A 110,911-nucleotide genomic window follows, 5' to 3' on the forward strand; every position below is an offset into this window, starting at 1 on the left:
AGACGTGAAACGAAGGTGCCGGGCGCTATGGAGGCGAGCAGTCCAGCATTAGCGGCATCGGCCGTTCACATACTTCGCGGCAGCTTCTCGAACTGCGTGTCGAGCCGCGTTGAAAGACGATCGAGTGAACGGGATTCGGTGACCAGCTCTTGAATATCTGGGCGCCGTCGTTGATCACGATGGAGCTCATCGGATTCTTGCCTAGGGCGGCTTGCGCCGGATTTTCCGCTTCCTCACCTGTCGGCGAGGTGAAGCGTACCGTCAACGAAAGGCCGTACATCAGGGCACTCGCGACCACCCTTCGTCGTGACGTGACCGCATTTGGGCCGACGAAGTTCTTCCAGGCCATTGTTTGTCTCCCTAGTTCTCGGCGTGACCATCGCATGGTCTTTATCTAGCGGACCAAACCTCTGACTGCCCCAGAGCGATTGACGTACCTGTAGAGAGATTGCTGTTAACGCATGCGCCTCCGCCAATCGCTCGGCGTCTCGCCGGTCAGCTTCCTGAATGCCGCGGCGAAGGCGTTTTGGGAGGCGTAGCCGAGCGTCGCTGCGATCGAGACGACCGACGTGTCGGTGTCGCGCAGCATGTTCATGGCCTGCTCGAGCCGGTGCTGACGCAGCCATGCGTGAGGGGAAAGCCCGGTGCTTTCCTTGAAGGCACGGCAGAAGTGGAAGCGCGACAGGCCGGCATCGGACGCCAGCGCCGCAAGAGATACGTCCGCATCGCTGTCCGAGCGCAGGCGTTCGGTGGCGCGCCGCAGTGCCGTGGGCGCGAGGCCGCCTATGGTCGGCTGGAACGCGATTGGCGAGCCGATGTGCGCAGCCAGGAGGTGAGTGGCCAGGAGGTCTGTCAGCTGATGCCTGAACAGGGTATCCAGTGCGGCACTGCCTCCAATCATATCCGCCGCGCTCAAGAGCAATCGGGACGCGGTGAGATCGGGATGTCCCGTCCTTTCCAGGAGGTCGCCGGGAGCGGCCATATCGGCTTCGCCGGCGACGCGTTGCAGCGTTGTGGGCGGAAGATAAAGCTGAACGACATTGACCGGGCCGGGAATATCCCATCGGGCGCTTGAGCCGGCGGGAATGATCGTCACAACCCCGGAACGCGCCGTTCCGATCGCCACTGATCTTCCCGACCGTCGCTCCAGCTGTTGCAGGCCGGTCGGGTAAGTCATGATGACGTGATCAGCCATGGGTTCGACGACGTCATGCAGAGCATTGTGCTTCCAATGCGCGATCGCTCCACTGGACGGATCGGAAGCCACGCGCAGCGGAGCGGTCTTGAGCACGCGCGCCATCTCCACATCGGCGGGGCGCCGTTCGGCATTCGGCAAATCGCGCTGCTGCGCCTTGGAAGCGTCTGGCAGATTCTTCTGCGAAAAATCGCGCAAAATTGGCTTGCAGCTCATGACTTGTCCTCGCCATTGAGGGCGGTCTTTTACTCGCAGAGCGCTCGCTGTTATCGCGTACGCCGTCTCCACTCGCCCGGTGTTTCGTTGGTCAGCTTCCGGAATGCGGCGGCGAACGCGGTCTGGGAGGAATAACCAAGCTCGGCTGCGATCGAGACGACGGATTCGTCAGTGTCGCGCAGCATGTTCATGGCCTGCTCGAGCCGGTGCTGGCGCAGCCAGGCATGGGGTGAAAGCCCGGTGCTTTCCTTGAAGGAGCGGCAGAAGTGGAAGCGCGACAGCCCGGCATCCGAAGCCAGCGCCGCGAGCGAGACGTCCGCGTCGCTGTCCGAGCGCAGGCGCTCGATGGCGCGGCGCAGAACATTGGGAGACAGCCCGCCCAGGGTCGGCTGGAACGTGGTTGGTGAGCCGGTATGCGCGGCCAACAGGCGCGTGGCCAGCAGGTCCGTCAGTTGATGCCTGAACAGGGTGTCGAGGGCGCCATTGCCCTGCATGGCATCGGCCGCGGTCAGGAGCAATCGGGATGTAATGGGGTCGGGATGCGCCGTGCGCTCCAGGAGATCGGTTGGTGCGGCCGTGTCGGCTTCGCGGGCAACGCGCTCGAGCATTTTATGCGGAAGATAGAGCTGAACGACATCAACGGGTTTCGGAATATCCCATCGGGAGCTCGATCCTTCCGGAATGATGATCACGACCCCGGGACGAAACGTTCCAATCGCGACCGATTTTCCTGTCCGCCGCTCCATGCGCTGCATCATGCCGTTGTAGGCCATGATGACGTGATGGGTCATGGGCTCGACGACGTCGTGCAACGGCTCATGTTTCCAGTGGGCGATCCCGGCACCGGAGGAATCCAGAGCCATGTGAAAGGGCGTGGTCCCGAGCATACGCGCCATCTCCGCATCGGCAGGACGCCCATCGGCATTCGGCAGGTCACTCCGGCGCGCTTCAGACGCGACCGTCAGATCCTCCGAAGGTTCGCGCAAGTTCGGCTTGCTCATGGTCTCGTGCTCACTTTAACTATTGTCTCTTGGAGGCCTACAGGATGATGGCAAACGCCGCGTGACGGTATCATGCGGCGCGCCTGATCCCGCTGGCCCGGCAGATAGATCAACCTGTACCTTGGGATAGGGTTGGCGGGGACGTGTGTTAAGCCACAGACAATCGCGTCATGCGGCCGCCGTGCTCGGCAATGCTGAAGTTGGGAGGCGCAGTTCGTGGTCAGTGCCGGCATCCGAATTGATCGGAATTGTGAATTGAAACGCCGCACCTCTTGGGACGTTTGCTGCCGCCCACAATCGTCCTCCGTGATCCTCCACAATCGAACGGCAGATGGAAAGTCCCATCCCCAGACCGCTCGACTTCGTCGTATAAAATGCCTCGAAGGCTCGATCGATCGCGCCCTCTGACAGCCCCGGGCCAGAGTCTCGCACCGCAACGAGAATAGCGTAAGCTTCGGCCTGGGTGCTGATCAGCAGCTCCCGAGGCTCGTCGCTCATTTGGCTCATCGCCTCGACTGCATTGACGATCAGGTTCAGCATCACCTGCTGAATCTGGACCCGACTGCCTTGAATGACAGGTAACCCCTCCGCAAATTCAGTCCGCAATTGAACGCTGTTTTTCGACACTTCACCGCGCGTCAATCCGATGACTTCCGAAATCGCTTCATTGATCTCCAGGCTGTCCTTTCGCGTCGGCTCCTTCCTGACCAGCGCGTGCGTACGGTCGACAACTTCAGTGACACGCATGCCGTTCAGCACGGCCCGGTCTATTGCCTTCTTCGCCCTCTCGACATCCGGCTGCTGGCGAGCGAGGAAGCGCTGGGCGGTTTGGGTATTCAGGAGCGCTGCCGTGATCGGTTGCTTGACCTCATGGGTAATGGACGCCGTAAGCTGCCCCAGAGTTGCCAGTCGGTTGGCGTGGGCCAATTCCGTCTGCATGTTGCGGAATCGCCGCTCGCTCTCACGCGCTTCCGTTTCCGCCCGTCTGCGCTCGGTCAGATCGAGCACAAACGCGACACCCTGGCTGTCTGTCGCTTCAAGGGTCGCGATGCCGATCAACACTGGAATACGGCTGCCATCCTTCCGGATATACTCCTTTTCAAAGGGCTGCACGGCGCCCTTGTTCTTTACCTCGGACATCATCAACGCATCGCGATCACGCCATTCGGCGGGCGTCATGTCGGCCCAGCTCACGCGGCCGGACAAGAGATCGTGCTGATCATATCCAACGATGCGTAAATACTCGCTATTGGCATCAAGAATTTTCCCCTCGTCATTCCAGAAAGCGATGCCGATGATGTTGGCATCGACGAGCCGGCGAATTTTTGCTTCGCGTTGTTCAATCTCCCGCCGCGTGGATGCAATGGATCTCAGGTCCGCCTGCAACACGTCACGCCACTGCAACAGCAGACGGAGATAGAGCTCGCTGTATCCGTTGCTTTTCCTGTCGAGAACACAAATCGTTCCAAATATCTCGCCATCGGGCCAACTGATCGGCACGCCGAGGTATGAGATCATGCCCAGTTTGATGTCAGGGTTTGATTTCCACGCCTCGTCCTGCAGAGCGTCCGGGACAAGCAATGGGCGGCGGGTGTTCATTACAGTCTCACAATAGAGCCCTGTATTGAGACAGGCGAGTTCGTCCGGTTCGTAAGGATTCTCTTTCGACTCGCTGGAAACGAGGACTTTGATATGCGGCGGCTCGACCCTCATGATCAAGGCGGAGGGGACATTTACAACATCGGCCAGAAGATCTGCCATCTCCTGCCATTTTCGCATGATGTCCGCGGGGACTTGCATATTGTGGAGCCTGTCCACCTCGACACGCACCTCCGTTGCGCGCAAATCCTCCGAACGCGATCCCACGCTTTCAGATGCGAGACAGGACAACGCCATTCCCGGCGGGGATGTGAAGGATTGTTCGCGGCCGCCCGGGGCGGCTTTGTGGACAGGACTAGCCATCGGAAGGCCCCTGCCCATCGCGGTCAGGGCCAGAGCCGGCGTGCCTCAGGGCGGACTGCAGGTAACGAAAGAGGACGTCGCTACTTACCGGCTTGGTCAGGTATACATAGGCCCCACCTCTCATGGCGCGAGATCGGGTCGCCGGATTGGTGTCAGCCGTGACGATGATGACCGGCATCGCAGAACGGAGACTCCGCAAATGCCGCAGCAGGTCAAGCCCGCTATGGCCCGGCATGCTCACGTCGGTAATCAGGCAATCGAACCGGTCAGGGACATATTCCACCATGAAGGCCTCCGCTCCATCGAAAGTGCGACACGATAGATCCAGCGCCATAAGGAGGTCGGAAAGGGCCTCCCGAACAGCTTCGTCGTCATCTACGATTGCGACCAGGGGCGCTTTGGACAAGCCGATAACCTTCGCTAGCGTGGCCGGCTGACCACACCCACGTCTCGCCCATTGCTGGCCGGGTCGTAACCATCCTTTGGTCTAGGGTGATTTCTGCTCCCGGATCTCCGCAGGCAGCAGTTCCCAAATGCGAATGAGCTGCCCGACGGACGCAGCCTGCATCTTCTTCGTCACGTTGCCGCGGTGGAGCTTGACGGTGATCTCGCTGATGCCGAGATCGAACGCGATCTGTTTGTTGAGGCGGCCCCTTGCCACCTCGCGCATCACCTCGCGTTCGCGCGGCGTCAACTTCGCGTAGCGGTCGACGTGCAGCTTGATGTGCCGGGCGGCGGTCCGTCGCGAAATGTCCTTCTCGATTCCGGCTGTGACGGCGTCGAGCAGCGTCTGGTCCCGGACGGGCTTTGTAAGGAAGTCAATGGCTCCCGCCTTCATCGCCTGCACGGTCATCGCGATGTCGCCATGCCCGGTGAGGAAAATGATCGGTCTGGTATGACCGTTCAAGGCAAGATGATGTTGAAGATCGAGGCCGCTGGCGCCGGGCATGCGAACATCGAGGATCAGGCAGCCCGGCCGCTCCGGAAGATCGGCCTGCAACAGTTCCTGTGTCGATCCGAAGCAACATGCGTCGATTCCCACCGACAGCAGAAGTTCTCGAATTGCGAACCGGACGTCCTCGTCATCGTCCACGATCAGGACGAGTGGGCGATCCGTATTGTCGGCAGCCATGCTCATGGGTAATCGGGGTAAGGTTGGTAGGGCGGATGAGCGGGCAAGTGCAGTGGTGGCAAGCATTGCTTAGTCTCCTAATCGCTACTGCCCCGTTGCCTGACGCGGTCGTTCAACTTGTGAGTCGGTCGTTCGGGGCGTGTTCTAAACTCCGTACAAGTACGGCGTCTTTCCTAAAGCTGCCGTCCTTTGTCGGAACCTGCTCCAAGCGCGCAATCGTGATACTAATGGCTGAGACGCCGCGGACGCGTGACCGGCTGAGCCGTGGGAAAATCATTGAATTTGCTCCGGAAATCGTCTTCCCGCGATTGATCCGGTTGATGTCACAACAGCTTCGCGTTTTGCGAGCAAGCCTAGACGGTCGCTCGCTGATATCAGATAATCCGGCGCGACCTCGCGATACGATGATGACCTGCCTGGTCCAATTCCGCGCATGAGACCGAACCAGATGATACAGACGGGCGCCTTCGGGCAAAAGCTCGGGCAAATCCTGCATTTGAAGGATGCGCCGCCGTCGCTGATGACGCGGTCACTGCGCGGTGTGCAGCTCGCATTCACTGAAACCCGAAATGACAACCCGGTGCCGGGTCTTTCCGGTTCGTTCGCACTTGAGGATGCTTTTCTCGTCAGCCTGAAACTTCACGATTTCCCGGACTGCGAACTCTGGGAGAATGGCAAGTGCGTGATGAAGGCGGATGTCCCGGCGGGGACGACATATCTGTACGATCTCAAGCGCGATCCCCGCTATGTGATCGACAAGCCGTTCCACTCCCTGTTTTTCTACCTGCCGCGCTCCGCGCTCGACAGCCTCACCGAACACCGCGTCGGTGAGCTCGCCTGTGATCTTGGTGTCGCCCATGATGACGCGATCGTCCGTCACATCGGCGCCTCGCTGCAGGAAGGCTTGCGCCGGCCGGGCGAGGCCAATCAGCTTTTCGTCGACCACATGATGCTCGCCCTCACCGCACACGTCGCGCAGGCGTATGGCGGACTGCGTCCCGACGCCAAACCGACCCGCGGCGGTCTGGCGCCGTGGCAAATGAGGCGCGCCTGCGAAAGGATCGAGTCCGATCTTGGCGGGAAGATTTCGTTGCAACAAATCGCGGCCGAGTTTGATCTGTCGGTCAGCCATTTCTCACGGGCTTTTCGCAGCTCCACCGGCCTGCCGCCGCACCAATGGCTGCTTCGCCAACGGGTGAAGGCGGCCAAGCAGTTGATGACCGTCCCCGACCTGTCGCTGTCCGAGATTGCGATATCGGCCGGGTTTGCCAATCAGAGTCACTTTACGCGGGTGTTTTCGGCCGCGGTCGGCGTCAGCCCGGGAGCGTGGCGCCGCGAAGCGCAAAATGCCCCGGAAAGCGAGAATTGATCCAGGCCAATGCCGGGCGTAGCGGATCAGCGACGCCTCCCCAGTGAGATGACGTAGGCGGCGCGGCGCGCCGCAAAGATCTCGTCGGGCGGATGAGCGATGCCTTCGGCGAGAGTTGCCGGATTGAAGATGGAGGCGTCGCACGCCTCGTCCGCTTCAACACCGGTGATGACGATCGTGCCCAGCCACACCGTTTCGCGGGCATCCTCATCCGGCCATCGGATGGTTACGTCCATGACGGGATCGTCGGGGCGGTCGAGCAGCGCCATCACGTTGAGCCGGACATCACCTTTGGCGATCCGGTTCTTGAGGTCGTCGTAAAGGAAATCGGCAGACTTCGCCCTCGCCTGATCCCCGGTCAGCGTGACGTCTCCGCCGACTGGCGCGACCTTGAACTTGATAAACCGCGTCTCGCCTTTCGAACTCGTCGCGGGAAAGGCGTGCACGCCCCAATAGGTCGTGCCGGCAAAGCTCCCGGGCAGCGGAAGCGCGGCGATGTAGTTGGCCTGATGCAGCGTTTCGGGATTGGCGGCGGAGAATGCCTTGACTTTCTTCATGTTCGGCTTGCCGCTTGGTCCCGGCATGCGCGCCTTGAGGTAAGCCAGCATCTGGTCGAGCGTCCTTGCAAAGTGCACCGGAGCGCTTTGCAGGAGCATGTCCGAGCGATGATCTTCGCCGCCGAGCCTGAAGCTGAAGCCGCGCAGCACGCCGCCGTCGGTATCCGCTACTTTGGAATCGCCGCCGCTCACCGAGAAGCGCGCCAGCACGCGTGATGGCTTTGTGAAGCTTTGCGATCTCGTTATTTCCGCCGCCCGGTCCGACGGAATATAGGTGCCGCGAACGCATCGGCCCTCGGCAAAGCTCGCGCGTCCCCTTGAGCGTACCCGTGGTGGCTGACCGGCTAGCGCGTTCAGGGCGTCGACGATGGACGCGGGTGTGGCCGCGCCGGCTGGGAACTGGACCACGGCGGGACCTTGGGTTTGAGCACTCGGAGCGTATTTTAGGCGCTGTGCAAATCGGGCGTCTTTCCTAAAGCGACCATGTATTGTCCGATCCTGCGCCCCATCCCCACTGCACAGGCTCATTCACCCTCGACCAGGGGACTAGAAGCACGCACCCCTCGTAGGGTAGCGCAAACGACTCCATGCGACGCATCCTCAGCGCCATCGCGTCAAGAAAATGGAGCGGATGATGCAGGTAAGCGAGTGGCGGCAAGCAGCGGAGAAGCCTGTTTCATTGCCGGATCGGCGTCGAGATAAAATCCTTTCGCGCGGCTCCCTGCCGACTTCACCGGCCGCGATCCTGCCTGACTTCATCGGCAAGAACCGTAAGTGCTTGGCCGGGCAGTCCGATGCGATCAACGATGGCAAGCTGGCCTATGCCACCTGCCCTGCGACGGAGGCGGAGGAAAGCATCTCCGACGAGATGCTTCTCAAGAGCGTTGCGGAGGGCGACAAGACCGCGATGCACATCATGTTCGCCCGTCACCGCGCCAGAGTGCTTCACTTCATCCAGCGGACGGTCCGCAATCCGGGCATTGCAGAGGATCTCGTCAGCCAGGTATTCCTCGATGTCTGGCGCTCCGCTAACAGGTTCGAATATCGCGCGCGGGTTTCCACATGGTTGCTCTCGATCGCCCGTTTCAAGGCCATCAACTCGCTGCGAGAGCGCATTCACGAGAGCATCGATCAGGATGATGTGCACGGAATCGCAGATGCCGGTGACACGCCGGATATCGCGCTCGATCGAAAGGAAACCAACGGCATTTTGCGCGCATGCATTGCCAAGCTGTCTCCAGCCCATCGCGAAATCATCGACATGGTCTACGAGCGCGAGAACTCGCCCTCTGAAGTGAGCGAAATGCTCGATATTCCTCTTGCCACCGTGAAGAGCCGGATGTTTTACGCGCGCAAGCAACTTGCGAGCATGCTCGTGAATGCCGGTTTCGAGGTCCCAACATCAACAAGGCGGGGAAAGCAAAGTCATCTCGCGGCTTGCATCTGAAGTGCGGGCACAGCTATCGGCAATTGATGGGCCTTCCCCGGCCGCCCCCTTGCGACACGTCAAGGGAGGCAGGTTCAAGCGGTGAACATGACGCGGCGATGCAGCAATTGCGGCCGGGAACGCTGCTATCGCGATCAGCTGCCCGGCAAAGCCGTTGACATTCCAGCGCATTGTCAAAATACTCGGCCATAATAAAGAAAAATCGATGGGAGGACACGATGCCCACTTCACGCAGAACACTGCTGAGGACTTCTGCGGCTGCGGCCGCGGCATTCAGCTTCGATTGGACACGTGCCCAGGCGCAAGCCGAAACGGTGCGCATCGGCCTGATCTACGACTTGACCGGCCCGTTTGCGGCGGGCGGCTCGGTCGCCTCCTCTATCGGCGCGCAGATCGCGATCGATCTCGTCAACGAGAAGGGTGGCATCGGCGGCAAGTACAAGGTCGCCGCTGTCGCCGCCGATTCCCAGAGCAAGCCCGAGATCGCGATCAACGAGGCCGTACGCCTGATCGACCAGGAGAAGATCGACATCATCAACGGCGTCTATGCGAGTTCGCACGCGGTGCCGCTCGCAGCCAAGGTCGAGCAGCAGAAAAAGATCCTCTGGATCACGACCGCGGTTTCGACCGCCGTGTTCAAGGACAAGAACCTGCAATACGTCTTCCGCGCCCAGATTCATTCCGATCAGTACGGCCAGGCCTTCGCCGGCTTCATCGCCGAACACGCGAAAGCAAAACTCGGGATGGAGCCGAAGGACGTCAAGGTCGCGCTGATCCACGAGGATGGCCCCTATGGCGTCGGGGTCGCCGCCGCCGACGAGGCCTATTCCAAGGAGGCCGGCCTTCAGATCGTGCTCCGCGAGGGTTATTCGGCATCCGCGCCCGACCTCTCGGTGCTAGTGACCAAGCTCAAGCGTGCCAGGCCCGACGTGATCTCGCACGCGGGATACAACCCCGATATCACGCTGTTCCTGCGCCAGGCGCGCGAGAGCGGCCTCAAGTTCAAGATGCTGTTCGGCAACGGCGCGGGCTACAGCCAGCTCGACAAGCTGCGCGCCGCCTTCGGCGCCGACATCGACAATTTCTGCAACATCGATCCGGTGCCGGCGCAATTGCTCGATGCGACCAAGCTGGCGCCCGGCATCGGCGATCTCACCAAGACAATGGTCACACGTTACAAGGAGAAGACCAACGCGACCGACGTACCGCCGCACTGCTCGATGGGCTTCAACCAGACCTGGATCCTGCTCAACAGCGTGCTGCCCGTCGCCAAGGACAAATACGGCGGCTTCAATCCCGATGCCATTCGCAAGGCAGCGCTCGACGTCGACATCCCGCCGGGCGGCACGATCCAGGGCTATGGCGTCAAATTCTTTCCGCCGGGTACACCGATGGCCGGCCAGAACGAGCGCTCGACCCCGGTCGTGATGCAGAATGCCGGCGAGCATATCTCGGTGGCTTGGCCGACCAATATCAGGACGCAGGACCCGGTGTTCCCGCTGCCGAAATCGTCGGTCTACGCGGCGTAGCGTATTTCATAGGGGGCTTCGTCTGCGCAATCAGGGACGCTCGGCGCGGGGTTGCTCGCCCGGGCCGTGCTCGCGAGCGATGAAATCCTCGAGCCATAGCGATTGATTGCCCTCGACGGGAACGCGCGTCGACTGCAGGGGTCTCGTCCAGTTGCAGGCTTGCGGGTGATAAAACACCTCTCGACCACCCTTCGCCAGGATCGCGAAAAAAACATAGCGCTGCCCAGGTTGAAAGAAGAACTCGCAGTCCAGCGTTGCGTAGACGTCCATTAATTTGATGGTGCGAGCGAGCCGTTCACCGCCTTTCCACGCCCGCTCGACCTCGATGAGCCAGGCGTGCTGGTCCGCGCGGACGACCTTGCCGGCAAACACATATTGGGCGCGGTCAAAGCCGGCTTCGGGAGAGACGGGATCGCAGGAACATGCATATGCAGCGCCCGCGCCCCACATCCAAGAGCTAGCCAGGACAAGCAGCCTCGTCAGCTTCGTCATCGGAACCTCCAGGCAGCCCGCAGGAAGCGGGGGCGTGGGAGATCATCAACTCACAGCGTCACTCTCCGGCCCTCTTCGGCGGCCCAATAGCCGGCGTAGTTGACCTTGATCGTCTCAAAGGCCAGCGCGAGATCCGAGAGTGGCTGCCTCCCCGTCGCGACGCATTCCATGAAATCCTGGATTTCCTGCAAGTAGCCGCGCGTCCATTCTTCCTCGAGGCAGACATATTGCCAGCCGGTCTTGCGATCGACCTTTTCGGTGATGTAGACGCTCGCGAGTTTTTCCTCTGATGTCTGGTAGCTCATCATGTGCGTGTTCGGCGTGATGTTGGCGAACAGCGCGCCGCCGCTGGTATAGGTTTCGATCAAATTGCGCACGCCGCCCGCGATCATGTCGCCGGAAAATATCGTCGCCTTGGTGCCGTCGGAGAAGGTCGTGGTGAGCGTACCCCAGTCTTCGACGTCGACCGGATTGGACTTGATGACGCCGCGCTCGTCCGGCCGCAGGCACGCCGCGACATTGCCGACGTCGCAAGTGACGCTGGCGACGCTGATCGTCTCACCCCGTGCCTTGGCCTCGATCTGCTTGAGATAGAGCACCGCCGAAAGCGGGTGGCACCCCATCCGGATCAACGAACCGCCTCCGGTCATCGCCCATTGCGCGGCATGCGCCGCATGCGAGCCGCTGTGGCTCTCCTCGCCCTTCATGAATAGGATCTTATCCCCTGTGGCGCGGAGAATCTCCACGGTCTTGGTGACCGCCGGCGCGTAGATCCAGTCTTCCGCATACATGAACAGCTTGCCGGTCTTCTCGATCGCCGCGCGCGTGCTTTCCATCTCTTCCAGTATGCGCCGGTACATCAGCGCCTTGGACACGTGCTTGCCGATCGGCGCCTTGTCGCCGTCCCGCCCGAAATAGCCCGCGAACGGCTTCTCGCAGATTACATGCTTGCCGGCCTGCATCGCCTCGACGATCATCGAGGCGTGCAGATTGGGCGGCGTGCAGATGTCGATGACGTCAAGCTCGCCATCGGCGATCAAATCACCAAAGCTGCGATACGCGTTCGGGATCTGGTGCCGGCGCGCAAATTCGAGAACATGATCGCCCCTCGCCGCAACGGCCCTGACCTCAACGTTGAGGCCGTAGACGCGCCGGTAGGCATACATGTGCAGTTCCGACACAAAGCCGCAGCCGGCCAGACCGACCCTGATCTTTACCATGGTGGATACCTCCAGTGGTCGATCAAGACCGGGCCCTGCTCCCGTGACGGGCAACGTGGCTGCTGCGGAATGAGCCGTGACGCCGTGACTTTGGCTCGCGATGGTTGTCGTGTAGCAGCTTTCTTTTTTGCGCCCAATAGCGGCGGAAGATCGCGATGTGCGCGCCGCGCCGGGCGTCGCTCTTGCCCTTGGACAGCTTCCTCAACTTCAGGTTGGATTTCGCCCCGATGGCCGGCCGCCGGTGCGGAAAGCCGCTCGGCCGAGCGAGGCAAAGGCGCTTGGCGAAATAACATTGCTGGCAAGTCGCCCAGACCGCCGCCCCGGGGCCGGGAATGGGTGATCTCCCCTATCTGCGCCGGCGGCGGGCCAGCACATCCGACGGTCCGCGGGGCGGCGTCACTTCGGATGATCCCCCGAACGTAGGGTGCCAAAGAATACATCGACGTTCCATTGTGGCTTGTGGCCGGGCGGGCTTTAGTTCTAACCTTGCAGCAAATGCGCCATAGAGCGCGGACAAGGCAACAAGAACCAGACAAAACGAGATCTTGGGAGGATCAATGAAACGCAGGACGCTTCTCGGCGCTACGATCAGCGCCGCCGTGCTTGGCCTAACTTTTGGGCTCACCTCAGCCGCGACAGCCCAGCAGCCCCCGATCAAGATCGGCATGTCGATGGCGCAGACCGGCGGTCTGGCGGGCGGCGGCAAGGCCTCGCAGCTCGGCATCGAGATCTGGCGCGACGACGTCAACGCCAGGGGTGGCCTGCTCGGCCGCAAGGTCGAGCTCGTCGTTTATGACGACAAGTCGAGCGCTTCGGAAACGCCGGCGATCTATTCCAAGCTCCTGGACGTCGACAAGGTCGATATCCTGTTCGCGCCCTACGCGACCGTGCCCACCGCGCCGCTGATGCCGCTGGTCAAGCAGCGCGGCATGTTGCTGATGGGCAACTTCTCGTTCCAGGTGAACAGCAAGGTCGGCCACGACATGTGGTTCAACAATGCGCCATGGGGACCGGCTGACAGCTGGGCGGCGTCCTTCCTCGAGCTCGGCCAAAAGGCCGGAGGCAAGACCATCGCGCTGCTCGCGGCCGACCAGGAATTCGCGCAGAACCTGGCGCTGACCGCACGCGACGTCGCCAAGAAGATGAACATGCAGATCGTGTTCGACCAGGCCTATCCGCCGAACACAGTGGAATTCTCCTCGATCCTGCGTGCGCTCAAGGCTGCCAAGCCCGACATCGTCTATGTCGCGTCCTATCCGCCGGACTCGGCCGGAATTTTGCGCGCCGTGAACGAAATCGGAATCGGCAACAACGTCAAGATCTTCGGCGGCGGCATGGTCGGACTGCAGTTCGGCGCCGTGATGGAAAACCTTGGTTCGCTGCTCAATGGCGTCGTCAACTACAACACCTGGCTGCCCGAACCGAGCATGCAGAACGAGGGGACCAAGGCGTTCTTCGAGACCTATACCAAGCGCGCCATCGAAGCCAAGGTTGATCCGCTCGGCTACTATCTGGCGCCGTTCGGCTACGCCAGCGGCCAGATGATCGAGCAGGCGATCAAGGCAGTGGGATCGCTCGACCAGAAGGCGCTCGCAAAATATCTGCGCGAGAACGAGCACAAGACCATCGTCGGTCCGATCGCGTTCGCCGCAGACGGCGAGCGCAAGGAATCCGCAACGCTGCAGGCGCAGTTCCGTGGCGTCGTGGACAAGAATATGGATCAGTTCCGCAAGCCCGGCACCCAGGTGATCCTGTTCCCGGCAAAAATGAAATCCGGCGATCTCATCAGCCCGTTCGAGGCTGCCCGGAAATAGCCGTCGCGGCTAGAGTCCCGTTTCGATTGAATCGAAACGGGACTCTAGATTCCTTATTTTGACGCGTTTTCTGACGCGAACCGGCATCCACTTCGCTGGAAAACGCTATGATCTCCGGACCATGGTGCGCTGACCCGGTCGGCGCACCAGCGCCCCGAGCAATTTTGGTGGGAAAGGCAGCGCGTGCGCGAACCGGGAAGGCGGCGGCTCAGGAGCGGGTCAAGGGGGACCTTACGTGTTTTCATTTGAACTGCTGCTCGATGCAGTAGTGCTCGGGGTGCTGCTCGGCTGTTTCTACGCGGCGGTTAGCCTAGGGCTTTCAGTCGCGTTCGGCCTGCTCGACGTTCCCCACGTCGCGCATCCGGCCTTTCTGGTGCTCGCATCCTACGCCGTCTATGTGCTCAACGAGTTTTATGGAATCGATCCGCTGCTGGCGGGACTGCTGATCACCCCGTTCCTGTTCGTATTCGGTCTCGCCGCCTACCGCCTGTACTACGAGACCTTCGAAAAACGCGGCAGCGACGCCGGCGTGCGCGGCATCGCGTTCTTCTTCGGCATCGCCTTCATCATCGAAGTCCTGATCATCCTGCAATTCGGCGTCGACCAGCGCTCGGTCACCGCGACCTATATCGGCAAAGCCTGGCGGATCGGCGATATGCGGATTCCCTACCGGCTGGTGGTCGCGTTCGCCGTCGCCACTTTGCTGACCACCCTGCTGGCGCTCTATCTGTCGAAGACCTTCATGGGACGCGCGATCCGCGCGGTCGCTCAGGACCAGGAGGCGCTGCGGCTGATGGGCGCCAACCCGATCCGGATCAAGCAATGGGCGTTCGGCATCGCTACCGCCGTGCTCGGAATTGCCGGCGCCTTGCTGATCATCGTAGCCCCCGTCGATCCGACGCTCGACCGCGCCTATATCGGGCGGACATTCTGCGTCGTCGTCATGGCCGGGCTCGGCAGCATGACCGGCACGCTGGTCGCCGCCATCATCCTCGGCGTCGCCGAATCGATCGTGCTGACCCTGTTCGGCGCCTCCTGGGCGCCGGCCATTTCCTTTGCGATGCTGCTCGGCGTTCTCGCCGTGCGGCCGCAGGGCCTGTTCGGCAGGCGATCATGAAGCGCAACGGCATCTTTTTCTGGATCGGCGCGGCGGTCTTTCTGATCGCCATTGCGCTGATGACAAAGCTCATCACCAACGAGTACCCCTTCTTCGCCGGCTATGTGATCCTGCAGTTCATCGTGCTCGCGGTGGCCTGGAGCATCCTCGGCGGCCATGCCGGCTATGTGAATTTCGGCACCAGCGCGTTTTTCGGCATGGGTGTCTACACGGCGGTATTTCTGTTCAAGGTGGCCGGCGCGCCGCTCCTCGTGCAGATCGCCGCCGCCGCGGCCGTCGGCGCGCTGATGGGCTTTGCGCTGGGCCTGTTGACCCTGCGCATGCAGGGCATCTTCTTCTCGATAGCGACGATCGCGCTGACGATCGTGATCGAGACCTCGATCACCAACTGGCGCTATGTCGGCGGCGCGGCCGGCATTCAATTGCAGCGCCCGCCGGTGACGTGGCCGTTCTCGGGCTATGTCCAGATGCTGTTCTTTGTCCAGGCGGTGCTCGTGGTGCTGGCGGTTGTGGTCTCGCGCTACATCCAGAATTCGTGGATCGGCCGCGGCCTGCAGGCGCTGCGGGACGACGAACTCGCCGCGGAATGCACGGGTGTGCCGACCCTGCGGCTGAAAGTGCTGGCCTGCGTCGTCTCCGGCGCGCTGATGTGCGCGGCCGGCGCGCCCGCCGCGATGTACCTGCAATATGCAGATCCCTCCTCCGCGTTCAACCTCAACTATTCGGTCTCGACGCTGGCGATGTCGCTGATCGGCGGCACCGCGCATTGGGCCGGCCCGATCGTCGGCGCCATCCTGCTGGGCACCACGCAGCAATTGCTGACCGTGACCATCTCCTCGGAAGTGAACGTGCTGGTGCTCGGCGTCATGCTGGTGCTGTTCGTGGTGGCCGCACCGGAGGGCTTGATCGGCCTGCTGCGCCGGGTTCGCGACAAGCGCAAGGAGGGCAAGCAATGACGCCCCCAGGCACCAGCGCACCCCTGCTGCAGATATCAGGGCTTACAAAGCGCTTCGGCGGCTTCACCGCGCTCGACAATGTCAGCGTCGACATCCGCCCCGGCGAGCGGTTCGGCCTGATCGGCCCGAACGGCTCGGGCAAGACGACGCTGATCAACTGCATCTCCGGCGCGTTCCGCACCGAGGCCCGCACTGTGGTGTTCCGCGGCGAGGACATCACGCAACTGCCGGCGCATGTCCGTACCCGCCGCGGCATCGCCCGCAGCTTCCAGATCCCGCGGCCGTTCAAAAGCATGACGGTGGTCGAGAACCTGATGGTGGCGCTTGATTTCGCGGTGGCCACGGATCCGCTCGTCTCGGCTGCGCACCGGCACGAGACCGCGATGTCGATCCTTGCCGGCATGGGTCTCGCGTCAAAGGCCAATGCATCCGCCACCACGCTGAGCCAGGTCGAACTGCGCAAGATGGAACTCGCCCGCGCGATGGCGACGCGGCCGAAGCTGCTGATATCAGACGAGGCGATGGCCGGGCTTTCCTCTTCGGAAGTCGACGAGGTGCTCGATCTCCTGATGAGCCTTGCGGACCAGGACATCACCGTCATCATGATTGAGCACATCATGCAGGCGGTGATGCGTTTTTCGCAGCGCGTGATGTGCCTCGACGCCGGCAAGATCATCGCGATCGGCGCGCCGACCGAAGTCATGGCCAACCAGCGGGTGCAGGAGGCCTATCTTGGCACTTAGCCTCGCGATCTCTGGCCTCGATGCCGGTTACGGCGCCGTCAAGGCGCTGCGCGGCGTCTCGCTCGATGTCCAGGCCGGCGAAACCGTCGCCCTGCTCGGCACCAACGGCAACGGCAAGAGCACGCTGATGAAGTGCGTCGCCGGACTGGTGCGGCCGCAGCGCGGAACCATGCAACTGACGATCGACGGCACCGCGCATGACCTGACCAAATTGTCGCCCGAAGCCATCGTCGATCTCGGCGTCGCGATGGTGCCGGAGGGACGGCGGCTGTTTCCCAAACTGACGGTGCTCGAAAACCTGATGCTCGGCGCCTTCCGCAAGGCGGCCCGGCGCGACATCGACAGGAATCTGGCGCAGGCCTTCGAAACCTTTCCGGTGCTGAAGGACCTGCAGAAGCAGCTCGCCGGCACCATGTCCGGCGGCCAGCAGCAGATGCTCGCGATCGCGCGGGCGCTGATGTCCTCGCCGCGCCTGCTATTGGTCGACGAGCCGTCGGTCGGACTGTCGCCGCTATTGGTTTCGCAAACCATCACCAAGATCGGCGATCTCAATCAGCGCCTCGGCCTCACTGTGCTGATGGCCGAGCAGAACTTCAACCAGGCGATCCGCATCGCCAACCGCGGCTACATCATCGTCCACGGCGAGATCGTCGTCGCGGCCCGTTCCGTCGACGAATTGAAGGGTAACGACATCGTCAAGCGGCTCTATCTCGGCGGCATAGCCTGATGGCGCAAGACGGCGCGCACGCGTCCTTGTAGAGTCGGCGACCTGACCGGAGAATTAAGCCGATGCGTCTCCTGAGCGAAGACTTCCCCTTGGGCCTGCCCGCCGGACCCGTATTTCCCAGAGCCTGGCCCGAAGTCGAGCCGGACGCGCTGTCCAACGTCGAATTGTTCCTGCAGGGTCAGCCATTCGACATCTATGCGCAGCTTCGCGCCGATGCGCCGGTGGCGTGGCAGCGTGAGGGCAGTAACGGCCCCGGCTTCTGGGCACTGACCCAATATAACGACGTGATGCGCGTCGATGGCGATCCCAAAACCTTCTCGTCGCAGAAGGGCGGCATCCTGATGGCCTATGGCCCGCCCGAAACGCGGCATCCGTTGCTGTTCCGCGCTTCCGTCGACGCCATGATCAACATGGATGCGCCCTGGCACCTGCAGCTCCGCAAGGAGCACATGCCCTATTTCACACCTGGCTATCTCACGGGCATCCGGGAGAAAGTGGCTATCGAGACCACGCGGCTGATCGACGACATGGCCGGCCTTGGCGAATGCGACCTGGTCGAGACGCTGTCGTCGCGGCTGCCGCTGTTCACGCTGTGCGAAATCCTCGGCGTGCCCGAATCCGACCGGCCGAAATTCCTCGACTGGATGCACTATCTCGAAGTGGCCGGCCATGTTTCGGCGCAGCAACGCAAGAACCCGCAGCCGACGCCTGAGTTCATGGCGTTCGTCAACTCGTTCAACGAAAACGTTTCGGAAATGTTCGCCTATGGCCAGCACATGCTGCAGAAGCGCCGCGCCGATCCAAAGCCCGATCTGATGAGCGCGATCGCGCGCGCCACCATCGACGGCGAATTGCTGCGCGACGAATATCTCGACGGCTCGTGGCTGCTGATCGTGTTCGCCGGCAACGACACCACGCGCAATTCGATTTCCGGCTCGATGAAGTTGCTCACCGAATTCCCGGACCAGAAGCGCGCGCTGATGAATGATCTTTCGCTGCTGCCCAACGCCGTCGATGAGCTGATCCGCATGATCAGCCCGGTGATCTATATGCGCCGCACGGCAACCGAAGATACCGAGATCGGGGCACAGAAGATCGCGGCCGGCGAGAAGGTCATCATGTATTACGGCGCCGCCAACCGCGACCCCGCGATATTCCCGGACCCCGACAGGCTCGACATCCGCCGCGCCAATGCCTCGAAGAACATCGCCTTCGGCTTCGGCCCGCATGTCTGCATTGGCAAGCGCGTGGCGCAGCTGCAGCTCGAGGAAGTCTATCGCCAGCTGCTGAGCCGCCTGCCGGATATCGAATACGCCGGCGGCATCGAAATGGCACCGAACAACTTTGTTCATGCCATCCGCAAACTGCCGGTGCGGTTTACTCCGCAGCGCTCGATCTGATCGCTGGCCGCACCGAGGGCTGCGCGCCCGACGCAAACACGATGTCTTCATAGCCCTTGGCGACGGCATCGTTGATGGCGGCGACGTATTTCGGCGTGCCGCCGTTGTAGACGAAATAGCGGTACTTGCCGTGCTCATGGCCCGGAACATTGGAATTGTAGCCGGTGAACCACGACTTGGCGTTTCGCATCAGCATGATGGCGTACATTTTTTTCACATGCGCGCTCCAGCGCTCCTGCGCCGCCAAAGTTGGATCGGCGCTGGTGTAGCCGCGATCCCGGATGTGCTCGAGCAAGCCCATGCACCAGTTGACGCCGGTCTCGATGCCGCGCGGAAAATTGGTCGAAGCCGAGCCGCTTTGCGGACCGGTCGGCATCAACAGGTTTGGAAAACCGTGAACGAGCATGCCGAGGAAGGTCGACGGACCGTCCTTCCATTTGTCGTATAGTTTCTCGCCATTGATGCCGGTGATGTCGATCTGGTCGTACGCGCCGGTGATGGCGTCGAAGCCGGTGGAATAGATGATGATGTCGAAATCATAATCGCGCGCCGACGTGCGCAGGCCGGTTTCGGTCACGCGTAGAAGCGGCGTCTCGCTGATATCGACGAGATGTACGTTGTCGCGGTTATAAGCCTCGAAATAATTCGTCTCCAGCGGCACGCGCTGCACGCCAAAGCCGTGATCCTTCGGAATCAATTTCTCCGCGATGACAGGATCGTTGACGCGCCGGCGGATGCGGTCGGCGATGTAGGCGGAGAACTCGGCGTTCGCCACTTCGTCGGTAAAGATCTCGCGGAAATTGCTGAGCCAGATCCCGAATCCCGGCTCGTCGTAGAGCTTGTCCCACAGCGCCAGCCGCTCCTCGCGAGTCACCTCGTAGAAGCCGCGCCGGTCGGGCTCATGCTCGAAGCCGCCGGGGCTGCGGGCGCAGGCCGCGAAGATGTCGTCATAGCGCGCGCGGATGGCGGCCATCTCCTCGTTCGAGATCGGTCCGTTGTTGAGCGGCGCCGCCCAGTTCGGCCGCCGCTGGAACACGGTCAATTCGCCGACCTTGTCGGCGATCTCGCCGATGATCTGAATGGCAGTGGCGCCGGTGCCGATGATCGCGACCTTCTTGCCCGCCATCTCGAGCAGCTCGTGCGGCCAATAGAAGGTGTGGAACGAGCGGCCCTTGAAGGATTCCACGCCCTCCAGCCGCGGCAAGGTCGGCGTCGAGAGCAGGCCGATCGCCAGAATGACGAACCGGCAGGTCAGCTCGCGGCCATCGTCGATCCTGAGCCGCCAGATGTGCTGCGCCTCGTCGAACTGCGCAGCCTCCACCTTGGCGTTGAACTGCATGTATTTGCGCAAATCGAATTTGTCGGTGACATGGTTGAGGTAGCGCAGGTTCTCGGGCTGACCCGAGAAACGTTCCTCCCAGTGCCACTCGTCGAGCAATTCCCGCGAGAAGGAATAACCATAGGTGTAGCTCTCCGAGTCGAAGCGTGCGCCCGGATAGCGGTTCCGGTACCAGGTCCCGCCGAGGTCGGGGGAGCCGTCCAGCACCGTGGCATCGACCCCGAGGTCGGCCAGACGCTTGATCTGATAGATGCCGGCCACGCCGGCGCCAATCACGATCACTTCGTAATGCGACTTGTCGCGGGGAGCGTTGTCACTGGGAGCCTTGGTCCCTTCGGTCATTTTCCACCCGGTCTTTGTTGTTCTTGGCAACGACGGCGCTTTTGTCCGTCACTATAGCAATAATCCGCGGCAACGCACTTGCGTCAGGATGCCGGTGTTGCGCCGCGGGATTTCGCCGTGAAACATTGTTTGAAATCGAACCGTTTCGCGCTTGCTGCATTTTCCCGTGCCCTGCAGTTTCGCCCTGCAATCATCTTCCACCCATGCACGAACCCTGATTGCACAACCAAAATGCATCTGGGATGGTTGCGTCAGGCGGGAACAGTCGAGGGGGCCCATGAGCTACCAGCACATCACATGCGACCTCGACGGTCCCTTGATGATCGTCACCCTCAACCGTCCGGAAAAGCTGAACGCCTATACCGGCCAGATGGGCGCCGAAATCGCCGATGCCTTTGAACGCGCCGACACCGACGACGATGTTCGCGCCATCATCGTCACGGGCGCCGGCCGCGCCTTCTGCGCCGGCGCCGACGTGTCGGGCGGTGCGGCGAGTTTTGACACTTCCGGCAGCCACGGCGCCGGTGTGTTTGCCAGCCCGAACCCGGGCGGCGGCCGGTTTGTCGAGGCGATCTTCAATTGCCGAAAGCCCTCGATCGCTGTCATCAACGGACCGGCGGTGGGTGTCGGCATCACGATGACGTTGCCGATGGATATCAGGATCGCGGCCAGGGGCGCGAAAATCGGATTCATCTTTGCGCGCCGCGGCCTCGTCCCGGAAGCCGGCAGCGCCTGGTTCCTGCCAAAGCTGGTCGGCCTGCCGCAGGCGCTGCGCTGGTGCCTGTCGGGCAGGATGTTCGACGCGGATGAAGCGCGGCAAGGCGGCCTCGTCAGTGAAGTGGTCGATCCCGCAGAATTGCTGGCGCGCGCCAAGGAAATCGCCCGCGAGATGACCGAAGGGACTTCAGCCGTCTCGGTCGCATTGACGCGGCAGATGTTATGGCGCTTCTCCGGCGCCCCCGCCCCCTTCGACCTGCTCGACATCGACAAGCCGATGTCGATCGAGCGCGGCGGCCACGCCGACGTCCGCGAAGGCGTCAAGGCGTTTCTCGAAAAGCGAGCGCCGGATTTTCCCGGGAAAGTATCGCAGGATATGCCGAGCCAATATCCCTGGTGGAAATAGAAGCCGCGATCGTGTGACATCAAATCCAGACAACAAGTAACAAAGGCAGCAGCATGCGCGACCAGTTCACCAACACTCAGCAGATCCGCAAACCCGCGGTCACCGCCAAGGGCGGCATCGTCGCCGCGCAATCCGGCAAGGCCGCCAAGGTCGGCGCCGATGTGCTGGCGGCGGGCGGCGATTGCGTCGACGCCGTGATCGCGACCACGTTTGCGCTGGGCGTGCTGGAGCCCTGGATGAGCGGGCTCGGCGGCGGCGGCGCGATGGTGCTCTATCGCGCCCGCGAGGACCGTTATGAAGTGATCGACTACGGCATGCGTGCGCCGCTCAGCCTGCGCCTGGAGGATTATCCGCTGAGCGGGGGCGCGGCATCCGATCTGTTTCCGTGGGCGCGGGTCAAGGACGACCGCAACATCCATGGCCCCGGCGCGATCGCGGTGCCCGGCGTGGTTGCCGGCATGGAGGAAGCGCATCGCCGCCACGCCAAAATGCCATGGCAGGAATTGCTCGCGCCCAGCGTCGCGCTCGCCGGCGAGGGCCTAGCGGTGGACTGGTGGACCACGCTGATGATTGCGAGTGCGGCGCTTGATCTGAGGCGCTATCCCGCCAGCGCCGCGGCCTATCTCGTCGATGGATTACCGCCGAATGCGCCATGGGGGATCAAGACCAAGGTTCGCCTGCCGCAGGACAAGCTCAAGGCCACGATGACGCATCTGGCGGCGCAAGGTCCGCGCGATTTCTACGAAGGCGATCTGGCGCGCAGCCTCGCCGCCGATGTGCGAAGCGCCGGCGGCGCGCTGTCGGTCGAAGATCTCATCCCGTTCAAGGCTTTTCTGCGCGAACCGCTGGCGATCCCCTATCGCGGCGGCAAGGTGTTTGCGACGCCGGAACTGACCGCCGGGCCGACGCTGGCGCGTACGCTGCAATTGCTGCAGCAAAATCTGCAGCCAACAAAGGGCGCACCGGATTCCGCGGCCTATGCAGCGTACGCCGAAGCGCTGCAAACGGCCTACCGCGAACGCCTGAAGGACATGGGTGACGCCGACGGCCGCCGCGCCCTTGGCGCCGAAACGCTGGCGCCGGCCTGCACCACGCATTTCTCGGCCGTCGACCGCGACGGCAACATGGCGGCGGTGACGCAAACCCTGCTGTCATCGTTCGGCTCCAAATTCGTCTGTCCGCAAACCGGCATCACCATGAACAACGGCATCATGTGGTTCGACCCGACGCCGGGCACGCCGAATTCGCTGGCGCCGGGCAAGCGCTGCCTCACCAACTACACGCCGGTGGTGGCACAGGCGTCTGACGGCCGCCGCACCGCCATCGGCGCCTCCGGCGGCCGGCGCATCCTGCCCGCGGTGACGCAGCTTCTGTCGTTCGTGATGGATTACGGCATGGATCTGGACGCGGCGATCCACCAGCCGCGCATCGACGCCAGCGAAGGCGCCATCGTGATCGGCGACGTGCGCTTGCCGAAATCGACGCGGGAGAGCCTGCGTGCGCAGTTCGATTACGAGGAAGCGCGGATCCAGACCATGCCGATGAAGTTCGCCTGCCCGAGCGTCGTGCTGCGCGACGGCGCCACCAACAGCGGCGCCACCGAGGTGTTCCAGCCATGGAGTGAGGCGGTCGCGGAGAGTTAGGCCCGGCGGCCTGAACCCAAACGGCGAGGCCTGCGACTTAAAGCGCAGAGAACGCGCTCCCCGTTTCGAGGGCCGAAAACCCATGTCCGCCTCCCCTTCCCTCGCGGCACTTGCCATTATGGCGTCCGTGCTGATACCGACCTCCTGCTACGCCCTCGACACATATCTGCGCGCGCTGAGCAGCGGGCCCACCGGACTCAGCCTCTGCGGCACCGATGGCCCGCTCGCCGCGTCGGACGCCTGCAAGCAGAGCGATTACGACGCGCTGACCGCCAAAATCGAAAAGGCGCTGCAGGCTTCCCTTGCAAAAGCGCCAGCCAACATTCGTCCGCTGCTGAAGCGCGACCAGGCCTGGTTCAACGAAATCATGCTGAGCGCCGCGGGGCCCATACACGAATTCGACGATGAAGAAATCAAGGAGGCTTTTGTCGAGACCTTGCGCCAGCGCGCCACGACGGTGGAAGCAATAAAAGCGGGCTTCGGACGGGCGGGATTTCTCGGAACATGGGTGAATACCTTCGGCAGCATCACCGTGGCGGCGAGCGATGGCGGCGGCTACCGCCTCGCCTTCGATACGCGCGCCGTCTACGGCCTCGGCAGCGATCGGCGGCGGGCCTGCAAGGCCGGCGCGCTCGTGAAGCCGTCTTCCGGCGGATGGTTGACCGGCACGATGCTGCCGGACGACGACGCACCTGCGAAGGCAGATGACGGCGTAGCTGACACCAGGGCCGAACCGGTCAAACCGATCCTGGTCAAGGTCCGCCGTCAGGGCGAGACGCTGCGCGTCGTGCTCGGCGACACCGAATGGCGCGACGAAGACCGGCCCAATTGCGAACATATGGGGCAGATCACCGGGAGCTATTTCGCCAGCGGCAAGCAGGACGCCGCAGCCGGCAAGGCCGATACGACCTTCGTGGCTCCGACCTTCGACTGCTCCCGGCCCGGCACCGCCAGCGAGGAAGAAGTCTGCGCCGATCCTGACATGGCCGAAAACGACCAGAAGCTGAACCGGGCCTGGAAAGCGCTGCTGCCGCGGCTCGACGAGGCGACGCGGCGGGCGCTGACGGAAGACCAGCGCAGCTGGGTCAAATCGCAGACCAACCAATATCCCCAATTCCTGCATCCGGCCTGGGAGAAGCAGACCTCGCAAATGCATTACACCGCCGACGCACGCGACAAGCTCGAACGGCTGCAGCGCGAGCGGATCGCATTGATCGAGGGCTTTGACGACAAGCGCAGTGGGCTGGCCGGCACATGGCTGGCGTACAACGCCGTGCTCCAGGTGACCGTGAACAGGGATGGCAGCGTCACGGCGAAAGGCTGGAAGTGGGACCAGGGCGACTGGAAAGCCGGTTGCGACTACGAGATCAGCGGCAGGCTGGTTGATGGCGGCGCCTTCCGTTCCAGCGACGGGCGCAAGAACCCGGACACGCTCGAGCGCGATCATGCCACCCTGGTCGTCAACCGCCAGGACGATGCGTTCGCCAAGAAGCGATGGAAGAAGGATGGCACCGAGGATGACAACGCCGACGAGCCAAAATGCAGACGCAATCTGGCGAACTCGTCGACCGCGCGGCTGTTTCCCGCCCACCCCTCACCGGATATCGACAACATGAATAGTTCGATCCGGTAAAATATCGCGGCAAGCTGACGCGCGTTAGCCGCTCACGATTCAAGCGAGAGCAAGGGAATATCGAGAAAATAGACGAACCCGCTCGGCTCGTAGGTCAATCTGACATTGCCTTTGAGTTGCCGGCCGAGCGTCTCGATCAGGCGCGTGCCAAAACTCTGACGCGTCGGGGCCGCAACAGCCGGGCCATCCTGTTCTTTCCAGGTGAAGTGCAGCCGCGATGCCGGCGCATCCATCGCCCAGCTGATGACCACGTGACCCGCGGGCACCGACAATGCGCCAAATTTCGTGGTGTTGGTGCAGAGCTCGTTGAGGGTCATCGCGATCGCAATGACCGCGCCCGATGCGATCTGCACATCGGATCCGGCAATCGAAAACCGGGGCTTGTCCGGATTGTCGAACGGCTCGGTCGCCCCCTGGACGATCTTTCGCAGCTCCGCACCGGTCCAGCGCGCCTGCAACAGCAGATCATGGGCCCGCCCGAGCGCCAGCAGACGGCCTTCGATCGCTTGCTGCGCATGCTGCGTGCTCGGCGCATTGCGAAGACTTTGCGACGCGATGGCGCCAACGGTTGCCAGCGTGTTCTTGATGCGGTGGTGAAGCTCTTCGAGGATCAGTTTTTGCAGCTTGTCGGCGGCTTCGCGCTCCTTGGCGTCGATGCCGGCCTGCTCAAGCAGCGTCTCGGCGCTGAGCTTGGCCTGTGTCAGCAGCAGTCGGAGGCTGACGTTTTCGGCCGCCAGCTCCTCCTGCGGTGACGTCGGATCCGACGCATCGAGGGAGGCATACGGATCAGGAGCTGTTCTGAACATCGACAACGAATACCACCATCTGTCCGGTTCCGGACATTTCTTTATGCCAATGATTCACCCGTTTGACCGGTACGGTGCAGAGCCATCGGATGTCCGTCTCCTGCCGATTTCAGGCCGGGCCAAGCATTTCGCGCATTTCCGCTATGATTTCGTCGGATTGCAGCGGTTTGCCGAAAAATCGGCTGTCCAACGGAATGTCGCCGTCGGACAATTTCAGCTGTCCGGACGCCAGGATGATCTTGATGGGCGGCCAATTCTCGCGGACCGCATGTGCCAGTTGCAGACCGTTCATGCTGCCGGGCATCTGAACGTCGGTAAGCATCAGCGCGATATCGGATCGGGAGCGGAGGATGGTCATGGCTTCGTCCGCGTCCACGGCCTCGACCGGGACGTAGCCGGCGTCTTCCACCATATCGACCACACGCATGCGCAGCATCATCTCGTCTTCAACGACGAGCACGACGAGCGGAAGGAGGGAATGATCCAGGGGCATCATGTACGGCTCAACGGCGCGCCGTGACCAGGCGCACCTCGCGAATGGCCGCCCCCGATTCTGTGTCGCGCAGGCACGATGACGCGATGTTCGGCCAATTCTGGCTGGCGCAATTTCCAGCCACCGCATAGGTGGCCAGCCGGCCTGCCTTGGCAAACGCAACGGCCTCGTCTGCTTTGACGACGGGCGCGAAGCCGGGCAGCGCAATGACCGCCGCTCCTAGCAGCGCGAATATCGCGAACGCCGAGATAGATTTGATCATCTTGAGCTACTGACTGTGGCGGGTCGCCAATCCCGCTGCGCTTGGGGATCGGTTGGCAACGGCGCTGCGGATGCAGAGTTCCGCAACGACGACTTATATTTGCATCGCCGCTTGCCAACTAAGGCAAGTGGCGATCCCGGCTTGCGCAGCGGCGTTGTCAATTATGGTCCGCGTCGCGACCTCGGCCATCAGCCGCGAAAGTCGATGCTGCGCAGGATGATGCCCGGAGGCGTGCCCTCGAACTCCCGCGCCTGGAACTTGCGCGAGGCGCATTGTTCGATCCGGTCGCGCAGCCGGACGAACTGTTCTTCACGCCGTTCCGGCGCCGTCCGCGACACACGCTCAAGGTCGTCCATCGCTGACGCGCTGACAGCGCAGGGGACTTCCCTGCCGTCGTCCATCATGGAAAACTTCAGCACCATGCGATCATATTCGTAACCCCCGATGCTGCCACGCGCGAGCGTCATCGGGCGGTTCTCAAAGGTCGGAACAACCGTACCATCGATTTCTCCCACTCAACCCACCATCATCTTCTTCTTGGCCGGCGGCGGATTGATTTCGGCAATCCTGCGCAGGCAGTCGGCTTCGGAATCATGCGGGCCCGAAACGAAGGTGCCGCTGACCTTGGTCGAGTACCAGCCGGACACGACACCGAGGCGCAGCGATTCTTCTGTCTTGACGTGACGGGGAGAGAGATTTTTCATCAGATACTTTCAGTTTGGCCGTTCGATCTTGCGTCGAACGCGCTGGATAAAGTCTTGGTTGGTCGAAAGCCGCTTATTCGTCTCGATCAGGCGTCATCCCCGGCGAGCCGGGTGAGATCGGCAAGCACCACGGCGACGAGGTCGCGGTGATGCGTGTCTGATGCCGCGAGGCTGGCCGAATAGAGATTGAGCACGTAACGCGCCTTGGCTACCGCCTCGGACCACGAGGCGGCCGGTACGGCAAGGAGCTGGATCTCGACCACGCCCTGCTTGTCGCGCAGCAGCTTGGCGTTGGCCTCGACGTCGGCGAGTACACGGCGGATATCGGTTGCCTTCTGCGCCGCCATGCCGCGATGCTTGTCGAGCTCGATCGGAATCTCAGTCACTTGGGCGCGCTCGCGTCGATCCGCTGCGCATCGGACAGATCGACCGAGCTGATCGAAATCATTTCCATCGAAGATCGGTGCGGCGCCGCTGCAGGGACCATGATCATGGTGGCGACGCGCCGGAAGCACGGGAACGACAGCCCTTCGATCATCTCCTCATCGGTGACGACTTCGTAAGCGCCGGGCGCGAGTTGGCGATCAATTCCCTTGATGCGGAACGGGTGCCTGAAATGAACTGTTTCCCGTCGTGAGCGCATCGTCATGGCATCAGACCTGCTCGTCTGCGCACGGAACCATCGGATTGTTCGGACATCGGCGTAGAGTGCGCGCTTTTGCGGCAATTAGCTATCGTTTTCTGTGTAGCGAGGCGAGTTTAGTCGAATAAAGCGGCAAAAGGCTTGTATTCGGTGGTTTCGTAGCCATTTCGAGCAGGTATTCAGCCAGGAAAGTATTTCGAATGAAGCTGCGCGTCGGATTCGAAATGCTCTACGATTTCCCGCAGCCGACACCCATGATCATGGTGCTGGGCACTCATTTCACGCGCGCCTCCGATGTCATCGTGCCGGACTTCCTGACCACCACGCCTGCGGTCGAGATCACCCCCTATCGCGACATGTTCGGCAATTGGTGCAGCCGCATGGTGGCGCCGGCAGGCCGCCTCCGCCTTGCCGCCGATGGCGTCGTTCGCGACTCCGGCCTGCCCGATCCGGTGTTCCCGTCGGCGGTCCAGCACGCGGTCGAGGATCTGCCTGCGGATGCGCTGGTGTATCTGCTCGGCAGCCGTTATTGCGAGACCGACCGCCTTTCGGACATCGCCTGGCAGTTGTTCGAGAAGACGCCGCCGGGCTGGGCGCGGGTGCAGGCGATCTGCGACTTCGTCCATCGCCACATCGCGTTCGGCTACGAGCATGCCCGCGCCACCAAGACGGCGTGGGAAGCCTATAGCGAAGGCAAGGGCGTCTGCCGCGACTATGCTCATCTGGCCATTACGTTCTGCCGCTGCATGAACATTCCGGCGCGCTATTGCACCGGCTATCTCAGCGACATCGGTACGCCCAAGCCCTGGGCGGTGGGGGATTTCGCCGGCTGGTTCGAAGTCTTTATCGGCGGGCGTTGGCACATGTTCGATCCGCGCAACAACGTGCCGCGGATCGGCCGCGTCCTGATCGCGCAGGGACGCGATGCCTCCGACGTTCCGATCACCCAGACCTTCGGCCCGAACACGCTGGCGAGCTTCAAGGTGTGGACCGATGAGGTCGCCGCGTGAGCGAACCACACCCTGCCCTCAGCGCCGACGAATTCGCCTCCTTGCGCGAAGTCAGCAAGGGCGATGCGCAGTGTGAAATTCCCCAGTTGCACTGGGAACGGCTGGTCGGCCTCGGCTACGCGATGCGGCGGCTCGGCGAACTCGGCTTGACCGCGTCCGGCCTGCGGCGCCTGGCGAGCGGTCAATAGCTACCTCACCTCCTGGAGCCGCTTGCACTGCTGGCAGGATGGATGCAACTTTCGGCCGACTTGGCCGTAACTCACTGCATCAGAGCGTTTTCCAGCGAAGTGGAGACTGGTTCGCGTTAAGAAAACGCGTCAAATCCAGAATCTAGAGCCCCGTTTCGATCCCATCGAAACGGAAGAGGCTCTAGCCAGGGAACATCCGCATGCGCGCTATTGCTCTTCTTGTCGTCTTCCTGATCGGCCTGGGATCACCGGCCTTCGCCGACGACGTCGCCGCCGCGCAAAGCGTGATCCGCGCGCAGGAGCAGGCTTTTGGCCGCGACGATTCCGCCGCCGCCTATTCTCACGCGGCGCCGTCGATCCAGCAGATTTTTCCGGAGGCCGATATCTTTATGCAGATGGTCCGGCAGGCCTATCCGCCGGTCTACCGCCACAAGAGTTTCGAGTTCGGCGAAGCGCGTGCCGCCGGCGGCCAGATCGCCCAGCGCGTCCACATCGTCGATGCTGATGGTCAGGCGTGGGAGGCGCTCTACACGCTGGAACGACAGCCCGACGGTAGCTTGAAGATCACGGGCTGCTCGTTGTTGAAGGCGGGCCAGGCGGTCTGAGACATACGTTGCGGCAGAGGGCCGCACCAAGCCTCGATCTCAGAATTCGCACGCAGTCCTTTGCCATTGCAACCGCCCGGGGTTTGCGCCTTACTCGCCCCCAATGGACGCGACCGCGTCTTGATCCCGGAGGAAACAAAAATGAAAACAGTACAGACGATGCTGGCCGAGGCCGAAGCCGAGGTGCCGCGTATCAGCCCGGATGAAGCGAAGAAACTGGTTGGCCGGGCCGACGTGCTGTTTCTCGACGTCCGTGAACCGGCCGAGGTCGCAACATCGGGCAAGGTCCCGGGCGCGCTCGCCATCCCGCGAGGCCTAGTGGAATTTCGGGCCGATCCAGCTTCCGCGCTGCACGACGCGGCGTTCGATCGATCCAAGACGGTTGTCGCCTACTGCGCATCCGGCGGGCGCTCGGCGCTGGTCGGCAAGACCCTGAAAGACATGGGATACAATAACGTCCGCAACCTTGGCGGCTTCAAGGGCTGGCTGGAGGCCGGCGGCGAAGTCGAGAAGAGCTAATTGGCGCGAGCATGATCCGGACCCGCAGGGCCGCGTTAGCGCAAAGCGGGCAGCGGTTTTCCCTCGCGACAAACGCGAAAGGCGTTTGCGCGGAGATCATACTCACACAAAAAGATGGAGCGGGGTGACGGTTCGAAGAACCCTCATCCCGGTCTAGGCCAGCGCCATCCGCTGCCGCGCGCGCATCAACAGCAGCACCATGATGGCGATGTTGACCAGGTTCCAGGCGACGCCGTTGGTGAAGGCGGCGGCGTAGGAGCCGGTGGCGTCGAAGATCACGCCGGAAATCCACCCCCCGAACGACATGCCGAACACCGAGGCCAGGATTACGAAGCCGACGCGCGTCGCGGCCTCCGAAGCCGGCATCGTCTCGCGCACGATGATGGCGTAGCTCGGCACGATGCCGCCCTGGAACAATCCGAACATCGCGGAGATCAAATAGAGCGAGGTCAGGCCGTCGAAGAACAGATAAAACAGCAGCGCGGTAGCTTGCGCCACCGAGCCGATCAGCAGCGTCGGGATGCCGCCGATCTTGTCGGCCAGGAAACCAGAGCCGATGCGGCTGATGATGCCAAGGCCCAGCATCAGTGACAGCATTTCGGCGCCGCGCGCCACGCCATAGCCGAGATCGTTGCAATAGGCGACGATGTGAACCTGCGGCATCGACATCGCCACGCAGCAGGAGATGCTGGCGAGCCCCAGGATCACGGTGAGCGCATTGGTTGACAGCTTGAGGTCGAGTCGCGGCGGCGGCGCGTTGGCGTGGCTGCGGCGCACCCCTGCGCCCATCAGCACGCGCAAGCCGATCAGCGCCAGCGTCATCGCCACGGCGGTGAAGATACCGACCGCGATATGGGTGGTGCGCCAGCCATAGGTCTGCATGCCCCAATTCACCAGCGACGGCCAGACCGCGCCGCCGATGTAGTTGCCGCTGGCGGCGATCGCGACCGCCAGTCCGCGGTAGCGCTCGAACCAGTGCGAGGCTTCCGCCATCAGCGGGCCGAAGGTCGCTGCCGAAGAAAGCCCGATGACAAAGTGCACGAGAACATACGGCCAGATCGACCATGACGTTCCGGCGACGATATAGCCGAGACCCAGAAGACCGATACCAAGCCCGATCGCGGTGACGATGCCGTAGCGGTCGGATATCTTGCCTGTGATCACCTGGCCCAGACCGAAACCGAGCATCATCATGGTGAAGGCCAATGACGCCGTGCCTCGCGTGGCGCCGAAATCCTGCTGCACCACTGGCAGCGCGACCACCACCGACCACATGCCGACGCTGCCGAGCGAGCCGATCAGCACGGCCACGGCAAGCCGGGCCCAGGCTCGGCGCGAGTCGGGAACGAACAGTTCGGAATCTCGAATGAATTCAGAAGAAATTACCACGGCGGGCGCAACTTCTAGCGCAATTGCCTAGAGGTCAAGCCACAATGGCGCGATATTGGGCATGCAGATGTGGAGGGGGTGCGCGTCATAAGACCAGCACCTCCCTCTCAGAGCATTAGCGCCTATCCCTCAGAGCAATGGCGCCTGCTCACGCCATCTGCTGCCACAACTTTTGCACCAGCACGCCGGCGCGCTTCTCGATCGACGCCGCGGCATCGAGCGCCAGGTCCTCGCGATAGCGTCCGGCGATCAGTTGCACGCCGATCGGCTTGCCCTCGTGCAGCGCGACCGGCACCACCGCGGACGGCAGGCCCAGCACGTTGATTGCGGAAATGAACCGCAGATCGTTGAAGAACATCTCGGCCACGCGCTCCAGGCTGGTCGTATCCGCGCGCGGCCCGGGCGTCGGCATGACCGTCGTCGGCGCCAGCACGACCGGATAATCTTCAAAGAAGGCTTGCCAGGCGCGAATATGACCGCTGCGCGCGGCCGTCGTCCGCATCCAGCCTGCCAGATCGAGTGTGTTCGCCTTCAGCTTGATGCCGCCCCACGCCGTGTGGAAATGCTCCGAGGCCACCGCCAGCATTCCGGCTTCCTGCAGCACGGCGACTTCATTGACGATGATGTCGCACCAGGTCTGCCAGACGCCGTTGATATCGGGCACCTCGACTTCGCTGACGCGATAGCCGCCGCGCTCCAGATGGTCGGCGGCCTGCTTCAGCGCCGCGCGCACCGACGGATCGACATTCATGTCGGCGGGCAGTTTCGCCAGCGCGACCTTGATCGGCCCCTTCGGTTTCGGACCCGCCAGCGGTGCCGGCACCCACCAGGGATCGCGCGGATCGCGCTGGCACATCACTTCAAGGCCGAGCCTGACGTCGCCGACGCTGCGCGCCAGCGGTCCCTGCGCCGACATCAGGTGCGCGAGCATCGGCCGTTCGGCCGTGGCGCTTTGATTGAAGGCGGGGATACGGCCTTGCGTCGGCTTGATGGTGGCGACGCCGTTGCAATGCGCCGGCCAGCGCAGCGAGCCGCCGATGTCGTTGCCATGCGCAATCGTGCCGATGCCGGCCGCGACCGCCGAGCCGGCGCCGCCCGATGACCCGCCGCAGGTGATCTCGGGGTCCCAGGGGTTGAGCGTCAGCCCGTGCAGCGGGTTATCCGTGAAGCCGCGGAACGAGAATTCGGGCGTGTTGGTCAGCCCCAGCACGACAGCGCCGGCCTTCCTGAGGTTGCGCACGACCGGCGCATCCGAGGGCGCGATGATGTTCATTTGCGCAGGCACGCCGTTGGGATTGGGCCTGCCTTCATAGTCGACGTTTTCCTTGATCGTGATCGGCACGCCATGCAGCAGGCCGAGTTCGCCGCCCTTCGCCCGCGTCTGGTCTGCCGCCTTGGCCGCCTTGAGCGCTTCGTCGGAGAGATCGACCACAATTGCGTTGAGCTTTGGATTGACCGCGCGCATCCGCGCGACATGAGCCTCCGTAACCTCCACCGAAGAAATCGCGCCGGACCGGATGGCGGCCGCGGTCTCCAGCGCCGACCATTGCCACACCGGCCCCTTGGGCGCGGCGGGTTTGCGCGATGCGGTCTTTTTCCCGGTCTTGCTGGCCGTCTTCGCGGCCTTGCTGGCGCGGACAGTCGTTTTTTTCGACGATCTCTTCGCCGGCGTCTTTTTCGAAGCGCGCTTCTTCACAACTCTCTTGACCAATTCGGTTCTCCTCCAATTGCGCGGCGGAGGTTATGGGCCGAGAGGCCGCGTGTCGAGGCTTGCGCGGCCGACCAACGAGCTTCGCCGATCGATTGAGTCAAAGCGATCAATGCGAGCAGGCGCAGTGCAATCGCAATATGCGCCAGAAGGCTGAACGGCGATCGAACGGGAAAGGCGCATTTTCCATCGGCATTCCGTGATCCGGATCACTTTTTCGACGGCGCGGATCGTTCAGGCTGCGCGCGGGCTCGGGACCACCGCCCGGCCGCTTCTAACGGTTTCGTGAGCGGCAATAGTGAAGCAGCTCACGATTGCCGCCGCGCGTCTCGACTTACAAAAGCCAATGCAACGTGGGAGCTGAACATGCCAAGAGTCCTGCGCCATGATGTCACTCAGCGTACACATAATGATTGGGCGATCGCGATCCCGGTTGGATTGGTGATCGCGGGTCTGCTGGGCTTCATCGCCTTTTATCCGAAGCCCGCACATGTATCCAAAGCCGGACAGGCTGAAACCGTGGGCGTGGTCAACGCGAAGCCGGAGCCGGTCCCCGCTGCAAGGAAGCCGGTCCGCTACGAAGCGACCATCGAAAACTGGAAGCGCTACCGCGCGGCAACCAAATCTGCCGAGAATCCTCCGGCGAATTGAGCCCTCCTGATCTTGGACCAGCGGAGCGCCAGTATCCCGGGCGCCGCCGCCTTCCGGCGGACAGAGATCAACCGGGTAAAGCCATCTTGCACTGCATCCTTCAGCCCCGGGCTGCACCGAAAGGTGCTCGCAACCGAGGCCGGGCCGGCATAGCCTTGCCCCCGCCTGGCCCGGATCAACCGGCCGGCGCATATCCTGGGAGGAAGTGATGACACGCGACGTGCAGCGCGATCCGCAATCCATGATTTCACGACGAACGCTCGTCCACGGCCTGGCGCTCGCCGCCGGGGCCACCGTGGCGGGGGCCGGCACGGCGCTGGCCCAGCAGGGCGGCGCGGTGGGGCCGCCATCCGTGGTCACCACCCCGCCACGTGATTTCAGCCCCAGAGGCGCGCCGACCACCTATTTCTGGGACCCGGATATCATCGCGGTCGATCCGTCGTTCAACGACCTCGCCCAGCCCAACGCGCCAATCCAGCGTCTCCATACGGGACTATTGTGGGCCGAAGGCCCGGCGTGGAACTCGCAGGGCCGCTATCTCCTGTGGAGCGACATTCCCAATAACCGCCAGATGCGATGGACCGAGGATGACGGCCGCGTCAGCGTATTCCGCACCCCGTCCAACAATTCCAACGGCAACTCGTTCGACTTCCAGGGCCGGCAGCTGTCCTGCGAGCATCTCACCCGGCGGGTGGTGCGCTACGAGCACGACGGCACCGCGACCGTGCTCGCCGATAATTTCGGCGGCAAGAAACTCAACTCGCCGAACGACGTCGTCGCCCATCCCGACGGCAGCTACTGGTTCACCGACCCGCCCTATGGCGGCCAGCTCTATGAGGGCGAACCGGACGTCGCGGGAGGCCCCAGCAATCCCGCCGGCAAACTCAACCCACGGATCGGCCAGCCGGCCGGCTTCGTGGCGGGCAAGCGCGAGCTGCCGACCAATTGCTACCGCATCGACCCCTCGGGCCGCATCGACCTGGTGGTGACCGAGGAGCAGGTGCCCGATCCCAACGGCCTCTGTTTCTCGCCGGATTACAAGAAGCTCTATGTCGCCAGCACCGGCAAGGGGCCCGGTGATACCGGGCCGGGCGGCAAGGGCGACATGTTCGTTTTCGATGTCGGCACCGACAACAAACTGTCGAACCACAAGCGGTTCAGCGACTTCATGGTCGATGGCGTCAAATGCGGACCGGACGGCGTACGCTGCGACGTCAACGGCAATGTCTGGGCTTCCAGCAATGCCGGCCGCGCGGTCGGCTATAGCGGCGTGACGATATGGTCACCGGACGGCAAGCTGATCGGCCGGATCCGCCTGCCCGAAGTGTGCGGCAACGTCTGTTTCGGCGGGCCGAAGCGAAACCGCCTGTTCATGGCCGCCAGCCAGTCGCTCTACGCCGTGTACACCGCAACCCAGGGCGCCGGCCCGGGCTGAGCCGTTCGCCTCCGCGCCAAACAGCGAAAGAAGAAGCCGGCGCAACCCGCCGGCTTCTTCATGCCGCACAGCCCTCGATGCAGTCTGGTCTCGAGGAGTCTTGTCTCGAAAATCGGGCATGCTCACGCCTGCGCGCGACCATGCGCATGCGTGGGGTCTCCGCAGTCATACGGGGGCAAATCACGGCGCCTGTGTGCTATTTTGAACAGACGCTTTACCGCCATTCGCTATGAATGTCTGAGTTTCATCACCAAGCAATATTTAGACAAGGGCCCGGCAGGTTTGCCGGGCTTTTGTTTTTCGGCCCGCGGATCAGCTGAGTCTCAACGCGCGCAGGACCGGTTCAACCCGACACCCCTCAATAGTCGCGGCGAGGCTTTTTACTGCGTCGTTTTCCGCCATCGTAATACGGATTGACGACGCATTGTGCGGCGCGGCCCGAAGCCGACATATTGCACTGTGCGATCGAGGTGTAGCCGCATTCGAAGTAGAAATCCATCCGGCCTGTGTAGACCTGAAGGCAGACGGGATATTTCGGATCATAGGTCTGGGCGTGCGCCGACGGCGCTGCCACAACCGCCGTGAGCGCCGAGATCCCCAACGCCATCAACATCAGAATGCGCATCAGAACTCCTTCGCGACGGCAGAAATTGTACCCTGCCGGAATAACCCCACGCGGGCGCCGGTAGTTCCCTCAAGGAAGCCGCGCATGCCCGATCCCGAAAGTCCGACGCTACACCTCGCCGTCAATGGGGCCCAGCCTGCAGCCGATTGAACCCCAACGGCTGCAAGGCCGAGATTACCTGCCAAGGTTACTGCCGAGGTTACTTGCCGATATTTCCGGCGATTGTCCTGGTCGAGTCATTCATGGCGCGGAGCATGTTGGTGGTCAGCTGTATGGCCATTTGTCGCTGAGATATCAGGCTTTGCAGGCGGATCATATGCAACTCGCCGCCGCACACCCGGTCGAGTTCTGTTTCAACCAATTCGTGCGCACAATTATTCATGTCGTTTTCCCCCAGTTGGATGTCTCGGTAATAAACGTTCGATCAGCGGATCGGGAACACGACCTTCGGCAGCGGCTGCTTCGGGAACAGCAGCTTCAGGATGTCAAGGATGCAGCCGCCCTCGGTGACGCCGCCCGCCACGATCTCCAGTTCCTCGATCGCCAGTTCACGGTTTTCGGTATTGCGCGTGGTCATCACATGTCTCCGTCGGTTGAGAATGAGGTGAGAGCGTTGGTGCTCGTCGTGACGCAACACTACGATTGCCGATCGCGGATCACCGTGACGATCGTCACATGAGCCGGTGCGAATGAGGCCGATGCTTCAAACCGTGACTTACCTCACGGCACGTCGCTCGCGCAAACCTAGCCTGCCCTATCTGACGATGCGGATGGTCCCTTCGTCCTAGGACAGGAGACAGATATGGAATCCGGGCAAATCGAAACCAACCCGCTCAGAGAAACCGAACTCGATACGATCTCGGGCGGCCGGACTTGTAACCACGCTCCGCCCAGGATGGAAGTGAGCATACCGTTCGGCGGCCAGGTGCTGGTGATCTGGGCGACCTCCACTTGCTCCGGCACCTATTGGTACGTGAAATAAAGCGCAGGCCGGCTCCCTTGGCGGCCTCACGTCCCACCTGATTGTCCGTCCGCGACAATGATCGCGCGCCAGAACCGCCGCGCTTTCGCCGACGCATGGCCGCGTTGTTGATCCCGACTGGTTGGCGTCTCCTGGCCGTGATAGTGATCGCGAAACGGCCAAGCTTGAAAAAACGTGACGGGAGGTCGCCATGGCCCACTTCAAAGCGGCGCGCTTCAAGGACTTCGTACCCCAGGGGGTGATCCCGGCGGTGCTGCTGCCGTTCCACGACGATCTCACCATCGACGAGCCGAGCTTCCGCAGCCATCTGCGCGACGTCGCGGCTGTTGATGGCCTATCGGCGGTGACGATCAATGCGCATTCGACCGAAGTGGCCTCGTGCACGTCAGATGAGCAGAGCCGGGTGCTTGACATCGCCGGCGACGAGATCGGCGACCGCCTGCCGTTGATCCACGGTATCTGGGCGGACGGCAGCCTCGAGGCGGCGCGGATCGCAAAGCGCGCGCAGGCCGGCGGCGCTTCGGCGCTGCTGGTGTTTCCACCGGCGCCGTTCACGCTCGGCCAGACCGCGGATATGGCGCTCGCGCACTTCAAGGCCATCGCATCGGCCTCCGACCTGCCGCTGATCGTTTTCCAGTATCCGCTGGCGACCGGACAAGGTTATCCGGCGGCGACGCTGACCCGCCTGCTCGACGAAATCCCCACCATCCGCGCCATCAAGGACTGGTCGCAAAGCGTGCCGCAGCACGAGGCGCATGTAAGGATGCTGCAATCGCGAAAGCAGCCGGTCAACGTGCTCTCCACCAACAGCGCCTGGCTCATGAGTTCGCTGGTGCTCGGCTGCAACGGACTGTTGTCGGGAAGCGGCAGCGTGATTGCCGACCTGCAAGCCCGGCTGTTCCGGGCGGTTACCGCCAACGACCTTGCCGAGGCGCGGCGGCTGAACGATCGCATCCATCCGCTGATGGGCGTGTTCTACGCCGATCCCTTTGTCGACATGCACAACCGTATGAAGGAGGCGCTGGTTCTTCTCGGGCGCCTGCCGCGCGCCGTGGTGCGGCCGCCATTGGTCAAGATCAGCGAGCCGGAGATTGCACGGATTCGCGAGGCGCTGGTGGCTGCAGGTCTGCTCGATGAATCCGGAAAGCGGCGCGAAGCTGCCTGACGTGGCTTACTGTTTGCCGGCGGTTGCGACCGGTTCGACCACCTGCTGATCGACGACGCTCAAGCGGCCCGGCAGCGCTCCCGAACGTACCAGCATCGCGACGTTGTTGGCGTCTTCGAGGGTGAAGTTGCCCGATATGATCGCCGAGCCGCCCGTGATCGGCTCGCTGATAACCGACTCCGACAGCACCTGGTCGTCAACGACGATCGCGAACGGCTTTGTGATATTCTCCTGCGTGATGGTGGCGAAGCGCCGGGCGCCGCGTGCATTCAAGCGGAACGACGCAATCGGCTGCTGGGTCTGCGAGTCGATCAAGGGCGACGCGTCGATGATATCGTCGCCCTCCATTGCGATCTCCTTCAGGACCACAGAAGGCTCCCTGGTCTTGAAGTGGTAAAGAATTTCGGATGTCGGCGGCACCGGACCTTTCAGAGCCAGTGCGGCGATCACGGACACGTCGACCAGGCGAAACGTCACCCGCCCTCGCTTGCCGAGCGTCGCGCTCACGCGTTCGGGATCCCTGACACCCGGTAGCAGCACACGAATCCGGTCGGCCCCGTCGGGCTGCTGGCTGGCGTCCCTGATGCCGGCGTTGCGCAGGCGTTGATCGATCATCTCGCCGGATTGCCTGACCAGTTCGCGCAGGCGCTCGGCGAACGCGGCTTCCGTCGGCATCAGCCTGATCAGTCCGTCACCGCTGTCAGTGACGCTGATCGTCTGTGCGCCGGAAGGCGAGTCTTTCGTGGATGGCACCAGCTTGGCCAGCACGCGTTGCCGGTCCTTGGGTTCGGCAATCCGGACCTCGACGCCGCCGTCGCGCATCGCCAGCGCGGAGAACGGAATGCGGCCTTCCCGCACGGTACGATACACATCATCGCGCAGTTCCGTCACGACGGCTTCGCGCAACGCGGCGGCATCGACCTTGAACAGAATTTTGGAGCCACCTTGTTTCGCCAGTGCCCTCTCGGCATTGGCTGCAATCGCCGCGCGCATCTTGTCGACCGCCTGCGCATCATCGGACGCCGCCCGCTGAGCGGCTACGGCCACCGAACATGCGGCGGACGCCAGCATGAAGGCGACGATAAACCCTGCCGTCTTGCCTCGCGCGTTCATGGTCGCAGTGTCCTCTCATCCGGCGGTACTGATGTGCCAGTCCTTTAGTGCCGGAGGGGCGCGCCGAGGTTCAAGGGTTCGGGGCGCGGGTTGCAGGCGCCCCCTTGCCAAAAACCCGGCACCGATATGAACTCTCCCAGCCATCCTGGGAGACGTCGCGTGAGCCCGATCGATACACTGTTCACCAACGCAAAATTCGCTGACGGTTCGCTCAATGATGTTGCCGTTGCGAACGGACGCATCAGCTCCGTTTCGAGGGCGGGAACCCAAATCTCCGCCGCTACGCCGACACGCGATCTCGGCGGCGCGCTGCTCGTTCCCGGATTTGTCGAAGGGCACATCCACCTCGACACCAGCTTCTATGGCGACGACTGGAAGCCCCACAAGCCCTATACCAGCGGCTTCAATGTCCACGAGCGCGTCGCCTTTCAGGCGCAAAATTTCGCCGAAGCGGCTCCCGTGGAAGTCCGCGCCCGAAATCAGCTCGAGCTTTGTATCGGCCATGGCTCGACGCATATGCGCAGCCATGTCACGGTGGACGGCACCATCGGGCTGCAATCGCTGGGGAAGATTCTGGCGGTGCGCGAGGCCTACCGGGGTATCATCGATATCCAGCTCGTCGCGTTCCCGCAGAGCGGTATCCTGCAAAACCCCGGGACAGCTGAACTGCTCGATGAAGCGGTGGCGATGGGCGCTGATCTCGTCGGCGGCATCGATCCCGCGAGCTTTGATCGCGATGTCGAAAAACATCTCGATGTCGTGTTCGGCATCGCCGAGAAGCGCGGGGTCGGCGTCGACATTCATCTGCACGATAGTGGCACGCTCGGAATCTTCGAGATCGAACAGATTGCGGCGCGTTCGCGCGCGCTCGGCATGGGCGGCCTTGTCGCGATCAGCCACGCCTATGCGCTCGGCGACGTCGTCCTCGACATCGCCAAACGCACGGCCGACGTTCTGGCGGAGAGCGACGTTGCGATCATGACCAACGCGCCCGGACGCCGCCCTTTCCGCCTGTCGCCCTTCTGCGCGAGGCCGGTGTCACGGTATTCGGCGGCAGCGACAATATCCGGGATTCCTGGTGGCCTTACGGCGACGGCGACATGCTGGGCCGCGCCAACATGATCGGCTACCGCTCCGGCTTCAACACCGACGACGAATTGGGGATTGCCTTTGACGTCGTGACCAGGGCCGGCGCGAAAGCGCTGCGGCTTAAGGGCTATGGGCTTGAGGTCGGCGACAAGGCCGATTTCGTGACGTTGAATGCGCGGCACGTGCCGGAGGCGGTGGTGGCGATCCCTCGCGGGCGATCGGTCTATAAAAATGGAAAACCGGTGGCGCACGATGGCCAGCTGGTCCGACCGTAAGCCTGCCGGGCACCCGATCGTGACCGACCAGCTGCCATTCAACGCTTGTTCAGGCGCCAGCCCATTTCCCAGAAGTCGGCTTCGAGCCGGGTTGCTTCCTTGAAGGTCGCGATCAGCTCGGCCTCGCGGGCCGGCGTCGCGTAGCGATCGGCCAGGGATTCCAGATGCGCCCGTGCGTTCGCCGCGACCTCCTGATAGGGCGCGCCGGCATATTCGGCAATCCAGACGCGATACGGGTTGGTTGCGAGTAGCGCGTTCGGGTGCGCGGCGAGCCTTGTTGCGATCTCGGCGTAACCGATCACACAAGGCGCCAGCGCCACCTTGAGCGACAGCAGGTCACCGCGCATTCCGGCATCGAGCACGTAACGGGTATAGGCCAGCATCTCGACCGCCGGAGGGGCTTTTTCGAGATCGCCGGGCGACAGCCCCCAGCCGGCGCAGAGTTTGACGTGCAGGTCCATCTCGACGTCGAGAATCGCCGAAAGGCCGGCCGCCGCCTCGCGCATGTCCGCCAGCTGAGGCGACTTGTAGACCGCGAGCGCGTAGGCGCGCGCAAACTCGATCAGGAACAAATAGTCCTGAACGAGATAGTGACGAAACGCCGCCTCGGCGAGCGAGCCGTCCGCCATGGCGTTCGTAAAGGGATGCCCGGTGTAGCCGCGCCACTCGGCGGATGCTGCGGTCTTCAGTCGCTCGAAGAAACTCATGATGTTTCGCTGGGCTGGCTTTTCAACGGATGGCTTGTCCGGTGATAACAGACCACTGCGACCCGGGACAATGCCCGCTCTGCGCAGAAGCATTTCATGGCCCGATGGAGCACGACGGCAGCTTGAACGCTGCTGCGACGTCTTGCGGATCGGACAGAGCTTCCGGCGCGGAACTCCGCGGCTTGGACAGCGTTGAGGTGTATGGCAACCGTTCTGCGAAAACCGGTGATCATTGCCGCGATAATCGCGGCAGTCTCGATTACCACCATCATCCTGGTAGATCACACCAACCTGATCGTTGACCGACGGGCTCCCCAGACGCCTCCCGGCACGACATTCAACACGGTGAATGATGCCGGCGCGACGGTCAATCCGACCCGGCCAGAATCGGCGATCAAGCCAACGCCGCCCGGCCCGGCCCCGGTTCAGCCGGCCATTCCGGCCAAGTAGCCGACGGCCCGCGCTTGCGAGCAAAAAGCCCCAGCACGAGCGTCTCGATACCGACGGAAGCCGGAAGTGCGTGCAACTTAAAACAGTTTGCTTCGCGCCAATGGGTCAGCTCTTGAATCCCTGACTGCTGCAAAACCACCAGGTGGTACGGGCATCCCAGCCTTTTTGGTCCAGCATCGACAGGCATTGGGTGTAGCTGGTGGCTGCAGGTTTTGAGCACTGCACAGGCGATATAACGGGCCACGAACTACCGGAGCATTTGCTCTCGGCATTCGCTGGTGCGACTGACAGGATTGTAACAGCTAGGCCAGCAACGAAGAGTGACGCGACTTTCATGGCGATCTTCTCCCCACTTCGCGGGACAGCGAATGCCATCCCAGAGCGCAAGCGCCGGATGACTATCCTCTCGGTTGCGTTCCAATTCAAGACAGGCCATTGATCAAATTTCGAACTTGGCCGACACCCGCCGTTCGCCAGCAAGCAGCGCTATAGCGGATTGGCGACAGCGCAATCCACCCGTCCGGACCAAAGACAAAGGCGGATGACGCCGGAGCCTGTCATGGAGGCGCGCCTTGCGCGGGACCCGTTGGCTGATCCGCCCCCGGCCCTACCGGGTCACTTGGCGTAGCCCTGGGATCGGAGCCACGCGATCTTGCGGTTTCCGTTCATCCAGTCGTCGGCATCCGCCTTGCTGGTCAGCCCGGTGATCTCGCGTTGTTCGCTGCCCGGATAGTCTGCCTGGATAGTCCAGTCGTCATCTGCGATCCGGACGGTCTTGAAGGTCACTTTTGCTTTTGCCATGAGACCTTATGCACCATCCGGAGGGGACAGTGTGAGGTTTTTCACGAGCGAAACCAGCGCGCAGGCAATGAAAAAGGCCGCCAACCGAGGCGGCCTTGCAAGCTGAAGTGTCAATTATCGGACGCCGTTATGGTTGGGCGGGCATTTGCCTTCACCCTTCGACTCGGCGACGCGCCGAGCGCCGCGCTGGATCCCGGCTGCTGCCATATCAGTGATCATTGATCCACCGGCCACGGCGCCAAGTTCGATGTCGGTCAAGATTGAGGTCTGTTTGGTCATTGTCCCGCTCCGTGTTTGGCGAAGGCCGCCGTTGATCTGGAGCGAGTATGCCGGGTGACGATCCCGTGGACTGTGACCGCCGTCACGCAGCACGCAAGGGGACGCCAACCAGGACGGGTTAGCGACGGCCTGATCCGCCTGCCCAAATTGAAAGCAATGTCGGCATCAATTCAGTAGAAGTACGGGAATCGCGCGCCGCACCTCCGGGAAATCGCGGGGATCGTTCAATGGAACTTTAGCGATTGCCGTCTAACAAGCACGGCACCGACCATTACCGGCTGACATAGATCCGAAGGCGAGCCCAACCGTGCAACTTCATTTTTTTCGGGCTCTGGCCAACATTGTCAATTCGACGAGGATCGGCGCGATCGAGTGCGTCGCCCGCTTTGGAAAAAACAGCTCGGGCAATATCGCGGTGCTGTTCGGAATTGTCCTGGTGCCCCTGCTGATCGCCGTCGGCTGCGCCATCGACTATTCGGTGGCGAACAATCAACGCACCAAGATGCAGTCGGCGCTCGATGCCGCAATCCTGGCCGGCTCGATCGCCGGCAAACAAGCGCTAGATTCCGGTGCCAACAGCACCGCGGCGATTGCAGCAGCCAATGCCGCTGCCGCCAATTTCTTCTCCGCCAATATACCATCGGGCATCTCGGCCAGCATCAGTACCAACTTCACGATGGACGGCCTCACGCTTGCAGGAAAGGGAACGGCGACGGGCACCGTTTCCAACTCCTTCATGAAGGTGGCCGGCCATCCGACCACGCAATTGTCGACGGCCTCGCAGTCGAGCTCGACGGCCCAACCTTACCTGAACGTCTATCTCCTGATCGATATCTCCGCATCGATGCTGTTGCCATCGACCAGTGCGGGCATCACGCAGATGATGAACGGCCAGGGAGGCTGCGCGCTGGCCTGCCACGACAAGGCCAACGGCACCGATTCATATGCCTGGGCGCAGAAGAAGGGAATCGAACTGCGCTACCAGGTCGTCAATCAGGGCGTCCAGAATCTGCTGACTTACCTCAACAGCAATGCGAACCTGAAATCCCACGTCAAGGTCGGGTTGTGGTCGTTCGACGACAACCTGTCGCAACTGACGGCTCCGACCTACACCTATTCGATGGTATCAAGCAATTTTCCGGCGCCTGCGCTTGCCAACACCGACGCATCGGCGGCAACGCCTTTCAACAGCCTGATATCGAAATTCATCAGCGATGTCGGCCCCGCCGGTGACGGCAGCTCAGCGTCCAGTCCGCAGAAAATGGTGATCATTGCCACCGACGGCGTTAACGATCCGACACGCGCCTGGGTCTCGGAGCCATCGCTTCGATCGTGTTCGACACCGCCTTCTGCAGCACGTTCAAGAGCAAGGGCGTCACCGTTGCGATCATCAATACGCCCTATTATCCGATGACCTGGGACTGGGGTTACAACGCGACGCTCGGCCAGCCCGGCAGCCTCGGCGGCGCGACCCGCGTCGACGATATTCCGATCGCCTTGTCGGCATGCGCAGGCAAATATTTTACGGTGGCGTCAGACGTCGCCTCGATCCAATCGGCGTTCACAAAGCTTTTTGTGGCGGCGTCGCCGATACGGCTGACGAACTAGCGCGCCGGGCGGATGAGCGGGAGCGCCATCGCCGTTCCAACCTGAGACAGGATGGCGGACTGCGCCGCCACCGCTTCATCGGGCCGCGCCTTGCGCGACCCGTCGGGCTCTCGCAGATCAGTACCGGTCGTAGTAGCGGCCGCGCGGATAGTAGGCGTGGGCGTGCATGGGGTTGATGCCACAATAGGCGTCGGTCCCGTACGCGGTCGCCATGCACTGCTGGTAGCTGGAGAACTGGCAATTGCCGGGATAGCCCCACTGGCGGCCTTGCAGGCAATAGCGATCCTGGATGCGCTCGGCCGCGGGTGCCGGCGACATCGATCCGACGACGGTCAAGGCGGAAACGGCTGCCAGAATGGCAAGGGAAACATTGCGGCTCATGGTCGAAATTCCTTGAATTGCTGTGAATCGCTTTCGATAGATAGACGGGCCAGCCCCTCGAAAAGTTCAAACCCCGGGGCGGATTAATCCCTAAAGTTTCATAACGAAGCCTTGACCGCTCGGAACCTTCTGACCGATCACGGATTTTCACTCCGTGTACCTGAAAAAGCCGGCAAGGATGACCGAGGCGCGCTAGTATCAGTGATCGTGCGCAGGTCTGTGACGAAGCTTTGGCGGCAGACGTTGCGCCCCAGCAAGCGGCCTCAGCAATAAACCCGCGAGGCTGTTCTGGTTGGCGATTTTGAGGGATGTTCCGATGCGCATTTTAGCTTTGACGTTCCTGACGATTGGTCTGGTTACCGCTGCCGAACACGCTCCGGCGCAGACCTTTGACCCGGCGTTTCCAGTCTGTGCGCATGTCATTCCGTGGGGCGGCGGTTCTTTTGAAGATTGCACCTACTATACGATGGCCCAATGCGCGGCTTCGGCTTCCGGCCGCGCCGCGCAGTGCAACCCCAACCCGTTTTACACTCGTGCGGCAGCGCCGAGACAGGGCGAGCGGCGTTATCGCCGGGGTTACTGAACTGGCGCAGCAGGCCTGTTGGCGCCCCTGTTCATCGGCTGCCCGATTTTGAAAGGGCCCGGTCGACGGCCAGGACCACCTGCGTGATGGCCTCGCTGCGCGTTTTCGTTTCGCCGGTTTTGGTGGTGTGGTCGTCAAGCGTCACCGCCCATCGCCACGAATCGGGCTGGTCGCCTTCGAAAATCAGATAATTCTTGCCGCGGTATTCCATCGGAAAAAATTCGATACTTGTCTGCAATCAATGCCGGTCGCGCTAATCTCCCAGCCTACCACGGTTCCGCATCCGGCTGCACGGTGAAATTCGTGCGCCGCAGCCGAACCGGTGGCCGCGCTGGCAGGCCGAAGCTTTCGAGGCCATCAGGCCAGCCAGCCCATGCCCTCCCTGGCAATCATGACGGGCCCTGACAAGGCCCAATGAAAAGGCCGCAATGAGACGCTGGTTCTACTTCTCCTTCAGCGCACCCGGCAGCGCGTCGCGCAGATGGACGGTAGCCAGCACGTTTCCTGCCTCGTCCGCGATCAGGATCCTCATCGGCATGCCGTCGATAGCGAAGACGATCCACTCGGCGAGCAATTCGCGCGCCGCGAGCAGCGCTTCCCGTCGCGCGGCGTCGAGGTCGGGCAGTTCGGTGCCGTCGGGATCGGTGTCCAGCTCATCGATGTGAAAGTAATATCGCGGCATGCTGGTTCTCAACCACCAAGGCGAACACGCTATTCAACATACACATTGGCAATAAGTTGCTCTGTCGGTCAGCGAACAATGGCTACAGTTTTCCGTCCCAGCGTCGCTTAGCGAGCGGACCAACGGCGAAGGGGGTTAGCGTGCGGACATCATCGCTCGATTCCCCCAGGTATTTATCGGTGGCAGAGCGACGCTACTGCGCTCCCGCCTTCCCCGGAGCACAACCATGGCGCGGCATTATTTCCATTTGGCCAATGGCACCACCACCCTGGACCCGACCGGCCTTGACCTTGCGGATTTGGGCGCGGTCCGAAACGAAGCCGTTCGCGCCGTCCGGGAGCTGCTGAACCTCGGTAAAACCGACGAGCTTTGGTCGGGCGACCCATGGAAGGTGTGGGTCACGGACGGCCCCGACGGCACCGGGCGAACAATCCTCACCGTAGAACTCAAGACCGGGTAACGCCGCGTCGCCGCGCGGGGCTGGCCGGGCACAGTCGGCCGTTCGTTTGCGCGTGAGCCGATCATATGGCCGTCCTGGCCGACCGCATACGCGCGGTGCCCATTCATTTGCGCGATGCCAGCCCTGATGACGACAGCCCTGGCGACGGCAACCACCGATTCATGCGTGAAGCTGTTTCAGCCAGTTGCGCCCGGCGCAAAAGCAGCTCCCGAGCCATTCTGCCGGCAGGTTGCTCTTCCGCCGCTTCCTTGAACCGCAAGGCCTCTTCCGCCAGCCGCTCCTCAAAGGTGGCCGTGTGCTTGACCCGTCTCCTCCTCGTCTGAGCCATGGCATTCTCCTCACCAAAACTGCCAATGCCCGATTTTAGACCGCCGTCGCCCGGATCGTCTGCCCGGTTTCTGACATTTCAAAGCCTCGCTCCGCCTGGCCCGTTGCCGGCATCGGTTCACCTGCGCGAAGCTTGCGACATGTTGCGCTGGCATGGCATCGGGAAAATGGAACTGCGGTCGCCTCTCAGGGCGCTGGAGGCGGCCGAATGAGGCGTGCTCCTTGATCAGCTGTCGAAGATGCGCGCGTAGTGAGAATTGACGGCTTCATCGCACTCGCAGGCGCACTGCTTAATCTTGGCAATGTCGATGATGTGAACCCGGCCGCGCGAATAGGAAATCAATCCGGCGTCCTGTAATTTTCCCGCCACTGCCGTGACGCTGGTTCGGCGGACGCCGATCATTTGGGCGAGAAACTCCTGCGTCAGCGGCACGTCGTCGCCGACGAGTTGTTGCATCCTCAGGAGCCATTTGCAGGTGCGGGAATAGACGTCATGAACCGCGTTGCACGCGCAGGTCTGTTGCACCTGCGCGAGGAAGAACTGTTCATAGTGCATCAGCATCCGCCGAAGTTTCGGGTTTTCCTGGGTGAGATCGCGCAGCCGGTCGGCATCGACAATCGAAGCGGACCCTGCAACCAGCATCACGACATGGTTCAGGGAGATCTTGTGATCCATCGCGGGGCCTGCGCCGTACTGACCATCCCTGCCGATCATGCCGGTTTCGATCCGGCCTCCGTTGGACAGTTCGACGACGCAGGAAATGATGCCGCCATGCGGAAAGTATACCCTCTGGACATGCGCATGGGTTTCCGCAATCGCAAACCCTTGACGCAATTCTGCGATGGTGAGGTGCGGCTCGAGCTGCGCGAACGTGGCGCGATCGAGCCGGGACAAAAGTTGATTTTCGCGATGACCGCGCATGGCGCTCTCTCCGGAAAAGGCGGGAGCGCGACGAACTCTCAGTCACCGAAAGATGCCCAGGACGGCGCGGCGATAATGTCATCTAACCGACATTTACGGCCTTCGTCTGTCCTTTAGGCAACTTAACGGGCACGGGGGATGAATTCGACCACTCAGGCCGCGCAGGCCAGCGCTTCCGCTCCGGCCTGTTTGTGGATTGTGAGAAGGATACAGTGGAGGCGCGGCGCTAGAGCAAAGCAAGCGCGATACCAAAGCACGCGATCAGCGTCGCGGTGCTCAGTGACATCACGACCAGGGCCTCTTCCTTGTGCTTTTCCAAATCGTCCATCCGGATTTACGTTGACGGAGCGACTTTGTTCCGCGGCTCGCCGATTTTCGGAGTTTCATTGCCGGAACTCTTGCGGCGGATGGACGAAAGCGCAATTCACCGTCCGACCCGAACACCAAAGGGCGGATGACGCCGAGTCCTTCGCAGAAACCTAAATCGCCTAGCCGGACGATCTTGCCATGTGAGAAATGACGGCCTTCGCACTGCGCGAATAATGCGAGCCATGGAATGTCCACAAAATGGAGCACAAGGAGAGCAACGATCGTGGCCGCCAACACCCTCATTCAGATACGGTCGCGCCAAGGACCTCGCGGCAAGTAAAGAGGCCGCCAACTGCGGCGACCTTCACCTACGATTTCGTCGGGCCGGGTTTGGCCGCGCTTGCGCGGGACCCGTTGGCCTGATCCGCCTTCCGGCCTTATTCCAACCTGTCTTGCGGGGGAACGGGGGCACTGTCGCGATCGGCGATTTCCTTCTCTGCCTGCAGCCAAAAATCCATCTCCGAACCCTTCTTGCCGCTTTGCTCCCAAAGTTCGTAAGCGCGCTGCCTGGTCTTGTCGTCGTTGCCGGCCATGAATCTTTCCCTGTCTAGCACATTGATGCAGAACCAATTCAGCGGAACGCCGTGCGTTCCTTGGACCGCGCGCGTGTATTGCCGCACCCGTCGCCGGCTGGCTGCACGGGCCTCGGCGCGAAGGACGGATAGCGACAGCGTAATCCGCCGTCCGAACCGAAACAAAATGGCGAATGACGCCGGAGCTTTGCGCGGACCCGTTGCGCTAAATTCAGCCGGCGGGCCTGCGCCGCCAAACTGCATTAATGAAAAATTAACTCTGCCCGCGCCACCCTTTCATGAGATGGAGGGCACCCGAGAATGCAGGTTTTCAGACTGACGCTGAGTGACGGCGCGAGGAAATTCCACATCGCCATTCAGGCACCGGATGCCGCCGCCGCGGAGACGAAGGCCGCCGATTGTTTCGATACTTCGAAGTGGCCGATTCTCAATATCAGGCGCGCCGGTGTGGTGGCCGCCAGGCCGGAACCGCAATCCGTCGCGGCTTGATCCGCGGGGAATGTGATCCGGCCCTGCCGGCCGCGTTCGCCTAACCTGCCGCTGCCTTGTCTTCCTTGTCCATGCCGCGCGCCACAGCTGCGCAGATCGGTCCGCTCCCGCGGCACATCGCCTATGTCGGCGGCGTGCCGGTATTGAGCAGATTGGAAATGGCGGTCACACGCTGCGCCGGGGCAAAGGGTTTGGTGAGCAGAACACTGTTGGGAACGCCCTTGGATGCCCACTCGCCTTCGTGAGTGCCGGTCATATAGACGACGGGCATCGCCGGATCGGCCTCTCTGGCGGCGCGAGCGACTTGCCATCCGTTCAGCCTTCCGAGCAGATTGATGTCGGTCACGACCGCCCGGTACTGAGCTTCATCACCCTGGAGAAGCGCGATGGCTTCCTCACCTGATGTTGTGATGGCTGATTTGAACCCGCCGTCGGAAAGCGCATCTTCGACCATGGCCTGAATGAGCTGGTCGTCCTCGACGACCAGTATGGTAACCGCTTGATCCACTCAACCGCTCCCTGCTGCAGTATTGCAGTCCTCCGGCAGGCTAAGTGACGCTGGAAAGATTGGTTCCGCGATAATGTTCAAAAGTGAACATTGAGCGCCGCGCTGCGTTAGGTGCGCAGGATCGGCGCCGGCTTCTGCGGGACAGCCCGGGCTTGATCGACGCAGGCTTCGGACGTCACCGCGGGCTCTGCAGGCCCGGTGACGCCAGCCATTCCTGCATGTGCGAAGCTGTCTCCGCCTGTCGGGCCCGGCGAATGAGCTTGTCGCGCGCAACTCCCGGCGGGGTGTCTTGCGCTTCCTTGCGCAGGCGCTCTGCCTCTTCCGTCAAACGTTGATCGAGCGGGGCGGTCTGTTTGAAACTGCGTCGCTGCATGGCGCTGCTCCATTCCTGAGGGAGGCGGGAGCGCAACCGGCGATCTCATCACCGATGGAAGCCACTGGCCGGGCGGTGATGCCACGACAATACGCTGCTGGTACTGTTAGTTCTGTCCACTTGTGCACACAGGGCAAATCAGCACGGCGGCTGGCCCCTTGAATCCCCTTTCTTGATGTGGCCACAAATTTCTTATGGTCTACCTGCTGTCTGTTGCCCCCTCGCGAGGCTTGGGAAAATGAAGGCTGGAGAACCGGCGCATTGCCCTACCTGTCAAAGCGACATGACCCTCGTTCGTACGCAGCCCGATCAACCCGGATTTGAGTTGCAAACCCTGCACTGCCCGAAGTGCGATATCACGCATCGCTGGATGGTCAGGAAGCAAGCATCGCCGCCAAGCGGGTCCCGGCTTGTCAGCAAGCGATCCAGGCCCAAAATCCTCGCGCGTTTCTGGAAGAAAAAATAACAGCGCGTCGGGCGGGTCAGCGACAGCCCGACCCGCCGTCCGGCTCGAAACAACATGGCGCCGGCGCTAGTTCTTCAGGGCATCGTCGCTTGTCGCTGCGTCAAGGGAGTCGACAGCGGCCATTGCTTCTTCTGCTTCTTCACTTTGGACCTGCCGGAACAGAGTCGTAAAGCTCTCGGCGATCCGTCGCCAGGCAGCCCTGTCCGTCTCATTCGTGGCCCGTCGTGCTTGGTCGTGGGCCGCTAGTGCCCGCCGCCAATATTCGGCGCTGTTATCCATGTCAGTATCTGCAATCGGAAAAATACGTTTCGATCAATGCCACCAAACTGTCGCATCGGCGACCGCCGGTCAATCCGGCTCTCGGGCAATTCCGGGGTAGATCAGGACCAGGCGTCCGGTGCCGGCCGAAGACACCATCTGAATCAGGACAGTCTTTTTGCAGCGACTTGTGGGACGCTTGGCTTGCCCGGTCTTGGTTTGAGCGGTGGCAGAGCGGAGCCGAGTTCGAACAGCATCCCGAGAAGGTGGCAGATTGCTTCTACGACGACTTCGGCCATCTAACCCTCGCAGAGGGGAATTCGGACGCCTCTGGATAGGTCGGAGGGCTTGGGAAGCAAGTTCAGTCACTTTTCGAGACGGTCCTGATCACGGAATCAGGAAGCGCGACGTGACCCGCAGGGGTTTGTCAGAAATGGAACTTGATCAACAGAGCGGGCACGACAGGTGTATCAACGACGGGCGGCTTGGGTTCCTTGCGGGGCACCGTTTGACCCTTGGCGTTTTTGTCACCACCGCTCACGAAGTCGAGTTCGGCATCGCTCAAGATCGAGGTCTGGCTGTGCATGGTCCCGCTCCGTGTTTTGGCGATATGTCGCCGTTGATCTGGAGCGAGTATGCCGCGGCGCTATCCCGCAGACTGTGACCACAGTCACGCAGCGTCGCGATCCCGGACAAGCCGCGCTGAGTGAGCGGATCGCCAGTGCGGAGGGCGGATTAGCGACAGCGTAATCCGCCGCCTAGCCGGTGCGATAGGCGTCCAACGCGTGCGCCACGAAAACGCCTATGCTGAGGAAGGCCAACAGGGCTGCTATGAACTCGGTCATCGCCGCCTCCCCTGGGTCATGGCCATGCCAACGATGGCAGCCGTGAGGAAATGGCGGTAAATCGAATTGAGGATGGCAACTAACATGACCGTTCCCCTTGGTTGAGCTTCCCCTTGCTTGACCTGACATAGGCTACCGGCGCTCTGTTTCAGGACGACTTCGCGACCCGGGAAAACGGTTTCGTCGCGCCGATCTATTGGGGCGAATTTGCGACAGCGTGATCCGCCGTTCGAACCGAATACAAAATGGCGGATGACGCCTTCCGCCTTCGCTCCTTGAGCGACATCGGACAGCTCGGCTCGATCCGCCCCGCGGACCGACACCTTGGTATGGCTCGCCCTCACCCTCGGCCCAATCGACCGCAAACACGCCGCAACGTAGCGTCGTCGATGCTGCGTGTCAGGCGGCGGCGGTCAGCAGGAGACAAACATGAGCCGGGCGGCTGTCACAAACGGCCAGGCTGCCTCGTCTTGAGGATCAGCGCGGCAAATTCTGTCGATGCCGCGGCCGCCAACCCAAGGAGTCCTTTCCACCATGTCGTCGCAGCAACAACGCCTGAACTGCGCCCGGCAGGCCCCCGAGCTGTTGCTGCCTGAGTATGCACGCAAGGATGCTTCCGGCTTCACGGACCAAACCACTCCGCACGGCATTTACGCTTCGAAGCCGCGCGACGGGAGGGTGTGATGAACGTCGTTGTCTTCGGTGCAACGGGGTCGACAGGACGGCTCGTCGTCGAGTCCGCTCTGTCCGCGGGTCACGTCGTCACGGCCTTTGTCCGTGATATCAAGCGCATGCCGTTGACGCATCCGAAACTCAGAATCGTCAAGGGCGATGCAATGGATCCAGCCTCGGTGGCATCTGCGGTCAAGGGCACGGATGCGGTCATCTGCGCGTTGGGGGCGATACCTCAGGCGAAAGGCGATCGGGGTCGGCGCCAGCCCGGTGTCCCGGTTTGCTCGGTGGGGACCAGGAATATTCTGGCTGCCATGCCTCCAGGCCGGGGCCGGCTCATCATCGAAAGTTCGGTGAGCGTCGGTGAGAGCTACCGCACCGGGAGTTTCGGCGCAGGCTTCCTGGTCAAGCTCGCACTCAGGGAGGTGATGGCGGACAAGGAAAAGCAGGAGGCTGCCGTTCGGAAGAGTGACTGCGATTGGACGATCGTTCGACCGGCAACGCTGACATTCAAGCCTGCTCGCGGAAACCTGAAGGCCGGCACCGATCTGCGCTGGAACGTCACCTCGACAGCCACCCGCGCTGACGTCGCCGAGTATATGGTCAAGATCCTCGATGACCCCGCGACATACAAGAAGGCCATAACCGTGCGTAACTAGGTTTGGCGGCGAACGTCGTATGCCCGTTTAGTGGAACATCGTTCACGGCGGGAGAACCGGGGAAGTTCGCGAACGTCAGTTTCCGAATTTTCAAAACGGCCCCAACGAGGGGGCCGCCAACCCGAATGATACGGGTTTTCCTCCAGCAGTCGGGGGGGCACCTTTCTGGCTGGAAGCTTCAAACAGACGCTCTGACAAGTCAGAGGTTCCAAAGCAAATTAGCTCGAAGGGCGGATTTAGCGGGCAGCGTCATCCGACGTGCGGTCGTTGCTTCCGTTCGACTACGAGTCGGAAAAGACGACGGCAGGGTCTCTAACCAAAGAGGCCGCAAACCGCGGCGGCGTACGGCTGCTGTCGTTCAAGTTCAAGCGTCCGCGCTGACGAAAATATCGAACAACTCGTAAGCCTGTTGCGGCGTCTTTCCTTCCTTGAATGCATTTGGGAAGCTGAAGATCGCATCCGCCAGGAGGAATTCATCCGGGACAGGAAACAGGGCGCGAAGTTCGGTGAGCCAGTTCGTGTATGAGGGCGGGTTGAACTTGCCCAAGGTGTAGCTATCGCTGAATGCGTGCATTAGTTCGGAACCTTCAGGCCAGAAGATCGCAGCCAGTCGCTCAAGTGCGATCCGGTTTCGGCTTGCCGTGCCTTGCGGATCGCGGCCTCACGAACCGCGCCAGGTGGAAGCAATTTGGCTTGCTCGCGCAGGCAGTGTGCCTCTTCGGCAAGACGTTGCTCGAGGATTTCAGGTGGTATGTCGTGCTGTCTTTGCTGCATAGGGCTGCTCCGTTCCATAGAGGAAGGCGGGAGCGCAACCGCTCGTCTCATCACCGATAGGGGCCAACAGGAGCGGTGCGGTGACCAGTGCAATCTGCCATGTCCGGCAGCCGACATCTGGTCAATACAGCTCACATCGCGAAATGTTAACAGCTCAAATCAGCGCGCAAGGTGGACTAGCGACAGCGTAATCCGCCGCCCGAACCAAAGACAAAATGGCGGATTACTTCTCATGGTCTCGCAGCGTCACTCAGTCGGCGACAATTCCAGCATCTTGTTTTCCGCAGCGTCGTACACCTTGACCTGGAGCATGGGAAACTGGGCTTTGAGATCCCTCGCCCTTTTCTGCGCCGCTTCAAGCGTTGGAAATACCGTCTTCATCCGGCCATCGACTTCCAGGCCAAAGCCCTCGGTCATCACAAGGTCAGCGCGCGTGATGTTGCGGGGTTGCGGCTCGTCCGGCATCGTCAGAGGCTTTTTCATGGCAACTCCTTGGGTTGCCCCCTCCCTATCTAATCACTGCCCTCCTCGATAGAAGAGCAACGCTTTCGCGAGGTTCTCCTGGTCGTTCAATCCTTCGACTTTTTTAGCGTGTCGGCCGGCCATCAGATCTCGTCAAAGGTGTTTTTCCGTGGCCTCGCTGTCATCGACGCAACCATCGGCTCGTATCCGATGAAACGCCCATCCTGGCCTACGAGCTAAGCGCGATACTCTGGCATCAACGGCGCGCGGCCCGGCGAGCCTAGCCACTCCTGGACCTGCAAGGCGGTCTCCAACTGGCGAACCTGACGAATGAGATTGTCGCGCTTGATCCCTGGCGGCGTGCCTTGGGCTACTTTACGGAGGCGTTCTGCTTCGTGAGATAGACGTTGATGGAGTGGTGCGGACTGTTTGAAACGGCGTCGCTGCATGGGCGCTGCTCCAATCCTTGAGGGAGGCAACTGGCGTTCTCATCACCGATAGAAGCCGATGGCCGGGCGGTGATCGGGATAATCTGGCATGTTCGCTGTCCGACATAGTGATCAATATTGCTCACCTCGCGAAATCGTTAGCAGCTCAAATTGGACGCGCCTAACCACAAACCGGGACACCGTTCCCCAAGTACGGAAAGGCAGAAGGTAAGGTGGCGGATTACGCCGGAGCCTGTCATTGGGCCGCGCTTTGCGCGGACCCGTTGGGCTCAATCCGTCCTACGGCCCTATGCGGGCGGCAAATCGAGGCCGTCGGGTAGCCTGATCCAGAGAACGGTTTGCTCGTCCGAGGAGTGACGAGACAGATGGCCCTTTCCGTGTGTGTCCTCCACCAGCACGAACTCGCCCGCAGAGACCTGCCGCACCTCGCCGTCGCTCGTCTCGTATTCAACCGCCCCGGTCAGCCAGACAGTCAATACCCGCGCCGGAACGGTGTGCCAATCAACCTGTCGCATGCCGGCAGGAATTTGAGTGAACTCCATGCTTGACGCGAGATAGCGCCTGGACACTTGAAACGGCTTGGCGCCAGGAGCGACCATCACCTTTGCCGTCATGGGGACTTCCACTTCACCGAAGTGAGATTCACCGTCCGGGGTTGCGTATATCCGAAGACACTTCATCGGCTGTCACCTCTTGGCTCGCCAGCGGCTCAATCTGCCCTACGGCCCTTTTTTCCTTCTCTGCCCCAGCTACCAGATCAGGTTTTTTCTCAACCGGACTCGGCGGATGGGGTTGTTCCTCCGTCGGAGCAGGGAGAACGGCATTTCCGCCGCGCGCGTAGCGGATGATCTTTTCAGCCTGCGTAAAAATAATATCCAAAATGAGCTTGGCGATAGGACGCGCAACAAGGCCCAACGCGGCCGCCAGAACGCCGCCGACGAAAGGAACGTTTTCAATCGGTTTCATCAAACCCTTGATCAGGGCATCCACCGATACATGACGATAGTTCTGCGCAAGATTTTCCTTGTTCATGAGCATCTGGATGGCAGGGCGGCCTTCTTGCCCTTCGGCCAGCACCGTGGCGCCAAATTTGGGTGACCCGACCAGCGCATCAGCCTCCGCAGCGGTTAGCGGCAACATGCGCAAAATCTCGATATCCGTCGATTTCGGGCCGGTGCAGGTAACGACGAGAGAGAGTTCGCCCATCTGAAAGGCAGCCATCATCGTTGCGAGGTAGGTGGCATCCGGCTCCCGTCTTTGGAAATCGACGCCCGGGATTTTGTCGAGAATGTCGAGCAGCTTGCCAAGATCGGCGGCCTCTGCCGCGCGCCTGGCCATGCTGTCAGCCAGCGCCTTCAAGGCGGCAGCAGCTTCGGTCACGCCTTAGCTGCACCGACAGCGCCTCGCGCGCCTTCCTTGAGCCACTCAAACATTGCCACTGCCCTTGTCGGTTCTGCGGAAGCATATGGTGGGCATTTGCGTCATGTCAAAATGCGCCGGTCGCATCCACGTCAGCGCTGGTAGCGCGTAGATGGGGTACGTGGCGTTTGCCTAAGCCACCTGAACCCCCTCGGATCTCGAATGTGCGGACGCTCCACGGATCCAATCTTCAAAGGCGGTGAACTCGCGCACGGCGGATTAGCGGCAGCGTAATCCGCTGCTGGGTCTAAACAAAACGGCGGACTACGCCGGAGCCTGTCATCGGGCCGCGCGTTGCGCGGAGCCGTTGGGTTCAATCCGACCCTACGGCCCTATCGCTTACGGGGATAGCGCGCGCTGAGGCCGTGAAGGCACGATCTCTAAAATCCCATTGGACGGGATTCTAACGGGGGAGCGGTTGCCACTAATTCCCACTCGATCGCGCGCAAAGAAGGCTTCAGCTGAGGGGCAGGCGCCGCCAACCGCGGTACTCCAGAATAGTTCGGAACGACCGAAACGGGTTGCGGTAACCTAGCAGAACCCGCCGGCAACCGCCGTTGCCATGCGGTATGGCGGCCCCAGTTGCATCGCCAGGCGCGCTGGGGCCGCCTGTCCACGGCTAATTCGAGACCGCAGGACCTCGTTTCAAATGAACTAGCTTTGCCGCTTATTCCCGATTTCAGACCGGGTATTTTGATGGAGTAAGTTTCGATGGGCAGGCGTTGGACTGACGAAGATATTCAGCACCTTAAGCTACTGGCGCAGCGTCACCCTGTTCCAAAAATTGCAGAGATTATGGACCGAACGGTGGGCGGTATCGTTTTCAAGGCCCATAAACTGAAGGTCTCGCTCAGGAGCCGCCGTCAGGGCAATGCGAGAATTTCCAGTGTCGATCCAGGAGTCGCGGGCTTCAAGAACTGGCCACCTGAAATTTAGCTGCAGCGGATTGAAACCGCCAACTGAGGTGCTCCGAACTGGTTCGTAAGGATCGATGAGCAATCGAAAAAACCGGGCGGATTAGCGACAGCGTAATCCGCCGTCCGGTCGAAAACAAAACGGCGGATTACGCCTTCCGCCTTCGCTCTTTGAGCTACGGCGGACAGGTCGGCTCAATCCGCCTACGGCCTGATGAAATTGAGCAATCCGGTCCCAAGAAAGAGGCCGCCAAGAGGCGGCCCTACGCTTTGGTCAGAGCCTTCTGGCGGGGTGCCGCAACCCTCTTGTTGGAGGCCGGTTCTGCAAGTCGCTCTTCGCGAGCAAGCCTGTCGCGCTCCACCACCCCGGGCAGAGCCATTCGAGCCTCTCTCCAGCGACGCTCGGCCTCCTTCAACAGGCCTTTGTCGAGGGGATCAATTTGCTTGAAACGTCGCCCTTCGGTCATGGACCTTTCCTTTGCAGGAACGGCTAGTGGCCGAAATAGGCCACTGGCAGATTTAAAATAGGCCACTCACGCAACAGCGCCCCAAAGCCGAATGATGCTGAGTGGCGCTGTGCTAGCCCCGGAAAGTGCAATCCCCCGGTAGCTATCTGTCTGCAGGGACGGGCAAAGGTTCAAAGGATTGTTTTGGAACCGGCGCCGGGCCGGGTGCTCCGGTCCAGGTGGCAGTTCAACGTCGCGGCCGACGGCACACCAGAACGCTAAGGCCGGATTAGCGACAGCGTAATCCGCCGTTCGAACCAAAGGCAAACGGCGGATTACGCCTTCCGCCTTCGCTCTCTTAGCTACGGCGGACAAGCCGGCTCGATCCGCCCTAGGGCCCTGCCGGTTTGTCTTCCTTGTCCACGCCGCGCGCCACGATCATCAGCTCATCATCCGGCAACGGCCGCTGCAGTACCTTGGCCTCATCCCAAGGTGCGCGCATCCAGACGTCGCGTTCCTCGTCGGTCGTCAGGATCACCGGCATCGCCTTGGGGTGAACAGGCTCGACGATCGCATTCGGCGTAGTCGTCAGGAAGCCGTAGACGTTGTGAGGACCGGGGATCGGCTTCGACTTGGTGCCGCGATCGCCCTTGAACACGGTCCAGATGCCGCCGAAGGCGAACAGCGGCCGGTCGTCATTGAGGGCGAACCAGACCACATCCTTCTTTTTCGTTTCTGGATTCGGCTCCGGCGCGTATTCCGCAAAACTGTTCACCGGCACCAGGCAGCGGTTTTCCGGCTTCAGCCAGCCGCGCCAGTGCGGCGACGAAGTGTTGCGGATGTTGGTGACTGGCGGGCCACCGGTGCGTGGCGGTGGCGGCATGCCCCACCGCATCGTTACCAACTCAGTGCCGTGATCGGTGTTGCGCACGACAGGTGCGGGATAATCGGGAAAGACGCCGGGCATCGGCGCGAGGTTGCCGACGTAACGATTGACGACGCGAAACAGCGCGGCAATCGCGGCCTGGTTGGTGGTGATCGAATAAAGATTGCACATGATCAGTCGCGCTCTCCCGGCCACGATTTAGATGCCGGATCGTTGGTCGATATTTTGTTCGGCCGGAGCGCGACGAGATGGCTGCGTTTGTAAGGATAGCGCCGGATCTGCGAACAGTCCCGGCAGCGCATATACCGTTCCAGTTCATGGATTGGCGTCGCCTTCTGTCGGCGTACAGTGTTCAGCGCCACCGTCTGGTGCGTCTTGCAGCCGAGACATTTGACTTCGAGGTAGATGTACCCGGCATTGAGCGCGTCACCCAGCGCCGGTGAGGGCTGCGCCGGCCCCTGAAAGCCGAGCATGCGCTTGTTCCAGGCCTCGCAGGCCAACCGATCTGCGCTCTTGCGCGCCCGAGCCGCATCTTCGGCGGCAGCCCGAACCGAGGCGCCATAAATGGATTCGCGTGACTTGGTGGTCATGGCCTATTGAAGGCGACCGGGCACCTGACGGCAAGCCGCTACGGATTGGGGCTTGACGGGGGAGTCAACGCAAGGTGTTTCTGCAACAAGAACCCGCCAAGGAGGATCAACTGTCATGCAACGGGTTCGATGCGCCACCCATGGGGACCAACCCAAAACCTTGGTCTGCCAACATATCGCTCAAGGGCTAATCGGCCGCCAGCGGGTCGGCTTTTTCTGGACCTTGGACGACCCAAACAATCCGAGGCCAGACGCTTGGTGCTTGGAATGTGAGAATAGATGCAGGCGTGAGGGCGGCGAGTGGATTGGCCCCGCTTTGGAGCACCTTAAGCCAAAGGTATTGTGTGGAGAGTGTTACGACTTCGCCCAGGCGTTTAACTTGGGCGAAAATTCCAATTAGGTCGAAAACAAAAACGGCGGATTACGTCTTCGGCTCAATCCGCCCTACGGACCTGCAGGGCTAATTGGACGCCAAATTTACAATATCGTTGAATGTGGCAACTGCAGCTCCAAACACAATCAATACGGCAAATACGTTCAGGAGATGCTTCTTATAGGTGGGCCGTTTTTCAAGCTCAGCGGCAAATTCTCTCGCAAACGGCTTTGAGAAAACGAGAATTGATGCAGCCACCAAACTAAGGATCGCCATTGTGGCACCCCACAAGAAGCCAACGTTCATTACTATCGATTTGCCAAAACCAAACAGCGGAAAGGCGGCGGCGCCTGCGGAAAAAAGATAGAATATAACTCCCATATAGCGGGCAATCTTGCTCAGCAGCCAAAGCCCCGCTGAAACCATCGCAGCCATTAGTGCGTAAATCGCAACTCCATTGCCGAGGTGCGGCAAGTATGACTGCGCATACAGGAAGAAGCTACAATGCACGACCGTAATCAAAACCGACAGATATAGTGCTGTTCGATAACCGCAGCGCTCAAGCATTCCATGCTCACCCACAATTGTTACGCTAAATTCCAGCAAGCAATCATCAAATAAACGGCTGACGATCCGCGCCTTTTTTCATCGTCAGAACCGAAAAACAACGTCTTCGGCTCAATCCACCCCTAATCTTCTTCGTTGGCGTTATCTTCGTCATCAGAAATGAAACGGAAAATGGCTTGTCGGGGTGCTGGGATGAACTCCAACACCTCGGCGATTTTATACTCGTTCTTGTAGTTGCCACCCGTCGTTCGCTTTTCTGTTACAAGCATTCTAACGCGCCAAGTATCTGCGAGCCCCACAGACCCGCGCGCCCGAACCTGTTCCGCGATTTCGGTCTCTCCAATGTCAACCGATATAGTTCTGTCTCCATATCGGAAGCGCCAAATGTGGGCCTTCGGTTCAAAATCCGGTCGGCTAATTTGAAGATGCGCAACGATTGGCTGCGGCTCAAATGTTTCCTCTTCCGTCTCTTTCAACTGGGCGCGGCCGGAAATGATGGCTTCAGCATCTGACTTGGTTATCAACACGCCTTTGGCGGGAGTCTCGGGATTGAATTGCAGCGTATCGATGCCCTTGCGCTTCAAGGGCGAAACTACTTTCGCTGCGTAATCTCTAACGACCGGATCTTCTCCCAGAAGATAAACATTTTGATTTACGACGACTGTATTGCCGTCACCATCGCCCTTGAATTTGACTGCAACCGTTCCGTGGGAATCGGACGTTGCAATTGTGGTCTCATCACCGGCTAAGGGCGTGACGCTCTCAACCTCCTTGCCCTTGCGACGAACAAGATAGGCGAAAAGACCGATGGCGGTTGTTGGCACCCCTATCAAACCGAGCAAGCCAGCAATGTTTTGGGCGCTCTTGAGTGTGTGCTCATCCGTAAGGAAAGAGCCAATAGTGCTCAAGATCGATTGAACTAGTTCCAAGTTCACTTGGAAGCACTTGTGTTCAAAATCCGACTGAACGATCAAATTTACTTTTGAAGCATCGCCATTAACGGCATAGTTAGCTCGCTTGATCAACTCACCAAGAGCTAAGAGCGCCGGTGCAAGATCGGCAACATCCATCCCGTGCTCTGAGAGCGCAGGTCCATCATATCGTAATTGAAATCCGACCTTCGACATTCAACAGCCCCGGCTCAATCTTTGATCATCAAACTGGCTTCCACACAACCAAACCTTTGGTGCTGGCTTACTGGCTGTCTTGGCGGCTTTCCGGATTGACTGGCTTGACGGCAGGCTTTTGCAGTGTCGGCTTCGCCTTGAGTATCCGCTTCAAGACCTCGCCCGGGCGCTTGATTCTGCTTTTTCGTCAAGCGAATTTCTTGGTCGACCTGTTAACAAGCCGGTTCTGAGGACACTTTGTCCCCGAGTAATACGGAAAACATGGGGAACGGAAGCGTTCCGCGTGGACTCCCGGACTGCGGAGCGTCAAATATACCCATGCGAGTCGGCACTAACCGATTCGCCGTCCAGATGCGGGACCGGCCGACACCGGTCCCGGCGTTCTGGTGGCGGTCCTATCTCTTCCGAGGAAGAGCTAGGGACCATCCATGTTACGGAAGGAACGTATGCCCGCCGTAGCATGCAGCCCCGTTGGGGGACTCAAGCGGTGGAGGCTCCGGGATACCGGGGTCTCCACACCCTTCCAGCAAGACTCAATTTCAGTCTCACTGAACTTCGTGCACGGTATGCACACGCGCATATTCGCGCAATACGATTTGTATCGTTAAGGGTTACATTCTTTGCAACCCAACCTCAGAAAACCTAGCAATTTCAGCGAACCCAATAATTCGCTGTATCACCTAGTGTCTATCCCGTCGCCGACCTGGGCGTTGTGGCTTCAATCCGCCTACAGGCCTGAACTGAACGACGTCACACTTTGCGCCTCGCAAATTAATTTCCGTTTTCCAGAACTATCCCTTGACGACCACCCCGACTCACGTGGCAAATATCCCCCGTCTCATCCCTCTACGAGGGGCGTATCGCGATCGTCCGGACGCGGGGTGGGATGTGGTGGACGCCGGTGTTGCGCTTGACGGGCGCGACATGGGCGTACGGTAAAGACGCGTGGTCCTGGCGCCCGTAACGGCGTCAAGTCTTTCGGGAGCCAACGCTTCCGAGGGGCGACGGTAGCAATAGAGGCCGTCTCGCCGGGGAGAGCGCGTCATAAGCCGTAAAGCCATTGCGCAGGGAATGTCGGATGCTCTCCGCTGCCCTGTATGCTCGTGTGCACCATCTTGTTGCACAATCGCACACGAGACCGCGGGTGCAGCGCGCACCCGGCATTCCCTGCGCCCTCTGAATTTTTCTGGGGGCGGCGAGATTTGAACAACTCGGGCGAAATGAGCCGCGGGAATGCGTAAGTGTGTTTTCCGTCATCCTGAGGTGCGAGCCTCTTCGGCGAGCCTCGAAGGACGACGGCCCAACTGTGGCCGATTCATCCTTCGAGGCTCGCTGCGCTCGCACCTCAGGATGACGGGTCATCAAGGGGTCGGATCACGAAGACATGCACCCCACATCCCGGAACGGACAAGCTCCAAAGCCGTTATCAGCCGCCCGGCCGCGTCAATTTCGCCCTATTTTCAAGGCGAACTGTTCACCCAAACCCCGCATCATCAGCTAAAATAGCCTTCCGCGCCGCCGATCCATGAGACCGCCATGAGCTTCCGCCGCGATTTCATCACCAAGCCGATCTTCTCCTGGGCCCGCGGCGTATTGCCGTCGATGTCCGACACCGAGCGCGAGGCGCTGGAGGCGGGCGACGTCTGGTGGGACGCGGACCTCTTCACCGGCAATCCCGACTGGTCCAAATTGCTTGGCTACGCGCCGGCGACGCTGACGGCGGAAGAAGAAGCCTTCCTCCATGGTCCGGTCGATGAACTCTGTGCGATGCTCGACGACTGGAAGATCAATTGGGAATGGCGCGACCTGCCGCCGGAGGCGTGGATCTTCATCAAGCGCCACAAATTCTTCGGCATGATTATTCCCAAAGAGTATGGCGGCCTCGGCTTCTCGCCTTACGCGCATTCCGAGGTGGTTCGAAAGCTGTCGTCGCGTTCGCTCACCGCCGCCGTCACCGTGATGGTGCCGAACTCGCTCGGGCCCGGCGAACTCCTGATGCGCTTCGGCACCAAAGAACAGCAGCAGCAATGGCTGCCGCGTCTGGCCGATGGCCGCGACATTCCCTGCTTCGGGCTGACCAGTCCGGAAGCCGGCTCCGATGCTGCCTCGATGATCGACACCGGCATCATCTGCAAGGGCCAGTTCGAAGACCGCGAAGTGCTGGGGCTGCGCCTCAACTGGCACAAGCGCTATATCACGCTCGGCCCGGTCGCGACGCTGCTCGGCCTCGCCTTCAAGGCCTACGACCCCGATCATCTGGTGGGCTCAAAGGAAGAACTCGGCATCACCGTGGCGCTGATCCCGACGCATCTTCCGGACGTCGAAATCGGCAAGCGGCATCTGCCAGCGATGCAGGTGTTCCAGAACGGCCCGAACTGGGGCCATGATGTCTTCATCCCGATGGATTACATCATCGGCGGCCAGGAACGCCTCGGCCAGGGCTGGAAAATGCTGATGACGGCGCTTGCCGCCGGCCGCGGCATCTCGCTGCCGTCGCTGTCGGCCGCCGGTGCGGCCTATGCCGCGCGCACCTCTGGCGCCTATGCCCGCATCCGCGAACAGTTCGGCATTTCCATCTCAAAATTCGAAGGCATCGAGGAGCCGCTGGCGCGCATTGCCGGCACGGCCTATTTGCTTGACGCCGCGCGGCGGCTGACCTGTGCGGCGCTGAACCAGGGCCACCATCCCGCGGTCATTTCCGGCATCATGAAGCTGCACGCCACGGAGCGGATGCGGATCGCGATCGACGACGCCATGGACATCCATGGCGGCAAGGCGGTGATCGACGGCCCGCAGAATTATTTGGGCCATCTCTATCGCTCGGTGCCGGTCGGCATCACCGTCGAAGGCGCCAACATCCTGACCCGCAATCTGATCGTGTTCGGGCAGGGCGCGATCCGCGCCCATCCCTATCTGCTCGACGAGATGAACGCGCTCGGCGAGCAAGACCGCGCCAAAGGGCTGGATGCTTTCGACAAGGCGTTCTGGAGCCATGTCGGGCATAGTTTCAAGACGATGTTCCGCGCCTGGGGACGCAGTTGGACGTTCGGCATGTTCGCGCCGGCGCCGGACGCGGGCGATGCGACCAAATTCTATCGCCAGCTCTCGCGCTACTCCTCGGCGTTCGCGCTCTGCGCCGACATGGCACTGTTGACGCTCGGCGGTGCGCTCAAGCGCAAGGAAATGCTCTCGGCCCGGTTCGGCGATATCCTCTCCGAACTCTATCTGCTTTCGGCCGCGCTGAAGCGCTGGAAGGACGAAGGCCGCCAGCAAGCCGATTTCGCCGCACTGGAATGGTGCATGGCCAGCGGCTTCAAGACCATCGAGAACCGCTTTGCCGAAATACTCAATAATCTGCCCAATCGCTTCGTCGCAACCATCCTGAAATTCCTGATCCAGCCGTTCGGGGCGCGGGTGGTCGGGCCATCAGACCGGGTCGTCCATCTCTGCGCGCAGCTGGTGCTGTCGCCGTCGGCGGCGCGTGACCGGCTGACGGCGGATTTGTCACACGTGGATGACGATCGGGGCGTTGCCCGGCTGGAAAAGGCGTTCCTGCTGGTGACTGCGGCAGAGGCCGCCGCGAAGCAACTGCACGCCGCGCGGCTGCACGACTGGAAAGAGGCGGTGCAGAAGGGCGTCATCACCCAATCCGAGGGCGAAAAGCTGGCCGCCGCGCATGAAGCTGTCGCAAAAGTGATCGAGGTCGACGATTTTGCGCCGGAAGCGCTGTCGCCGATTTACAGGAAAGCCGCCGACGTGCATCAATTCTTCCAGGAATTGGGTGAGCAGAGGGCAGCGAGCTGATGGCGCGACCGGTTTTTATTGTCGACGGCAGCCGGACGCCGTTCCTGAAAGCGCGTTCCGGTCCCGGTCCCTTCACCCCGGTCGATCTCGCCGTGCAATGCGGCCGGCCGCTATTGGCCCGGCAGCCCTTTGCGCCCACTGCCTTCGATCAGGTGATCTTGGGCTGCGTCAACGTCATCGCCGACGAGATGAACCCGGCGCGGGTCGCAGCGTTGCGGCTCGGCATGGGCGAAAAAATGGTCGCCTTCACCGTGCAGATCAATTGCGGCTCCGGCATGCAGTCGATCGACACCGGCTACCGCTACATCCGCGAGGGCGTATCCGACCTGATCCTGGCCGGCGGCGCCGAGGCGCTGAGCCACGCGCCGCTGGTGTGGCCGCAGCAGGGCGTGCGCTGGTTCGCCGGCCTTGCCGGTGCCCGCGGTATCGGCGCCAAAATCATGGCCGCGCTCAAGGTGCGGCCGTCCTATTTCAAACCGATCATCGGCCTCGAACGCGGGCTGACGGATCCCATCACCGACCTCAACATGGGCCAGACCGCCGAGGTGGTCGGGCATCTCTTCGGCATTACCCGCGCGCAGTCCGATGCCTATGCCGCCGAGAGCCACAAGCGGCTCGCCAATGCCCAGAGCCAGGGCTGGCTGAAGGGCGAGGTCGAAACCGCTTTTGCCCGCGACGGCAAATTCTACGACCATGACGACGGCGTGCGGCCGGATTCCACGGCCGAGACATTGGCAAAACTGAAGCCGGTGTTCGAACGGCCCTGGGGCAAGGTCACCGCCGGCAATTCCTCGCAGATCACCGACGGCGCGTCATGGGTGATCCTCGCTTCCGAGAAAGCCGTTGCCAAACATGGCTTGACGCCGAAGGCCGTCATCCTCGACAGCCAATGGTCGGCGCTCGATCCCTCGATCATGGGCCTCGGTCCGGTGCTGTCGGCGACTGAACTATTGAAGCGCAACGAGCTGACGCTCGGCGATATCGAAACCTGGGAATTGAACGAGGCCTTTGCGACGCAGGTGCTGGGCTGTCTCGCAGCCTGGAACGACGAAAAGTTCTGCGAGGAGATTTTGGGCCTCGACGGTGCGGCCGGTGCCATCGACCAGACCAGAATGAACGTCGATGGCGGCGCGATCAGCCTCGGCCATCCCGTCGGCTGCAGCGGCAACCGCATCGTGCTGCATCTCGTCAACGCCATGAAGCGGCTCGGCACACGCCGCGGCATCGCCACCGAATGTATCGGCGGCGGGCAGGGCGGCGCGATGCTGATAGAGACGGTGTGATCATGGAATCAAGGATCATGGGCGTTCTCGGCGATCGCGTGCTCGAACTCGGGCCGAAGCCCGACGCGGGCGGACCGTACAAAAATTTCATGCTGACCCGTGACTCCGATGGCATCGCCTGGCTGCTGTTCGACCGCGAAGGCGCCAGCGCCAACACGCTGTCGGCCGATTTGATCGAAGAACTCGGCAAGGTGCTCGGCGAACTCGAAAGCGCACGGCCCGCCGGCCTCGTGATCCGTTCAGCGAAAAAATCCGGCTTCATCGCCGGCGCTGATGTCAACGCGTTTCGCGGCGCGAGCGATGTGCTGGCCGTCGAGACCGAAATCGGCCGCGCGCATAAGGTGATCGACCGGCTCGAGGCGCTGCGCTTGCCGACAGTGGCCGTGATCCACGGCTTCTGTCTCGGCGGCGGCCTCGAGGTTGCGCTGGCCTGCCAGATGCGGATCGCGATCGATGATGCGCGCTTCGGCTTTCCCGAGGTGATGCTCGGTCTGCATCCCGGTCTTGGCGGCACCGTGCGTTTCACGCAGCTGGTCAATCCGATGCAGTCGATGCCGTTGATGCTGACCGGCAAGACCATCGACGCCCGCAAGGCCAAATCGCTGGGTCTGGTCGACGCGGTGACGCAGGAGCGGCACGTCCGCAGCGCGGTGAAGGATGCCGTGTTCGGGCGGCTGAAGCGCGCCGCACCCGGCCTGCTGACCTCGGTCCTGAACTGGGAGCCGGCGCGCAAACTCCTCGCCTCGCGGATGCGCAGCGAGGCGGCCAAGGCGGCGCCGCAGGAACATTACTCCGCGCCCTATGCCCTGATCGATCTCTGGGAAAGCTACGGCGGTGACAAATACGGCATGTTGCGCGCCGAACAGGCCTCATTCGCCAAATTGATGGTGACGCCGACGGCGCAGAACCTGATCCGGGTGTTCTTCCTGCGCGAGCAGATGAAGAAGCTCGCCGGCAGCGGCAACAAGATCAAGCACGTTCATGTCATCGGCGCCGGTGCCATGGGCGGCGATATCGCGGCCTGGTGTGCAGGTCAGGACATGCGGGTGACGCTGGCAGACATGAAGCCCGAGCCGATCGCCGGCGCGATCAAGCGCGCGTCTGACTTGTTCGGCAAGATTCTGCGCAAGCGCACCGATGTGCGGGATGCGCTGGACAGGCTGATGCCCGACATGGGCGGCGAGGGTGTCCGCAGCGCCGATCTCATCATCGAGGCGGTGCCGGAAAAGCTGGCGCTGAAGCAGAAGGTCTATGCCGGGCTCGAGCCAATCATGAAGCCCGGCGCGATCCTCGCCACCAACACGTCGAGCATTCCGCTGCAGGATCTGCGCACCAGTCTGCAAAAGCCCGAGCGGCTGCTCGGCCTGCATTTCTTCAATCCAGTGTCGCGGCTGCAACTGGTCGAAGTGGTCAGCCACGACGGCACGGACGCGCAATTGTTGAAGGAGGCGCTGGCGTTCGTCGGCGCCATCGACCGCCTGCCCTTGCCGGTCAAGTCTTCGCCGGGCTTCCTCGTCAACCGTGCGCTGACGCCCTATATGCTGGAAGCCATGGTGATGCTCGACGAGAAGATCGACAAATCGGTCATCGACGCCGCGGCGAAAAAATTCGGCATGCCGATGGGTCCGATCGAGCTCGCCGACCAGGTCGGCCTCGACATCTGCCTCGACGTCGGCGACATGTTGCGCTCGAAATTCGGCGACGCCCTGCCGCCGACGCCGGCATGGCTGCGCGAAAAGGTCGCCAAGGGTGAACTCGGCCGCAAGTCCGGCAAGGGTTTTTATATTTGGAAGGACGGCAAGGCGGACACCTCTTCGGCCGCTCCCTCCGTGACAGAACCATCGGCCGAAATGATCGATCGCCTGATACTGCCGATGTCGAATGTCTGCGTCGCGTGCCTGCACGAGGGCATCGTCGACAATGCCGATGTGGTCGACGGCGCTGTCATCTTCGGCACCGGCTATGCGCCGTTCCGCGGCGGCCCGCTGAACTATGCCCGTACCCGCGGCGTGGATAATGTGGTCTCGACATTGTGGGCGCTTACGGAAAAATTCGGCGGCCGATTCACGCCCGATGCGGGCTGGGAGAATTTCAGGTGACCGAGACGCATGCCCCGCTGAATACGGAAACCGAGCCGCGCGGCGATCTCTGCACCCGCACGCTGGCGATGCCGGCCGATACCAACGCCAATGGCGACATCTTTGGCGGCTGGCTGCTCAGCCAGATGGATATCGGCGGCGGTGTGTTTGCCTCAAAAATTGCGAAGTCGCGGACCGTCACGGTTGCGATCGATGCAATGAATTTTCGGAAAGCCGTCTATGTCGGCGATCTCGTTTCCGTGCATGCCAATCTGGTCCGGATCGGCCGGACCTCGATCACGGTGCATCTCGAGGCCTGGGTGCTGCGCCGTAAGGATATGCCCCAGGAGTCGATCCTGGTGACCGACGGCAATTTTACCTACGTCTCGATCGACGAGCAGGGCCACCCGCAGGTGATCCAGCGGGATGGCGCTCCGGTCATTGCGACCTGAATCTTACGGGCAGGGACGCTCGTACCCGTCACGGCCGATGAACGTGCCGCGGCGCGGATCATAACTCCGCGAGCGCATGCAGCGCGGCGTGTCGTCATAATACTGCTGCGGCGGCGCGACGTATTGCGCTTCCATGCCGCAATAACGCGGCGAAACGGCGACCCAGCCGCCGGGTTGCTCCACATAGCAGCCGTTGTTGTAATAGCGGTAGCCGCCCGGGCGGGGCTCGCCCTGGGATGCAATCGCAGCTCCGGTGCCGGCGCCGATGATGGCGCCTGCCGCCGCGCCGCCGCGTCCGCCGAGGGCGCCGCCGACGACACCGCCCAGCACGCCACCGACGATCGCGCCGCCGATCGCATCCTGCGCTGCGGCCTGCTGGACCGGTGCGCAAATCGCGAGGGCCAGAAGCGTCGTAACCGCCAATTTCGATACCATGTCCGTTCTCCGGCCTGTTTGTCGCAAATCACTGGATTCGCAGGGAACACTGGCGGCGACTTTGTCGCAGGTCAAGCCTGCGGAGCGGCCGTTTTTCCCACGAATCCGTATTGAACCGGCCTTGCCGGGCGCTGATTCGCCAGACAATCCTCGATGACGTTTCCGTGTAGGCGCGCTTGCCGGGCTGAGGAACATTTCGACAGGCGCTCGGTTATTTGCGCGGAATGCCATCGAGGCTGGAAAATATGTCGGATACCTACATTATCGAAGTCGGTTCGCAGACCGCCGGGATCGTCGTGCGTGGCCCCGGCGGGTACCGCTTCTTCGCGGCCTCTCGTCGTTTCGACCAGCTGGAAGGCCAGCTGTTCCGCAATGCCCGCGAAGCCGAGCGCGCGGCGAGGCGTCTTGCCACCGGCGATCTGACGCTGGCCGCGTGAAGCAGCCGTCCCGTCATCGCGGGACTCAGAGCCGCCGAAAGGGCGACGCAGATTCTGCATTTCCGGTCCGTATTAGTACCGACCAGCTTCACCGCCTGACGGAAGCCGCGGCGCGTTGGAACTGCGCTGATTTCCGACGATTTTAAGCTCACCCTTTACCAAGGTTTTTTACGCGCAATTTCCTTCCCCCAGCTAGCCTTGCCGACCAATCGGTATGGCGCCCTGATGAATATTCGCAGGTATGTTCGACGGTGGTTTTACATCGGCAGCGCCGCCACCCCGGCGGGCGGTGCGTTGCTGATCGAGCAGTTCCGCATTCTGACGAGCCAAATTCCCGTCCTCTACGGCGTGCTGATCGTCGAGAGCGTCAGCGTCTCCTACGTCTTGCCGGCCTCGCTGCCGCTCTGGTTCCGCTTCGGTGTGCCCGGCGCGCTGCTGCTGATCAGCGTGATCAGGATGATCTACTGGATCAAGCTCCGGAAGGTGGTGCCGACGGCTGAGCAGGCGCTCAAGCATCTGTTCAAGACCCGCATCCTGGCGTCAGCGCTCAACGCCGTCTTCGCGGTCTGGACCCTGGTGCTGTTCGACAGCGTCGAGGCGGACTCGCGCGCGCCGTTGGCGCTGCTGGTTTTCCTGGGTTCGGTCGGAAGCGCCTACTGCCTCGGAAGTTTCCCGAGCGCCGCCCGGCTCACGCTGCTCATTTCGGCAGTTCCGATCTCGCTGCGGTTGCTGATCTCGGGTGAAGCGCTGCACGTCTGTATCGGCATCAATCTTTGCATGCTGGTGGTGCTCTTGATCCGGATGATCAACACCAACTACTCCGACCTGGTGAATCTCGTCGCTTCGCGCGCGGACCTCGCCGTCGAAGGCGAGCGGGCGCGGAGCGCCGAACTGGCTGCCCTTACGCAACAAGCCAACGCGCGCGAAATCGCCGACCGTTTCGATTCGGCGCTCAACAACATGTCGCAGGGGCTTTGCTTCTTCGATGGCGCGCAGCGCCTCATTGTGTGCAACCGCCGCTACGTCGACATGTACGATTTGCCGCCGGACAGCGTCAAACCTGGTATCTCGCTCAGAGAGATCGTCCACCTGCGGTTCGAGGCGGGAAGCCATCCCGCGATGACCGAGGAAGAATACCTCGCCTGGCGCGATCAGCTTGTCGTCAGCGCGGAGCAGCACGACTCGGTTGTTGAACTGGCCAATGGCCGCGTTTTCCGGATTTGCCACCGGCCGATGCCGGATCGCGGCTGGGTAGCGACGCACGAGGACATCACCGATCTGAGGCGTCGCGAAGCCTCGTTCCGCCTGTTGTTCGAGGAGAATCCGCTTCCGATGTGGGTGGCCGACGTCAATACGCTCGAGCTTCTCGCCGTCAATGCCGCGACATGCCGGCACTACGGATACTCGCGCGAGCAGATGCTGTCGATGAGCGTGGAGAATCTGCGTATTCCGGAGGACATCAGGAAGGTTCGCGACGAATTCCGCCAGCATCAGGGCATGCAGACGGCGCACGATACCCGCCCTCACGTCACGGCCGATGGAAGAACAATCGAGGTGGCGATCGAGGCGCGTCCGCTGCGCTACAACGGCCGCGATGCCTGCGTTGCGGTGGCGTTCGACATGACCGATCGCAAGCGCGCGGAACAGCGGATCCTGCATCTGGCGTGGCATGACGCGCTGACGGATCTGCCGAACCGCGCCGCACTGGATGGTCATTTTTCGAAGGTGCTCGACGCGGCCCAAGAACGCAGCGGAAGCTTCGCGGTCCTATGCATCGATTTTGACCGCTTCAAGCAGATCAACGATCTGTTCGGGCATTCGATGGGCGACGCGGCGCTGCGCGAAGCTTCGCGGCGTCTGCAGATGGCATCACAGGGCGCCTTCCTGGCGCGGGTCGGCGGCGACGAATTCATCGCGATCACCGAACAGGACCCGCTGCCATCGAGTGCGGAACTGCTCGCAGACCGGCTGCGCGGTGCGCTGGACCAGGATATCGAGATCGACGGCCATTCCTTCGAGCTTGATCTCAGCATCGGGATCGCGGTCTATCCCCGCGACGGCGATGACGCGCGGTCGCTGTTCGCCAACGCAGATGCGGCGCTCTATCGTGCCAAGCACGAAGGCCGCGGCGCGATACGTTTCTTCACCGCCACGATGGATCAGCAGTTGCGTGACCGCCGGGCGCTGGAACACGATCTGAAATCGGCCGTCGCAAACGGCGAACTCTATCTGGAATATCAGCCGCAGCGCCATGCCAGGGGCGAGATCATCGGATTTGAGGCGCTGGTGCGCTGGATGCATCCGCAACGCGGCCTCGTTCCGCCCGCGGAGTTCATCCCGATCGCCGAGGAAACCGATCTGATTGTCGAGGTCGGCGAATGGGTCTTGCGCGAGGCATGCCGCGAAGCTGCTTGCTGGAAGGCGCCGCTGCAGGTCGCCGTCAATGTCTCGGCGATTCAATTCCGCCGCGGCAATCTGCAGCAACTGGTAGGCGATGTTCTGCGCGAAACCGGTATTTCGCCGGCGCGTCTCGAACTCGAAATTACCGAGGGCGTGCTGATCGAGAACGTTGCACGTGCGACGCTGATGCTGAAAGGCCTCAAGAGGCTGGGCGTCAGCATTGCATTGGACGATTTCGGAACCGGATATTCCTCGCTGTCCTATCTGCAAAGCTTCCCGCTCGACCGGATCAAGATCGACCGGTCCTTTATCGCCAGTCTTGGCCGCACCGATCGATCGCTGGCGATCGTTCGCGCCGTCATTGGCCTCGCGCACGGGCTCGGACTGCCGGTGCTGGCTGAAGGTGTCGAAACCAACGATCAGCTCAGGACGCTGATATCAGAGGGCTGCGATGAAATGCAGGGCTATCTGGTCGGGCGTCCGCGCCGGATCGAAGTTTATGCCAATCTGCTGGGCCGCGGCGATGCAACCGGCCACATGCGCACCGCGACATAACCCAAAGGCGTCTCGCGGACCGCGCGAGCGCCGGAGCCGCGTTCAGCTCTGACCGATCAGCCGCTTGCAGAATGCGGCGCTATCGCTGATCGCATCGCGGCCCTTCCAGGCCAGGCCGGACAACAATCCATTGCCGCGCGCGCCGCGCAGTTGCAGGATGTGGCCGACTTCATCGGGAAACCGGCTCACTTCGGTCTCCACATCGGCCACGATCGCGCTCCTGATGTCGCGCAGCCGCGCGCCCCATTCGGAGGCCGCGAGTTCGCGGATGGCGGCCTGCACCGCGGCTTCAGTCTTGTCGATGTCGGCCAGGATGTCGCGCGCGTCGACGACGCGGTTTTTCTTCAGGGCAACGCGCAAGGCGATGCGTTTGTCGTCGATCTGGTCCAGCACCATCGAGACGGTTATCGCATAGGGCGTCGCTGCGACGTCGGTTGCGCGCCGGCTGCGCGCGGGTTTGGTGGCAAGACGGAGCAATTCGCGGGGCGTCTTGAGACGTCCAGCAACCAGCGCCAGCGCAAAGGGTACCGCGCCGGGGTCCTTTTTCCGGAATGCATCCAGCAGCGACGTGACCTTGTCGACCTGCGCGTCGTTGAATTTCAGGATCTTTTCCGGCAAGGCCTTGCCAAACCCTGCCAGCGCCTCGCGTGCGCGCAGCACGCCCATGATCTTGACGAGGTCGCTATACACCGACGGCGAAGCCGTGTAGGCCGCAAGCTTGGTGCGTGCCCGCTCCGCGCCATCGGCCGAAGCCAGGTTTCCCTCCAGCGATTTTGCGACCTTGGTCTGGAAGATCGATGCCGCTTGCTGCGCGTCGCGCGGCCTGTTGGAGGCGATAAACCCCTTCATCTGGTCTTCGTAGTCGCGGGCCATGATTGGCAGCAGATCGCGGTTGATCCATTCCCAGATCGGAACGAGTGAAGTCCGCGCAATCCGGCCCGTATTGGCGTGCTCCGGCGCTCCCGCGACGACCAGCGGCTCCAGCGGCGCGAAGAAATATTTGGATGGCGTTGGAGCTTCGTTGGGTCCGTCCGGGCGCAGTTCGGCCCGCAACCTGGCCTGCAGGTCCGCGGTGCCCGGCATGTCGACGCCGCACGCCTCCAGCCGCTCCAGCTCGGTGAGCAGGCAGCTGCGCGTCAGCGGGCTCAACCGCTGGAGGAATTCCCAGATTCGATCGACCCGCATCGCAGCGATTTTCCGATATCTGACCCGTTTTTCGGGCCAGCGGCGGCAATGCAATCACAAAACCGTTAAGAACGGCAAAATCGCACCGGTAAAATACGGCGGGCGCAATGCCAATGGGCTCATCATGCCTCTCGCACGCCGCCTTTTTAAGGGATGGTTAACCATGATGTTCGGGCGCGTCCGGTTTCGGCCGCGTTGACCGGAACCACAAACCACCGCACGATAAGAAACTTTTCCCCTGAGGTGCCACCCGTGGCCGGACTGTCCAACCGCCAGACTGAAATTCTCAACATCGCCCGCGCCTTCGGCCGGGTGATGGTGGAGGATCTCGCCAAGCGTTTCGAGGTTTCGGCTCAGACCATCCGCAAGGACCTCAACGATCTCTGCGACCAGCGCTCGCTGACGCGGATCCACGGCGGCGCCATCATCGCCTCCGGCGTCGAGAACCTCGCCTATGAAGCGCGCCGCTTCGTCGCCGCCGAAGAGAAGCGGGCGATCGGCATTGCGGCCGCCTCGCGGATTCCGAACGGCTGCTCGCTGTTCATCAACATCGGCACCACGACCGAAGAGGTCGCCAGTGCGCTGACCTCGCATGAGGACCTGCTCGTCATCACCAACAACCTCAACGTCGCGATGCTGCTGTATCGCCATCCGCGCATCGAGGTGATCGTGGCGGGCGGCGCGGTGCGCCGCGCCGATGGGGCGGTGATCGGCTCGACGGCAATCAGCCTGATCGGCCAGTTCAAGGTCGACTATGCCATCATCGGCGCCTCCGCGATCGACGAGGAGGGCGCGCTGCTGGATTTCGACTATCGCGAAGTGCAGGCGGCGCAGGCGATCATCGCGAACGCGCGCAGCGTAATGCTGGTCGCCGACTCGACCAAACTCAGGCGCAGCGCGCCGGTGCGCATCGCCCATCTCAGCCAGATCCAGACTTTCGTGACCGACGCCGCGCTTCCCGCCGGGCTTGCCAACATCTGCCACACCCGCGGCATCGAGGTGGTCGAGGCGATGGACAAGCCGGCGCCCGATATCGATGAGCCGGTGGCAGAGACGGCTTCGACCGTCACGCGGCTGCGCTAAACGCGGTAAGTACTGATCACTTCGTTCCAGCATGAAAAAGGCCCCGGCATCGTCCGGGGCCTTTTCATGAGAATTCTGACCTGGAATAGAAAATCTAATCCAGCAGTGCAGAAAAAATGGTTTGTGCTGGATCGGCCGGTGCACGAGGTTCTCTCGGGAAAAAGGAGAACCGAATGCAGATCCGACGCATCAATTCCGAAGCGGCACTCGTGCCGACGACTGGTTATAGCCAGGCGCTTGAGGTCACCGGTCACACAAGGATGCTTTTTGTGAGCGGCCAAATCCCGGCCGCGGCTGACGGCACGGTGCCCGAGGGCTTTGAAGCGCAGTGCAGGCTCGCCTGGAGCAACGTCGAGGCGCAGCTCAAGGCCGCCGGCATGACCCTCGACAATCTGGTCATGCACCGGACCTACCTCGCGGATCGGCGCTACACCATGATCAATCGCGCGGTGCGAAACGATGTGCTTGGCAGACGGGAAACCGCGCTGACCGTCGTCATCGCCGGAATCTTCGACGAGGCGTGGCTGCTTGAGATCGAGGCGGTGGCTGCGGGTTGAAGCCTTTCTAGTGCGTCGCGCAGCGCCATCGCCGCTGCTTTTCGCGATTGCCGCAACCGATCATGCTGCACCATTGCCGGCGCTGGCCCTTGCTGGTGTCGAGGTAATAGACGTCGCAGTCCGAGGCTCCGCATTTGCGGATTCTCTTGCGCTCCTCGTCAACGAGCAGACGCTCGATCGCGAGCGCACAGGCATGCAGTGGGATTTCATGCGCCAGCGCAGGTGACCAGCGGCGGTCGGCCAACCCGGGTGAGGGCGATGCGACCAGCGTCCGGGCCGCATGTGCCGCCTGGATCGCGGCAGACAGCGCGTCGAGGTCGGACTGCCGCGCCGGCCGCCGAGCATGCGCGGCAGCGAGGACATCATGGAGGTGCTCACGGAGCTTGCGCGCGCGTTTCGCAATATGCGAGCCGCTGTTTCCAGGCTGCTTCAGGCGCGCGGCCGTCCGATCGTCGATAAGGCCCGCCAGCGCAGCGAACCGTACCAGGTCACGATACGCGGCAAGGTTCTCGATTGGCGAGGGTGAGGGACGTTCGTCCAGGGTGTTCACGAGATCCAGCGCCGGGTGGCCGCCGCTCCATTCAAACGGATTGGCGCGGCCGCTCATCCTGCTTGCCTCATGTTGCGCTCCATCATAACCTGTAAATTATATCAAAGGGGTTATGATGTCCATTGCGGTCGGAGGCGATGATGGCTGATCTCACCGTCGGTAGCCGCACTGCCGCGCAATATCTCCGGGGCGTCCTCTACGGCCTTGCCGCCGTCAGCATCTGGTCCGGTTGGATCGTGGTGGCGCGTCTCGGATTGCGGACCAGCCTGACGCCATGGGACATCGCAGCGCTTCGCTTTGGCGTGGCCGGCTTGCTCCTGCTGCCCTACGTGATGCGCAAGGGGCTCGCGTTCGAGCGGCTCGGCTGGATCGGGCTGGCGGCGATCGTGGTCGGAGGCGGCGCTCCGGTCCTGCTGGCGAATGCTGGCCTGTTGTTCGCGCCAGCGGCGCATGCGGGCGCGCTGTTTCCCGGCGTCATGCCGCTGGCGGTGGCGGTGCTTGCCGCGGCTATCCTGCACGAGCCGTTCACGGATGCGAAAAAGCTTGGCTTCGTGCTGATCCTGCTCGGCGTCCTCGCCATCGCCTGGAACGCTGGCGGCGCAGTCGGCTCCGGGCAAACGATCGGGCACGCGCTGTTTCTCGGTTCTGCCGTGGCATGGGCCTGCTACACGGTCGCGATGCGTCGCGCGCGGCTCGATGGCCTGCATGCGGCTGCTGTCGCCGCGGTCGGCGCTCTGTTTATCTACATACCCGTCTATTTCGCCGTGGAAGGTATCAGTCTCGCCAAGGCCCCTCGGGAAGACCTGGTGCTTCAGGCGATCGTGCAGGGGCTTCTGACGGCGATCGTTTCACTGGTTTTCTATGGACGGGCGGTCAGCCTTCTCGGTGCCTCCAGCGGTGCCGCGTTCGCAGCGCTGTCGCCGGCGCTGACGGCCGTCATGGCCATTCCTGTTCTGGGTGAGTGGCCGACGGCAATCGACTGGATCGCGATCGCAGGCATCTCCACCGGCGTTTACGTCGTCAGCGGCGGGCCGCTGCCGCAACGGCGGAGCTGACGGCTCCGGTCAATTCGCTCCATAGAAAACCGACTGGTTCCCCATTTTCGATTTGCTTTCGTTTTTCTTTGTGATTAACTCCGATCCGAAAGTTAAATCGCCGAAGTGAAGAGGCGATCGCCGGGGAAGCGTCTGTTGGATCGGATTTTCGACCTCGCCATCATCGGAGGCGGCATCAACGGCTGCGGCATCGCGCGCGATGCGGTGGGCCGGGGCAATTCCGTTTTCCTTTGTGAAATGAACGACTTGGCGAGCGGGACGTCGTCCTGGTCGACCAAGCTGGTGCATGGCGGGCTGCGCTACCTCGAATATTACGAGTTTCGTTTGGTGCGCGAGGCGCTGATCGAGCGCGAAATCCTTTGGCAGATCGCGCCCCACATCATCCGCCCGCTGCGTTTCGTTTTGCCGCACCATTCGGGGTTGCGGCCGGCCTGGCTGCTGAGGCTAGGGTTGTTCCTGTACGACCACATTGGCGGCCGTCATCTGCTGCCGCCGACACGTTCGGTCGATCTCGCGCATGACGAGGTCGGAAAACCCTTGATCGCCAACCGCTACAGCAAAGGCTTTGAGTACTCCGACTGCTTCGTCGATGACGCGCGCCTGGTCGTGCTCACGGCGCGCGACGCGGCCGATCGCGGCGCCGAGATCCACACGCGCACGCGGGCGGTCGAGATCAGGCAGGTCGACGGCGTCTGGCACGTCACCGTCGAGGATACGCCAAGCGGCACGCGCACCACGATCCAGGCGCGCGCGCTGGTCAATGCCGGCGGCCCCTGGGTCGAACAGGTGCTCTCGTCGGGATCGGGCGTCAATTCACGCGCAAAGGTTCGCCTGGTGCAGGGCTCGCACATCGTGGTGCGCAAGCTCTATGACCACGACCGCGCCTACATTTTCCAGAACGCCGACGGCCGCATCATCTTCGTCATTCCCTATCAGGATGATTTCACGCTGATCGGCACCACCGATCGCGATTATGACGGCGACCCGGCCAAGGTGAAGGCCTCCACCGAGGAGATCGCCTATCTCTGCGCCTCCGCCAGCGAATATCTGGCAAAGCCGGTAAAGCCGGAGGACGTGGTCTGGACTTATTCGGGCGTGCGTCCGCTCTACGACGACGGCGCCAGCGAAGCGAAAGCTGCGACGCGAGATTACGTCTTCGAACTCGATACGCCCGGCGGCGCGCCGCTGCTGTCGATCTATGGCGGCAAGATCACGACCTATCGGCGGCTGGCCGAAGAAGCGCTGGAACGGCTGGCGCCCTACTTGCGCAGTTCAAAGAAGGAAGGCTGGACCGGCAAGGCCGCGCTGCCCGGCGGCGACATGGATGTTTCCGCAATCGCGGCGCTGACGGCGGAACTGACGCGGGACTATCCGTTCCTCATTCCCGCACATGCGAAGCGGTTGGCGCATGCCTATGGCACCCGCGCCAGCAAGGTGCTTGGCAACGCGAAATCGATGGCCGATCTCGGCCAGTCCTTTGGCGCGACCTTGACGGAGAGCGAAGTCAGGTACCTGATGTCGGCCGAATGGGCCTGCACCGCCGAAGACGTTGCGTGGCGCCGCTCCAAGCTCGGATTGCGGCTGTCCGCGGGCGAAATCGCCGTCCTCGACGAATGGATGGCCGCCCATCGCACGTCCGGTGAACGACCCCTGCGTGAAGCGGGAGGACGGACATGAGCGTCACGCTCGATCGCGTCACACGAACCGTCGACGGCATCGCGACCATCCGCGATGTGTCGTTGACGCTTGAGCGCGGCACGCTGAGCGTACTGCTCGGGCCGACGCTTTCCGGCAAGACCTCGATCATGCGGCTGCTCGCCGGGCTCGACAGGCCGGGATCAGGCCGCGTGCTGGTCGACGGCAACGATGTCACCGGCTTCGACGTGCGCAAGCGTTCGGTCGCGATGGTCTATCAGCAGTTCATCAATTATCCCTCGCTGACGGTCTATGAGAACATCGCCTCGCCGTTGCGGGTGCAGGGCAAGCCGCGCGCGGAAATCGAAAAGCGCGTGCAGGAGGCGTCGCGCCTGCTCAAGCTCGAGCCGTATCTGCAGCGCACACCGCTGCAACTCTCCGGTGGCCAGCAGCAGCGCACCGCGATTGCGCGCGCGCTGGTCAAGGGCGCGGATCTGGTGCTGCTCGACGAGCCGCTCGCCAATCTCGATTACAAGCTGCGCGAGGAGTTGCGCACCGAATTGCCGCGCATCTTCGAGGCGTCGGGCGCGATCTTCGTCTATGCGACCACCGAGCCTTCCGAAGCCCTGCTGCTCGGTGGCCGAACCGTCTGCATGTGGGAAGGCCAGGTCCTGCAGGCCGGCGATACCCCGAAGGTCTATCGCCATCCGGATACGCTGCGCGTGGCGCAGGTGTTCTCCGATCCGCCGCTCAACATTGTCGGCATCGAAAAGAAAAACGGCACGGTGCAATATGCCGGCGGCATCCAGGCGCCGGCCAGCGGGCTTTATGCGTCACTTGCCGATGGGCCCTATCGCGTCGGCTTCCGCGCCCATCAGCTTGAAGTCGCCAATGGCATCGCCGGCCGCCACGCGTTTCAGGCCACCGTCACCGTGACCGAGATCACCGGTTCGGAAAGCTTCGTGCATCTGAGCCGCGACGCGTCGAACTGGGTCGCGGTGCTGCAGGGCGTCCACGAGTTCGAGCCGGGCCACGTGCTCGACGCCGTGCTCGACCCCGACAATCTTTTCGTGTTCGACGCCGCCGACCGTCTGGTCGCGGCGCCTAAACAAGACAACGCCTGAGGGAGATGCCGCATGGCCCGCATTGACCTCGTCGATCTCGCGCATTCCTACGGCGGCAATGACGCCGCGACCGAATCATTTGCGCTGAAGCCGGTGACGATGACCTGGCGCCAGGGCGGCGCCTATGCGCTGCTCGGGCCGTCCGGCTGCGGCAAGACCACGCTGCTCAACCTGATTTCCGGGATCGTGACGCCGTCGCGCGGCCAGATATTGTTCGACGGCGCCGATATCACACCGCTGTCAACCCAGAAGCGCAATATCGCGCAGGTGTTCCAGTTTCCGGTGATCTACGACACCATGACGGTCGGGCAGAACCTCGCATTCCCCTTGAAGAACCGCGGCGTCCCGAAAGCCGAAATCGACGCGCGCGTGAAGCAGATCGCCGACCTGCTCGACCTCACGCCGCATCTCGATCGCAAGGCAACTCGGCTGACCGCGGACGCCAAGCAGAAGATCTCGCTCGGCCGCGGCCTGGTGCGATCAGACGTCGCCGCGATCCTGTTCGACGAGCCGCTGACGGTGATCGATCCCGAATTGAAGTGGCAGTTGCGCTCCAAGCTCAAGGCGCTGCATCGCGACCTCGATCTCACGATGATCTACGTCACCCATGACCAGACCGAGGCGCTGACCTTTGCCGACACGGTGGTGGTGATGCATGACGGCCGGGTGGTTCAGAGCGGCACGCCGGCCGAACTGTTCGACAAGCCCGCACATACGTTCGTCGGCTACTTCATCGGCTCGCCCGGCATGAATATCGTGCCGGCCGAGGTGAGGGGCCGCGAGGCCCGGATCAGCGGTCACCCGATCGCATTGAACCGCAGCTATGACACGCTGCCGGCGGGCGCGAAGATCGAAGTCGGCGTGCGTCCGGAATTCGTCGACGTCGCGGCGCCCGCGCCGGGATTGCTGTCGGCCAATATCGAGCGCATCGACGATCTCGGCCGCGTCCGCTTCGCGCGCGTCCGGATCGGCGACGCCAAGTTCGCCGCGCGGGTACCGCCGGGGTTTTCAGTCTCCGGCGAGACTGCCGGACTGGTTTTCAATCCGACGCATGTTCACGTCTATGCCGACAGCCGTCTGGTCGAGGGGACCGCCTGATGGACAAGACGATCAACCAAAAAGCCTGGTTCCTGGTGCTGCCGGTGTTTCTGGTGGTCGCGTTCTCCGCGATCCTGCCGCTGATGACGGTGGTGAACTATTCGATGCAGGACACCTTCGGCAACAACCAGTTCTTCTGGAACGGCGTCGGCTGGTTCAAGGAACTGCTCGACCCGTCGACCGATCTCGGTGGACGCTTCCTGGCGTCGCTCGGCCGCAATCTGCTGTTCTCGGCCATCATTCTCGCGATCGAGGTGCCGCTCGGGATCGTGGTCGCGCTGTCGATGCCGCGCGACGGCTGGAGCGTCGCCGCCTGCCTCGTGATCCTGGCGCTGCCGCTTTTGATTCCGTGGAACGTGGTCGGCACCATCTGGCAGATCTTCGGCCGGCCCGACATCGGCCTGCTCGGCTACACGCTGAACAGCCTCGGCATCAACTACAACTACGTCTCCAACGAGTTCGACGCCTGGGCCACCGTCATCGTGATGGATGTCTGGCACTGGACCAGCCTGGTCGCGCTGCTGTGCTACGCCGGACTGAAGTCGATCCCCGACGCCTATTACCAGGCGGCGCAGATCGATGGCGCCTCGCGCTGGGCGGTGTTCACGGCGATCCAGTTGCCGAAGATGAACCGCGTGCTGCTGATCGCGGTGCTGCTTCGCTTCATGGACAGTTTCATGATCTACACCGAGCCGTTCGTGGTGACCGGCGGCGGTCCCGGCAATTCGACCACCTTCGTCTCGATCGAACTGGTCAAGATCGCGCTCGGCCAGTTCGACCTCGGCAAGGCCGCCGCGCTCTCGCTGGTCTACAATCTCATCATCCTGATCGTGTGCTGGGTGTTCTATACCGTGATGACAAACGCCGGGGCCGAACGCCCGGTCAAACAGGGAGCTGAATGATGCATTCGATTCCCGGACGCCGCGTCATCCTCATCACCTTCCTGATCTTCCTGCTGTTGCCGATCTACTGGCTCGTCAACATGAGCTTCAAGACCAATGCCGAGATCGTCTCCACCATGACGCTGTGGCCGCACCAGCCGACGCTGGAAAACTACAAGCGCATCTTCACCGACGAGAGCTGGTATTCCGGCTACATCAACTCGCTGACCTATGTCCTGATCAACACCGTGATCTCGATCGCGGTGGCGCTGCCTGCGGCTTACGGCTTCTCGCGCTACCGTTTTCTCGGCGATAAGCATCTGTTCTTCTGGCTGCTGTCGAACCGGATGGCGCCGGCGGCGGTCTATGCGCTGCCGTTCTTCAATCTCTATTCGGCGATCAATCTGTTCGATACGCCGTGGGCGGTGGCTCTCGCGCATTGCATCTTCAACGTCCCGCTCGCGGTCTGGATCCTCGAAGGTTTTGTCTCGGGCGTGCCACGCGAGATCGACGAGACCGCGTTCCTCGACGGTTATTCGTTCCCGCGCTTCTTCATCAAGATCCTGGTGCCCTTGATCGCGAGCGGCATCGGCGTCGCGGCGTTCTTCTGCTTCATGTTCTCCTGGGTCGAACTGCTGCTGGCGCGCACACTGACGTCGGTGAACGCAAAACCGATCTCGGCGATCATGACCCGCACCGTCTCGGCGGCCGGCATGGATTGGGGCCTGCTGGCGGCGGCCGGTGTGCTCACCATCATCCCCGGTGCGCTGGTGATCTGGTTCGTCCGCAACTACATCGCGCGCGGTTTTGCGCTCGGCCGAGTGTAGGGGGCATTCATGGAACACATCGCATGGATGGCCTGGACGCTCCCGACCGCGATCTTCTTCGTGATGCTGTCGCTGACGCTGGGTGTCATGACCTGGCTTGCGGCGGCGTATCCCGAGGCCGAGCGCGTCGGCGTGCTGCGGATTCCGACCACGCGCGGCGACCGGCTGTTCATCTCGCTGGTGCTCGCCGCGGTCATCCACCTGTTGTGGATCGCCTTTGTCGGTATCGATTCGATCGCGACGCTGCCGATCGGAGAGGGTGTTGAAATATCGAGCCTGTGGCTCGCTACCGTGATTTCGCTTGTTTCGGCCGTGGCGGTTTTCCGCACCGTCTGATGAGGCGAAAAAAGACAGATCCGGGACCAACCCGGGCCTGAAAATTGTTTGTCGCTGCAACCGGAGGACTCAACATGCGACGTTTTAGAGGAAGGAACGGCCCATTGACCAAGGAGAGCTTTCTGACGATGACCAGCGCGGCTGCGCTGATCGCAGCTTCCGTGACGATCGCCGCACCCGCCAGTGCGGACGATGCGGTCAATCAGCGCTGGATCGACAGCGAATTCCAGCCCTCGACGCTGTCGAAGGCGGACCAGCTGAAGGAACTGCAGTGGTTCGAAAAGGCCGCCCAGCCCTTCAAGGGGATGGAAATCAACGTGGTGTCGGAAACCATCACCACGCATGAATATGAATCCAAGACGCTGGCGAAGGCGTTCACCGAGATCACCGGCATCAAGCTGAAGCACGACTTGATCCAGGAAGGTGACGTGGTCGAAAAGCTGCAGACCCAGATGCAGTCCGGCAAGAACGTCTATGACGGCTGGATCAACGACTCGGACCTGATCGGCACCCACTTCCGCTACAACCAGACGGTCGTGCTGTCGGACTACATGACCGGCGAAGGCAAGGACGTCACCAATCCCAATCTCGACGTCAACGACTTCATCGGCAAATCCTTCACCACGGGACCGGACGGCAAGCTCTATCAGCTGCCCGTCCAGCAGTTCGCGAACCTCTATTGGTTCCGCTACGACTGGTTCTCCAATCCGGACTACAAGGCCAAGTTCAAGGCCAAGTATGGCTACGATCTCGGCGTTCCCGTGAACTGGTCGGCCTATGAAGATATCGCCGAGTTCTTCACCAACGACATCAAGGAGATCAACGGCGCCAAGGTCTATGGTCACATGGACTACGGCAAGAAGGATCCCTCGCTCGGCTGGCGGTTCACCGATGCCTGGCTGTCGATGGCCGGCAACGGCGACAAGGGCATCCCGAACGGCAAGCCGGTCGACGAATGGGGCATCCGCATGGAAGGCTGCCGTCCGGTGGGTTCATCCGTCGAGCGCGGCGGTGACACCAACGGTCCGGCGGCGGTCTATTCGATCGCCAAATATCTCGACTGGATGAAGAAGTATGCCCCGCCTCAGGCGCAAGGCATGACCTTCGGCGAAGCCGGACCGGTACCGGCGCAAGGCAACATCGCCCAGCAGATCTTCTGGTACACCGCCTTCACCGCCGACATGGTGAAGCCCGGTATTGCGGTCGTGAACGCCGACGGTTCGCCGAAGTGGCGTATGGCGCCGTCGCCGCACGGCTCGTACTGGAAGGAAGGCATGAAGCTCGGCTACCAGGACGCCGGTTCGGCGACGCTCCTGAAGTCGACGCCGGCGGACCGCCGCAAGGCGGCCTGGCTCTATCTGCAGTTCATCACCTCCAAGACGGTGAGCCTGAAGAAGAGCCACGTCGGTCTCACGTTCATTCGCGAATCCGACATCTGGGATAAGTCCTTTACTGAACGTGCGCCGAAGCTCGGCGGCCTGATCGAGTTCTACCGCTCGCCTGCGCGCGTGCAGTGGACCCCGACCGGCAACAACGTGCCTGACTATCCGAAGCTCGCGCAATTGTGGTGGCAGAACATCGGCGATGCGTCGTCCGGTGCGAAGACGCCGCAAGCCGCGATGGACGCCCTGGCGGCAGCCCAGGACTCCGTGCTCGAGCGTCTGGAGAAATCCAACGTGCAGGGCGCCTGCGGACCGAAGCTGAACAAGAAGGAGACCGCCGAGTTCTGGTTCGCCAAGTCGGAGAAGGACGGCAACGTCGCTCCGCAGCGCAAGCTGGCGAACGAGAAGCCGAAGGGCGAAACCGTCGACTACGACACACTGGTGAAGTCGTGGCCGGCAACACCGCCGAAGCGGGCAGAAGCGAAGTAAGCCTCGCGATTACGAGTGATGCAAAAACTAAAGGCCGGGAGCGATCCCGGCCTTTTTTCTTCTCGTCATTCCGGGGCGCGCGAAGCGCGAGCCCGGAATCCATGGTACTACAAGTTATGCCGCCTGATGGATTCCGGGTCTGGCCCTGCGGGCCATCCCGGAATGACGGCGTTCCTACTCCGCCGCCTGCTTCGCTCCGAGCGTCGGATAGTCCGTATATCCCTTGGCGCCGCCGCCATAGAACGTCGCCTTGTCGAACGCGTTCAGCGGCGCACCCTTCTTCAGCCGTTCGACCAAATCGGGGTTGGAGATGAACGGTTTGCCGAATGCGATCAGGTCGGCCGCGTTGGCATCGAGTTGCTTTGTCGCCAGGTCGAAATCGTAGCCGTTGTTGGCGACATAGGCCTGCTTGAAGCGCTTGCGCAACGAACCATAGTCGAACGGCGCGTGGTCGCGCGGGCCGCCGGTCGCGCCCTCAACGAGGTGGATATAGGTCAGCTTCAGCGCGTTGAGCCCATCCACGATGTGATCGAACAGCGGCTGCGGATTTGAATCTGACACATCATTGGCCGGCGTCACCGGCGAAATGCGGATGCCGGTGCGCTCGGGGCCGGCGACCGCGGCTACCGCCTTCGATACTTCCAGCATCAACTTGGCGCGGTTCTCGATTGAACCACCATAGGCATCGGTACGCTTGTTGGTGCCGTCCTTGGCGAACTGGTCGAGCAGATAGCCGTTGGCGCCGTGGATTTCGATGCCGTCAAAACCGGCGGCGAGCGCATTCTCGGTGCCGCGCTTGAAGTCTTCGATGATCGCTGGAATTTCCGACAGCTCAAGCTCGCGCGGCTCGGAGATGTCGGTGAAGGTGCCGTTGACAAAAGTCTTGCCCTTGGCGCGGATCGCGGACGGAGCCACCGGCTTGCCGCCGCCGGGCTGCAAGGAATCATGCGAGATGCGGCCGACGTGCCAGATCTGGATGAAGATGCGTCCGCCGTTTTCATGCACGCGGTCGGTGACCTTGCGCCAGCCCGCGACCTGCTCCTTCGAATAGATGCCGGGCGTGTCCTGGTAGCCCTGGCCCTGCTGCGAGATCTGGCTGGCCTCGGTGATCAGCAATCCCGCGGAAGCGCGCTGGCCGTAATAGTCGATGGCAAGCTCGCTCGGCACGAAGCTGCCAGGCACCGCGCGGTTGCGGGTCAGGGGCGCCATGACAAGGCGGTTCGGCAGCGTGATCGCGCCAAGCTTGTAGGGCTCGAATAGTGTGGTCTGGCTCATGAAGGGATTTCCGAAAGGTGGATGATGGGGAACAGTTGGGCATTACGGCGGATTGCGCAATGCCCAAAGGTACTCGGAAGCCATTCGGCCGCTGCAGGCTAGGTCCGCACGATCCCGGCCATGTGGCCGGCGTCGAGGAACAGGGTGTAGGCGTTGACGTAGGATGATTCATTCGAAATCAGGAACAGCGCAGCATAGGCGACCTCCCAGCCGGTGCCCTGGCGGCCGAACGGTACCGTCAGCGCGCGGTCGGCCCGCCTGCGGCTGGCATCGCGGCCCATCGGGGAATCGATGAAGCCCGGCGCGATCACATTGCAGCGAATGCCCTTTTCTTCACCGGCCCGCGCAATGGCGCGGCCGAGCGCGATCTGCGCTGCCTTGGAGGATTCATAGGCCGGGTTGCGGCCGTTGGCGCGCTGGCTGGCCATCGACGAGGTCAGCGTGATCGCGCCACCCGGCGACATTACGTCGAGAGCCGCTTGCGCGAACAGCATGTGGCTGCGCACGTTGACGGCATAATCCCTGTCCCAGGCTTCCGCCGTCATCTTCGGCAGCGACAGCCCGCAGGAAATTCCGACATTGAGCGCCAGCCCATCGAGGCCGCCGAGTTGCTTGGCGCAGCGCGCGATCGCCGGCGCAATTGCAGCTATGTCGGAGACATCGACCACGTCGGTGAACGCCCTGCCGCCTTCGCTGGTGATCTGCCTGACCGTGTCATCGGCGGCTTCCTTGCTGATGTCGATGCAGGCGACATGCGCGCCCTCGCGCGCGAACAATACCGACATTGCGCGGCCGTTACCGACAGGCGGCTCCGCGTCGATGATGTTGCGCTGGCCGGCCCCGACCACGATGATGCGGCGCCCTTCCAGCCGGCCACGACCTTTCGCGAGCCCGAGCGTTTCGGCGTGAAGCGAAGCGGCGGGATCGAGTTGCTTTGGTGCTTGCGTGGTGGTGGACATCGGCGGTCTCCCTTCAGCATTTTGTTCTTGCTGAAGGGAGCACTAGCACGGCAAAGCCTGTGACGCTAAGGCGTCCGGTCTTGCCAGGCGAAACCGGTCAGTTCGCGCCCATGTAATCGCGCTTGCCGACCTCGACGCCATTGTGGCGCAGGATGCCGTGGGCAATGGCGGCATGGAAGTAGAATTGCGGAAGCGAGAAGTTCGAGATGAACTGCTGGCCCTTCAGCGTCATGGTCTTGTCCGGCCCCATCGGAAAGGTGACGTCCCTGGTGTCGGCGCCCTCGAACTGCTGGGGCTTGAACGACTTGACGTAGTCAACGGTCCTGGCGAGCCGCTGGCGCAATTCCTCAAAAGTCTTTTCGGTGTCGGGTGTCGACGGCACTTCGCTATGGGTGACGCGGGCACAACCCCTGACCGCAAAATCGGTGGCAAGCTGGATCTGCTTGGAGAGCGGCAGCATGTCCGGATAGAGGCGCGAACCTAACAGCACCTCGGGCTGGATCTTCTTCGCCTCGCAATGCGCTTCTGCCTTGGTGAGCAAGCCGGAGAGGCTACCTAGAATTTGCAGATAGGCCGGAACAGTGGCGTCGTAGAAAGACATGTGATGCTCTTTTCGTTGTGTGGAATTTTATGGCATGCAGAGACTGCGTTGCTGCAGGTGGGGCGGGGGAGAGGAGATTGCAACGCGTAGACCTTGGGAAATGTAGTCAAATATCCGGCGCGCTGAGCAGCTCCTCATCCTGAGGAGCGGCCCCTTGGCCGCGTCTCGAAGGATGCAGGCCCGCCTGTGGCCTCATGGTTCGAGACGGCGCAAGGGCGCCTCCTCACCATGAGGAGCTTTCACCTTGCCTGCGGCATCACCGCCGCCGCCGGCTCCGCGCGGGGCCCGCGCATCCGCGCCAGCAATTCGGCGGTCGGCCAGGAATCCGCCGGCAGGCCGTATTTGATCTGCATCGTCTTCACGGCGGTGCGGCTGAGCTGTCCCATGATGCCGTCGATTTTGCCGACGTTGAAACCGGCGCGCACCAGGAGCTGCTGCAATTCCTTGAGCTCGTTGAGCGGCAGTTGCGCCACCGGCGCGCTGGGCTGGCGCATCGGTGCGGCACCCGCGATGCGGGCCGCGAGATAACCGGCGGTGGTCGAATAGATCAGCGAGTTGTTCCATTCGGTGTAGGCGGCGAAATTCGCGTAGGCCAGGAACGCCGGACCGGTGCGGCCCATCGGCAACAGCATCGACGCCGGCAGATCGTCGTTCGGCAACGGCTTGCCGTCGGCAAAGGTGACGCCGAGCTGCGCCCATTTCGAGCGCGGCAGTTTGATGGTCAAGTCGGCCTGGTCCCAAGGAAAACTTGAAGCCAGGTTTTGCGGCGCGCGCACTTCCTGCAGCCACGGCTCGCCGCGCCGCCATTTCAAACCATTGGCGATATAATTCGCGGTCGAGCCGATCACGTCGGGCGCGCTGCTCAGCAGATTGCGATGGCCATCGCCGTCGTAATCGACCGCGTAGTTGAAATAATGCGTCGGCAGAAACTGAGTCTGGCCGAGTTCGCCGGCCCACGATCCGATCATCTCGCTTGCGGTGAGGTCGCCGCGATCGACGATCTTCAGCGCGGCGATGGTCTCCTTCTGGAACATTTCCGAGCGGCGGCAGTCATACGCCAGCGACACCAGCGAGGGGAGCGTATGCAGCTTGCCGAGTTCGGCGCCAAAGCTGCTCTCCAGCCCCCAGAACGCGGCGATCACCGCCGGCGGCACGCCGTATTCCTTCTCGGCGAGGTTGAACGCGGCCTGATGCATCCGGATTCGCGCTTGCGCATTTTTCGCCGCGCCATCGGATGCCCTGTTCCGCGAAAACTCGGTGAACACCTGGCCGAACACGCGCTGGCCGCGGTCGCGGTTGACGATGCTCTGGTCGTAGACGAGGTAGGGGGCGGCTTCCGCCATCGCGCGCTGCGAGACGCCTTCCGCCACGGCCTTCTGCTTCAGCTCAGAGAGGAAGCGATCGAAACTCATGCCGTTGTGGCACGCCGCACCGCCCCGCGGCGCCGTGGCGACGGGTCGCGCGGCCGGCTGCTCGCCCGGCACCGCAGCGGGCCTGGGTACCGCAGCGGGCCTGGGCTGAGGCGCAACGGCGGGCCGGGCGGGAGCGGGGCGCACGGGAGCCGGGGCTGGTTGGGACGATGCTTGCTGCGGTCCGGAGAGGATCGCCAGCAGCACTGCGCCAGGAAGGAAATGGGTCGTTGAAAAATTTCGCATGCAGTTTCCGAGCAGACGGCGAAAGGTGCTGTTCACCCTCCAGGGGGAGGGCATGGACAGATGGACGGGTAGACGAGGCCACGTGGCGGGCGCTGGCGTCAAGGATATCCGTGCTTCCGACGATGTGAGAACAAGCCCGCTTCCTGCATAGGAGCCTGCCGCCAGAACCGCAGCCCGGAGGCTGTTCCAACCCGGATCGCCCGTGTAGGCTACCGCAACTGCTGGCCGCATAAGGCCGACGCCCATATGGGGCGGGCAGAAAAGGGGAGATGACGGACAACCATGACGGAACTCCGATATTTGGCGCCCAATTCGCTTGATGAAGCGATCAAGGCGTTCGCCGCGGCCGGAAGTGCAGGGCGCATCCTGGCCGGCGGTACCGATCTTCTGGTCCAAATGCGCGCCGGCGTCGTGAAGCCGGGCCTGATCGTCGACATCAAGAAAATCGCCGAGATGACCAAAATCGAGCAAACCGCCGATGGCGGGTTTCGCGTCGGCGCCGCCGTTTCCGGCATGGCGCTGCACGATCATGCCAGTTTCGGCAAGGTCTGGCCCGGCGTGCTGGAGGCCGTCAACCTGATCGGCTCCAAGCAGGTCCAGGGGCGGGCGTCCGCCGGCGGCAATCTCTGCAACGGCTCGCCGGCCGGCGACAGCGTGCCCGCCATGGTCGCGGCCGGTGCTGTTGTCACGGTGCAAGGACCGGATGGCCGCCGCGAGTTGCCGGTGGAACAGGTGCCGGCGGGTCCGGGCCGCACCAATTTCAAGCCCGGCGAAATCCTCGTCAGCTTCACGCTGCCGCCGCGTCCCAAAGGCTCGAGCGACGCGTATTTGCGCATGATCCCGCGCACTGAAATGGACATCGCCGTGGTCGGCCTCGGCGTCAGCCTGACGCTGAAGGACGGCGTCTGCACCGCCGCCCGCGTCGGCCTCGGGGCTGTTGCACCGACCGTGCTGCTGGTTGAAGCGGCCGCCAAAGCCCTGATCGGCAGCAAGCTCGACGAAGCCGCGCTCAATGCGGCCGCCGCCGCCTGTTCCGCCGCCTGCCGTCCGATCGACGACAAGCGCGGCACGATCGCTTACCGCACCAAAGTGGCCGGTGTGCTGCTCAAGCGCACCACCGCGATTGCCGCCCAACGCGCCAAAGGGAATTAAGCTTCATGGCCAAGGTCCACGTCTCAACCACCATCAACGGCGAACCGTCAGAGTTTCTCTGCGAGCCCAACGACACCATGCTCGATGCGCTGCGCGGGCCGCTCGGGCTCACCGGCTCCAAGGAAGGCTGCGCCTCCGGCGACTGCGGCGCCTGCAGCATCACGGTCGATGACAACCTCATCTGTTCCTGCCTGATGCTCGCGGTCGAATCCGAAGGCCACGAGCTCCGCACCATCGAGGGCATGGCCCAGGGCGAAAAGCTGCATCCGCTGCAGCAGAAGTTTCTGGAAATGGCCGCGCTTCAGTGCGGCATCTGCACCTCGGGCATGCTGGTGGCATCGGACGCGCTGCTGAAGCGGAATCCGAAGCCGAGCGAGGAAGAGGTTCGGTTCTGGCTCGCCGGCAATCTCTGCCGGTGCACCGGTTATGACAAGATCGTTCGCGCTGTCATGGACACCGCGGCCGAAATGCGCGCCCAATAACAGCCGGAGCCAGCACCATGACCGTCGTCACCAACAACAAGTGGATCGGCCAGCGCACCATTCGTCCAGACGGTATGGACAAGGTGACCGGCCGCGCGCAGTTCGCCGCCGACACCAATATGCCCGGCATGATCTGGGGCAAGGTGTTGCGCAGCCCGCACGCGCATGCGCGCATCAAGTCGATCAACACCGCGAAGGCGGAAGCGCTGCCCGGCGTCAAGGCCGTCGTCACCGCGCGCGACATCGTCGATTTCCCGATCGAGAAGGGCGCCGTCATGCTCGGCATCCAGGACATGCGCTGGATGTGCCGCAACGTGATGGCGCGCGAAAAGGCGCTGTTTCCCGGGCACCCCATTGCGGCCGTTGCCGCTACCAGCGAAGCGATCGCGGCGGAAGCCTGCAAGCTGATCGAGGTCGACTACGAAGTGCTGCCTTTCGTGATCGAGATCGAGGACGCGATCAAATCCGACGCGCCGATCCTGCACGAGTTCAACACGTTCGAGGGCAAGCCCTCCAACATCGCCGGCCGGCTCGAGCACAAGAAGGGCGATCTCGCCGAAGGCTTCAAGAAGGCCGACGTCGTCATCGAGCGCAGCTTCACGACGCGCCCCGTGCATCAGGGCTATATCGAACCGCATGCGTGCCTGATCAGTGTCGCGCCCGATGGCAAGACCACGATCTGGAGCTCCAGCCAGGGCCAGTTCATGGTCCGCGCGATGACGGCCCATCTCACCGGCATCCCGCAGAGCGACATCCGCGCCATCCCCGCCGAGATCGGCGGCGGCTTTGGCGGCAAGACCATCGTCTATCTCGAACCGCTCGCGACGCTGCTGGCGAAAAAGTCCGGCCGCCCGGTGAAGATGGTGATGACGCGCGAGGAAGTGATGCGTGCCACCGGGCCGACGTCAGGCTCGAAGAGCACGGTGAAGATCGGCGCCACCAAGGACGGCAAGATCGTCGCCGCGCACGGCACCTTCTATCTGCAGGCCGGCGCCCTCCCGGGCTCGCCGATCCGCGGCGCGGTCGGCTGCAGCTTCACGCCCTACGACATCCCGAACCTGCTGTCGGAAGGCTATGACGTCTGCTCCAACCGCTCGAAAGTGGCGGCCTATCGCGCGCCGGGCGCGCCGATCGGCGCCTACGCGGTGGAATGCGTGCTCGACGAGGTCGCCGAGGCCCTGAAGATGGACCCGCTCGACTTCCGCCTGAAGAACGCCGCCAAGGAAGGAACCAAGGCCGCGCACGGCCCGACCTTCCCGCGCATCGGCTACATCGAGACGGTGGAAGCGGCAAAGGCGTCGGATCACTACAAGGCGCCGCTGGGAAAACTTCAAGGACGCGGCGTCGCATCCGGCTTCTGGTTTAATGCCGGTGGCGAATCCTCCGCGCAGGTCAACATCACCGAGGACGGCAACGTCGTCGTCACCACGGGGCACCCTGATATTGGCGGCTCGCGCGCCGGCATCGCCAACATCTGCGCCGAACTGCTCGGCATCGACTATCGCCGCGTCTCCGTCATCATCGGCGATACCCAGACCATCGGCTTCTCGAACCTTACCGGCGGCAGCCGCGTGCTGTTCGCCTCCTCGATCGTGGTGACGCAGTCGGCCGAAAAGATCATCCACACTCTGCGCGAACGCGCCGCAAAAATCTGGGAGATCGATCCCGAAGCGGTGAAGTGGGAAGACGGCGCGGCGCATCCGGTGAGCCCGAATGCCGGCCAGTTCCCGCCGCTGACGCTGAAGGATCTCGCCGAGAAGGCGCCCGCAATGGGCGGCCCGATCGGCGCCGGCGTGCAGCTCAACACGCAGGGCGCGGATGGCGGCTTTGGCACGCACATCTGCGACGTCGAGGTCGACGTCGATCTCGGTATCGCGCGCGTGACCCGCTACACCGCCGTGCAGGATGTCGGTCGCGCCATCCACCCCGGCTATGTCGAAGGCCAGCTGCAGGGCGGCGTCGCGCAAGGCATCGGCTGGGCGCTGAACGAGGAATACATCTATACGAAGGAGGGCAAGGTCGATAATCCCGGCTTCCTCGACTATCGCATGCCTGTTTGTTCCGACCTGCCGATGATCGACTGCATCATGGTGGAGGTGCCGAACCCGAAACACCCGCAAGGCGTCAAGGGCGTCGGCGAAGTGCCGCTGGTCCCCGTGATGGCCGCGGTGGCGAATGCGATCTACAACGCGCTCGGCAAACGCTTCTATGCACTGCCGATGTCGCCGCCAAAGGTGCTGGAAGTCATCGACGCGCCGGAGACACGGCAGGCGGCGGAGTAAATAATTGATGCGTAGGGTGGGTGGAGCGCAGCGATACCCACCACTTGTCCCGACGAAAGAAAGATGGTGGGTTACGCTTCGCTAACCCACCCTACTTCTTAGCCCGCCATATACACCAATCATGACTGGACAGGCCGCCTCAACCTTCGAAACCCGCCGCCGCGCGCTTGCATTCGTCATCCTGTTGCTCGCGCTTTCGGTATCGAACGGTGCGCACGCCCAGTCCACTGCACCAATTCCACAATCCCGGGATTACCCGGCGGGCGAGGTGTTTCGAGGCCGCGCTGCCAAGGTCGATTTGAAACCACCGGAAAACCGGGAATATCGGACGCGGCTCCGGGAGGCCGGCAGCCAGCCGGCCAATTTCGCCGGCCATTACGTTCACATGGGGCTGTGGCACCGGCTGCGTGCTCGGCGCCGCGGTGGACCTGAAGTCCGGAAAGGTCATTTTTCTGCCGGGGTCGGTTTGCTGTTGGCCGATAGAGGTCGCCCAAAATTTCGAGCCGGTCGAATTCCAGTTGCAGAGCCGCCTGGTCGCCCTGCACGGAATGATCAACGAAAAAGGCCCGGAAGGCCCGCATTACTTTGAATTGGCGAACGGTGCGTTCAAGGCGGTAGTCTCGGGCAAACGCTAGCAGGCGTAGCCCGGATGAGCGAAAGCGACATCCGGGTCTTCTTTCGAATCCCGCATATCGCTGCGCTCATGCGGGCTACAAGATATCTGCGTAGGGTGGGTGGAGCGACTTGTCCGCCGTAGCTCAAAGAGCGAAGGCGGAAGCGATACCCACCAGTTGCTCCGACGAAAGCAGATGGTGGGTTACGCTTCGCTAACCCACCCTACGAACTCATGCGGGCTACAATAAAACAAAAAGGGAGACCAGCCATGGAAGACGTTGCAGCCCGGCGCGCGGCGCAATCGCTGCTTGCGGCACACAAGGCCAACGTTCAGTTCAAATCGCTCGCTCCGCCGGACAAGCCCACCACGATCTCGGACGCCTATGACATTCAGGACAGCTATGTCGCGCTGCTCCGCGGTGAACACGGCGACACCGTGGGCTACAAGGTCGGGCTGACGTCGGCAACGATGCAGAAGTTCTGCGGGATCGACCACCCGATCGCCGGCGTGGTGCTCGCAAGCCGCGTGCATCGATCCGGTGCGACCATCCGTCGTGCGGATTTCGGGCGGCTCGGTCTCGAATTCGAAATCGCCGTTCGCATCAAATCCGATGTGCCGGTCACGGCTGCGCCGGTGACCGCCGAAATCATTGCGCCGCATGTCGGCGGCGTCTGCGCAGCCATCGAAATCGTGGATGACCGCAACGCCGATTACGGCAGTCTCGATGTGCTTTCGCTGGTATCGGATAATTCCTGGAACGGCGGCATCGTCCTGTCGGAGTTCGCGGCGAAATGGCCCGACCTGGAGCCGGTGATGGGACGTGCCACAAAGGATGGCGTTGACATCGGCGAGGGCTATGGCCGCGACATCCTCGGCCATCCCTTTAACTCCGTGGCCTGGCTTGCCACGCAGCTCAATTCGCGGGGTACGGGGCTGAAAGCCGGCCAGGTGGTGATGACCGGCAGCGTCATGAAGACCGTGTTTCCGGATAGCGGTGCGAGCTATCGTTTCAGTCTCGAGGGCATCGGCGTCGTCGATGTGCAGGTGCGTTAGAGCGGCGAGGGCCTGCGGTCGACCTTGGCAACGGCAATGTCGTCGCGCGCGACGACCTGCTCGCTACGTCGTGGTGGCGACAGCTGCGGTTTGTGGCACTTGCTCGCCGCCCACTGCTGCGGGCTTGGTCGCGGCGTTGCGCTGATGTCCTCCGAGACTGCGGCGATAGCGTTGCAGCGGCCGTTCAACAGCCAGGTAGCTGATCGTAGCCATGGCGATCGAAAAACCGAGGACAATCGGACCGGTCAGGTACGAGGGAAACAACTCCCTGAGGTAGATGGCTGCCGGATAATGCCACAGATACATGCCGTAAGAGATGACGCCGATGCCAACCAGCGGCGGTGCAGACAACACCAGACTGACCCTCGATTCTTTTGTCGAGGCCGAGACCAGCAAACCAAAGGCGGCGACATGGGCAACATTGGTCATGATCACCAACGACCATGGTGCACGCCAAAAACCGATCGAGAGGCAGACGGTGAGTGCTGCCCACGCGACGACGCCCGCGACATTGGCTGCTCTTTCCGAGATCAGGTCCTTGTGCCGGAGGGCTGTCGCCAGCAGCGCGCCACAAATCAGGCCGTCGATCCGCGTATCAAAGCGATAATACGTCGCGTCCCATCCCTGGGTTTCATAGATGTAGATACGCCATGCGCTGGCGAGCAAATAGAGGCCGAACAGAACGACCAGACGCCCGCGAGGCCCGATGCGCGCCAGCAGCAGAACTGCGAACGGCCAGATCAGATAAAAGTGCTCCTCGACCGAGAGCGACCAAGTGTGAATCAGCACTTTCGGATTGTGCCAGAAGGCCTGCGAATAATCGGTCAGATAAAATGCCACCAGCGCGGCGTCGCGCACATGCGACATGAGGTCGAGCTGCGGCCAGAGCAGGGGGGCAATCAGCAGGTACGCCGCCAGAAACAGCAGCAGCGGCGGGGTGAGACGGAGCAGCCGGCGCAGATAGAATCTCCACAGGTCGATCCGTCCCGTCGCGCCAATTTCGTCCACGAGAAGCCGCGTAATCAGAAAGCCGCTTAGAACGAAAAACAGATCAACGCCAAAATAGCCCTGGTCGAATACCGTAACGTCGCAGTGATCTGCGATGACCAGGAGCACTGCGACCGCCCGCAATCCATCCAAGGCTGGATTGTATGGAAACGGCAGTGCCAACAGAGCCCCCTTGTGCGGCGCAGCCGCGACGGTTGTTGTTGTTGAACCGCCGCAGCCATGGGTTCTTTCCGGGACCCTGGCAGTTCGATATGGGGGAAAATACTGAGGAAAGTTTACGCACTCCTTAATTTCACAACCTAAACTTGTTAATCTCTCTCGCCGACCCGTTATGTATTGCACGCTACAGCGTTTTGGCCGGCGGTCGATTCTGCAAGTGATGTCGTCACGCGTGACGGTTGTGTTGTCCAGGAAAGGAAGCCGCGGCATTTGCGAAGGCTTCTGTTAACCGAAATTCACGTGAACAGCTGAAGCGCGCCGGGAGGGCCGTGCGTCGGACCGGCGATCGCCTTTCGCGCGCGGAGCGGCATGTGCATTCAGTTTGCAAATCAGCTCACGCGTTGAGGCGATTACAATTTGCTCTTCGCGTTTTCTGGATCATTAACTACCGAGCGACGCCCCCGTAGCGGTTCGATGCGCCAACCTTTAGTTGGTACCGATTGTTAGTTCTCCTCATGAGAGAGTTTTTTTCATGTGCAGAGACGGCCAATATGCGGTTTGGTACAAGACCTCGCGTGGCGAAGGCACCGGCATCGTGCACCTGGCAGATGGCGTTATATCGGGCGGCGACTGCTGCTTCACCTATAGCGGCTCCTACCAGGTTGATAACGACAATTTCACTGCAGTGTTGACGACCACGCGGCATACCGCAGGTCCGCCCACGCTGTTCGGCCTCGACGTGGTTGACGTCGAACTTGCGGGGAGATTCAAGGGCAGGCTGGCGTCGTGCTCGGGAACGGCCAAGCAGGCGCCGGGCTTGCCGTTCGAGGCTACGCTGATCCCCCGCGAAGAACAGTCGCCTGAACCCGATCGAAGCCGCGCAGGAAAATTGCCTGATGGCTTCGGTGCCAGGCGCCCGGTCCGCAATCCCGTTGTGCGTGGACTATCCAGGGGCTGATCGCGCCCGAGCAGAATTGGAATTATTTAAGGCGGCTTCCGGGCGCGCGCGAAACGGCGCGCCGCAGAAACGCGCCAATTTCGCAGGACAAGGACATGCTGCACGGAATGGCACCCAGGGAGGTTTTGCCCATGTCTGAAGTGATACCGTTCCCACCCAAGCCCCAGCCGAAATCGATCGCGGACGAAACCGCTGAATTCCTGCAACTGCTGGAGCGGATCAGGTCTTCGTCGGATAAGGTCGAGACAGAGGAATTGCAGACAACAGAGGACTAGGCGGATAGGGCCCTCGTGAAATGCGGGGGCCCTTTTTGTATGGCAGCCCGGGAAGATTGAGCTGCCCGGCCGCGCGAATACGCGTCACGTTGGCACCGCGCCGGTTTCATCACCCCTCGCTAAGCGCTAGCCTCAGTTCCCATTGAATCGGAGCGTGGGCTCCAGATTCTTGATTTGACGCGTTTTCTTGAAGCGAACCGGTATCCACTTCGCTGGAAAACGCTTTAATATCGCCGAATCAGGGGGGCAGATGAATTTTTTGAAAGCGCACTTCATTGGCATTGCCGGAAAGGGCATGAGCGCAACCGCGCTGCTGCTCCGGCAGATGGGCGTGCAGATCAGCGGCTCCGACGAAGGCTTTTACCCGCCGGTCAGCGACTATCTCAGGAACGAGAAGATCGCGTTTGCTGCGGGATACCGCAAAGAGAACATTCCTGACGATGCCGATGTCATCGTGATCGGCAAGAACGCAAAGCTTCAGCCCGACAGCAATGAAGAAGTGCGCGCCGCGATGGACAGCGGAAAGCTGGTGCGATCGTTTGCGGATTTGCTGCACGACATGACCGCCGGTTCCGAGACGATCGTAGCCGCAGGAAGCTACGGCAAATCGACCTGCTCTGCGCTGCTGGCGTGGTGCCTGAAGGTCTCGAACAGGGACCCGAGCTATTTCATCGGCGAGATCACCAACGGGTTCGAACGGCACGCGCACCGCGGAAAGGGCCCGACGTTCGTTCTCGAAGGCGACGAATACCCGGCCTCGAACTGGGACAACCGGTCGAAATTCCTCCTCTACAACGCAAAAAACGTTCTGCTCACCTCGGCGACCCACGACCACATCAACGTCTTTCCGACGCACGCGGATTATCTTGCCCCGTTTCAAAGCCTGCTTGGCTCACTGCCTTCAGACGGACTTCTGGTGGTCTGCAGCAACGAGCCTCACGCGCGCGCCCTGGCCGGAAGCCTCGCCTGTCCCATTGTTTTTTATGCATTGGACGACAAGGCGCACTGGCATGCCGCCAACATCGCGCGCGGCGCGGAGACCGGTTTGGACCTGATGCGCGGCAGCGAGAAAATCATTCGCCTGTCGACCCGGATGCTCGGCGATCACAACATCGAAAATATCGTCGGCGTCAGCGCGATGCTGCTGGAGAAGAAGCTGCTGTCGCCCGAGGAACTGAACGCCGGCGTGAGCACGTTCCTGGGCGTCAAGCGCCGCATGGAACTGCTCTCGCCCGCATCGAAGGTGCCGGTCTACGAAGGTTTTGGATCGTCCTATGAAAAGGCCAGAAGCGCTATTCTCGCCACAAAACTCCATTTCCCCGATCGTCGGCTCATCATCGTGTTCGAGCCGCATACATTCACCTGGCGAAACCGGGCTGCGATATCGGCCTATGACGACGCATTTGCGGGGGCCTCCAGGATTCTCATCTATGAGCCGGCATCGCAGGGCGCCGGCACCCATGCCCAATTGACCCAGGATGAAATCGTCGCCCGCGTCAGGGCGGCGAACTACGATGCCGAGGCGATCAGCGACCCGGATGAGGCATTGGCGAGATTGGGCGACATCTTGCGGCCGGACGATGTTGTCCTGTTGCTGACCTCTGGCGAGCTTGGCGGGCTGATACGAACCATTCCGCAACTCGTTGAGGCGAAGTATCCGAGCTAGGGGGCATGGCTTGATGGTGCTGAGCGGTTCTTGCCATTCGGCCTGCAGGTCATCGAACTGCAACAGCTTTTGTCTAATCCACGCGCAGCACCAAATCCTGAAAAATGCACTTAGCGGGGACAATCGATGATGAAGCCTTCCTTCGTGGTTGCAGTTGCCGCCGCCATTGCGGCAGCGACCGCGGCCGGCCCGGCAGTGGCCGGCAAAGCGACCCTGAATCTCGTGCTGGTGCTGGACGGCTTGCGGCCCGATTCCATTACCGAGCAGGAAACCCCCAATCTTTGGCGGCTGCGCGAGGAGGGCGTAAATTTTCCAAACGGTCACGCGGTATTTCCGACCGTGACCCGTGCCAACGCGGCAGCGATCGGGACCGGCGTCTACCCCGACCGCAATGGCATTTTCGGCAATCGACTCTATGTCCGGCAGGTCGATCCGAACCGGGCATTCAACAATGATAATCACAAGAACCTGCTTCAACTCGATGCCGTCACCGGCGAGCGCATGGTGCTGACCAAGACCCTGGGTGAAATTCTAGCCGAACGCGGCAAGACCCTGGCTGTCGTCAGTTCGGGTTCGACCGGGAGCGCGCTTTTGGTCAACCCGCGCGCGCCAAAGGGCGTCGGCGTGCTCGTGAATGGAGATTGGGAGCCGGGCGTGCGGGTGGCATTCCCCGACACTGCGAACGAGGCAATCCTGCGCCGCTTTCCGGCCGCACCGAAAAAGGGCGGCGCCAAGGATCCCTATCTCGATCAGGTCAGCTGGACCGGGCAGGTGCTGCGCGACTACGTGTTGCCCGAGCTCAAGCCCGACGTGATCGTCAACTGGCTCACCGAGCCGGACCACGTCCAGCACGCGGCCGGCGCAGGCTCCACGGAGGCCCGCGCCGCCATCCGTCACGACGACCGCGAGGTCGGCCTCGTGCTCGAGCGGTTGCGCGAGCTCGGGCTGATCGACAAGACCAACATCATCGTCGTTTCCGACCATGGCTTTGGTCACGGCATCTTCGGCGTCAATGTCGCTGATGAACTGATCAAGGCCGGGCTCAAGCTCGGCCCTGACAGCGACGACGTCGTCCTCGCCAGCAGCGGGCAGACCATGTCGCTGCATGTCCGTGATCGAAATCCGGAGCGGATCGGCGCCATTGTTTCTTTCCTGCAGCGGCGGCAATGGGTCGGCGTGGTTTTCACCGCGGGTAAACCCGGCGGCTCAGGCGTGCCGGTGGAGGGGCAGATGCCCGGCACCTTCGCGCTCGAACTGGTTCACCTCGCCAACAGCGAACGCGGTCCCGACATCGTGTTCACCTTTCCCTGGAGTTCGGCCAAGAGCCCCTCGGGCGTGAGCGGATCCGACTACACCGAGGCGGCCACCACGGGGCCGCTCACCGGCACCGCCGGCAACCACGGCAGCATGAGCCCGTGGACCGTCCGCAACACGTTCCTGGCCTTGGGCGCCGATTTCAAGCGTGGCGTGACCGTGCGCACGCCCTCGAGCAATGTCGACCTTGCGCCGACCTTGCTGGCGCTGATGAATCTCGACAGCGAGGTCGACCTCGGCCGCTTTGATGGACGGCCGCTGCGCGAGGCCTTCGCCGACGGCCCCGATGAGGAACAGGTGCCGATCCAGGTCAAGACCTATTTCGTTAAAACCGATGACGGTAGCTATCGCGCCGCGTTGCAGCTGACCGAACTCGACCGCCAGCGCTACATCGACAAGAGCTGGCGCATGCGCTGAGCGGGTGAGCGGCGCGCTTCCGGGCGGGTCGCAGAGGCGCCCGCCCAATGCTACGCTCCCTGCATCCGGGGAGGAAAATAACATGCAAAAAGTTCTGGTCGAGAACAATTCCGACGGCACCACGCTGGTCACGATCAACCGGCCGGAACGCCGCAACGCGATCTGCGCCGAGACGGCGCTGTTGCTGCAGAAGGCCTTTGTCGAATTCGAGCGCTCGCCGACGCAGAAGGCCGCGGTATTGACCGGTGCCGGCAATGAGGCGTTTTCCGGCGGCGCCGACACCGGCAATTTTCCCGAACTGTGGCGCTGCATTCCGACCGTCGGGTTTGAGACGACAAAGCCGATCATCTCGGCGGTGGGCGGCTGGTGCGTCGGCGGTGCGCTGGTGCTGTCGATGATGTGCGATCTCACCGTCGCGGCCGAGAACGCCAAGTTCTCCTATCCGGAAGCGCGGATGGGATTTACCGGCGGCATGATCGCAGGATTGGCTGCGCGCATCCCGCACAAGGTCGCGATGGAGATGATGCTGCTGTGCCGCATCGTCGAGGTGCAGCGCGCCTGGAATATCGGCCTCGTCAACGAGGTGGTGCCGGTCGGGCAGCAGGTTGAGGCCGCGCTGAAGATGGCGCGCGAGATGACCGAGTTCTCGCCGCTGGTGCTGAAAACCCTGAAGCGCTTCGTCACCGAAGGCGTCCTGCCGGTTGGGCCCTCCGAGCAATCCGGCCGCGCCCAGCGCCAGCTCTATGAAGTCAAGGAAAGCGAAGACGCCATCGAGGCCGCCGCCGCGGTCAAGGAAAAGCGCCGCGCGGTTTATAAGGGAAGGTAGGCGCGCCGTGTTGGTTGACGTCATCCTGAGGTGCGAGCGGAGCGAGCCTCGAAGGATGGGCCACGGGACGTACTCATCCTTCGAGGCGCGCAAACGCGCGCACCTCAGGATGACGGTGACAACGCGGATAGACCAACCTCAATCCGGCTTCAACCCGCCGGCCTGTACCACCTTGGCCCATTTCACCGTCTCTTCCGCGATCAACCTTCCAAACTCGGCCGGCGTGCCCGGCAGCGGCTCGCCGCCGATCGCGGCGAGGCGGTCTTTCATGCGGCCGTCGGCGATGCCTGCGTTGATCTCCTTGTTGAGCTTGCCGATGATGTCAGCCGGCGTCCTGGCGGGTGCGCACATGCCATACCATTGGCTGGTCTCGTAGCCCGGCACGAAATCGCCGACCGGCGGCAGCTCCGGCGCCACTTCCGCCCGCGCCGCGCTCGTTACCGCCAGCGCGCGCAGTCTGCCGCTGGCGATATAATCCGTCGTGCCCGGCGCGGTGGCGAACAGCACCTGCACCTCGCCGCCCAGGAGATCGGTCAGCGCCGGACCCTGGCCGCGATAGGGCACATGCACCATGTTGACGCCGGTCATCATCTTGAACAGCTCGCCCGCCATATGCGGCGCGCTGCCATTGCCGGCGGAGGCCATGTTGACCTTGCCCGGATTGGCCTTGGCATAGGCGATCAATTCAGGAACGGTTTTGACCGGCATCGAGGGATGCACCAGGATGATCATCGGCACGCGGATGATCCCGGCGACCGGGGCGATGTCGCGGATGAAGTTGAACTTCAGATTATTGTAGAGCGCGGCGTTGACCGCGTTCGGCACGGTGGCGAGCAGCAGCGTGTAGCCGTCGGGCGCGGCGCCGACCACGGCCTCGGTGCCGATATTGCCGCCGGCGCCGGTGCGGTTTTCGACCACGAAGGATTGCCCGAGCCGCTCGTTGAGCCACTGGCCGATCAGCCGCGCCGTGATGTCGACGCCGCCGCCGGCGGCAAAGCCGGCAACGATGCGCACCGGCCGGGACGGGTAATCCTCCGCCGCGGCGGCATGCGGAAACGCCGGCGCGGCGAGGCCGGCGGCCGTGAGCTGCAGGAATTGCCGGCGTTGAATTTGACGGTGAATTGTCATGGGCGTGCCCCCGGGAACGCCAATGCTAGCTCAATTCCAGGGGCCGGCCTAGTTTTCGCGACCCGAGGTCGCGGACCTTGCGCTTGAGGACTCACGGCTCGAGGACACCAAGGCCGAGGTGGCGAACTTTTCGGCTTCGGCTTCGCGAAGCTCCTTGCGAATTCTTCTTGCGTCCCGCAGCGTCCGCTGGATGTTCTTGTCGGCAGAGCCGTCATCAAAGAACAGCATCGTTTCGCAGCTGATGCACTGCCGGGAATAGCCGCTTTGCAGCCGTCGCGCCTTTTCGCGAAAACACGATTTGCAGCGGTGGCAGCGGATTTGAACCGAATCGTCCATCGTCTGGTCCCTGGGCCGCGGGCCGTTACCCGTCTTGTTTGGAAGGTCGATTACCCTGCAGCTGTACCGGAGCTTCCTTAAGAGATCGTCCTCGCATCCTGTGGCCATTTAGCTTTCGGCAATGCGATTCCAGGCCAAACCTTAAGCTTATGATTAACCGTCCCGAAATTGCGTCCCGCCAAACGAAAAGGCCCGCTTGAGAGCGGGCCTTCATTGCATCGGTTGCTAGATCGCGATGCCGTAATAGTCGTTGACCGTGCGTACGCGCGCTGGGTCGGACCAGTTCCAGGCGTTGTCGTTGCCGTATCGCGGCGCGCCCTTGAGCTGCGTCTCGGTAATGCCGGTGCGATAGCCGCCGAGATTGGTGTCGTATTTCAGCGACTGCCAGGGCAGCGGATAATGGTCGTCACCGATCCCGAGAAAGCCGCCGAAGCTCAACACGGCATACGAGACCTTGCCGCTCATCTTGTCGATCATGACGCGTTCGATCGATCCGATCTTGGTGTCATCGGCGCCGTACACGGCGGTTCCTTCCACCTTGTCGCTGCCGATCAGGGAACCGGTTTCTCTTGCTTCCGTAACCATGGTTGCTCCTCCATTGTTCGAGAACGAGCAACCGGCGGAATCACGAATTGTTCCTGCGAGGATTCGACGCGCCGGGGTGGCTCGTCATGGCCGGGACAAGCCCGGCCATGACGAAATCTTTTCACGCCACGCGGTGCAGCGCGCAGAGCTTGTTGCCGTCAGGATCGCGCAAATAGGCGATGTAGAGTTTCACCCCGCTGCCTTCGCGGATGCCGGGCGGATCCTCGCAGGTCTTGCCGCCATGGGCGAGGCCGGCCGCATGGAACGCGTCGGCCTGTTCGGGGGAATTGGCGGTAAAGCCGATGGTGCCGCCATTGGCGTAGCATGCTTCCTTGCCATCGATCGGCTTCGACACCGAGAAGGTGCCGGTTTTGCTGCGGTAGAAGATGCGGTGGCGGTCGACCCGCCCGGGCGGAATGTCGAGCGTGCCCAGCAAGGCGTCATAAAACACCTTGGCCTTCTCCAGATCATTGGTCCCGATCATGACGTGCGAAAACATGTTGTCTTTCTCCCCAAAGTTGCGCCGAGCGATCGGCGACGTTTTGTCCTGTTTTTTGCGAGGTCGAACGTAACAGCGCAGGCGGGAATAGGGAAGTGATTGACGTCGGGCTCATCGGGCGGCGTGAGGTGAGGCTGCGTTCGGCCGTTGCCTACGCTGTAGCCGACCCGGCATTCAGCAGCTGGGAAACCGCCGTGACGAGTTGCGCCGGCGCGAACGGCTTCTGCAACAGCACACTGTTGGGCACGCCCCGCGATGACCATTCATCCGCGGCCAGGCCCGTGATGTAGATGACCGGACAATACGGGTCGATCTCCCTGACCTGTCGCGCCACGTCCCAGCCGCTCATCGTGCCCTTCAGGCTGACATCGGTGACGAGCGCCCGGTAGTTCTTGACCCGGCCCCTGACCAGGGTCAGCGCCTCTTCGCCCGAGGACAGAATGTCGGTTTGAAAACCGCCGTCGATCAGCGCTGCTTCGACGATGCCCTGCAACGGGTACTCGTCTTCGACGACGAGAATGAGGGGAGATTCCGACAACGCTAACCTCTGGCTTGGTCGATCGTACTGGGTGACATGCGGGGCGCGCGGGCTCCTGCGCGCCGTTCAACCAACCGAAATCCTGTTCAGGCCAGAACGTTGGCAAGATGATGACCGCTGCCGGGAACCGGCCGTGAGGCTCTCGTTCATGAAATCGTGAACGATGACGGCGTTCCAACGCATGTCTGTTTTTGCGCGATTTACGCCATTTCGGCGCGGCCATGCGCGCAGTAGCTTGCGCGCCAGATCGCAATGGAAGTCAGAGCCAAGCATGAACTGGCGACTTGTAAAATGGATCGGCCTCGGCGCCCCGGCGCTGTTCGCAATCATCTTCGCGGGCTGGATTATCACGCTGCCTCCGGCGCCTTCGTTTGCGACCGCGCCGCCGATCGCGAAAGAGGAGGCCGAGGCCACCATTGCCGCGCTGAAGCCGCCGAAACGCCAGCGTCCGCTGATCGCGATCATCGGCATCAATGACGCCACCGAGACCACGGACTATCTGATGCCCTATGGCATCCTGCGGCGCGCCGATGTCGCCGATGTGGTGACGCTGGCAACCAATCCGGGTCCGATGTCGCTATTCCCGGTGCTGAAGGTGGAGCCGCAGGCGACCACCGCTGATTTCGACGCGCAGCATCCTGATGGAGCCGATTATGTCATCGTCCCCGCCATGAGCCGCGACGACGATCCATCTGCGCTGCAATGGATCCGGAGCCAGGCTGCCAAGGGCGCGATCGTCATCGGCGTTTGTGCCGGAGCAAAAGTCGTCGGCGACGCCGGATTGCTCCACGGCAAGCGGCGACAACGCACTGGTATTCGCTGAAGGAATTGCAGGGCAAGCATCCGTCGATCCGCTATGTCGCGAACCGGCGGCTGGTGGTCGACGGCGCCGTTGCGACGACGACGGGAATATCAGCCTCGATGCCGATGTCGCTGACCCTGATCGAGGCCATCGCCGGCCGCGCCAGGGCCGAAGCCGTCGGCCGCGACATCGGCCTTGCCGACTGGGACGCGCGTCATGACAGCAGCGCTTTTCAGTTCACGCGCCCGTTCGCGCTGACGGCGATGCGCAACGTCATCGCCTTCTGGAATCGCGAGCAGCTCGGCATCGAGCTTTCGCCCGGCATGGACGAGGTGTCGCTGGCCCTCGTCGCGGACGCCTGGTCGCGCACCTACCGCTCACGCGCAATAACGTTTGCCGCTACCGCGGGCGCGCTATCGACCCGCAACGGCATTCGCATCGTTCCCGAAGAAGTCGCGGCCGACTGGCCGGCCGAGCGGCGGCTGCCCGCGATCGGCGTTACGCCGCCGGCCAAGGCGTTGGACCAGACGCTGGCCGCAATCGAGGAGCGCTACGGCATGGCGACCTCCGACTTTGTCGCGATGCAGCTGGAATATCCGAGGCATGGTGCGCGCATTGAGAAGCGCACAGCGGTCGCGTCGCCTTGGTGGCAGAAGTCTTTACCTTAAGGGCGAGAAGATTCGACTTGCATCCGCCGATGAGGCAATCTGCGCGGCGTATTTTTAGGATTTGCGCACCAACGGAGCTTCCATGAGCGCTATCAATCGCATTCCTTGCGGACTATCGGCCGTTGCAGCTTGCTTCTTCACCTTCGCCGCGCCGGCCGGCGCACAACCATTGGCGACCAACGGGATCGGCGTCGCGTCCTGTGAAAAGCTGGCCAAGGACATGAAGCCGGAAGAGGGCTTCAACAACGTGACCAACTCCCTGATATTTTATTGGGTCCAGGGCTATATGAGCGCCGCCAACATCGCGTTGCTGGAGGGCGACAGCCAGTATGTCGACCTCTATTTGATGAACGAAAAAAAGATCCTCCCGCTGATCTACGAATTCTGCCAGAAGAACCCGGGCAAGAAGCCGATCAGCGTCATCGATCAACTGATCGAGGATGCCGACAAGGTCGAAGGCAAGTGGAAGAGCGGCACCGTCCCCTGGGCCGCGGACGACGATTAGAGTTCGTCCGCCTAGGAGGGACGTATTGCTTCCGGCTTGTTGATTTGCGCCGCGAGGAGCGGCTGCAGCCGTAACGCGTTGGCAGCCACATGCTTGCGATACATGTCGATAACCTCCGCGGAGCTTCCTCCAGCCAAAAGAACGGACCCCGCCTGAAACAAGGCATCGACCTTCTCTTGGACCATCAGATGACTTTCGGCCGCCCCTTCGGCCCCGCCCTGGGCTATCTTCCACAATCTCCTGTCGATAACGGTGCCTGCTTCAACGGCAAGCATCATGGCGGAATACCAGGGGAAGAAAAACATGTCCGTTAAAGGCCTGTATGTTCGACCGCGAACTGCGTCGATGACTGATCTCTCATCGCTGAGTGCCGATGCTCGGCAAAGAAGCGGCCCGCCGGGGCGGGCCGCCTTGATGCTTTGCTTAGCGAAGTCCGCCGCCGTACAGCTGCCGTTCCTTGCGGACTTCCTCGGCGCCGTAGGGCTTGCTGGCGGGATCGAACGACTTCCACCCGGTCTTCTGCCAGGCGGCGCTGCGGTCGCTCAGGTTGACGGCCGACTCGTTCAATGCCGCCTCAAAGCGGGAACGATCCGCATCCGCTACGCGTGCTGACACCAGCGTGCCGCCTCGGCGAATGCCCTCGGCGTAGGAGTGAGCATCGGCTTCCGAAACGCCGGCTTGCGTGAGCGCGCCGACGATACCGCCGGTGGCGGCACCTGCGGCCGCGCCAACCGCCGTGGCGGCCAGCCAGCCGGCCGCAACAACGGGCCCCAGTCCGGGGATCGCCAGCAAGCCTAGTCCGGCCAGAAGGCCGGCTGCGCCACCGACGCCGGCGCCGATGCCGGCACCCGTGCCGGCACCTTCGGCGCGGTCGTCGGTGCCGTCGCGGTCGCGATCCACCTTCTTGTCGGTGTTGAACCAGCCGTCGGAATTATTGGCGACCAGGCTGATGTCCGAGTGCGGTACGCCGGCGGTTTCGAGGCGCTGCACGGCTTGCCGAGCGTCAGTGTGATTGTCGTAAAGGCGAGAGATTGTGACGGTCATTTTATTTTTCCTTACTTGGCAGTATTGACGTTGCCTTGAAAATCGACGCTCACCGCAGCAGCGGACCCGCTCTTGCTGGCCTTGCCGCGCCACACACCATTGTCGTCCTTCTTCAGTTCGGTGACGTTGGTGTAGCCGGCATCCTCGATTTTCGACTTGGCTTGTCCTTCGGTGAAACTGTTGCGACCCGCGACAGGAGCGTTGGAGTTGTTTTGTCCGGCGCTGTTGACCGCGTTGTTGTTTGGTCCGGACTGCGCCGGCGGATTTTGCGCGGAGGCCGTGGTGGCCGCCAACAATCCGATACAAACGAAAAGAACTGAGCGTTTCATAATTTTCTCCAGAGTTTCAGGAGCGGGCCTAATCTCCCGTTGTGTCTTTGGTTCCTCGCATTGCGACGTTAAGCATCTTTGTCCGGCGCCACGTGACCGGTGGGTATGATCGTTGGCGGGCTGTCGTGACGGTCAGTGCCGCCACTGTGCGAATGGACAAATCCTCTCAGACGAAAATCGAAGCCATCTGACGGCTTGCATGGAACCCGGCGGGAACTGGCACGTTACAGGCGCGGTGATTCAGTGATTCAAACAAGGAGACGCACATGTCCCGCGGGATGCCATCGATGACGGCGCTATTGGGCTTGCTCGCTCTGGCGGGCTACCAGAACAGGGACAAGATCGCCGAGATGCTGAAAGGCGCGACCGGCAATACGCAGCCGGGCGCCGGCGGCCAGCAAAATCCTTTGGGTGGCCTACTCGGCAATCTCGGCGGAGCGCTCGGCGGCGGCGGTGTCGGCGGACTGCTTGGCGGCGGGCTTGGCGAGTTGCTCGAACGCTTCAAGGAGAACGGCCAGGGAGATGCCGCCGAGTCCTGGGTCGGCAAGGGACCGAACAAGGAGCTTCCTGCCCCGCAACTGAAACAGGCTATCGGCGCGGATGTGCTGGCCGCACTCGAACAGCAAACCGGCCTGTCGCAGGAAGAACTGCTGGCAAGGCTGTCGCGAGAACTGCCAAACGCCGTTGATCAATATACGCCCGACGGGCGCCTTCCGAGCTGACGCTCACAACCCGAGGATTTTGATATGGGCATTATCTGGACGATCATTATTGGTTTCGTGGCCGGCGTGATAGCGAAGTTCATCATGCCCGGAGACAACGAGCCCTCGGGGTTCATCCTCACGACGATCCTCGGCATCGTCGGGGCGTTCGTTGCGTCGTTTCTCGGCCAGGCACTGGGCTGGTATCGGCCCGGCGAGGGTGCCGGCCTGATCGGCGCGGTCGTGGGTGCCATCGTGGTGCTGCTTGTCTACAGCATGGTTGCAGGTCGCCGCCGCGCCGTCTGAGCGGCGCACGGTCATCACCTTTCTCGTCATGGCCGGGCATAGCCGTCTGTAGGACGGCGTCGCTACCGCTCGCCTATGTCCAAGCCATCCACGTCTTTCTTGCTAACGGGAGCCAAGACGTGGATGCCCGGCACCCGTCTCCGCCAAGGCTTCGACGAGGCCACGAGTCGCAGGCCCGCCGAAGCTTTAGCGAAGGCGGCAAGGCCGGGCATGACGGTGTTCGGTAAGCGGCGCTATTTCCTTGGAAGCATCAGCTGACTGCGGCAATCTGGCGCGACGGGCAAATCACTTCTGATATTCAAAAATCATGTCAAGTCCTAAAATTTCCGAAAATCAAAATATTTCTCTTTCCATCCGACCCAAATCACCGGCACATTCTCGCCCATCCCGTCCCACTCAGAGGGGCGTTGGCCATCGTCACAACGAGGGGCGGGTCGCGGTGGACGCTGACGTTGCGATTGACGGTCGCGGCCGATGCGTACGGCAAAAGCGTGTGGTCCTGACGCCCGTAACGGCGCCAAGTCTTTCGGGAGCTAACGCTTCCGAGGGGCGACGGTGGCAATAGAGGCCGTCTCACCGGGGAGAGCGCGTCATAAGCCGTAAAGCCATTGCGCAGGGAATGTCGGATGCTCTCCGCTGCCCTGTATGCTCATGTGCAGCATTCTTATGCACAATCGCACATGAGACCGCGGGTGCAGCGCGCATCCGGCATTCCCTGCGCCCTCTGATTTCATGAGGGTAAGGAAGTTACTTGCAAAGCTCGGGCGCAATGCGTCGCGAGAATGCGTAAGTGTGTTTGGATGATGGTAGAGGCACGGTCGCGCCACACGAATGGTCGGCTCCCTCCCCCCTTGCGGGGGAGGGCTGGGGGTGGCTCCAAGCGAGACTGCCCGTGAGAACCCCTCTCCCTAACCCTCCCCCGCAAGGGGGGAGGGAACGCAGCGGGGCTCGCAATGACGACCTTTACTTCAAATACCCGCCGGTTCCTTCACGTGCTCGATGTCGGGCAGCGGCGCGCCGACGATCGTGGCCTCGAACGCGCGGAGGCGCTTGTAGACCGAGAGCAGGTCGACGATCGTGGTCCAGGAGTTGATCAGTATCTGGAACGAGTTTCTCACCTGCGTGAACGCATTCAGGATCTGCTGCAACGGACCCAGCGTGAGCTTGCCGGCGATGATCGTCGGCGCCAGCAGGATGTAGGGGAAGATGACGTCGGTCTGCAAATAGACAATGCGGCCGACGTTGAAGTACAGGTAATTCAGATAGAACCAGAAATAGTTCTTGCGAATGTGCTTGAACAACTCATTCAGGGTCGGCGGATCGGCGCGGTCCGCACTGTCTTCGCCGAGCACGAGCTCCTTGCGGTAGGCCGCCTCTACCCGCTGGTTGAAGAACTCGATGCCTGGCAGCTTGATGCCGATCAATGCCAGCAGGCCAGTTCCGAAGATCGACCACACGATTGCGGCGACCACCAGCGGATAGGGGATCGCTCCGACGAGCGGCAGCTCGGTGACAAGACTGGACAGTTTGAGCAGCACCGGCAGGAAGGCGATCAGCGTCAGGATCGCGCTGATGAAATTGACGCCGAGGCCTTCTGTGATGGTTGCAAATCTCATCGTGTCTTCCTGGACGCGCTGCGAGGCGCCCTCGATGGTGCGCAGCCGCGGCCAGTACGCCACGTAGAAATCGTTCATCGCGGTGCGCCAGCGGAAGATGTAATGGCTGACAAAGAAACGGTTCAGCGTGCCGACCACAACGGCGACCAGCGCGATGCCGGCGAAGGTCGCCAGTTGACCATAGAATTCTTCGAATGTGATGACCCTGGTTTTCGCAAGCGCTGCCTGAATCATGTCATAGAACGGCCCGTACCAGGTGTTGACGGCGACGCTGACCTGGACCTGGAAATAGGTGGCGAACAGGATCAGCGCCGAGCCCGGGATGGACCACCACACCCAGGGATGCGGTGAGAACCACATCCAGCCAGCGGTGAAGATGGCGACGCACACGACGAAATACAGATCGAACCACAGCGAGCGCACCGACCAGAAGGTCGCGACGCCGACAACGGGCGCCGACGATCCGTACAGTTCGCTGGCGTAACTGTACCAGAGTATCATCGCCAGCGCGG

General features: G+C 62.1%; 118 protein-coding genes and 2 pseudogenes (1 of these 120 only partly in view). 59 read left to right on the forward strand and 61 right to left on the reverse strand.

What is annotated here, in order from left to right:
- Positions 1–25: 25 nt before the first annotated feature.
- The 6 genes from JQ575_RS10340 to JQ575_RS10365 all read right to left on the reverse strand — a co-directional run bounded on the left by JQ575_RS10340 (position 26) and on the right by JQ575_RS10365 (position 5,512).
- The gene (locus JQ575_RS10340; RefSeq protein WP_212033102.1) at positions 26–349 is read right to left on the reverse strand and encodes a hypothetical protein; all 324 of its coding nucleotides are present in this window, start codon (positions 347–349) and stop codon (positions 26–28) included.
- A gap of 105 nt (positions 350–454) precedes the next feature.
- Positions 455–1,411, reverse strand: coding sequence for an AraC family transcriptional regulator (locus JQ575_RS10345; RefSeq protein WP_212033103.1), 957 nt, complete (start codon positions 1,409–1,411; stop codon positions 455–457).
- Positions 1,412–1,461: 50 nt separating this feature from the next.
- Entirely contained in the window at positions 1,462–2,412 is a 951-nt protein-coding gene (locus JQ575_RS10350) for an AraC family transcriptional regulator (protein ID WP_212033104.1), read from the reverse strand.
- A 168-nt stretch (positions 2,413–2,580) separates the two neighbouring features.
- A complete protein-coding gene (locus JQ575_RS10355) occupies positions 2,581–4,374 on the reverse strand; it encodes an ATP-binding protein (protein ID WP_249166565.1) in 1,794 nt (597 codons plus the stop codon).
- Complete coding sequence (locus JQ575_RS10360; protein WP_212033105.1) at positions 4,367–4,780, reverse strand: response regulator transcription factor; 414 nt, start codon at positions 4,778–4,780, stop codon at positions 4,367–4,369. Before JQ575_RS10360 ends, JQ575_RS10355 begins: the two co-directional genes overlap by 8 nt.
- Positions 4,781–4,861: 81 nt before the next feature.
- Positions 4,862–5,512, reverse strand: a complete 651-nt coding sequence (locus tag JQ575_RS10365; protein ID WP_212033252.1) for a response regulator transcription factor — start codon at positions 5,510–5,512, stop codon at positions 4,862–4,864.
- Between the two features lie 442 nt (positions 5,513–5,954).
- On the opposite strand from JQ575_RS10365, the gene JQ575_RS10370 reads away from it, so the two are divergent.
- Positions 5,955–6,875, forward strand: coding sequence for a helix-turn-helix domain-containing protein (locus tag JQ575_RS10370; protein ID WP_212033106.1), 921 nt, complete (start codon positions 5,955–5,957; stop codon positions 6,873–6,875).
- A 26-nt stretch (positions 6,876–6,901) separates the two neighbouring features.
- Here JQ575_RS10370 and JQ575_RS10375 read toward each other — a convergent pair whose 3' ends face one another.
- Positions 6,902–7,840: a catalase family peroxidase gene (locus tag JQ575_RS10375; RefSeq protein WP_312015919.1), complete on the reverse strand. Its 939-nt coding sequence runs from the start codon at positions 7,838–7,840 to the stop codon at positions 6,902–6,904.
- Between the two features lie 391 nt (positions 7,841–8,231).
- Between JQ575_RS10375 and JQ575_RS10380 the strand changes: the two genes are divergently transcribed.
- The gene (locus tag JQ575_RS10380) at positions 8,232–8,879 is read left to right on the forward strand and encodes a sigma-70 family RNA polymerase sigma factor (protein WP_312015926.1); all 648 of its coding nucleotides are present in this window, start codon (positions 8,232–8,234) and stop codon (positions 8,877–8,879) included.
- Positions 8,880–9,097: 218 nt separating this feature from the next.
- Positions 9,098–10,408: an ABC transporter substrate-binding protein gene (locus JQ575_RS10385; RefSeq protein WP_212033108.1), complete on the forward strand. Its 1,311-nt coding sequence runs from the start codon at positions 9,098–9,100 to the stop codon at positions 10,406–10,408.
- A 30-nt stretch (positions 10,409–10,438) separates the two neighbouring features.
- On the opposite strand, the gene JQ575_RS10390 is transcribed toward JQ575_RS10385, so the two are convergent.
- Together JQ575_RS10390 and JQ575_RS10395 are read right to left on the reverse strand one after the other, a co-directional pair.
- On the reverse strand, positions 10,439–10,900 hold the full coding sequence (locus JQ575_RS10390) for a hypothetical protein (RefSeq protein ID WP_212033109.1): 462 nt from the start codon (positions 10,898–10,900) through the stop codon (positions 10,439–10,441).
- A 50-nt stretch (positions 10,901–10,950) separates the two neighbouring features.
- Positions 10,951–12,120: a Gfo/Idh/MocA family protein gene (locus JQ575_RS10395; protein WP_212033110.1), complete on the reverse strand. Its 1,170-nt coding sequence runs from the start codon at positions 12,118–12,120 to the stop codon at positions 10,951–10,953.
- A 557-nt stretch (positions 12,121–12,677) separates the two neighbouring features.
- Here JQ575_RS10395 and JQ575_RS10400 point away from each other — a divergent pair.
- The 6 genes from JQ575_RS10400 (at position 12,678) to JQ575_RS10425 (ending at position 18,877) form a co-directional block, all read left to right on the forward strand.
- A complete protein-coding gene (locus tag JQ575_RS10400) occupies positions 12,678–13,934 on the forward strand; it encodes an amino acid ABC transporter substrate-binding protein (RefSeq protein WP_212033111.1) in 1,257 nt (418 codons plus the stop codon).
- A gap of 235 nt (positions 13,935–14,169) precedes the next feature.
- On the forward strand, positions 14,170–15,051 hold the full coding sequence (locus tag JQ575_RS10405) for a branched-chain amino acid ABC transporter permease (RefSeq protein ID WP_212033112.1): 882 nt from the start codon (positions 14,170–14,172) through the stop codon (positions 15,049–15,051).
- Positions 15,048–16,007 (forward strand): branched-chain amino acid ABC transporter permease, encoded by a 960-nt coding sequence (locus tag JQ575_RS10410; RefSeq protein ID WP_212033113.1) that lies wholly within the window; start codon positions 15,048–15,050, stop codon positions 16,005–16,007. Before JQ575_RS10405 ends, JQ575_RS10410 begins: the two co-directional genes overlap by 4 nt.
- Positions 16,004–16,750, forward strand: a complete 747-nt coding sequence (locus JQ575_RS10415; protein WP_212033114.1) for an ABC transporter ATP-binding protein — start codon at positions 16,004–16,006, stop codon at positions 16,748–16,750. Before JQ575_RS10410 ends, JQ575_RS10415 begins: the two co-directional genes overlap by 4 nt.
- A complete protein-coding gene (locus JQ575_RS10420) occupies positions 16,740–17,477 on the forward strand; it encodes an ABC transporter ATP-binding protein (RefSeq protein WP_212033115.1) in 738 nt (245 codons plus the stop codon). The genes JQ575_RS10415 and JQ575_RS10420 overlap by 11 nt, the downstream gene beginning before the upstream one ends.
- Before the next feature lie 62 nt (positions 17,478–17,539).
- Complete coding sequence (locus JQ575_RS10425) at positions 17,540–18,877, forward strand: cytochrome P450 (protein WP_212033116.1); 1,338 nt, start codon at positions 17,540–17,542, stop codon at positions 18,875–18,877.
- Here the strand turns inward: JQ575_RS10425 and JQ575_RS10430 are convergent.
- Complete coding sequence (locus JQ575_RS10430; RefSeq protein WP_212033117.1) at positions 18,855–20,558, reverse strand: NAD(P)/FAD-dependent oxidoreductase; 1,704 nt, start codon at positions 20,556–20,558, stop codon at positions 18,855–18,857. The two genes, JQ575_RS10425 and JQ575_RS10430, sit on opposite strands and share 23 nt — an antisense overlap.
- Before the next feature lie 277 nt (positions 20,559–20,835).
- On the opposite strand from JQ575_RS10430, the gene JQ575_RS10435 reads away from it, so the two are divergent.
- The 3 genes from JQ575_RS10435 (at position 20,836) to JQ575_RS10445 (ending at position 24,957) form a co-directional block, all read left to right on the forward strand.
- A complete protein-coding gene (locus JQ575_RS10435) occupies positions 20,836–21,681 on the forward strand; it encodes an enoyl-CoA hydratase-related protein (protein ID WP_212033118.1) in 846 nt (281 codons plus the stop codon).
- Between the two features lie 53 nt (positions 21,682–21,734).
- Positions 21,735–23,324, forward strand: a complete 1,590-nt coding sequence (locus JQ575_RS10440; RefSeq protein WP_212033119.1) for a gamma-glutamyltransferase — start codon at positions 21,735–21,737, stop codon at positions 23,322–23,324.
- A gap of 82 nt (positions 23,325–23,406) precedes the next feature.
- A complete protein-coding gene (locus tag JQ575_RS10445) occupies positions 23,407–24,957 on the forward strand; it encodes a lysozyme inhibitor LprI family protein (protein WP_212033120.1) in 1,551 nt (516 codons plus the stop codon).
- A 32-nt stretch (positions 24,958–24,989) separates the two neighbouring features.
- On the opposite strand, the gene JQ575_RS10450 is transcribed toward JQ575_RS10445, so the two are convergent.
- The 7 genes from JQ575_RS10450 to JQ575_RS10480 form a co-directional block, all read right to left on the reverse strand.
- On the reverse strand, positions 24,990–25,763 hold the full coding sequence (locus JQ575_RS10450) for a sensor histidine kinase (protein ID WP_212033121.1): 774 nt from the start codon (positions 25,761–25,763) through the stop codon (positions 24,990–24,992).
- A 109-nt stretch (positions 25,764–25,872) separates the two neighbouring features.
- Entirely contained in the window at positions 25,873–26,259 is a 387-nt protein-coding gene (locus JQ575_RS10455; protein ID WP_212033122.1) for a response regulator, read from the reverse strand.
- A gap of 7 nt (positions 26,260–26,266) precedes the next feature.
- Entirely contained in the window at positions 26,267–26,518 is a 252-nt protein-coding gene (locus JQ575_RS10460; protein WP_212033123.1) for a hypothetical protein, read from the reverse strand.
- 188 nt (positions 26,519–26,706) lie between these two features.
- On the reverse strand, positions 26,707–26,985 hold the full coding sequence (locus JQ575_RS10465; protein WP_192740012.1) for a DUF1488 domain-containing protein: 279 nt from the start codon (positions 26,983–26,985) through the stop codon (positions 26,707–26,709).
- A gap of 48 nt (positions 26,986–27,033) precedes the next feature.
- Positions 27,034–27,222: a hypothetical protein gene (locus JQ575_RS10470; RefSeq protein ID WP_192739935.1), complete on the reverse strand. Its 189-nt coding sequence runs from the start codon at positions 27,220–27,222 to the stop codon at positions 27,034–27,036.
- Positions 27,223–27,308: 86 nt separating this feature from the next.
- Positions 27,309–27,608, reverse strand: coding sequence for a hypothetical protein (locus JQ575_RS10475; protein ID WP_212033124.1), 300 nt, complete (start codon positions 27,606–27,608; stop codon positions 27,309–27,311).
- Positions 27,605–27,871, reverse strand: a complete 267-nt coding sequence (locus tag JQ575_RS10480; RefSeq protein WP_212033125.1) for a hypothetical protein — start codon at positions 27,869–27,871, stop codon at positions 27,605–27,607. The genes JQ575_RS10475 and JQ575_RS10480 overlap by 4 nt, the downstream gene beginning before the upstream one ends.
- Before the next feature lie 194 nt (positions 27,872–28,065).
- On the opposite strand from JQ575_RS10480, the gene JQ575_RS10485 reads away from it, so the two are divergent.
- The 4 genes from JQ575_RS10485 to JQ575_RS10500 all read left to right on the forward strand — a co-directional run bounded on the left by JQ575_RS10485 (position 28,066) and on the right by JQ575_RS10500 (position 30,187).
- The gene (locus tag JQ575_RS10485) at positions 28,066–28,875 is read left to right on the forward strand and encodes a transglutaminase family protein (RefSeq protein WP_212033126.1); all 810 of its coding nucleotides are present in this window, start codon (positions 28,066–28,068) and stop codon (positions 28,873–28,875) included.
- The gene (locus JQ575_RS10490) at positions 28,872–29,063 is read left to right on the forward strand and encodes a hypothetical protein (protein ID WP_212033127.1); all 192 of its coding nucleotides are present in this window, start codon (positions 28,872–28,874) and stop codon (positions 29,061–29,063) included. Before JQ575_RS10485 ends, JQ575_RS10490 begins: the two co-directional genes overlap by 4 nt.
- A gap of 200 nt (positions 29,064–29,263) precedes the next feature.
- The gene (locus tag JQ575_RS10495; protein ID WP_212033128.1) at positions 29,264–29,668 is read left to right on the forward strand and encodes a DUF4864 domain-containing protein; all 405 of its coding nucleotides are present in this window, start codon (positions 29,264–29,266) and stop codon (positions 29,666–29,668) included.
- A gap of 141 nt (positions 29,669–29,809) precedes the next feature.
- The gene (locus tag JQ575_RS10500) at positions 29,810–30,187 is read left to right on the forward strand and encodes a rhodanese-like domain-containing protein (protein WP_212033129.1); all 378 of its coding nucleotides are present in this window, start codon (positions 29,810–29,812) and stop codon (positions 30,185–30,187) included.
- 153 nt (positions 30,188–30,340) lie between these two features.
- Here JQ575_RS10500 and JQ575_RS10505 read toward each other — a convergent pair whose 3' ends face one another.
- Positions 30,341–31,576, reverse strand: coding sequence for an MFS transporter (locus JQ575_RS10505; RefSeq protein ID WP_312015920.1), 1,236 nt, complete (start codon positions 31,574–31,576; stop codon positions 30,341–30,343).
- A gap of 148 nt (positions 31,577–31,724) precedes the next feature.
- Positions 31,725–33,287 carry an amidase family protein gene (locus JQ575_RS10510; protein WP_212033130.1) on the reverse strand — a complete coding sequence of 521 codons (1,563 nt, stop codon included), beginning with the start codon at positions 33,285–33,287 and terminating at the stop codon, positions 31,725–31,727.
- A 282-nt stretch (positions 33,288–33,569) separates the two neighbouring features.
- Here JQ575_RS10510 and JQ575_RS10515 point away from each other — a divergent pair, with 282 nt between their 5' ends.
- Together JQ575_RS10515 and JQ575_RS10520 are read left to right on the forward strand one after the other, a co-directional pair.
- Entirely contained in the window at positions 33,570–33,935 is a 366-nt protein-coding gene (locus tag JQ575_RS10515; protein ID WP_212033131.1) for a hypothetical protein, read from the forward strand.
- A 208-nt stretch (positions 33,936–34,143) separates the two neighbouring features.
- Positions 34,144–35,370 carry an SMP-30/gluconolactonase/LRE family protein gene (locus JQ575_RS10520; protein ID WP_212033132.1) on the forward strand — a complete coding sequence of 409 codons (1,227 nt, stop codon included), beginning with the start codon at positions 34,144–34,146 and terminating at the stop codon, positions 35,368–35,370.
- A 358-nt stretch (positions 35,371–35,728) separates the two neighbouring features.
- Here JQ575_RS10520 and JQ575_RS10525 read toward each other — a convergent pair whose 3' ends face one another.
- From JQ575_RS10525 to JQ575_RS10535, 3 genes are all read right to left on the reverse strand, one after another.
- A complete protein-coding gene (locus JQ575_RS10525) occupies positions 35,729–35,995 on the reverse strand; it encodes a DUF3551 domain-containing protein (protein WP_212033133.1) in 267 nt (88 codons plus the stop codon).
- A 199-nt stretch (positions 35,996–36,194) separates the two neighbouring features.
- Positions 36,195–36,377, reverse strand: a complete 183-nt coding sequence (locus tag JQ575_RS10530; protein WP_212033134.1) for a hypothetical protein — start codon at positions 36,375–36,377, stop codon at positions 36,195–36,197.
- 42 nt (positions 36,378–36,419) lie between these two features.
- Positions 36,420–36,572 carry a hypothetical protein gene (locus JQ575_RS10535; protein WP_212033135.1) on the reverse strand — a complete coding sequence of 51 codons (153 nt, stop codon included), beginning with the start codon at positions 36,570–36,572 and terminating at the stop codon, positions 36,420–36,422.
- Positions 36,573–36,797: 225 nt separating this feature from the next.
- Here JQ575_RS10535 and JQ575_RS10540 point away from each other — a divergent pair, with 225 nt between their 5' ends.
- On the forward strand, positions 36,798–36,977 hold the full coding sequence (locus JQ575_RS10540) for a hypothetical protein (protein ID WP_192739922.1): 180 nt from the start codon (positions 36,798–36,800) through the stop codon (positions 36,975–36,977).
- 190 nt (positions 36,978–37,167) lie between these two features.
- Entirely contained in the window at positions 37,168–38,142 is a 975-nt protein-coding gene (locus tag JQ575_RS10545) for a dihydrodipicolinate synthase family protein (RefSeq protein ID WP_212033136.1), read from the forward strand.
- 6 nt (positions 38,143–38,148) lie between these two features.
- On the opposite strand, the gene JQ575_RS10550 is transcribed toward JQ575_RS10545, so the two are convergent.
- The gene (locus JQ575_RS10550) at positions 38,149–39,255 is read right to left on the reverse strand and encodes a SecDF P1 head subdomain-containing protein (RefSeq protein WP_212033137.1); all 1,107 of its coding nucleotides are present in this window, start codon (positions 39,253–39,255) and stop codon (positions 38,149–38,151) included.
- Positions 39,256–39,381: 126 nt separating this feature from the next.
- Between JQ575_RS10550 and JQ575_RS10555 the strand changes: the two are divergent.
- Positions 39,382–40,619, forward strand: a pseudogene (locus JQ575_RS10555) (amidohydrolase family protein).
- Between the two features lie 38 nt (positions 40,620–40,657).
- On the opposite strand, the gene tenA reads toward JQ575_RS10555, so the two are convergent.
- Positions 40,658–41,326 carry a thiaminase II gene (gene tenA, locus JQ575_RS10560; RefSeq protein ID WP_212033138.1) on the reverse strand — a complete coding sequence of 223 codons (669 nt, stop codon included), beginning with the start codon at positions 41,324–41,326 and terminating at the stop codon, positions 40,658–40,660.
- 225 nt (positions 41,327–41,551) lie between these two features.
- Here tenA and JQ575_RS10565 point away from each other — a divergent pair, with 225 nt between their 5' ends.
- Positions 41,552–41,776, forward strand: a complete 225-nt coding sequence (locus JQ575_RS10565; RefSeq protein ID WP_212033139.1) for a hypothetical protein — start codon at positions 41,552–41,554, stop codon at positions 41,774–41,776.
- Positions 41,777–42,391: 615 nt separating this feature from the next.
- Here the strand turns inward: JQ575_RS10565 and JQ575_RS10570 are convergent.
- Entirely contained in the window at positions 42,392–42,577 is a 186-nt protein-coding gene (locus JQ575_RS10570) for a hypothetical protein (RefSeq protein WP_192739916.1), read from the reverse strand.
- Positions 42,578–42,691: 114 nt separating this feature from the next.
- The gene (locus JQ575_RS10575; protein ID WP_212033140.1) at positions 42,692–42,856 is read right to left on the reverse strand and encodes a hypothetical protein; all 165 of its coding nucleotides are present in this window, start codon (positions 42,854–42,856) and stop codon (positions 42,692–42,694) included.
- Positions 42,857–43,163: 307 nt separating this feature from the next.
- On the opposite strand from JQ575_RS10575, the gene JQ575_RS10580 reads away from it, so the two are divergent.
- Together JQ575_RS10580 and JQ575_RS44505 are read left to right on the forward strand one after the other, a co-directional pair.
- Positions 43,164–44,270, forward strand: coding sequence for a TadE/TadG family type IV pilus assembly protein (locus JQ575_RS10580; RefSeq protein WP_312015921.1), 1,107 nt, complete (start codon positions 43,164–43,166; stop codon positions 44,268–44,270).
- Entirely contained in the window at positions 44,189–44,464 is a 276-nt protein-coding gene (locus tag JQ575_RS44505) for a hypothetical protein (protein ID WP_249166566.1), read from the forward strand. The genes JQ575_RS10580 and JQ575_RS44505 overlap by 82 nt, the downstream gene beginning before the upstream one ends.
- Positions 44,465–44,581: 117 nt before the next feature.
- Here JQ575_RS44505 and JQ575_RS10585 read toward each other — a convergent pair whose 3' ends face one another.
- Positions 44,582–44,845, reverse strand: a complete 264-nt coding sequence (locus JQ575_RS10585) for a DUF3551 domain-containing protein (protein ID WP_212033141.1) — start codon at positions 44,843–44,845, stop codon at positions 44,582–44,584.
- 316 nt (positions 44,846–45,161) lie between these two features.
- Here JQ575_RS10585 and JQ575_RS10590 point away from each other — a divergent pair, with 316 nt between their 5' ends.
- The gene (locus JQ575_RS10590) at positions 45,162–45,428 is read left to right on the forward strand and encodes a DUF3551 domain-containing protein (protein WP_212033142.1); all 267 of its coding nucleotides are present in this window, start codon (positions 45,162–45,164) and stop codon (positions 45,426–45,428) included.
- Positions 45,429–45,459: 31 nt separating this feature from the next.
- On the opposite strand, the gene JQ575_RS10595 is transcribed toward JQ575_RS10590, so the two are convergent.
- Together JQ575_RS10595 and JQ575_RS10600 are read right to left on the reverse strand one after the other, a co-directional pair.
- Entirely contained in the window at positions 45,460–45,639 is a 180-nt protein-coding gene (locus JQ575_RS10595) for a hypothetical protein (RefSeq protein ID WP_212033143.1), read from the reverse strand.
- 231 nt (positions 45,640–45,870) lie between these two features.
- Entirely contained in the window at positions 45,871–46,110 is a 240-nt protein-coding gene (locus JQ575_RS10600; RefSeq protein ID WP_212033144.1) for a DUF6894 family protein, read from the reverse strand.
- A gap of 226 nt (positions 46,111–46,336) precedes the next feature.
- On the opposite strand from JQ575_RS10600, the gene JQ575_RS10605 reads away from it, so the two are divergent.
- Positions 46,337–46,570, forward strand: coding sequence for a DUF6894 family protein (locus JQ575_RS10605; RefSeq protein ID WP_212033145.1), 234 nt, complete (start codon positions 46,337–46,339; stop codon positions 46,568–46,570).
- A 103-nt stretch (positions 46,571–46,673) separates the two neighbouring features.
- Here the strand turns inward: JQ575_RS10605 and JQ575_RS10610 are convergent, their stop codons facing one another.
- The 3 genes from JQ575_RS10610 to JQ575_RS10620 all read right to left on the reverse strand — a co-directional run bounded on the left by JQ575_RS10610 (position 46,674) and on the right by JQ575_RS10620 (position 48,721).
- The gene (locus tag JQ575_RS10610; protein ID WP_212033146.1) at positions 46,674–46,898 is read right to left on the reverse strand and encodes a hypothetical protein; all 225 of its coding nucleotides are present in this window, start codon (positions 46,896–46,898) and stop codon (positions 46,674–46,676) included.
- A 225-nt stretch (positions 46,899–47,123) separates the two neighbouring features.
- The gene (locus tag JQ575_RS10615; RefSeq protein ID WP_212033147.1) at positions 47,124–47,819 is read right to left on the reverse strand and encodes a Crp/Fnr family transcriptional regulator; all 696 of its coding nucleotides are present in this window, start codon (positions 47,817–47,819) and stop codon (positions 47,124–47,126) included.
- 746 nt (positions 47,820–48,565) lie between these two features.
- Positions 48,566–48,721, reverse strand: coding sequence for a DUF2934 domain-containing protein (locus tag JQ575_RS10620; protein ID WP_212033148.1), 156 nt, complete (start codon positions 48,719–48,721; stop codon positions 48,566–48,568).
- A gap of 300 nt (positions 48,722–49,021) precedes the next feature.
- Here JQ575_RS10620 and JQ575_RS10625 point away from each other — a divergent pair, with 300 nt between their 5' ends.
- Positions 49,022–49,210, forward strand: a complete 189-nt coding sequence (locus tag JQ575_RS10625) for a hypothetical protein (protein WP_212033149.1) — start codon at positions 49,022–49,024, stop codon at positions 49,208–49,210.
- 121 nt (positions 49,211–49,331) lie between these two features.
- Here the strand turns inward: JQ575_RS10625 and JQ575_RS10630 are convergent, their stop codons facing one another.
- From JQ575_RS10630 to JQ575_RS10640, 3 genes are all read right to left on the reverse strand, one after another.
- The gene (locus tag JQ575_RS10630; RefSeq protein ID WP_212033150.1) at positions 49,332–49,718 is read right to left on the reverse strand and encodes a response regulator; all 387 of its coding nucleotides are present in this window, start codon (positions 49,716–49,718) and stop codon (positions 49,332–49,334) included.
- A 175-nt stretch (positions 49,719–49,893) separates the two neighbouring features.
- Entirely contained in the window at positions 49,894–50,091 is a 198-nt protein-coding gene (locus JQ575_RS10635) for a hypothetical protein (RefSeq protein ID WP_212033151.1), read from the reverse strand.
- A gap of 1,151 nt (positions 50,092–51,242) precedes the next feature.
- Positions 51,243–51,401 carry a hypothetical protein gene (locus tag JQ575_RS10640; protein WP_212033152.1) on the reverse strand — a complete coding sequence of 53 codons (159 nt, stop codon included), beginning with the start codon at positions 51,399–51,401 and terminating at the stop codon, positions 51,243–51,245.
- 942 nt (positions 51,402–52,343) lie between these two features.
- Here JQ575_RS10640 and JQ575_RS10645 point away from each other — a divergent pair.
- Entirely contained in the window at positions 52,344–52,991 is a 648-nt protein-coding gene (locus JQ575_RS10645; RefSeq protein WP_212033153.1) for an NAD(P)-dependent oxidoreductase, read from the forward strand.
- Between the two features lie 364 nt (positions 52,992–53,355).
- Here the strand turns inward: JQ575_RS10645 and JQ575_RS10650 are convergent, their stop codons facing one another.
- The 4 genes from JQ575_RS10650 to JQ575_RS10665 form a co-directional block, all read right to left on the reverse strand.
- Complete coding sequence (locus JQ575_RS10650) at positions 53,356–53,565, reverse strand: hypothetical protein (RefSeq protein ID WP_212033154.1); 210 nt, start codon at positions 53,563–53,565, stop codon at positions 53,356–53,358.
- 446 nt (positions 53,566–54,011) lie between these two features.
- Positions 54,012–54,248, reverse strand: coding sequence for a hypothetical protein (locus JQ575_RS10655; RefSeq protein WP_212033155.1), 237 nt, complete (start codon positions 54,246–54,248; stop codon positions 54,012–54,014).
- A 715-nt stretch (positions 54,249–54,963) separates the two neighbouring features.
- Complete coding sequence (locus JQ575_RS10660; RefSeq protein ID WP_212033156.1) at positions 54,964–55,356, reverse strand: hypothetical protein; 393 nt, start codon at positions 55,354–55,356, stop codon at positions 54,964–54,966.
- Positions 55,319–56,056 carry a hypothetical protein gene (locus JQ575_RS10665; RefSeq protein WP_212033157.1) on the reverse strand — a complete coding sequence of 246 codons (738 nt, stop codon included), beginning with the start codon at positions 56,054–56,056 and terminating at the stop codon, positions 55,319–55,321. The genes JQ575_RS10660 and JQ575_RS10665 overlap by 38 nt, the downstream gene beginning before the upstream one ends.
- A gap of 750 nt (positions 56,057–56,806) precedes the next feature.
- Between JQ575_RS10665 and JQ575_RS10670 the strand changes: the two genes are divergently transcribed.
- On the forward strand, positions 56,807–57,031 hold the full coding sequence (locus tag JQ575_RS10670; protein WP_212033158.1) for a hypothetical protein: 225 nt from the start codon (positions 56,807–56,809) through the stop codon (positions 57,029–57,031).
- A gap of 241 nt (positions 57,032–57,272) precedes the next feature.
- On the opposite strand, the gene JQ575_RS10675 is transcribed toward JQ575_RS10670, so the two are convergent.
- The 6 genes from JQ575_RS10675 to JQ575_RS10700 form a co-directional block, all read right to left on the reverse strand.
- Positions 57,273–57,476, reverse strand: coding sequence for a hypothetical protein (locus JQ575_RS10675; RefSeq protein WP_212033159.1), 204 nt, complete (start codon positions 57,474–57,476; stop codon positions 57,273–57,275).
- A gap of 370 nt (positions 57,477–57,846) precedes the next feature.
- On the reverse strand, positions 57,847–58,512 hold the full coding sequence (locus JQ575_RS10680) for an SOS response-associated peptidase (protein ID WP_212033160.1): 666 nt from the start codon (positions 58,510–58,512) through the stop codon (positions 57,847–57,849).
- A gap of 2 nt (positions 58,513–58,514) precedes the next feature.
- Positions 58,515–58,931, reverse strand: coding sequence for a hypothetical protein (locus JQ575_RS10685; protein ID WP_212033161.1), 417 nt, complete (start codon positions 58,929–58,931; stop codon positions 58,515–58,517).
- Between the two features lie 460 nt (positions 58,932–59,391).
- A complete protein-coding gene (locus tag JQ575_RS10690; RefSeq protein ID WP_212033162.1) occupies positions 59,392–59,910 on the reverse strand; it encodes a hypothetical protein in 519 nt (172 codons plus the stop codon).
- 83 nt (positions 59,911–59,993) lie between these two features.
- On the reverse strand, positions 59,994–60,941 hold the full coding sequence (locus JQ575_RS10695) for a hypothetical protein (RefSeq protein WP_212033163.1): 948 nt from the start codon (positions 60,939–60,941) through the stop codon (positions 59,994–59,996).
- Between the two features lie 71 nt (positions 60,942–61,012).
- Positions 61,013–61,189, reverse strand: coding sequence for a hypothetical protein (locus JQ575_RS10700; RefSeq protein WP_212033164.1), 177 nt, complete (start codon positions 61,187–61,189; stop codon positions 61,013–61,015).
- Positions 61,190–62,534: 1,345 nt separating this feature from the next.
- Between JQ575_RS10700 and JQ575_RS10705 the strand changes: the two genes are divergently transcribed.
- From JQ575_RS10705 to JQ575_RS10720, 4 genes are read left to right on the forward strand one after another with little or no spacing between them, the layout of a single operon-like run.
- Positions 62,535–64,802: an acyl-CoA dehydrogenase gene (locus JQ575_RS10705; protein WP_212033165.1), complete on the forward strand. Its 2,268-nt coding sequence runs from the start codon at positions 62,535–62,537 to the stop codon at positions 64,800–64,802.
- Entirely contained in the window at positions 64,802–66,085 is a 1,284-nt protein-coding gene (locus tag JQ575_RS10710; protein ID WP_212033166.1) for an acetyl-CoA C-acetyltransferase, read from the forward strand. The genes JQ575_RS10705 and JQ575_RS10710 overlap by 1 nt, the downstream gene beginning before the upstream one ends.
- 2 nt (positions 66,086–66,087) lie before the next feature.
- Positions 66,088–68,184 (forward strand): 3-hydroxyacyl-CoA dehydrogenase NAD-binding domain-containing protein, encoded by a 2,097-nt coding sequence (locus tag JQ575_RS10715; protein ID WP_212033167.1) that lies wholly within the window; start codon positions 66,088–66,090, stop codon positions 68,182–68,184.
- Positions 68,181–68,615: an acyl-CoA thioesterase gene (locus JQ575_RS10720; protein ID WP_212033168.1), complete on the forward strand. Its 435-nt coding sequence runs from the start codon at positions 68,181–68,183 to the stop codon at positions 68,613–68,615. The genes JQ575_RS10715 and JQ575_RS10720 overlap by 4 nt, the downstream gene beginning before the upstream one ends.
- A gap of 3 nt (positions 68,616–68,618) precedes the next feature.
- On the opposite strand, the gene JQ575_RS10725 is transcribed toward JQ575_RS10720, so the two are convergent.
- Positions 68,619–69,050 carry a BA14K family protein gene (locus JQ575_RS10725; RefSeq protein WP_212033169.1) on the reverse strand — a complete coding sequence of 144 codons (432 nt, stop codon included), beginning with the start codon at positions 69,048–69,050 and terminating at the stop codon, positions 68,619–68,621.
- Positions 69,051–69,295: 245 nt separating this feature from the next.
- Between JQ575_RS10725 and JQ575_RS10730 the strand changes: the two genes are divergently transcribed.
- Together JQ575_RS10730 and JQ575_RS10735 are read left to right on the forward strand one after the other, a co-directional pair.
- Positions 69,296–69,487, forward strand: coding sequence for a hypothetical protein (locus JQ575_RS10730; RefSeq protein ID WP_192738492.1), 192 nt, complete (start codon positions 69,296–69,298; stop codon positions 69,485–69,487).
- Positions 69,488–69,712: 225 nt separating this feature from the next.
- Positions 69,713–72,442 carry a bifunctional diguanylate cyclase/phosphodiesterase gene (locus tag JQ575_RS10735; RefSeq protein ID WP_212033170.1) on the forward strand — a complete coding sequence of 910 codons (2,730 nt, stop codon included), beginning with the start codon at positions 69,713–69,715 and terminating at the stop codon, positions 72,440–72,442.
- A 42-nt stretch (positions 72,443–72,484) separates the two neighbouring features.
- Here the strand turns inward: JQ575_RS10735 and JQ575_RS10740 are convergent, their stop codons facing one another.
- Entirely contained in the window at positions 72,485–73,627 is a 1,143-nt protein-coding gene (locus JQ575_RS10740; protein WP_212033171.1) for a hypothetical protein, read from the reverse strand.
- 252 nt (positions 73,628–73,879) lie between these two features.
- Between JQ575_RS10740 and JQ575_RS10745 the strand changes: the two genes are divergently transcribed.
- Together JQ575_RS10745 and JQ575_RS10750 are read left to right on the forward strand one after the other, a co-directional pair.
- Positions 73,880–74,710 (forward strand): DeoR/GlpR family DNA-binding transcription regulator, encoded by an 831-nt coding sequence (locus JQ575_RS10745; protein ID WP_212033172.1) that lies wholly within the window; start codon positions 73,880–73,882, stop codon positions 74,708–74,710.
- Between the two features lie 173 nt (positions 74,711–74,883).
- Positions 74,884–75,267 (forward strand): RidA family protein, encoded by a 384-nt coding sequence (locus JQ575_RS10750; RefSeq protein ID WP_212033173.1) that lies wholly within the window; start codon positions 74,884–74,886, stop codon positions 75,265–75,267.
- 7 nt (positions 75,268–75,274) lie between these two features.
- Here the strand turns inward: JQ575_RS10750 and JQ575_RS10755 are convergent, their stop codons facing one another.
- Positions 75,275–75,874, reverse strand: coding sequence for an ABATE domain-containing protein (locus tag JQ575_RS10755; protein WP_212033174.1), 600 nt, complete (start codon positions 75,872–75,874; stop codon positions 75,275–75,277).
- An 83-nt stretch (positions 75,875–75,957) separates the two neighbouring features.
- Between JQ575_RS10755 and JQ575_RS10760 the strand changes: the two genes are divergently transcribed.
- From JQ575_RS10760 to JQ575_RS10795, 8 genes are all read left to right on the forward strand, one after another.
- The gene (locus JQ575_RS10760) at positions 75,958–76,872 is read left to right on the forward strand and encodes a DMT family transporter (RefSeq protein WP_212033175.1); all 915 of its coding nucleotides are present in this window, start codon (positions 75,958–75,960) and stop codon (positions 76,870–76,872) included.
- A 135-nt stretch (positions 76,873–77,007) separates the two neighbouring features.
- A complete protein-coding gene (gene glpD, locus JQ575_RS10765) occupies positions 77,008–78,549 on the forward strand; it encodes a glycerol-3-phosphate dehydrogenase (RefSeq protein WP_212033176.1) in 1,542 nt (513 codons plus the stop codon).
- Complete coding sequence (locus JQ575_RS10770; RefSeq protein ID WP_212033177.1) at positions 78,546–79,631, forward strand: ABC transporter ATP-binding protein; 1,086 nt, start codon at positions 78,546–78,548, stop codon at positions 79,629–79,631. Before glpD ends, JQ575_RS10770 begins: the two co-directional genes overlap by 4 nt.
- A gap of 12 nt (positions 79,632–79,643) precedes the next feature.
- On the forward strand, positions 79,644–80,729 hold the full coding sequence (locus tag JQ575_RS10775) for an ABC transporter ATP-binding protein (protein ID WP_212033178.1): 1,086 nt from the start codon (positions 79,644–79,646) through the stop codon (positions 80,727–80,729).
- The gene (locus JQ575_RS10780; RefSeq protein ID WP_192738501.1) at positions 80,729–81,631 is read left to right on the forward strand and encodes a carbohydrate ABC transporter permease; all 903 of its coding nucleotides are present in this window, start codon (positions 80,729–80,731) and stop codon (positions 81,629–81,631) included. The genes JQ575_RS10775 and JQ575_RS10780 overlap by 1 nt, the downstream gene beginning before the upstream one ends.
- Positions 81,631–82,437 (forward strand): carbohydrate ABC transporter permease, encoded by an 807-nt coding sequence (locus JQ575_RS10785; protein WP_211997754.1) that lies wholly within the window; start codon positions 81,631–81,633, stop codon positions 82,435–82,437. The genes JQ575_RS10780 and JQ575_RS10785 overlap by 1 nt, the downstream gene beginning before the upstream one ends.
- Positions 82,438–82,446: 9 nt before the next feature.
- Entirely contained in the window at positions 82,447–82,773 is a 327-nt protein-coding gene (locus JQ575_RS10790; protein WP_212033179.1) for a DUF2160 domain-containing protein, read from the forward strand.
- A 74-nt stretch (positions 82,774–82,847) separates the two neighbouring features.
- Positions 82,848–84,644: an ABC transporter substrate-binding protein gene (locus JQ575_RS10795; protein ID WP_212033180.1), complete on the forward strand. Its 1,797-nt coding sequence runs from the start codon at positions 82,848–82,850 to the stop codon at positions 84,642–84,644.
- A 174-nt stretch (positions 84,645–84,818) separates the two neighbouring features.
- Here JQ575_RS10795 and JQ575_RS10800 read toward each other — a convergent pair whose 3' ends face one another.
- The 4 genes from JQ575_RS10800 to JQ575_RS10815 form a co-directional block, all read right to left on the reverse strand.
- Positions 84,819–85,919, reverse strand: coding sequence for an alkene reductase (locus JQ575_RS10800; RefSeq protein ID WP_212033181.1), 1,101 nt, complete (start codon positions 85,917–85,919; stop codon positions 84,819–84,821).
- Between the two features lie 98 nt (positions 85,920–86,017).
- Complete coding sequence (locus tag JQ575_RS10805; RefSeq protein WP_212033182.1) at positions 86,018–86,878, reverse strand: SDR family NAD(P)-dependent oxidoreductase; 861 nt, start codon at positions 86,876–86,878, stop codon at positions 86,018–86,020.
- 97 nt (positions 86,879–86,975) lie between these two features.
- Complete coding sequence (locus JQ575_RS10810) at positions 86,976–87,479, reverse strand: DUF1993 family protein (protein WP_212033183.1); 504 nt, start codon at positions 87,477–87,479, stop codon at positions 86,976–86,978.
- Between the two features lie 239 nt (positions 87,480–87,718).
- Positions 87,719–89,134: a lytic murein transglycosylase gene (locus JQ575_RS10815; RefSeq protein WP_212033184.1), complete on the reverse strand. Its 1,416-nt coding sequence runs from the start codon at positions 89,132–89,134 to the stop codon at positions 87,719–87,721.
- A 282-nt stretch (positions 89,135–89,416) separates the two neighbouring features.
- Here JQ575_RS10815 and JQ575_RS10820 point away from each other — a divergent pair, with 282 nt between their 5' ends.
- The 5 genes from JQ575_RS10820 to JQ575_RS10840 all read left to right on the forward strand — a co-directional run bounded on the left by JQ575_RS10820 (position 89,417) and on the right by JQ575_RS10840 (position 94,719).
- A complete protein-coding gene (locus JQ575_RS10820; protein ID WP_212033185.1) occupies positions 89,417–90,286 on the forward strand; it encodes a xanthine dehydrogenase family protein subunit M in 870 nt (289 codons plus the stop codon).
- A gap of 5 nt (positions 90,287–90,291) precedes the next feature.
- Positions 90,292–90,768, forward strand: a complete 477-nt coding sequence (locus JQ575_RS10825; protein WP_211997762.1) for a (2Fe-2S)-binding protein — start codon at positions 90,292–90,294, stop codon at positions 90,766–90,768.
- A gap of 17 nt (positions 90,769–90,785) precedes the next feature.
- Positions 90,786–93,050, forward strand: a complete 2,265-nt coding sequence (locus JQ575_RS10830; protein ID WP_212033186.1) for a xanthine dehydrogenase family protein molybdopterin-binding subunit — start codon at positions 90,786–90,788, stop codon at positions 93,048–93,050.
- A gap of 407 nt (positions 93,051–93,457) precedes the next feature.
- On the forward strand, positions 93,458–93,685 hold the full coding sequence (locus JQ575_RS10835) for a hypothetical protein (RefSeq protein WP_212033187.1): 228 nt from the start codon (positions 93,458–93,460) through the stop codon (positions 93,683–93,685).
- A 248-nt stretch (positions 93,686–93,933) separates the two neighbouring features.
- On the forward strand, positions 93,934–94,719 hold the full coding sequence (locus JQ575_RS10840; RefSeq protein WP_212033188.1) for a 2-keto-4-pentenoate hydratase: 786 nt from the start codon (positions 93,934–93,936) through the stop codon (positions 94,717–94,719).
- Between the two features lie 63 nt (positions 94,720–94,782).
- On the opposite strand, the gene JQ575_RS10845 is transcribed toward JQ575_RS10840, so the two are convergent.
- Positions 94,783–95,889: an acyltransferase gene (locus JQ575_RS10845; RefSeq protein WP_212033189.1), complete on the reverse strand. Its 1,107-nt coding sequence runs from the start codon at positions 95,887–95,889 to the stop codon at positions 94,783–94,785.
- A gap of 529 nt (positions 95,890–96,418) precedes the next feature.
- Here JQ575_RS10845 and JQ575_RS10850 point away from each other — a divergent pair.
- The 5 genes from JQ575_RS10850 (at position 96,419) to JQ575_RS10870 (ending at position 101,342) form a co-directional block, all read left to right on the forward strand.
- Positions 96,419–96,844 (forward strand): hypothetical protein, encoded by a 426-nt coding sequence (locus tag JQ575_RS10850; protein WP_212033190.1) that lies wholly within the window; start codon positions 96,419–96,421, stop codon positions 96,842–96,844.
- A 131-nt stretch (positions 96,845–96,975) separates the two neighbouring features.
- A complete protein-coding gene (locus JQ575_RS10855; RefSeq protein ID WP_212033191.1) occupies positions 96,976–97,119 on the forward strand; it encodes a hypothetical protein in 144 nt (47 codons plus the stop codon).
- A gap of 250 nt (positions 97,120–97,369) precedes the next feature.
- The gene (gene murC, locus JQ575_RS10860; RefSeq protein ID WP_212033192.1) at positions 97,370–98,785 is read left to right on the forward strand and encodes a UDP-N-acetylmuramate--L-alanine ligase; all 1,416 of its coding nucleotides are present in this window, start codon (positions 97,370–97,372) and stop codon (positions 98,783–98,785) included.
- A 126-nt stretch (positions 98,786–98,911) separates the two neighbouring features.
- Positions 98,912–100,516, forward strand: a complete 1,605-nt coding sequence (locus JQ575_RS10865) for an alkaline phosphatase family protein (RefSeq protein WP_212033193.1) — start codon at positions 98,912–98,914, stop codon at positions 100,514–100,516.
- An 82-nt stretch (positions 100,517–100,598) separates the two neighbouring features.
- On the forward strand, positions 100,599–101,342 hold the full coding sequence (locus tag JQ575_RS10870; protein ID WP_212033194.1) for an enoyl-CoA hydratase/isomerase family protein: 744 nt from the start codon (positions 100,599–100,601) through the stop codon (positions 101,340–101,342).
- A 138-nt stretch (positions 101,343–101,480) separates the two neighbouring features.
- Here JQ575_RS10870 and JQ575_RS10875 read toward each other — a convergent pair whose 3' ends face one another.
- The 4 genes from JQ575_RS10875 to JQ575_RS10890 form a co-directional block, all read right to left on the reverse strand.
- A complete protein-coding gene (locus JQ575_RS10875; RefSeq protein ID WP_212033195.1) occupies positions 101,481–102,470 on the reverse strand; it encodes a tripartite tricarboxylate transporter substrate binding protein in 990 nt (329 codons plus the stop codon).
- Between the two features lie 561 nt (positions 102,471–103,031).
- Positions 103,032–103,391: a PRC-barrel domain-containing protein gene (locus JQ575_RS10880; RefSeq protein WP_212033196.1), complete on the reverse strand. Its 360-nt coding sequence runs from the start codon at positions 103,389–103,391 to the stop codon at positions 103,032–103,034.
- A 121-nt stretch (positions 103,392–103,512) separates the two neighbouring features.
- Positions 103,513–103,890 carry a VOC family protein gene (locus JQ575_RS10885; RefSeq protein ID WP_212033197.1) on the reverse strand — a complete coding sequence of 126 codons (378 nt, stop codon included), beginning with the start codon at positions 103,888–103,890 and terminating at the stop codon, positions 103,513–103,515.
- A gap of 151 nt (positions 103,891–104,041) precedes the next feature.
- Complete coding sequence (locus tag JQ575_RS10890; protein WP_212033198.1) at positions 104,042–104,428, reverse strand: response regulator; 387 nt, start codon at positions 104,426–104,428, stop codon at positions 104,042–104,044.
- Between the two features lie 271 nt (positions 104,429–104,699).
- Here JQ575_RS10890 and JQ575_RS46405 point away from each other — a divergent pair.
- Positions 104,700–105,898: pseudogene (locus JQ575_RS46405) on the forward strand (DJ-1/PfpI family protein).
- An 82-nt stretch (positions 105,899–105,980) separates the two neighbouring features.
- Positions 105,981–106,403 carry a hypothetical protein gene (locus JQ575_RS10900; protein ID WP_212033199.1) on the forward strand — a complete coding sequence of 141 codons (423 nt, stop codon included), beginning with the start codon at positions 105,981–105,983 and terminating at the stop codon, positions 106,401–106,403.
- 11 nt (positions 106,404–106,414) lie between these two features.
- Here the strand turns inward: JQ575_RS10900 and JQ575_RS10905 are convergent, their stop codons facing one another.
- From JQ575_RS10905 to JQ575_RS10915, 3 genes are all read right to left on the reverse strand, one after another.
- Entirely contained in the window at positions 106,415–106,708 is a 294-nt protein-coding gene (locus JQ575_RS10905; protein WP_212033200.1) for a hypothetical protein, read from the reverse strand.
- Between the two features lie 118 nt (positions 106,709–106,826).
- On the reverse strand, positions 106,827–107,447 hold the full coding sequence (locus JQ575_RS10910; protein ID WP_212033201.1) for a hypothetical protein: 621 nt from the start codon (positions 107,445–107,447) through the stop codon (positions 106,827–106,829).
- Positions 107,448–107,458: 11 nt separating this feature from the next.
- A complete protein-coding gene (locus JQ575_RS10915) occupies positions 107,459–107,776 on the reverse strand; it encodes a hypothetical protein (protein WP_212033202.1) in 318 nt (105 codons plus the stop codon).
- A 266-nt stretch (positions 107,777–108,042) separates the two neighbouring features.
- Here JQ575_RS10915 and JQ575_RS10920 point away from each other — a divergent pair, with 266 nt between their 5' ends.
- Both JQ575_RS10920 and JQ575_RS10925 read left to right on the forward strand, forming a co-directional pair.
- Positions 108,043–108,498: a YidB family protein gene (locus JQ575_RS10920; RefSeq protein ID WP_212033203.1), complete on the forward strand. Its 456-nt coding sequence runs from the start codon at positions 108,043–108,045 to the stop codon at positions 108,496–108,498.
- Between the two features lie 24 nt (positions 108,499–108,522).
- Positions 108,523–108,783, forward strand: coding sequence for a GlsB/YeaQ/YmgE family stress response membrane protein (locus JQ575_RS10925; RefSeq protein WP_192738529.1), 261 nt, complete (start codon positions 108,523–108,525; stop codon positions 108,781–108,783).
- 968 nt (positions 108,784–109,751) lie between these two features.
- Here JQ575_RS10925 and sbmA read toward each other — a convergent pair.
- On the reverse strand, positions 109,752–110,911 hold the 3' portion of the coding sequence (gene sbmA / locus JQ575_RS10930; protein WP_212033204.1) for a peptide antibiotic transporter SbmA. The gene runs 58 nt beyond the window's last position; only the last 1,160 of its 1,218 coding nucleotides appear in the window; its start codon lies beyond the right edge, outside the window — the gene reads right to left on this strand; the stop codon is at positions 109,752–109,754.

The sequence above is a fragment of the Bradyrhizobium sp. JYMT SZCCT0428 genome (genome assembly GCF_018131075.1).
Classification (GTDB): domain Bacteria; phylum Pseudomonadota; class Alphaproteobacteria; order Rhizobiales; family Xanthobacteraceae; genus Bradyrhizobium.

Bases quoted from the DNA above. Each gene is read 5' to 3' on its own strand.
- JQ575_RS10340 (WP_212033102.1), bottom strand. From the start codon at position 349: ATGGCCTGGAAGAACTTCGTCGGCCCAAATGCGGTCACGTCACGACGA.
- JQ575_RS10345 (WP_212033103.1), bottom strand. From the start codon at position 1,411: ATGAGCTGCAAGCCAATTTTGCGCGATTTTTCGCAGAAGAATCTGCCA.
- JQ575_RS10350 (WP_212033104.1), bottom strand. From the start codon at position 2,412: ATGAGCAAGCCGAACTTGCGCGAACCTTCGGAGGATCTGACGGTCGCG.
- JQ575_RS10355 (WP_249166565.1), bottom strand. From the start codon at position 4,374: ATGGCTAGTCCTGTCCACAAAGCCGCCCCGGGCGGCCGCGAACAATCC.
- JQ575_RS10365 (WP_212033252.1), bottom strand. From the start codon at position 5,512: ATGAGCATGGCTGCCGACAATACGGATCGCCCACTCGTCCTGATCGTG.
- JQ575_RS10370 (WP_212033106.1), top strand. From the start codon at position 5,955: ATGATACAGACGGGCGCCTTCGGGCAAAAGCTCGGGCAAATCCTGCAT.
- JQ575_RS10385 (WP_212033108.1), top strand. From the start codon at position 9,098: ATGCCCACTTCACGCAGAACACTGCTGAGGACTTCTGCGGCTGCGGCC.
- JQ575_RS10390 (WP_212033109.1), bottom strand. From the start codon at position 10,900: ATGACGAAGCTGACGAGGCTGCTTGTCCTGGCTAGCTCTTGGATGTGG.
- JQ575_RS10395 (WP_212033110.1), bottom strand. From the start codon at position 12,120: ATGGTAAAGATCAGGGTCGGTCTGGCCGGCTGCGGCTTTGTGTCGGAA.
- JQ575_RS10400 (WP_212033111.1), top strand. From the start codon at position 12,678: ATGAAACGCAGGACGCTTCTCGGCGCTACGATCAGCGCCGCCGTGCTT.
- JQ575_RS10410 (WP_212033113.1), top strand. From the start codon at position 15,048: ATGAAGCGCAACGGCATCTTTTTCTGGATCGGCGCGGCGGTCTTTCTG.
- JQ575_RS10415 (WP_212033114.1), top strand. From the start codon at position 16,004: ATGACGCCCCCAGGCACCAGCGCACCCCTGCTGCAGATATCAGGGCTT.
- JQ575_RS10425 (WP_212033116.1), top strand. From the start codon at position 17,540: ATGCGTCTCCTGAGCGAAGACTTCCCCTTGGGCCTGCCCGCCGGACCC.
- JQ575_RS10430 (WP_212033117.1), bottom strand. From the start codon at position 20,558: ATGACCGAAGGGACCAAGGCTCCCAGTGACAACGCTCCCCGCGACAAG.
- JQ575_RS10435 (WP_212033118.1), top strand. From the start codon at position 20,836: ATGAGCTACCAGCACATCACATGCGACCTCGACGGTCCCTTGATGATC.
- JQ575_RS10440 (WP_212033119.1), top strand. From the start codon at position 21,735: ATGCGCGACCAGTTCACCAACACTCAGCAGATCCGCAAACCCGCGGTC.
- JQ575_RS10445 (WP_212033120.1), top strand. From the start codon at position 23,407: ATGTCCGCCTCCCCTTCCCTCGCGGCACTTGCCATTATGGCGTCCGTG.
- JQ575_RS10450 (WP_212033121.1), bottom strand. From the start codon at position 25,763: ATGTTCAGAACAGCTCCTGATCCGTATGCCTCCCTCGATGCGTCGGAT.
- JQ575_RS10455 (WP_212033122.1), bottom strand. From the start codon at position 26,259: ATGATGCCCCTGGATCATTCCCTCCTTCCGCTCGTCGTGCTCGTCGTT.
- JQ575_RS10460 (WP_212033123.1), bottom strand. From the start codon at position 26,518: ATGATCAAATCTATCTCGGCGTTCGCGATATTCGCGCTGCTAGGAGCG.
- JQ575_RS10465 (WP_192740012.1), bottom strand. From the start codon at position 26,985: ATGACGCTCGCGCGTGGCAGCATCGGGGGTTACGAATATGATCGCATG.
- JQ575_RS10470 (WP_192739935.1), bottom strand. From the start codon at position 27,222: ATGAAAAATCTCTCTCCCCGTCACGTCAAGACAGAAGAATCGCTGCGC.
- JQ575_RS10480 (WP_212033125.1), bottom strand. From the start codon at position 27,871: ATGACGATGCGCTCACGACGGGAAACAGTTCATTTCAGGCACCCGTTC.
- JQ575_RS10485 (WP_212033126.1), top strand. From the start codon at position 28,066: ATGAAGCTGCGCGTCGGATTCGAAATGCTCTACGATTTCCCGCAGCCG.
- JQ575_RS10495 (WP_212033128.1), top strand. From the start codon at position 29,264: ATGCGCGCTATTGCTCTTCTTGTCGTCTTCCTGATCGGCCTGGGATCA.
- JQ575_RS10500 (WP_212033129.1), top strand. From the start codon at position 29,810: ATGAAAACAGTACAGACGATGCTGGCCGAGGCCGAAGCCGAGGTGCCG.
- JQ575_RS10520 (WP_212033132.1), top strand. From the start codon at position 34,144: ATGACACGCGACGTGCAGCGCGATCCGCAATCCATGATTTCACGACGA.
- JQ575_RS10525 (WP_212033133.1), bottom strand. From the start codon at position 35,995: ATGCGCATTCTGATGTTGATGGCGTTGGGGATCTCGGCGCTCACGGCG.
- JQ575_RS10530 (WP_212033134.1), bottom strand. From the start codon at position 36,377: ATGAATAATTGTGCGCACGAATTGGTTGAAACAGAACTCGACCGGGTG.
- JQ575_RS10535 (WP_212033135.1), bottom strand. From the start codon at position 36,572: ATGACCACGCGCAATACCGAAAACCGTGAACTGGCGATCGAGGAACTG.
- JQ575_RS10540 (WP_192739922.1), top strand. From the start codon at position 36,798: ATGGAATCCGGGCAAATCGAAACCAACCCGCTCAGAGAAACCGAACTC.
- JQ575_RS10545 (WP_212033136.1), top strand. From the start codon at position 37,168: ATGGCCCACTTCAAAGCGGCGCGCTTCAAGGACTTCGTACCCCAGGGG.
- JQ575_RS10550 (WP_212033137.1), bottom strand. From the start codon at position 39,255: ATGAACGCGCGAGGCAAGACGGCAGGGTTTATCGTCGCCTTCATGCTG.
- tenA (WP_212033138.1), bottom strand. From the start codon at position 41,326: ATGAGTTTCTTCGAGCGACTGAAGACCGCAGCATCCGCCGAGTGGCGC.
- JQ575_RS10570 (WP_192739916.1), bottom strand. From the start codon at position 42,577: ATGGCAAAAGCAAAAGTGACCTTCAAGACCGTCCGGATCGCAGATGAC.
- JQ575_RS10575 (WP_212033140.1), bottom strand. From the start codon at position 42,856: ATGACCAAACAGACCTCAATCTTGACCGACATCGAACTTGGCGCCGTG.
- JQ575_RS10585 (WP_212033141.1), bottom strand. From the start codon at position 44,845: ATGAGCCGCAATGTTTCCCTTGCCATTCTGGCAGCCGTTTCCGCCTTG.
- JQ575_RS10590 (WP_212033142.1), top strand. From the start codon at position 45,162: ATGCGCATTTTAGCTTTGACGTTCCTGACGATTGGTCTGGTTACCGCT.
- JQ575_RS10595 (WP_212033143.1), bottom strand. From the start codon at position 45,639: ATGGAATACCGCGGCAAGAATTATCTGATTTTCGAAGGCGACCAGCCC.
- JQ575_RS10600 (WP_212033144.1), bottom strand. From the start codon at position 46,110: ATGCCGCGATATTACTTTCACATCGATGAGCTGGACACCGATCCCGAC.
- JQ575_RS10605 (WP_212033145.1), top strand. From the start codon at position 46,337: ATGGCGCGGCATTATTTCCATTTGGCCAATGGCACCACCACCCTGGAC.
- JQ575_RS10610 (WP_212033146.1), bottom strand. From the start codon at position 46,898: ATGGCTCAGACGAGGAGGAGACGGGTCAAGCACACGGCCACCTTTGAG.
- JQ575_RS10615 (WP_212033147.1), bottom strand. From the start codon at position 47,819: ATGCGCGGTCATCGCGAAAATCAACTTTTGTCCCGGCTCGATCGCGCC.
- JQ575_RS10620 (WP_212033148.1), bottom strand. From the start codon at position 48,721: ATGGCCGGCAACGACGACAAGACCAGGCAGCGCGCTTACGAACTTTGG.
- JQ575_RS10625 (WP_212033149.1), top strand. From the start codon at position 49,022: ATGCAGGTTTTCAGACTGACGCTGAGTGACGGCGCGAGGAAATTCCAC.
- JQ575_RS10635 (WP_212033151.1), bottom strand. From the start codon at position 50,091: ATGCAGCGACGCAGTTTCAAACAGACCGCCCCGCTCGATCAACGTTTG.
- JQ575_RS10640 (WP_212033152.1), bottom strand. From the start codon at position 51,401: ATGCACAGCCAGACCTCGATCTTGAGCGATGCCGAACTCGACTTCGTG.
- JQ575_RS10645 (WP_212033153.1), top strand. From the start codon at position 52,344: ATGAACGTCGTTGTCTTCGGTGCAACGGGGTCGACAGGACGGCTCGTC.
- JQ575_RS10650 (WP_212033154.1), bottom strand. From the start codon at position 53,565: ATGCACGCATTCAGCGATAGCTACACCTTGGGCAAGTTCAACCCGCCC.
- JQ575_RS10655 (WP_212033155.1), bottom strand. From the start codon at position 54,248: ATGAAAAAGCCTCTGACGATGCCGGACGAGCCGCAACCCCGCAACATC.
- JQ575_RS10660 (WP_212033156.1), bottom strand. From the start codon at position 55,356: ATGAAGTGTCTTCGGATATACGCAACCCCGGACGGTGAATCTCACTTC.
- JQ575_RS10670 (WP_212033158.1), top strand. From the start codon at position 56,807: ATGGGCAGGCGTTGGACTGACGAAGATATTCAGCACCTTAAGCTACTG.
- JQ575_RS10675 (WP_212033159.1), bottom strand. From the start codon at position 57,476: ATGACCGAAGGGCGACGTTTCAAGCAAATTGATCCCCTCGACAAAGGC.
- JQ575_RS10680 (WP_212033160.1), bottom strand. From the start codon at position 58,512: ATGTGCAATCTTTATTCGATCACCACCAACCAGGCCGCGATTGCCGCG.
- JQ575_RS10685 (WP_212033161.1), bottom strand. From the start codon at position 58,931: ATGACCACCAAGTCACGCGAATCCATTTATGGCGCCTCGGTTCGGGCT.
- JQ575_RS10695 (WP_212033163.1), bottom strand. From the start codon at position 60,941: ATGGATGTTGCCGATCTTGCACCGGCGCTCTTAGCTCTTGGTGAGTTG.
- JQ575_RS10705 (WP_212033165.1), top strand. From the start codon at position 62,535: ATGAGCTTCCGCCGCGATTTCATCACCAAGCCGATCTTCTCCTGGGCC.
- JQ575_RS10710 (WP_212033166.1), top strand. From the start codon at position 64,802: ATGGCGCGACCGGTTTTTATTGTCGACGGCAGCCGGACGCCGTTCCTG.
- JQ575_RS10715 (WP_212033167.1), top strand. From the start codon at position 66,088: ATGGAATCAAGGATCATGGGCGTTCTCGGCGATCGCGTGCTCGAACTC.
- JQ575_RS10725 (WP_212033169.1), bottom strand. From the start codon at position 69,050: ATGGTATCGAAATTGGCGGTTACGACGCTTCTGGCCCTCGCGATTTGC.
- JQ575_RS10730 (WP_192738492.1), top strand. From the start codon at position 69,296: ATGTCGGATACCTACATTATCGAAGTCGGTTCGCAGACCGCCGGGATC.
- JQ575_RS10735 (WP_212033170.1), top strand. From the start codon at position 69,713: ATGAATATTCGCAGGTATGTTCGACGGTGGTTTTACATCGGCAGCGCC.
- JQ575_RS10740 (WP_212033171.1), bottom strand. From the start codon at position 73,627: ATGCGGGTCGATCGAATCTGGGAATTCCTCCAGCGGTTGAGCCCGCTG.
- JQ575_RS10750 (WP_212033173.1), top strand. From the start codon at position 74,884: ATGCAGATCCGACGCATCAATTCCGAAGCGGCACTCGTGCCGACGACT.
- JQ575_RS10755 (WP_212033174.1), bottom strand. From the start codon at position 75,874: ATGAGCGGCCGCGCCAATCCGTTTGAATGGAGCGGCGGCCACCCGGCG.
- JQ575_RS10760 (WP_212033175.1), top strand. From the start codon at position 75,958: ATGGCTGATCTCACCGTCGGTAGCCGCACTGCCGCGCAATATCTCCGG.
- JQ575_RS10770 (WP_212033177.1), top strand. From the start codon at position 78,546: ATGAGCGTCACGCTCGATCGCGTCACACGAACCGTCGACGGCATCGCG.
- JQ575_RS10775 (WP_212033178.1), top strand. From the start codon at position 79,644: ATGGCCCGCATTGACCTCGTCGATCTCGCGCATTCCTACGGCGGCAAT.
- JQ575_RS10780 (WP_192738501.1), top strand. From the start codon at position 80,729: ATGGACAAGACGATCAACCAAAAAGCCTGGTTCCTGGTGCTGCCGGTG.
- JQ575_RS10785 (WP_211997754.1), top strand. From the start codon at position 81,631: ATGCATTCGATTCCCGGACGCCGCGTCATCCTCATCACCTTCCTGATC.
- JQ575_RS10790 (WP_212033179.1), top strand. From the start codon at position 82,447: ATGGAACACATCGCATGGATGGCCTGGACGCTCCCGACCGCGATCTTC.
- JQ575_RS10795 (WP_212033180.1), top strand. From the start codon at position 82,848: ATGCGACGTTTTAGAGGAAGGAACGGCCCATTGACCAAGGAGAGCTTT.
- JQ575_RS10800 (WP_212033181.1), bottom strand. From the start codon at position 85,919: ATGAGCCAGACCACACTATTCGAGCCCTACAAGCTTGGCGCGATCACG.
- JQ575_RS10805 (WP_212033182.1), bottom strand. From the start codon at position 86,878: ATGTCCACCACCACGCAAGCACCAAAGCAACTCGATCCCGCCGCTTCG.
- JQ575_RS10810 (WP_212033183.1), bottom strand. From the start codon at position 87,479: ATGTCTTTCTACGACGCCACTGTTCCGGCCTATCTGCAAATTCTAGGT.
- JQ575_RS10815 (WP_212033184.1), bottom strand. From the start codon at position 89,134: ATGCGAAATTTTTCAACGACCCATTTCCTTCCTGGCGCAGTGCTGCTG.
- JQ575_RS10820 (WP_212033185.1), top strand. From the start codon at position 89,417: ATGACGGAACTCCGATATTTGGCGCCCAATTCGCTTGATGAAGCGATC.
- JQ575_RS10825 (WP_211997762.1), top strand. From the start codon at position 90,292: ATGGCCAAGGTCCACGTCTCAACCACCATCAACGGCGAACCGTCAGAG.
- JQ575_RS10830 (WP_212033186.1), top strand. From the start codon at position 90,786: ATGACCGTCGTCACCAACAACAAGTGGATCGGCCAGCGCACCATTCGT.
- JQ575_RS10840 (WP_212033188.1), top strand. From the start codon at position 93,934: ATGGAAGACGTTGCAGCCCGGCGCGCGGCGCAATCGCTGCTTGCGGCA.
- JQ575_RS10850 (WP_212033190.1), top strand. From the start codon at position 96,419: ATGTGCAGAGACGGCCAATATGCGGTTTGGTACAAGACCTCGCGTGGC.
- JQ575_RS10855 (WP_212033191.1), top strand. From the start codon at position 96,976: ATGTCTGAAGTGATACCGTTCCCACCCAAGCCCCAGCCGAAATCGATC.
- murC (WP_212033192.1), top strand. From the start codon at position 97,370: ATGAATTTTTTGAAAGCGCACTTCATTGGCATTGCCGGAAAGGGCATG.
- JQ575_RS10865 (WP_212033193.1), top strand. From the start codon at position 98,912: ATGATGAAGCCTTCCTTCGTGGTTGCAGTTGCCGCCGCCATTGCGGCA.
- JQ575_RS10870 (WP_212033194.1), top strand. From the start codon at position 100,599: ATGCAAAAAGTTCTGGTCGAGAACAATTCCGACGGCACCACGCTGGTC.
- JQ575_RS10875 (WP_212033195.1), bottom strand. From the start codon at position 102,470: ATGACAATTCACCGTCAAATTCAACGCCGGCAATTCCTGCAGCTCACG.
- JQ575_RS10880 (WP_212033196.1), bottom strand. From the start codon at position 103,391: ATGGTTACGGAAGCAAGAGAAACCGGTTCCCTGATCGGCAGCGACAAG.
- JQ575_RS10885 (WP_212033197.1), bottom strand. From the start codon at position 103,890: ATGTTTTCGCACGTCATGATCGGGACCAATGATCTGGAGAAGGCCAAG.
- JQ575_RS10900 (WP_212033199.1), top strand. From the start codon at position 105,981: ATGAGCGCTATCAATCGCATTCCTTGCGGACTATCGGCCGTTGCAGCT.
- JQ575_RS10905 (WP_212033200.1), bottom strand. From the start codon at position 106,708: ATGTTTTTCTTCCCCTGGTATTCCGCCATGATGCTTGCCGTTGAAGCA.
- JQ575_RS10910 (WP_212033201.1), bottom strand. From the start codon at position 107,447: ATGACCGTCACAATCTCTCGCCTTTACGACAATCACACTGACGCTCGG.
- JQ575_RS10915 (WP_212033202.1), bottom strand. From the start codon at position 107,776: ATGAAACGCTCAGTTCTTTTCGTTTGTATCGGATTGTTGGCGGCCACC.
- JQ575_RS10920 (WP_212033203.1), top strand. From the start codon at position 108,043: ATGTCCCGCGGGATGCCATCGATGACGGCGCTATTGGGCTTGCTCGCT.
- JQ575_RS10925 (WP_192738529.1), top strand. From the start codon at position 108,523: ATGGGCATTATCTGGACGATCATTATTGGTTTCGTGGCCGGCGTGATA.